96 protein-coding genes, 3 pseudogenes and 1 riboswitch (1 of these 100 only partly in view) are annotated in these 114,669 nt (G+C 71.5%); of the genes and pseudogenes, 31 read left to right on the forward strand and 68 right to left on the reverse strand.

Annotated elements, in window-relative coordinates:
• Positions 1-195: hypothetical protein (locus tag AB0E05_RS08210; protein WP_361960598.1), on the forward strand; the 195-nt coding region annotated here is incomplete at its 5' end.
• A 169-nt stretch (positions 196-364) separates the two neighbouring features.
• On the opposite strand, the gene AB0E05_RS08215 is transcribed toward AB0E05_RS08210, so the two are convergent.
• From AB0E05_RS08215 to thyX, 3 genes are all read right to left on the reverse strand, one after another.
• A complete protein-coding gene (locus AB0E05_RS08215; protein WP_361960600.1) occupies positions 365-2,050 on the reverse strand; it encodes a ribonuclease J in 1,686 nt (561 codons plus the stop codon).
• Positions 2,051-2,212: 162 nt separating this feature from the next.
• Positions 2,213-3,112 (reverse strand): 4-hydroxy-tetrahydrodipicolinate synthase, encoded by a 900-nt coding sequence (gene dapA / locus AB0E05_RS08220; protein ID WP_361960602.1) that lies wholly within the window; start codon positions 3,110-3,112, stop codon positions 2,213-2,215.
• A 261-nt stretch (positions 3,113-3,373) separates the two neighbouring features.
• Positions 3,374-4,114, reverse strand: coding sequence for an FAD-dependent thymidylate synthase (thyX, locus tag AB0E05_RS08225; protein ID WP_361960604.1), 741 nt, complete (start codon positions 4,112-4,114; stop codon positions 3,374-3,376).
• A 200-nt stretch (positions 4,115-4,314) separates the two neighbouring features.
• On the opposite strand from thyX, the gene AB0E05_RS08230 reads away from it, so the two are divergent.
• Both AB0E05_RS08230 and AB0E05_RS08235 read left to right on the forward strand, forming a co-directional pair.
• The gene (locus AB0E05_RS08230) at positions 4,315-4,554 is read left to right on the forward strand and encodes a hypothetical protein (protein ID WP_361960606.1); all 240 of its coding nucleotides are present in this window, start codon (positions 4,315-4,317) and stop codon (positions 4,552-4,554) included.
• 97 nt (positions 4,555-4,651) lie between these two features.
• Positions 4,652-5,218, forward strand: a complete 567-nt coding sequence (locus AB0E05_RS08235; protein WP_361960608.1) for a PH domain-containing protein — start codon at positions 4,652-4,654, stop codon at positions 5,216-5,218.
• A 72-nt stretch (positions 5,219-5,290) separates the two neighbouring features.
• Here the strand turns inward: AB0E05_RS08235 and AB0E05_RS08240 are convergent, their stop codons facing one another.
• From AB0E05_RS08240 to eccD, 6 genes are all read right to left on the reverse strand, one after another.
• Positions 5,291-5,743: a hypothetical protein gene (locus AB0E05_RS08240; protein WP_361960610.1), complete on the reverse strand. Its 453-nt coding sequence runs from the start codon at positions 5,741-5,743 to the stop codon at positions 5,291-5,293.
• 37 nt (positions 5,744-5,780) lie between these two features.
• Complete coding sequence (gene dapB, locus AB0E05_RS08245) at positions 5,781-6,533, reverse strand: 4-hydroxy-tetrahydrodipicolinate reductase (RefSeq protein WP_361960612.1); 753 nt, start codon at positions 6,531-6,533, stop codon at positions 5,781-5,783.
• A 71-nt stretch (positions 6,534-6,604) separates the two neighbouring features.
• The gene (locus AB0E05_RS08250; protein ID WP_361960614.1) at positions 6,605-7,984 is read right to left on the reverse strand and encodes a pitrilysin family protein; all 1,380 of its coding nucleotides are present in this window, start codon (positions 7,982-7,984) and stop codon (positions 6,605-6,607) included.
• A complete protein-coding gene (locus AB0E05_RS08255) occupies positions 7,981-10,206 on the reverse strand; it encodes a polyribonucleotide nucleotidyltransferase (RefSeq protein ID WP_361960616.1) in 2,226 nt (741 codons plus the stop codon). The genes AB0E05_RS08250 and AB0E05_RS08255 overlap by 4 nt, the downstream gene beginning before the upstream one ends.
• A gap of 334 nt (positions 10,207-10,540) precedes the next feature.
• The gene (gene rpsO / locus AB0E05_RS08260; protein WP_361960618.1) at positions 10,541-10,831 is read right to left on the reverse strand and encodes a 30S ribosomal protein S15; all 291 of its coding nucleotides are present in this window, start codon (positions 10,829-10,831) and stop codon (positions 10,541-10,543) included.
• Positions 10,832-11,096: 265 nt separating this feature from the next.
• Positions 11,097-12,596 carry a type VII secretion integral membrane protein EccD gene (gene eccD / locus AB0E05_RS08265; protein WP_361961058.1) on the reverse strand — a complete coding sequence of 500 codons (1,500 nt, stop codon included), beginning with the start codon at positions 12,594-12,596 and terminating at the stop codon, positions 11,097-11,099.
• A gap of 569 nt (positions 12,597-13,165) precedes the next feature.
• On the opposite strand from eccD, the gene eccCa reads away from it, so the two are divergent.
• The 4 genes from eccCa (at position 13,166) to AB0E05_RS08285 (ending at position 20,699) form a co-directional block, all read left to right on the forward strand.
• Positions 13,166-17,140, forward strand: a complete 3,975-nt coding sequence (gene eccCa, locus AB0E05_RS08270; protein ID WP_361960620.1) for a type VII secretion protein EccCa — start codon at positions 13,166-13,168, stop codon at positions 17,138-17,140.
• 121 nt (positions 17,141-17,261) lie between these two features.
• Positions 17,262-17,735: a hypothetical protein gene (locus AB0E05_RS08275; RefSeq protein ID WP_361960622.1), complete on the forward strand. Its 474-nt coding sequence runs from the start codon at positions 17,262-17,264 to the stop codon at positions 17,733-17,735.
• A gap of 101 nt (positions 17,736-17,836) precedes the next feature.
• Positions 17,837-20,098 carry a hypothetical protein gene (locus AB0E05_RS08280; RefSeq protein ID WP_361960624.1) on the forward strand — a complete coding sequence of 754 codons (2,262 nt, stop codon included), beginning with the start codon at positions 17,837-17,839 and terminating at the stop codon, positions 20,096-20,098.
• Between the two features lie 43 nt (positions 20,099-20,141).
• The gene (locus tag AB0E05_RS08285) at positions 20,142-20,699 is read left to right on the forward strand and encodes a hypothetical protein (protein WP_361960626.1); all 558 of its coding nucleotides are present in this window, start codon (positions 20,142-20,144) and stop codon (positions 20,697-20,699) included.
• A gap of 129 nt (positions 20,700-20,828) precedes the next feature.
• Here the strand turns inward: AB0E05_RS08285 and AB0E05_RS08290 are convergent, their stop codons facing one another.
• The 7 genes from AB0E05_RS08290 to eccB all read right to left on the reverse strand — a co-directional run bounded on the left by AB0E05_RS08290 (position 20,829) and on the right by eccB (position 28,365).
• Positions 20,829-21,122: a WXG100 family type VII secretion target gene (locus AB0E05_RS08290; protein ID WP_361960628.1), complete on the reverse strand. Its 294-nt coding sequence runs from the start codon at positions 21,120-21,122 to the stop codon at positions 20,829-20,831.
• Between the two features lie 73 nt (positions 21,123-21,195).
• Positions 21,196-21,561 (reverse strand): WXG100 family type VII secretion target, encoded by a 366-nt coding sequence (locus AB0E05_RS08295; protein ID WP_361960630.1) that lies wholly within the window; start codon positions 21,559-21,561, stop codon positions 21,196-21,198.
• Positions 21,562-21,628: 67 nt separating this feature from the next.
• Positions 21,629-22,885: a type VII secretion-associated serine protease mycosin gene (gene mycP, locus AB0E05_RS08300; RefSeq protein ID WP_361960632.1), complete on the reverse strand. Its 1,257-nt coding sequence runs from the start codon at positions 22,883-22,885 to the stop codon at positions 21,629-21,631.
• Between the two features lie 25 nt (positions 22,886-22,910).
• Positions 22,911-24,722 carry a hypothetical protein gene (locus AB0E05_RS08305; RefSeq protein ID WP_361960634.1) on the reverse strand — a complete coding sequence of 604 codons (1,812 nt, stop codon included), beginning with the start codon at positions 24,720-24,722 and terminating at the stop codon, positions 22,911-22,913.
• 1 nt (position 24,723) lies between these two features.
• Positions 24,724-25,149, reverse strand: coding sequence for a hypothetical protein (locus AB0E05_RS08310; protein WP_361960636.1), 426 nt, complete (start codon positions 25,147-25,149; stop codon positions 24,724-24,726).
• A gap of 435 nt (positions 25,150-25,584) precedes the next feature.
• Positions 25,585-26,832 (reverse strand): type VII secretion-associated serine protease mycosin, encoded by a 1,248-nt coding sequence (mycP, locus tag AB0E05_RS08315; RefSeq protein WP_361960638.1) that lies wholly within the window; start codon positions 26,830-26,832, stop codon positions 25,585-25,587.
• Between the two features lie 12 nt (positions 26,833-26,844).
• The gene (eccB, locus tag AB0E05_RS08320; protein ID WP_361960640.1) at positions 26,845-28,365 is read right to left on the reverse strand and encodes a type VII secretion protein EccB; all 1,521 of its coding nucleotides are present in this window, start codon (positions 28,363-28,365) and stop codon (positions 26,845-26,847) included.
• 411 nt (positions 28,366-28,776) lie between these two features.
• Here eccB and eccE point away from each other — a divergent pair, with 411 nt between their 5' ends.
• From eccE to AB0E05_RS08365, 9 genes are all read left to right on the forward strand, one after another.
• Entirely contained in the window at positions 28,777-29,946 is a 1,170-nt protein-coding gene (gene eccE, locus AB0E05_RS08325) for a type VII secretion protein EccE (protein WP_361960642.1), read from the forward strand.
• Positions 29,947-29,954: 8 nt separating this feature from the next.
• Positions 29,955-30,653, forward strand: a complete 699-nt coding sequence (locus AB0E05_RS08330; RefSeq protein ID WP_361960644.1) for a hypothetical protein — start codon at positions 29,955-29,957, stop codon at positions 30,651-30,653.
• A 335-nt stretch (positions 30,654-30,988) separates the two neighbouring features.
• Positions 30,989-31,222, forward strand: a complete 234-nt coding sequence (locus AB0E05_RS08335) for a DUF397 domain-containing protein (protein WP_361960646.1) — start codon at positions 30,989-30,991, stop codon at positions 31,220-31,222.
• 428 nt (positions 31,223-31,650) lie between these two features.
• Complete coding sequence (locus tag AB0E05_RS08340; RefSeq protein WP_361960648.1) at positions 31,651-34,500, forward strand: SCO5717 family growth-regulating ATPase; 2,850 nt, start codon at positions 31,651-31,653, stop codon at positions 34,498-34,500.
• 198 nt (positions 34,501-34,698) lie between these two features.
• Positions 34,699-36,558: an ABC transporter substrate-binding protein gene (locus AB0E05_RS08345; RefSeq protein ID WP_361960649.1), complete on the forward strand. Its 1,860-nt coding sequence runs from the start codon at positions 34,699-34,701 to the stop codon at positions 36,556-36,558.
• 2 nt (positions 36,559-36,560) lie between these two features.
• A complete protein-coding gene (locus tag AB0E05_RS08350; protein ID WP_361960650.1) occupies positions 36,561-37,640 on the forward strand; it encodes an ABC transporter permease in 1,080 nt (359 codons plus the stop codon).
• Positions 37,637-38,524 carry an ABC transporter permease gene (locus AB0E05_RS08355; RefSeq protein WP_361960652.1) on the forward strand — a complete coding sequence of 296 codons (888 nt, stop codon included), beginning with the start codon at positions 37,637-37,639 and terminating at the stop codon, positions 38,522-38,524. The genes AB0E05_RS08350 and AB0E05_RS08355 overlap by 4 nt, the downstream gene beginning before the upstream one ends.
• The gene (locus tag AB0E05_RS08360) at positions 38,524-39,495 is read left to right on the forward strand and encodes an ABC transporter ATP-binding protein (RefSeq protein WP_361960654.1); all 972 of its coding nucleotides are present in this window, start codon (positions 38,524-38,526) and stop codon (positions 39,493-39,495) included. Before AB0E05_RS08355 ends, AB0E05_RS08360 begins: the two co-directional genes overlap by 1 nt.
• Positions 39,465-40,451: an ABC transporter ATP-binding protein gene (locus AB0E05_RS08365; RefSeq protein ID WP_361961060.1), complete on the forward strand. Its 987-nt coding sequence runs from the start codon at positions 39,465-39,467 to the stop codon at positions 40,449-40,451. The genes AB0E05_RS08360 and AB0E05_RS08365 overlap by 31 nt, the downstream gene beginning before the upstream one ends.
• A gap of 101 nt (positions 40,452-40,552) precedes the next feature.
• Here the strand turns inward: AB0E05_RS08365 and AB0E05_RS08370 are convergent, their stop codons facing one another.
• The 8 genes from AB0E05_RS08370 to rimP form a co-directional block, all read right to left on the reverse strand.
• Positions 40,553-41,497 (reverse strand): bifunctional riboflavin kinase/FAD synthetase, encoded by a 945-nt coding sequence (locus AB0E05_RS08370; RefSeq protein ID WP_361960656.1) that lies wholly within the window; start codon positions 41,495-41,497, stop codon positions 40,553-40,555.
• A 118-nt stretch (positions 41,498-41,615) separates the two neighbouring features.
• Entirely contained in the window at positions 41,616-42,515 is a 900-nt protein-coding gene (gene truB / locus AB0E05_RS08375; protein ID WP_361960658.1) for a tRNA pseudouridine(55) synthase TruB, read from the reverse strand.
• Positions 42,512-42,997: a 30S ribosome-binding factor RbfA gene (rbfA, locus tag AB0E05_RS08380; protein ID WP_361960660.1), complete on the reverse strand. Its 486-nt coding sequence runs from the start codon at positions 42,995-42,997 to the stop codon at positions 42,512-42,514. Before rbfA ends, truB begins: the two co-directional genes overlap by 4 nt.
• 39 nt (positions 42,998-43,036) lie before the next feature.
• A complete protein-coding gene (locus AB0E05_RS08385) occupies positions 43,037-43,330 on the reverse strand; it encodes a DUF503 domain-containing protein (protein WP_361960662.1) in 294 nt (97 codons plus the stop codon).
• 191 nt (positions 43,331-43,521) lie between these two features.
• Positions 43,522-46,608: a translation initiation factor IF-2 gene (gene infB / locus AB0E05_RS08390; protein WP_361960664.1), complete on the reverse strand. Its 3,087-nt coding sequence runs from the start codon at positions 46,606-46,608 to the stop codon at positions 43,522-43,524.
• 147 nt (positions 46,609-46,755) lie between these two features.
• A complete protein-coding gene (locus AB0E05_RS08395; protein ID WP_361960667.1) occupies positions 46,756-47,052 on the reverse strand; it encodes a YlxR family protein in 297 nt (98 codons plus the stop codon).
• A 161-nt stretch (positions 47,053-47,213) separates the two neighbouring features.
• A complete protein-coding gene (nusA, locus tag AB0E05_RS08400; protein WP_361960669.1) occupies positions 47,214-48,230 on the reverse strand; it encodes a transcription termination factor NusA in 1,017 nt (338 codons plus the stop codon).
• Positions 48,231-48,232: 2 nt separating this feature from the next.
• Positions 48,233-48,730 (reverse strand): ribosome maturation factor RimP, encoded by a 498-nt coding sequence (rimP, locus tag AB0E05_RS08405; protein WP_361960671.1) that lies wholly within the window; start codon positions 48,728-48,730, stop codon positions 48,233-48,235.
• A gap of 185 nt (positions 48,731-48,915) precedes the next feature.
• Here rimP and AB0E05_RS08410 point away from each other — a divergent pair, with 185 nt between their 5' ends.
• From AB0E05_RS08410 to AB0E05_RS08420, 3 genes are all read left to right on the forward strand, one after another.
• Positions 48,916-49,443: a hypothetical protein gene (locus tag AB0E05_RS08410; RefSeq protein WP_361960673.1), complete on the forward strand. Its 528-nt coding sequence runs from the start codon at positions 48,916-48,918 to the stop codon at positions 49,441-49,443.
• Positions 49,440-49,910 carry a ferritin-like domain-containing protein gene (locus AB0E05_RS08415; RefSeq protein WP_361960675.1) on the forward strand — a complete coding sequence of 157 codons (471 nt, stop codon included), beginning with the start codon at positions 49,440-49,442 and terminating at the stop codon, positions 49,908-49,910. Before AB0E05_RS08410 ends, AB0E05_RS08415 begins: the two co-directional genes overlap by 4 nt.
• Before the next feature lie 70 nt (positions 49,911-49,980).
• On the forward strand, positions 49,981-50,865 hold the full coding sequence (locus tag AB0E05_RS08420) for an aminoglycoside phosphotransferase family protein (protein WP_361960677.1): 885 nt from the start codon (positions 49,981-49,983) through the stop codon (positions 50,863-50,865).
• A 90-nt stretch (positions 50,866-50,955) separates the two neighbouring features.
• Here the strand turns inward: AB0E05_RS08420 and AB0E05_RS08425 are convergent, their stop codons facing one another.
• The 11 genes from AB0E05_RS08425 to AB0E05_RS08475 all read right to left on the reverse strand — a co-directional run bounded on the left by AB0E05_RS08425 (position 50,956) and on the right by AB0E05_RS08475 (position 67,191).
• Entirely contained in the window at positions 50,956-52,656 is a 1,701-nt protein-coding gene (locus AB0E05_RS08425) for a proline--tRNA ligase (protein ID WP_361960679.1), read from the reverse strand.
• A gap of 72 nt (positions 52,657-52,728) precedes the next feature.
• A complete protein-coding gene (locus tag AB0E05_RS08430; protein WP_361960681.1) occupies positions 52,729-53,298 on the reverse strand; it encodes a GNAT family N-acetyltransferase in 570 nt (189 codons plus the stop codon).
• Positions 53,299-53,360: 62 nt separating this feature from the next.
• The gene (locus AB0E05_RS08435) at positions 53,361-54,206 is read right to left on the reverse strand and encodes a GNAT family N-acetyltransferase (RefSeq protein ID WP_361960683.1); all 846 of its coding nucleotides are present in this window, start codon (positions 54,204-54,206) and stop codon (positions 53,361-53,363) included.
• Positions 54,207-54,330: 124 nt separating this feature from the next.
• Positions 54,331-55,488, reverse strand: a complete 1,158-nt coding sequence (gene ispG, locus AB0E05_RS08440) for a flavodoxin-dependent (E)-4-hydroxy-3-methylbut-2-enyl-diphosphate synthase (RefSeq protein WP_361960685.1) — start codon at positions 55,486-55,488, stop codon at positions 54,331-54,333.
• A 207-nt stretch (positions 55,489-55,695) separates the two neighbouring features.
• Positions 55,696-56,997: a site-2 protease family protein gene (locus AB0E05_RS08445; protein ID WP_361960687.1), complete on the reverse strand. Its 1,302-nt coding sequence runs from the start codon at positions 56,995-56,997 to the stop codon at positions 55,696-55,698.
• Positions 56,994-58,250 (reverse strand): 1-deoxy-D-xylulose-5-phosphate reductoisomerase, encoded by a 1,257-nt coding sequence (dxr, locus tag AB0E05_RS08450; protein WP_361960689.1) that lies wholly within the window; start codon positions 58,248-58,250, stop codon positions 56,994-56,996. Before dxr ends, AB0E05_RS08445 begins: the two co-directional genes overlap by 4 nt.
• A gap of 98 nt (positions 58,251-58,348) precedes the next feature.
• Entirely contained in the window at positions 58,349-60,295 is a 1,947-nt protein-coding gene (locus AB0E05_RS08455) for an acyl-CoA dehydrogenase family protein (RefSeq protein WP_361960691.1), read from the reverse strand.
• Between the two features lie 254 nt (positions 60,296-60,549).
• Complete coding sequence (locus AB0E05_RS08460; protein WP_361960693.1) at positions 60,550-61,995, reverse strand: aldehyde dehydrogenase family protein; 1,446 nt, start codon at positions 61,993-61,995, stop codon at positions 60,550-60,552.
• A gap of 160 nt (positions 61,996-62,155) precedes the next feature.
• Positions 62,156-63,115, reverse strand: coding sequence for an EamA family transporter (locus AB0E05_RS08465; protein WP_361960695.1), 960 nt, complete (start codon positions 63,113-63,115; stop codon positions 62,156-62,158).
• 209 nt (positions 63,116-63,324) lie between these two features.
• Entirely contained in the window at positions 63,325-64,932 is a 1,608-nt protein-coding gene (locus tag AB0E05_RS08470) for a PucR family transcriptional regulator (protein WP_361960697.1), read from the reverse strand.
• Between the two features lie 147 nt (positions 64,933-65,079).
• The gene (locus AB0E05_RS08475; protein ID WP_361961062.1) at positions 65,080-67,191 is read right to left on the reverse strand and encodes an ATP/GTP-binding protein; all 2,112 of its coding nucleotides are present in this window, start codon (positions 67,189-67,191) and stop codon (positions 65,080-65,082) included.
• Positions 67,192-67,686: 495 nt separating this feature from the next.
• On the opposite strand from AB0E05_RS08475, the gene gabT reads away from it, so the two are divergent.
• Both gabT and AB0E05_RS08485 read left to right on the forward strand, forming a co-directional pair.
• Positions 67,687-69,021 (forward strand): 4-aminobutyrate--2-oxoglutarate transaminase, encoded by a 1,335-nt coding sequence (gene gabT, locus AB0E05_RS08480; RefSeq protein WP_361960699.1) that lies wholly within the window; start codon positions 67,687-67,689, stop codon positions 69,019-69,021.
• Positions 69,022-69,240: 219 nt separating this feature from the next.
• Positions 69,241-70,107 (forward strand): phosphatase PAP2 family protein, encoded by an 867-nt coding sequence (locus AB0E05_RS08485; protein WP_361960701.1) that lies wholly within the window; start codon positions 69,241-69,243, stop codon positions 70,105-70,107.
• Here the strand turns inward: AB0E05_RS08485 and AB0E05_RS08490 are convergent.
• The 8 genes from AB0E05_RS08490 to AB0E05_RS08525 all read right to left on the reverse strand — a co-directional run bounded on the left by AB0E05_RS08490 (position 70,058) and on the right by AB0E05_RS08525 (position 79,945).
• Positions 70,058-71,887: a glycoside hydrolase family 18 protein gene (locus tag AB0E05_RS08490; protein ID WP_361960703.1), complete on the reverse strand. Its 1,830-nt coding sequence runs from the start codon at positions 71,885-71,887 to the stop codon at positions 70,058-70,060. The two genes, AB0E05_RS08485 and AB0E05_RS08490, sit on opposite strands and share 50 nt — an antisense overlap.
• A 132-nt stretch (positions 71,888-72,019) precedes the next feature.
• Positions 72,020-72,505: a hypothetical protein gene (locus AB0E05_RS08495; protein ID WP_361960705.1), complete on the reverse strand. Its 486-nt coding sequence runs from the start codon at positions 72,503-72,505 to the stop codon at positions 72,020-72,022.
• Positions 72,506-72,651: 146 nt separating this feature from the next.
• Positions 72,652-74,070, reverse strand: a complete 1,419-nt coding sequence (locus AB0E05_RS08500) for an FAD-binding oxidoreductase (RefSeq protein ID WP_361960707.1) — start codon at positions 74,068-74,070, stop codon at positions 72,652-72,654.
• Positions 74,071-74,138: 68 nt separating this feature from the next.
• Positions 74,139-74,948, reverse strand: coding sequence for an ABC transporter permease (locus tag AB0E05_RS08505; RefSeq protein ID WP_361960709.1), 810 nt, complete (start codon positions 74,946-74,948; stop codon positions 74,139-74,141).
• Complete coding sequence (locus AB0E05_RS08510) at positions 74,948-75,886, reverse strand: ABC transporter permease (protein ID WP_361960711.1); 939 nt, start codon at positions 75,884-75,886, stop codon at positions 74,948-74,950. The genes AB0E05_RS08505 and AB0E05_RS08510 overlap by 1 nt, the downstream gene beginning before the upstream one ends.
• Positions 75,883-77,037, reverse strand: coding sequence for an ABC transporter ATP-binding protein (locus AB0E05_RS08515; protein WP_361960713.1), 1,155 nt, complete (start codon positions 77,035-77,037; stop codon positions 75,883-75,885). Before AB0E05_RS08515 ends, AB0E05_RS08510 begins: the two co-directional genes overlap by 4 nt.
• Positions 77,038-77,143: 106 nt before the next feature.
• Positions 77,144-78,391: a spermidine/putrescine ABC transporter substrate-binding protein gene (locus AB0E05_RS08520; RefSeq protein ID WP_361960715.1), complete on the reverse strand. Its 1,248-nt coding sequence runs from the start codon at positions 78,389-78,391 to the stop codon at positions 77,144-77,146.
• Positions 78,392-78,439: 48 nt separating this feature from the next.
• Positions 78,440-79,945: a gamma-aminobutyraldehyde dehydrogenase gene (locus tag AB0E05_RS08525; protein ID WP_361960717.1), complete on the reverse strand. Its 1,506-nt coding sequence runs from the start codon at positions 79,943-79,945 to the stop codon at positions 78,440-78,442.
• 270 nt (positions 79,946-80,215) lie between these two features.
• Here AB0E05_RS08525 and AB0E05_RS08530 point away from each other — a divergent pair, with 270 nt between their 5' ends.
• Complete coding sequence (locus AB0E05_RS08530; protein WP_361960719.1) at positions 80,216-80,788, forward strand: NADAR family protein; 573 nt, start codon at positions 80,216-80,218, stop codon at positions 80,786-80,788.
• A gap of 15 nt (positions 80,789-80,803) precedes the next feature.
• On the opposite strand, the gene AB0E05_RS08535 is transcribed toward AB0E05_RS08530, so the two are convergent.
• Positions 80,804-81,628 (reverse strand): DUF4190 domain-containing protein, encoded by an 825-nt coding sequence (locus tag AB0E05_RS08535; protein WP_361960721.1) that lies wholly within the window; start codon positions 81,626-81,628, stop codon positions 80,804-80,806.
• Between the two features lie 30 nt (positions 81,629-81,658).
• Between AB0E05_RS08535 and AB0E05_RS08540 the strand changes: the two genes are divergently transcribed.
• From AB0E05_RS08540 to AB0E05_RS08555, 4 genes and pseudogenes are all read left to right on the forward strand, one after another.
• Entirely contained in the window at positions 81,659-82,783 is a 1,125-nt protein-coding gene (locus tag AB0E05_RS08540; protein ID WP_361960723.1) for an adenosine deaminase, read from the forward strand.
• A gap of 127 nt (positions 82,784-82,910) precedes the next feature.
• Entirely contained in the window at positions 82,911-83,660 is a 750-nt protein-coding gene (locus AB0E05_RS08545) for a glycerophosphodiester phosphodiesterase (protein ID WP_361960725.1), read from the forward strand.
• 49 nt (positions 83,661-83,709) lie between these two features.
• The gene (locus AB0E05_RS08550) at positions 83,710-84,498 is read left to right on the forward strand and encodes an SAM-dependent methyltransferase (protein ID WP_361960727.1); all 789 of its coding nucleotides are present in this window, start codon (positions 83,710-83,712) and stop codon (positions 84,496-84,498) included.
• Positions 84,499-84,661: 163 nt separating this feature from the next.
• Positions 84,662-85,527: pseudogene (locus AB0E05_RS08555) on the forward strand (serine hydrolase domain-containing protein).
• Between the two features lie 136 nt (positions 85,528-85,663).
• On the opposite strand, the gene AB0E05_RS08560 reads toward AB0E05_RS08555, so the two are convergent.
• Positions 85,664-87,103 carry a gamma-aminobutyraldehyde dehydrogenase gene (locus AB0E05_RS08560; RefSeq protein WP_361961064.1) on the reverse strand — a complete coding sequence of 480 codons (1,440 nt, stop codon included), beginning with the start codon at positions 87,101-87,103 and terminating at the stop codon, positions 85,664-85,666.
• Positions 87,104-87,348: 245 nt separating this feature from the next.
• On the opposite strand from AB0E05_RS08560, the gene AB0E05_RS08565 reads away from it, so the two are divergent.
• The 4 genes from AB0E05_RS08565 to AB0E05_RS08580 all read left to right on the forward strand — a co-directional run bounded on the left by AB0E05_RS08565 (position 87,349) and on the right by AB0E05_RS08580 (position 91,396).
• Positions 87,349-87,864 carry an Lrp/AsnC family transcriptional regulator gene (locus AB0E05_RS08565; protein ID WP_361960729.1) on the forward strand — a complete coding sequence of 172 codons (516 nt, stop codon included), beginning with the start codon at positions 87,349-87,351 and terminating at the stop codon, positions 87,862-87,864.
• Complete coding sequence (locus tag AB0E05_RS08570; protein WP_361960731.1) at positions 87,849-89,237, forward strand: aspartate aminotransferase family protein; 1,389 nt, start codon at positions 87,849-87,851, stop codon at positions 89,235-89,237. Before AB0E05_RS08565 ends, AB0E05_RS08570 begins: the two co-directional genes overlap by 16 nt.
• A 285-nt stretch (positions 89,238-89,522) precedes the next feature.
• Positions 89,523-90,248 (forward strand): ATP-binding cassette domain-containing protein, encoded by a 726-nt coding sequence (locus AB0E05_RS08575; protein WP_361960733.1) that lies wholly within the window; start codon positions 89,523-89,525, stop codon positions 90,246-90,248.
• Positions 90,230-91,396: a hypothetical protein gene (locus AB0E05_RS08580; RefSeq protein WP_361960735.1), complete on the forward strand. Its 1,167-nt coding sequence runs from the start codon at positions 90,230-90,232 to the stop codon at positions 91,394-91,396. Before AB0E05_RS08575 ends, AB0E05_RS08580 begins: the two co-directional genes overlap by 19 nt.
• Here the strand turns inward: AB0E05_RS08580 and AB0E05_RS08585 are convergent.
• The 9 genes from AB0E05_RS08585 to rpsB all read right to left on the reverse strand — a co-directional run bounded on the left by AB0E05_RS08585 (position 91,385) and on the right by rpsB (position 101,717).
• Complete coding sequence (locus tag AB0E05_RS08585) at positions 91,385-92,404, reverse strand: ABC transporter ATP-binding protein (protein WP_361960737.1); 1,020 nt, start codon at positions 92,402-92,404, stop codon at positions 91,385-91,387. The genes AB0E05_RS08580 and AB0E05_RS08585 overlap by 12 nt on opposite strands.
• Positions 92,404-94,056 carry an iron ABC transporter permease gene (locus AB0E05_RS08590; RefSeq protein WP_361961066.1) on the reverse strand — a complete coding sequence of 551 codons (1,653 nt, stop codon included), beginning with the start codon at positions 94,054-94,056 and terminating at the stop codon, positions 92,404-92,406. Before AB0E05_RS08590 ends, AB0E05_RS08585 begins: the two co-directional genes overlap by 1 nt.
• A gap of 65 nt (positions 94,057-94,121) precedes the next feature.
• Complete coding sequence (locus tag AB0E05_RS08595; protein WP_361960739.1) at positions 94,122-95,225, reverse strand: thiamine ABC transporter substrate-binding protein; 1,104 nt, start codon at positions 95,223-95,225, stop codon at positions 94,122-94,124.
• A gap of 80 nt (positions 95,226-95,305) precedes the next feature.
• Positions 95,306-95,416: riboswitch (TPP riboswitch) on the reverse strand.
• A 126-nt stretch (positions 95,417-95,542) separates the two neighbouring features.
• Complete coding sequence (gene rlmN / locus AB0E05_RS08600; RefSeq protein WP_361960741.1) at positions 95,543-96,649, reverse strand: 23S rRNA (adenine(2503)-C(2))-methyltransferase RlmN; 1,107 nt, start codon at positions 96,647-96,649, stop codon at positions 95,543-95,545.
• A gap of 79 nt (positions 96,650-96,728) precedes the next feature.
• A complete protein-coding gene (locus tag AB0E05_RS08605; protein ID WP_361960743.1) occupies positions 96,729-98,027 on the reverse strand; it encodes a phosphatidate cytidylyltransferase in 1,299 nt (432 codons plus the stop codon).
• A complete protein-coding gene (frr, locus tag AB0E05_RS08610) occupies positions 98,027-98,584 on the reverse strand; it encodes a ribosome recycling factor (protein WP_361960745.1) in 558 nt (185 codons plus the stop codon). Before frr ends, AB0E05_RS08605 begins: the two co-directional genes overlap by 1 nt.
• Positions 98,585-98,744: 160 nt before the next feature.
• Positions 98,745-99,557 carry a UMP kinase gene (gene pyrH, locus AB0E05_RS08615; RefSeq protein ID WP_361960747.1) on the reverse strand — a complete coding sequence of 271 codons (813 nt, stop codon included), beginning with the start codon at positions 99,555-99,557 and terminating at the stop codon, positions 98,745-98,747.
• Positions 99,558-99,807: 250 nt separating this feature from the next.
• The gene (gene tsf / locus AB0E05_RS08620; protein WP_361960749.1) at positions 99,808-100,644 is read right to left on the reverse strand and encodes a translation elongation factor Ts; all 837 of its coding nucleotides are present in this window, start codon (positions 100,642-100,644) and stop codon (positions 99,808-99,810) included.
• A 173-nt stretch (positions 100,645-100,817) separates the two neighbouring features.
• Positions 100,818-101,717: a 30S ribosomal protein S2 gene (gene rpsB / locus AB0E05_RS08625; RefSeq protein WP_361960751.1), complete on the reverse strand. Its 900-nt coding sequence runs from the start codon at positions 101,715-101,717 to the stop codon at positions 100,818-100,820.
• A gap of 256 nt (positions 101,718-101,973) precedes the next feature.
• On the opposite strand from rpsB, the pseudogene AB0E05_RS08630 reads away from it, so the two are divergent.
• Positions 101,974-102,600: pseudogene (locus AB0E05_RS08630) on the forward strand (M23 family metallopeptidase); the annotation flags it as partial.
• A gap of 190 nt (positions 102,601-102,790) precedes the next feature.
• On the opposite strand, the gene AB0E05_RS08635 reads toward AB0E05_RS08630, so the two are convergent.
• The 14 genes and pseudogenes from AB0E05_RS08635 to rimM form a co-directional block, all read right to left on the reverse strand.
• A complete protein-coding gene (locus AB0E05_RS08635; RefSeq protein WP_361961068.1) occupies positions 102,791-103,348 on the reverse strand; it encodes a helix-turn-helix domain-containing protein in 558 nt (185 codons plus the stop codon).
• 70 nt (positions 103,349-103,418) lie between these two features.
• On the reverse strand, positions 103,419-104,255 hold the full coding sequence (gene whiG / locus AB0E05_RS08640) for an RNA polymerase sigma factor WhiG (RefSeq protein ID WP_361960753.1): 837 nt from the start codon (positions 104,253-104,255) through the stop codon (positions 103,419-103,421).
• Between the two features lie 260 nt (positions 104,256-104,515).
• Positions 104,516-105,679: a DNA-processing protein DprA gene (gene dprA / locus AB0E05_RS08645; protein ID WP_361960755.1), complete on the reverse strand. Its 1,164-nt coding sequence runs from the start codon at positions 105,677-105,679 to the stop codon at positions 104,516-104,518.
• 124 nt (positions 105,680-105,803) lie between these two features.
• Entirely contained in the window at positions 105,804-107,420 is a 1,617-nt protein-coding gene (locus AB0E05_RS08650) for a YifB family Mg chelatase-like AAA ATPase (protein WP_361960757.1), read from the reverse strand.
• Positions 107,420-107,782: a YraN family protein gene (locus tag AB0E05_RS08655; RefSeq protein WP_361960759.1), complete on the reverse strand. Its 363-nt coding sequence runs from the start codon at positions 107,780-107,782 to the stop codon at positions 107,420-107,422. Before AB0E05_RS08655 ends, AB0E05_RS08650 begins: the two co-directional genes overlap by 1 nt.
• 145 nt (positions 107,783-107,927) lie before the next feature.
• Complete coding sequence (locus tag AB0E05_RS08660) at positions 107,928-108,236, reverse strand: DUF2469 domain-containing protein (protein ID WP_361960761.1); 309 nt, start codon at positions 108,234-108,236, stop codon at positions 107,928-107,930.
• 55 nt (positions 108,237-108,291) lie between these two features.
• Complete coding sequence (locus AB0E05_RS08665; RefSeq protein WP_361960763.1) at positions 108,292-108,846, reverse strand: NUDIX hydrolase; 555 nt, start codon at positions 108,844-108,846, stop codon at positions 108,292-108,294.
• The gene (gene lepB, locus AB0E05_RS08670; RefSeq protein ID WP_361960765.1) at positions 108,836-109,585 is read right to left on the reverse strand and encodes a signal peptidase I; all 750 of its coding nucleotides are present in this window, start codon (positions 109,583-109,585) and stop codon (positions 108,836-108,838) included. Before lepB (AB0E05_RS08670) ends, AB0E05_RS08665 begins: the two co-directional genes overlap by 11 nt.
• Before the next feature lie 71 nt (positions 109,586-109,656).
• Entirely contained in the window at positions 109,657-110,619 is a 963-nt protein-coding gene (gene lepB / locus AB0E05_RS08675; RefSeq protein ID WP_361960767.1) for a signal peptidase I, read from the reverse strand.
• Positions 110,540-111,830: pseudogene (lepB, locus tag AB0E05_RS08680) on the reverse strand (signal peptidase I). Before lepB (AB0E05_RS08680) ends, lepB (AB0E05_RS08675) begins: the two are co-directional and overlap by 80 nt.
• Positions 111,823-112,680 carry a signal peptidase I gene (gene lepB / locus AB0E05_RS08685; RefSeq protein WP_361960769.1) on the reverse strand — a complete coding sequence of 286 codons (858 nt, stop codon included), beginning with the start codon at positions 112,678-112,680 and terminating at the stop codon, positions 111,823-111,825. Before lepB (AB0E05_RS08685) ends, lepB (AB0E05_RS08680) begins: the two are co-directional and overlap by 8 nt.
• Positions 112,681-112,779: 99 nt before the next feature.
• On the reverse strand, positions 112,780-113,130 hold the full coding sequence (rplS, locus tag AB0E05_RS08690; RefSeq protein ID WP_361538753.1) for a 50S ribosomal protein L19: 351 nt from the start codon (positions 113,128-113,130) through the stop codon (positions 112,780-112,782).
• Positions 113,131-113,259: 129 nt separating this feature from the next.
• A complete protein-coding gene (trmD, locus tag AB0E05_RS08695) occupies positions 113,260-114,081 on the reverse strand; it encodes a tRNA (guanosine(37)-N1)-methyltransferase TrmD (RefSeq protein ID WP_361960771.1) in 822 nt (273 codons plus the stop codon).
• Positions 114,081-114,669, reverse strand: the 3' portion of a protein-coding gene (gene rimM, locus AB0E05_RS08700; RefSeq protein WP_361960773.1) for a ribosome maturation factor RimM. It continues 8 nt past the right edge of the window; the window shows 589 of its 597 coding nt (coding positions 9-597); its start codon lies off the right edge, out of view — the gene reads right to left on this strand; it ends in the stop codon at positions 114,081-114,083. The genes trmD and rimM overlap by 1 nt, the downstream gene beginning before the upstream one ends.

Raw genomic sequence — 114,669 nt, forward strand, 5'->3', positions numbered from 1 at the left:
ACATATTTGGCGTTGACTTTTGGCACGCTGTTGAGTTCTCAAGGAACGGACGCTTCCTTCAAGTCCCTCTCAGGACCCTCCGGGCTTTTCCCTTCAGTCTTGCGTTTCCAACCTTACCAGATGTTTTCTCGTCCGTTTCCGGACTTCGATTTCCATCAGGTGGCCGATTGGATTGACCTTTTGCCTTTCGGCTGATCCGACTTTATCAGAGTTTCTGAGTCGGAATTCCGGCCCTCGTTCGGGACGTTCACCCAGACGCACGAGTGCGTCGGGTTCCCTGCGAGGCGGAGCCGTAAACGTACTGGAGCGGGGCGCCCGGATGCAAATCCGGGCGCCCCGCTCCATGAAGTACGACGTCAGAAGGTCAGACCTCGATGACGACCGGGAGGATCATCGGGCGGCGGCGGTAGGTGTCGGACACCCACTTGCCCACCGTCCGACGGACCAACTGCTGGAGCTGGTGCGGCTCGGCGACGCCGTCGGACGCGGACCGGCCGATCGCCTCCTCGATCTTCGGGATCACGGCGCCGAAGACCGAGTCGTCGATGCCGGAGCCGCGGGCCTGCACGTGCGGGCCGCCGACGACCTTCCCCGTGGTGGAGTCCACCACGACGAAGACGGAGATGAAGCCCTCGTCACCCAGGATGCGGCGGTCCTTGAGGGAGGTCTCGGTGACGTCGCCGACCGAGAGCCCGTCGACGTACACGTAACCCGCCTGGACCTTGCCGACGATCCTCGCCTTGCCGTCGACGAGGTCGACGACCACGCCGTCCTCGGCGATGACGATGTGGTCCTTCGGCACACCGGTCAGGGCGCCCAGCTCGGCGTTGGCCCTCAGGTGGCGCCATTCGCCGTGCACCGGCATCAGGTTCTTCGGCCGGCAGAGGTTGTAGAAGTACAGCAGCTCGCCGGCGGAGGCGTGGCCGGAGACGTGGACCTTGGCGTTGCCCTTGTGGACCACGTTCGCGCCCCAGCGGGTGAGGCCGTTGATCACCCGGTACACCGCGTTCTCGTTGCCCGGGATGAGCGAGGACGCCAGGATCACCGTGTCGCCCTGGACGATCCGGATCTGGTGGTCGCGGTTGGCCATCCGGGAGAGCGCGGCCATCGGCTCGCCCTGGGAACCGGTGCAGACGAGCACGACCTCGTCGTCCGGCAGGTCGTCGAGGGTCTTGACGTCGACGACGAGGCCGGCCGGGACCCGGAGGTAGCCCAGGTCACGGGCGATGCCCATGTTGCGGACCATCGAGCGTCCGACGAACGCGACGCGCCTGCCGTACTCGTGGGCCGCGTCCAGGATCTGCTGGATCCGGTGCACGTGGCTGGCGAAGCTCGCCACGATGATGCGCTTCTGGGCGCTCGCGAAGACCTGGCGCAGCACGTTGGAGATGTCGCGCTCGGGCGGGACGAAGCCCGGGACCTCCGCGTTCGTGGAGTCCGACAGCAGGAGGTCGATGCCCTCCTCGCTGAGCCGGGCGAAGGCGTGCAGGTCGGTGAGCCTGCGGTCCAGCGGGAGCTGGTCCATCTTGAAGTCGCCCGTGTGCACCGCCATGCCCGCGGGGGTGCGGATGGCGACGGCCAACGCGTCCGGGATGGAGTGGTTGACCGCGATGAACTCGCAGTCGAAGGGGCCGATGCGCTCGCGCTGGCCCTCGACGACTTCGAGGGTGTACGGACGGATGCGGTGCTCCTGGAGCTTGGCCTCGATCAGGGCGAGGGTGAGCTTGGAGCCGATCAGGGGGATGTCCGGCTTGAGCCGGAGCAGATAGGGGACGCCGCCGATGTGGTCCTCGTGGCCGTGCGTGAGCACGATGCCCTCGACGTCGTCGAGGCGGTCCCGGATGGTGGTGAAGTCCGGAAGGATCAGGTCGATGCCCGGCTGCTCCTCTTCGGGGAAGAGGACGCCGCAGTCGACGATGAGCAGTCGGCCGTCGTACTCGAAGACCGTCATGTTCCGGCCGATTTCACCGAGGCCACCGAGGGGGGTGACGCGCAGTCCTCCCTTCGGGAGCTTCGGCGGCGGACCGAGTTCGGGATGCGGATGACTCAAAAGACTCTCCTCACCACATACGCCATCGGCCGCTCGGGCACGTGGCGTACATGACATTCGTGCACATGCATGTGCTGAAGTCCTGGCCGGCGCGACGGGGTCGGCCGGCTGGATGCTGTTCTCGTTCTCTTATTCAGTTGTCAGGTCTTGCCATGTCTGGTGTCAGAGCTGGACGCCACCGGCCGCGAGGTCCGCCCTGAGCTGGGCCGTCTCCTGAGGGCTCAGCTCGACGAGGGGCAGTCGCAGCGGGCCGGCGGGCAGGCCCTGGAGGGCGAGCGCGGCCTTGGTGGTGATGACGCCCTGGGTGCGGAACATGCCGGTGAAGACCGGCAGCAGCCGCTGGTGGATCTCGGTGGCCTTCTGGACGTCGCCGCTGGTGTGGGCGTCGATCAGGGCGCGCAGCTCCGGGGTGACCACGTGGCCGACGACGGAGACGAAGCCGACGGCGCCCACGGACAGGAGCGGGAGGTTCAGCATGTCGTCGCCGGAGTACCAGGCGAGGCCGGAGCGGGCGATGGCCCAGCTGGCGCGGCCGAGGTCGCCCTTGGCGTCCTTGTTGGCGACGATCCGCGGGTGCTCGGCGAGCCGGACGATGGTCTCGGTGTCGATCGGGACGCCGCTGCGGCCGGGGATGTCGTACAGCATCACCGGGAGTTCCGTGGCGTCGGCGATGGCCGAGAAGTGCCGGAGCAGGCCCTCCTGAGGGGGCTTGTTGTAGTACGGCGTGACGGCCAGCAGGCCGTGTGCGCCGGCGCGTTCGGCTGCGCGGGCGAGCTCGATGCTGTGGCGGGTGTCGTTGGTGCCGATTCCCGCGACGATCCGTGCCCGGTCCCCGACGGCCTCCAGGACCACCCGGACCAGCTGGTCTTTCTCCGCGTCGCTGGTGGTGGGCGACTCGCCCGTGGTGCCGTTGATGATCAGGCCGTCATTGCCGGCGTCCACCAGGTGGGTCGCCAGGCGCTGGGCACCGTCGACGTCAAGGGCGCCGTCCGGTGTGAACGGCGTGATCATGGCGGTGAGGACCCGCCCGAAGGGGGTCTGCGGAGTGGGGATCGGAGCCATGGGTTACACGCTACTCGCTGCTCAGTGCGGTGTGGCCCTTGAGGGGACGTGACGTACGCCGTGCGACGCGGAGCCCGGCACTGCCTGCTCGGGGGTTCAAGCAGTGCCGGGTCCGTTTGATCAGCCTAGATGAACTTCACGAAACACTGCAATGCGGACACTTCACCCGGGTAATCCGTACATCTGTACCGCTGAGTGCCTCGACCGAGGGACACCTTCGGGCGTCTTTCGGCGTGTGCGCACCGCTTCCGCGGTCGGGCGTCAGGGCGCGACGCGGCCGTTGTCGTTGAACGCGGCGTGCGTCAGCGGCATCAGCCGCGCCCAGTGCTCCTCCATGCGCTCGCCGACCATCTCGATCTCGCGCTGCGGGAAGGACGGCACCTTCGCGTTCTCGTGCTGGGTGCGCAGCCCGAGGAAGTGCATCAGGGAGCGGGCGTTGCAGGTCGCGTACATCGACGAGAAGAGTCCGACCGGCAGGACCGAACGGGCGACCTCGCGGGCGATGCCGGCGTCCAGCATCTCCCGGTAGGTCTCGTACGAGCGCCGGTAGGAGTCCGCCATGGCGTCGCTGACGACCTTGTGCTGCTCCGGACTGCCGTCGATGAAGACGTACTTTCCGGGGCGGCCCTCCTGGACCAGCTTGCGGTCCTGGGCGGGCACGTAGAAGACGGGCTGGAGCTCCCGGTAGCGGCCCGACTCCTCGTTGTACGACCAGCCGACGCGGTGCCGCATGAACTCGCGGAAGACGAAGATCGGGGCGCTGATGAAGAAGGTCATCGAGTTGTGCTCGAACGGGCTGCCGTGCCGGTCGCGCATCAGGTAGTTGATGAGCCCCTTGGACCGCTCCGGGTCCTTGCCGAGTTCGTCGAGGGACTGTTCGCCGGCCGTGGAGACGCGGGCGGCCCACAGCACGTCGGAGTCGGCGGCGCTGTGCTTCACCAGCTCCACGGTGACGTCGCCCCGGAAGATCGGTGCGGTGGGGTCGATGGGGGTGTCGGTCACCGGTGAAGGTCCTTTCACCTGGGGCTGGGCTGGGGCGGCACCACCTTAATCCACCCCTCCCCGCGCCCTTCTTCGGTCGATTCGTCGAAATCGGGCACCGAATCGCCGTTTCGTGCGTCTGTAGGGGTGGAGGCGTCACCGATCTCGACGCCAGTACACCGTCATCGCACACAGATTGCACACCTGAGGAGCGTGGTCCGATGTTCCGCCGGCGGGAAGCCGTCCCGTTCTCGTTCGTTGCCGAGTCCGAGAGCTTCCGTAGCAACGTCACGCCCCCGCCGCGTGAACGCGCCACCGCCTCCCAGCTCACCGGTCGTACGGTGACCGGGCTGCTGATCGTCGCCGGGCTGGTCGGCTCGCTGCTCTTCGGTCTGCCGGCGCTGGAATCCCCCCAGAGCCCCGCGCACTCCCAGCAGAACGAGGCGACGGAACGGGGCTGACCCGTACGGACCCCCTGGGGTGGTCGAGTGCTGGGCGCCTCGGTAGCCTCACCCGTCACAGCCCCCATCCGAGTGTGCTGGTGAGTGAGGAACAGTCGTGCCCCTGCCCTTCTTGACGGCCGACCGCGCGTTCGACGCCAACGCGGAGGATTCCGACGACATCGCATTGCCCTTCGACGACCACGACCAGTGGCGTCGGCCGTACCGCCCGGGACCGTGGCGGGTGGGCGCGGCGGCGGTGCTCCTGCTGCTGGCGAGCTTCGTGATGCTCGCCGCCATGATCATCGCCTTCGCGGGTGCGATGTCCGGCGCCGGGCTCTGTCTGGCCCTGGGACTGGTGGTGATCGCGCTGGCCCTGAGACTGCTGAGGGCCGGGGTGTGGGTGAGCCGGCACGGTCTGCGCAGAGTGGGGTTCTTCGCCACGACGACGCTGCCGTGGAGCCAGGTGGCCGATGTGCGCACGGTCCAGCAGCCGGTGCGGTGGCTGGGACTGCCGCGTACGGTCCAGGGGCAGGCGCTGCTGCTGGGCCGGAAGGGGCAGGGCGAGCCCCTGGGGCTGCTGACGGACCACAACGCGGACTTCCTGTCCCGGGTGGAAGCCTTCGAGCGCGCCGCGGACACGGTCGAGGCGTGGGCTGCGGAGTACGGGACGGAAACGCACTGACAAAGCCTGCGGACGAAGCAACACGGCGAAGGGACGAGCACTGGTGCTCGTCCCTTCGCCGTGTTGCTGTCACTAGCCGCTCGTACGGGCCGATTCGTGCAGGGTGATCGCGCGCTGCATCGCCTTGCGCGCCCGCGGGGTGTCCCGGGCGTCGTGGTACGCCACGGCGAGCCGGAACCAGCAGCGCCAGTCGTTCGGCGAGTCCTCGGTCTCGGCGCGGCGCCGGGCGAAGACCGCGTCCGCCGCGTCCCGGTCGATCCGTCCGCTGGGGGTGCGGGCGAGGTCGTCGACCGGCAGCCCGCCCTCGGCGTCGAGTTCGGCGGCCAGTCGGTTGGCCCGGGTCACGAAGCGGGTGTTCTTCCAGAGGAACCACACCCCGATGACGGGCAGCATCAGCACGGCGACGCCGAAGGCGACCGTGAGCAGGGTGCCCTGCTGGATGAGCAGGACGCCGCGGCTGCCGACCAGGACGAAGTAGACGGCCAGGGCGGCTGCCGTGATGAAGTACGTGATTTTCGCGCGCATGTCGGTCTCGTCGGGGGCCGGGGTGGGGATCGGACGGTCAGCCGAGGTCGAGGAAGTTCTCCAGGCCGACGGTCAGACCGGGCGTGGAGACGACTCGACGGACGCCGAGCAGGATGCCGGGCATGAAGCTGCTGTGGTGCAGCGAGTCGTGGCGGATGGTGAGGGTCTCGCCCTCGCCGCCGAGCAGGACCTCCTGGTGGGCGAGGAGGCCCCGCAGGCGTACGGCGTGCACCGGCACGCCGTCGACGTCGGCGCCGCGGGCGCCCTCCAGCGCGGTCTCGGTGGCGTCCGGCTGCGGGCCGAGCCCGGCCTCGGCGCGGGCGGCGGCGATCAGTTGGGCGGTACGGGTGGCGGTGCCGCTGGGGGCGTCCGCCTTGTGCGGGTGGTGCAGCTCGACGACCTCGACGGAGTCGAACCAGCGCGCCGCCTGCTGGGCGAACTTCATCGTGAGGACGGCGCCGATGGAGAAGTTCGGCGCGATGAGCACACCGGTCTTCGGGGAGTCGTCGAGTGCGGAGCGCAGCCGCGCCAGTCGCTCCTCGGTCCAGCCGGTGGTGCCGACGACGGCGTGGATGCCGTGGCGCACGCAGAAGTCCAGGTTGTCCTGGACGGCCGCCGGGTTGGTCAGCTCGACCACGACCTGGGCGCCGGACTCCACCAGGGTCTCCAGCCGGTCGCCGCGGCCGAGGGCGGCGACCAGGTCCAGGTCCTCCGCGGACTCCACGGCCCGTACGGCCTCCGAGCCGATCCGGCCCCTGGCGCCGAGGACCGCCACGCGCAGCTTGCTCATCTGTCTCTTTCCTCCGGGGCGTACTGGATCGGGTCGGGCTCTCGGACCGTGGAGTCGTCGCGCTGTCGTGCCTAGGTGACCGTCTCGTGGAGGCGGTCGGCCTGACGGTCCTTGAGCGGACCGATGACCGCCAGCGAGGGGCGGTGCCCCAGGACGTCCGCCGCCACGGCCCGTACGTCGTCGGGGGTGACGGCGGCTATCCGGGCCAGCATCTCGTCGACGGACATCTGGGCGCCCCAGCACAGCTCGCTCTTGCCGATACGGTTCATCAGCGCGCCGGTGTCCTCCAGGCCCAGCACGGTGGAGCCGGAGAGCTGGCCGATGGCGCGGCCGATCTCGTCGTCGGTGAGGCCCTCGCCGGCCACTCGGTCCAGCTCGTCCCGGCAGATCTTGAGGACGTCGTGGACCTGGCTGGGGCGGCAGCCCGCGTAGACGCCGAAGAGGCCGCAGTCGGCGAAGCCCGAGGTGTACGAGTACACGCTGTAGGCGAGGCCGCGCTTCTCCCGGACCTCCTGGAAGAGGCGGGAGGACATGCCGCCGCCGAGCGCGGTGTTCAGCACGCCGAGGGCCCAGCGGCGGTCGTCGGTGCGGGCGAGGCCCGGCATGCCGAGGACGACGTGCGCCTGCTCGGTCCTGCGGTTGAGGAGGTCCACCCGGCCGGCCGTGCGCAGGCTGCGGCGGCCGTCGCGCGGGGCGAGCGGGGCCGCGTCCGTACGGGTCAGGGCGCCGGCCTTCTCGAAGGCTCGGCGGACCTGGCGCACCACGGCGGCGTGGTCGACGTTGCCCGCGGCGGCGACCACCAGGTGGGTGGGGTCGTAGTGCTTGCGGTAGAAGCGGCGGACCCGCTCCGCGGTGAGCGCGTTGACGGTGTCGACCGTGCCGAGGACGGGGCGGCCGAGCGGGGTGTCACCGAACATGGTCTGCGCGAAGAGGTCGTGCACGCAGTCGCCCGGGTCGTCCTCGGTCATCGCGATCTCTTCGAGGATCACGCCGCGTTCGGCGTCCACGTCCTCCTGGAGGATCAGCGAGCCGGTGAGCATGTCGCAGACCACGTCGATGGCGAGCGGCAGGTCGGTGTCGAGGACCCGGGCGTAGTAGCAGGTGTACTCCTTCGCCGTGAAGGCGTTCATCTCGCCGCCGACCGCGTCGATCGCCGAGGAGATGTCGAGGGCGGACCGCCGGTGGGTGCCCTTGAAGAGGAGGTGCTCCAGGTAGTGCGTGGCGCCGTTGAGGGACGGGGTCTCGTCCCGGGAGCCGACGTGCGCCCAGATGCCGAAGGTGGCGGAGCGCACCGACGGCAGGGTCTCGGTGACGATCCGCAGACCGCCGGGGAGGGTGGTGCGGCGGACGGTGCCGATGCCGTTCTCGCCCTTGAGGAGCGTTTGGGTACGGGCTACGGCCCGCACCTCCTCGGAGGTGCGGGCCGTAGCCTTGAAGCCGCGCGACGTCACTTGGCAGCGTCGTCCTTCTTGTCCGCCGCGTCGTCGCCGTCCTCGCCCTCGATCACGGGGATGAGGGAGAGCTTGCCGCGGGAGTCGATCTCGGCGATCTCGACCTGGACCTTGGCGCCGACGCCGAGGACGTCCTCGACGTTCTCCACGCGCTTGCCGCCGGCGAGCTTGCGGATCTGCGAGATGTGCAGCAGTCCGTCCTTGCCGGGGAGCAGCGAGACGAAGGCGCCGAAGGTGGTGGTCTTGACGACCGTGCCCAGGTAGCGCTCGCCGACCTCGGGCATCGTCGGGTTGGCGATGCCGTTGATGGTGGCGCGGGCGGCCTCGGCGGCCGGGCCGTCGGCGGCACCGATGTAGATCGTGCCGTCGTCCTCGATGGTGATCTCGGCGCCGGTGTCCTCCTGGATCTGGTTGATCATCTTGCCCTTGGGGCCGATGACCTCGCCGATCTTGTCCACGGGGATCTTGACGGTGATGATCCGCGGGGCGTTGGGGGACATCTCGTCCGGGGTGTCGATCGCTTCCATCATCACGTCGAGGATGTGGAGGCGGGCGTCACGGGCCTGCTTGAGGGCCGCGGCCAGGACGGAGGCCGGGATGCCGTCCAGCTTGGTGTCGAGCTGGAGGGCGGTGACGAACTCCTTCGTACCGGCGACCTTGAAGTCCATGTCGCCGAAGGCGTCCTCCGCACCGAGGATGTCGGTGAGGGTGACGTAGTGCGTCTGGCCGTCGATCTCCTGGGAGATCAGGCCCATGGCGATGCCGGCGACGGGGGCCCTGAGCGGCACACCGGCGTTCAGCAGCGACATGGTGGAGGCGCAGACCGAGCCCATCGAGGTGGAGCCGTTGGAGCCGAGGGCCTCGGAGACCTGACGGATCGCGTACGGGAAGTCCTCACGGCTCGGGAGCACCGGCGCGATCGCCCGCTCGGCGAGCGCCCCGTGGCCGATCTCGCGGCGCTTGGGGGAGCCGACGCGACCCGTCTCACCGACGGAGTACGGCGGGAAGTTGTAGTTGTGCATGTAGCGCTTGCGGGTCACCGGGGAGAGGGTGTCCAGCTGCTGCTCCATGCGGAGCATGTTGAGGGTGGTGACGCCCAGGATCTGGGTCTCGCCGCGCTCGAACAGGGCGGAGCCGTGCACCCGCGGGATGGCCTCGACCTCGGCGGCCAGGGTGCGGATGTCGGTGACGCCGCGGCCGTCGATGCGGACCTTGTCCTTGATGACGCGCTCGCGCACCAGGGACTTGGTCAGCGAGCGGTAGGCGGCGGAGATCTCCTTCTCGCGGCCTTCGAACTGCGGGAGCAGCTTCTCGGCGGCGACCGCCTTGATGCGGTCCAGCTCCTCCTCGCGCTCCTGCTTGCCAGCGATGGTGAGCGCCTGGGCCAGCTCGCCCTTGACGGCTGCGGTCAGGGCGTCCAGGACGTCGTCCTCGTAGTCGAGGAAGACCGGGAACTCGCCCTCGGGCTTGGCGGCCTTGGCGGCGAGGTCCGACTGGGCCTTGCACAGGACCTTGATGAAGGGCTTGGCGGCCTCCAGGCCGGCGGCGACGACCTCCTCGGTCGGGGCCTCGGCACCGCCCTTGACCAGCTCGATGGTCCGCTCGGTGGCCTCGGCCTCGACCATCATGATCGCGACGTCGCCGTCCTCCAGGACGCGACCGGCGACGACCATGTCGAAGACGGCGTCCTCCAGCTCCGTGTGGGTCGGGAAGGCGACCCACTGGCCCTTGATCAGGGCGACGCGGGTGCCGCCGATGGGGCCGGAGAAGGGCAGGCCGGCGAGCTGCGTGGAGCAGGAGGCGGCGTTGATGGCGACCACGTCGTAGAGGTGGTCGGGGTTGAGCGCCATGACCGTCTCGACGATCTGGATCTCGTTGCGCAGGCCCTTCTTGAAGGAGGGGCGCAGCGGGCGGTCGATCAGGCGGCAGGTGAGGATCGCGTCCTCGGAGGGCCGGCCCTCGCGGCGGAAGAAGGAGCCGGGGATCTTGCCGGCGGCGTACATCCGCTCTTCGACGTCGACGGTCAGCGGGAAGAAGTCCAGCTGGTCCTTGGGCTTCTTGGAGGCCGTGGTGGCCGACAGCACCATGGTGTCGTCGTCGAGGTAGGCGACGGCGGAGCCGGCGGCCTGACGGGCGAGGCGGCCCGTCTCGAAGCGGATGGTGCGGGTGCCGAAGGAGCCGTTGTCGATGACGGCCTCGGCGTAGTGGGTCTCGTTCTCCACTAGCGTGTTCTCCGTTACGTTGCGTTACGTTGTCGTCTTTTCGTCCCCGGGCCCGTGTGGCGGGGGGACGGGTGGAGAAGCGCTCGTACGGGGCCGGTCTTCGATCGAAGCACCCGGGGTTCGAGTCCCGGGCGCCACTACCGAGGACCGGCGTCGGCGAGTCGACCTTCTCACGTCTTCTGTCTGTTGTTGTGCGACCAGACTAAAGGCCGGACGGCTGGTCGCGCACGTACAGCGGGCACGTCCGGCGAATCGGTCGCCGTGCACGGTGCACGTGTCCCTAAACGAAGAGGAGCGGTCCCCTAGGGCGGGAACCGCTCCCCTTCACGGCGTCTTACTTGGCGCCGCCGGCCGCACCGCGGCGGATGCCGAGGCGGTCGACCAGGGCACGGAAGCGCTGGATGTCCTTCTTGGCCAGGTACTGCAGCAGGCGGCGGCGCTGGCCGACGAGGATCAGCAGACCACGGCGGGAGTGGTGGTCGTGCTTGTGGATCTTCAGGTGCTCGGTCAGGTCCGAGATGCGGCGGGAGAGCATCGCGACCTGGACCTCGGGGGAGCCGGTGTCGCCCTCCTTGGTGCCGAACTCGGTCATGATCTGCTTCTTGACGGCGGCGTCGAGAGACACTCGGTACTCCTCATGTGATGTTCGAAGCGCCTTCGAGTGCCCCTGGCGTGTTCTCAGGAGGGCTTCCGTGACTCGGAGGCGAAGGTCCGATGAGCGCTGTTCCCAGGAGGCCGGTCCCCGGGGTGCGGGGTCCGGTCGAGTCCGGGAACGCGTACACAAACGGCCGTCACACAGCGTACCAGCCCCTTGGAGCTGCCCGCCCCGCACTTCACCCCCCTGACCTTTGCGCTGGTCAGGGGGGTGATGGCGGTGAGCTGCACTGAGGTTACGAGGTCAGGGCGCGGATCGAGTGGTACACGTCGAAGACCGCAAGGCACAGCGGCAGCAGGGTCAGCAGGACGAAGGTCTCCGCGACCTCCAGGAAGCGGCCCCAGAAGGGGGTGACGCCCTTGCCCGGCACGATGAGGCCGATGGCGGTGATCACCGCGGCGACGCCGGCGACGGCCGCGGCGAGCCAGACCGTACGGATGTCCAGGGCGGTGGTGTCGCCCCGGAGCGCGTCCATCATCAGCTCGACCGGCGGGTTGATCGCCAGGCCGAGGCCGAGGGCGACCAGGGAGGCGAGGCCGGCGGCGAGGGCGCAGCCGACCTGCGCGGTGTAGCGGAAGAGGTGGGCGCGCATCAGCATGGCCACGCCGGTGGCGAGGGCGAGGAGCTGGCCCCACAGGTTGCTGGAGAAACCGAGGACCACGGCGGAGCCGGCGGCGACCAGGGCGCAGCCGCCGACGAGGCCCACGAGGAGTTCGTGGCCGCGGCGGGCCTGGGCGGCGATGCGCTGGCCGTCGACCGGGCCGCTGGGCTCGGGGTCGGTGCCGTAGTCGCCGACCGTGGTGCGCGGCGGGTCGAAGCCGATGGGCAGGCGTGCGAAGCGGGTGGACAGGCCCGGCAGGAAGGCGAGGGCGCCGACGGCGAGCGGGGAGCACATCGCGGCGGTCTCGACCGGGGTCAGCTCCTGGAGGATCGCGACGAAGGTGGCGATCACGCCGATGGTGGCGGCGAAGACGAAGGCGACGAAGGGGCCGTCGCCGCCGGGGGCGACGATGGTGAGGATCACGGCGAAGAGCAGGACCGCGGCGCAGGCGAGCAGGAACTGGAGCTTGCCGACGCCTTCGCCGTCGGCGGGCGGCAGCAGTCCGGTGCCGCCGATCGCGGCGTTCGCCATGGCGCCGACGCCGAGGGCGACGGCGGAGGCGCGGTCGTCGTAGACCCGGGCGCGCACGCAGGCGAGCACGAGCAGGAGCACGGCCATGACGCCGGCGAGGACGCCGGACAGTCCGTGCATCTCGTTGCGCGGGTCGGAGGTCCACAGCACGAAGGCGAGCAGGAGCAGCAGCACGGACCCGCCGAAGAGGCCCGCGCCGCGCATCAGGCCGTCGCTCCACAGCGTGCGGTCCTTGGCGACCGCGGAGGCGACCGCGTCGGAGACGTCGTCGAAGACGGCCGGGGGCAGCGACTCGGCGAAGGGACGCAGCGACAGCAGTTCGCCGTCGAGGATGCGCTGGGCACCCAGGGAGCGGGCGCTGTCGAGGACGGTGCCGTCGCGGCGGACGAGGTGGTAGCCGACGGGGGCGCCGGGTTCGGGGCTCTGCCCGGACAGTCGCAGGATCTCCGGGTAGAGGTCCGCGATGGCGATGTCCTCGGGCAAGGCCACGTCGACGCGTCCGTCCGGCGCGACGACCGTCACCCGGCAGAAGCCGGTTCCACTGCTGGACGGGGTCACGGGTCCCGGGGAACCGGGTCCGTGCGCCGCCGCTGAGGCCGTCATACTCACCTGCTGCATCCCCTCGTGTTCTTCACATGCACCGGCTCGCGCGTGCCGCACGTCCGGACGTGGCCGGTCGTGCGGCCGGACCGTCCGCACGGGGTCGTCGCCCGTGCGGTGCCGTCGCTGCGTACGGCGTCGACATGGGTACGGGTCGTTGGTACGGGGTCATCGCGCGCATTGTCCGCGCGCACACCGACTTCATACAGAGGCTTCACACTTCACCTGCATACGACCCCCGCGCCGCAGCTCCGCACCAAAGGTCCGGCTTTGCACCGCTCCCGAACGACCCGAATTCAGACACTCGACCCGAATTCACTTCGTCCGGGGCATTCAGCGGTGAGTTCGGTCAGTTCGACGCGACGATTCCGCATCGCCCCGCCCGACCGCCCCGTTCGCACCCCGTTCACCGCGGCAGTTCGCGGCGGATCGCGGCTGTGCCCCCGCATCTCGTCACCCTACCGCCCACCGGCACGGGCCGGCGCAAGTAGGATCCCTCACCGCGGGTGGAAGCCGTCGCCACGGGGGCGCCGAAAGGAACTTATCCGCCCGGCGAGGGAATTGGTGAGCTTGTGAGTCAGATCGTCGTCAAGCGCCCACCACGGGCCCTGCCTTCGGAGGTGCCCAGCGAGCACCTGCAGTTGCAAGCCCCTCCGGAACTGCCCCGCGGGCAGCAGGAGGGCGCGCTCATGCAGCTGCTGCCGATGCTGGGCATGGGCGGATCGGTCGTGTTCTTCTTCATGACCCCGAATCCGATCATGCGGATCATGGGCATGGTGATGATCGCGTCGACGATCGCCATGGCGATCGCGATGCTGGTCCGGTACCGGCGCGGCACCCAGGGCGAACTCGCCGACCTGCGGCGCGACTATCTGAAGTACCTCAACCAGACCCGGCGTCAGGTGCTGCGCACCGCCCGGCTCCAGCGGGACGCCCAGTACTACCTCCACCCCTCGCCCGAACAGCTGTGGGCGCTGGTCGCCGAGGGCAGCCGGGTGTGGGAGCGGCGCGTCGCCGACGCCGACTTCGGCCAGGTGCGCATCGGGCTGGGCGTACAGCAGCTCGCCACCCCGATCGTGGCGCCCGAGACCGCGCCGGTGGACGAGCTGGAGCCGCTGACGGCGAGCGCCATGCGGCAGTTCCTGACCGCGCACAGCACCCTCGACGGGCTGCCGATGGCGGTGTCCCTGCGGGCCTTCTACCACGTGACGGTCAGTGGGCGCCCCGACTCCGTGCGCTCCACGGCGCGCTCCCTGGTCGCCTCGCTGGCGTCGCTGCACTCCCCCGACGACCTGGTCGTGGTGATCGCCACCGGGCGGGATTCGGCGGAGCACTGGGAGTGGGCCAAGTGGCTGCCGCACGTGCAGGCTCCCGGCGCGGGCGACGGCGCGGGCACCCGGCGGCTGATCACCTCCGACGCGCGCGACCTCGACGACCTGCTGCTCGGCCGGCTCGACGGCCGGCCCCGCTTCCAGAGCGGCGGCCAGCCGCTGCTCGACCAGCCGCACGTGGTCGTCGTCCTCGACGGCCAGTCGGTGTCACCGACCTCGCCGCTGGCCTCCCCGGAGGGCCTCCAGGGCGTGACCGTCATCGAGGTCGTCCCGGGCGAGGTCACCGGCCAGCGCGGCGGCCTGTCGGTGCTCGTGCAGCCCGACGCGCTGCGGCTGGAGTCCGGGCACGGCCTGGTGTACGACGGGGTGCCGGACCTGCTGAGCGTGGAGGCCGCGGAGGCCCTGGCACGCCAACTCGCGCCGCTGCGCGTGGGCAGCGGCGGAGACGACGACGAACCGCTGCTCGCCAACCTCGACTTCACCGATCTGCTGAACCTGGGCGACGCGGCGTCCGTCGACGTCAGCCGGACGTGGCGGCCCCGCTCCCAGTCGGAGCGGCTGCGGGTGCCGATCGGCGTCGGCGAGGACGGCGTCCCCGTGATGCTGGACCTGAAGGAAGCGGCGCAGGAGGGCATGGGTCCGCACGGCCTGTGCGTCGGAGCGACCGGTTCCGGAAAGTCGGAGCTGCTGCGCACCCTCGTCCTGGGCCTGGCGGTCACCCACTCGTCGGAGACCCTGAACTTCGTCCTCGCCGACTTCAAGGGCGGCGCCACCTTCGCCGGCATGTCGCAGATGCCGCATGTCGCCGCCGTGATCACCAACCTCGCGGACGACCTGACGCTGGTGGACCGGATGGGCGACTCCATCCGGGGCGAGCTGAACCGCCGGCAGGAGATGCTGCGCGACGCGGGCAACTACGCCAACATCCACGACTACGAGAAGGCGCGCGCCGCGGGCGCCGCGCTCCAGCCGATCCCCTCGCTGGTCCTGGTCATCGACGAGTTCAGCGAACTGCTGACCGCGATGCCGGACTTCATCGAGATGTTCGTGCAGATCGGCCGGATCGGCCGGTCCCTCGGGGTCCACCTGCTGCTGGCCTCGCAGCGCCTGGAGGAGGGGCGGCTGCGCGGACTGGAGACGTACCTCTCGTACCGCATCGGTCTGCGGACCTTCTCCGCGGCGGAGTCGCGGGCCGCGATCGGCGTGCCCGACGCGTACACGCTGCCGAACGTCCCCGGCTCCGGCTATCTGAAGTTCGGCACGGACGAGATGGTGCGGTTCAAGGCGGCGTACGTCTCCGGGGTGTACCGCGAGGCCGGCAGCCGGACCGTCACCGCGGGCGGACCGCTGCCGGTGGACCGGCGCCCGGTGGCGTTCACGGCCGCGCCGGTGCCGGTGCGCTACGTCCAGCGCGCCGCGAGCGCCGTCGTACCGGAGACCCGGGCGCCGGAGGACGACGCGCTCGCGGACTCCGTGCTCGACGTGATCGTGCGCCGGCTGGAGGGGCGCGGCGTGGAGGCGCACCAGGTGTGGCTGCCGCCGCTGGACAACCCGCCGCCGCTGGACGAGGTCGTCCCCGGTCTGGCGAACGTCGAGGGCCGCGGGCTCACCCAGCCCGGTTTCGAAGGCGCGGGCCGGCTCGTCGTCCCGCTGGGCGTCGTCGACAAGCCGTTCGAGCAGCGCCGCGACACGCTGTACCGGGACTTCTCCGGCGCCGCGGGACACATGCAGATCATCGGCGCCCCGCAGTCCGGCAAGTCGACCCTGCTGCGCACGCTGATCTCGGCGTTCGCCCTCACGCACACCCCGCACGAGGTCCAGTTCTACGGGCTGGACTTCGGTGGCGGCGGCATGTCGGCGGTCGCCGGGCTGCCGCACGTCGGCGGCATCGCGTCCCGGCTCGACCCCGAGCGGGTGCGCCGTACGGTCGCCGAGGTGTACGGCATCCTCACCCGGCGCGAGGAGTACTTCCGCAGCGCCGGCATCGACTCGATCGCCTCGTTCCGCTCCATGCGGGCGCGCGGCGACATCTCGGTGGCGGACCAGCCGTGGGGCGACGTCTTCCTGGTGATCGACGGTTGGGGCAACTTCCGCACCGACTACGAGAGCCTGGAGCCGGCGGTCCTGGACATCGCGGCGCGCGGGCTGGGCTACGGCATCCACCTCGTCGTCGCCGCCGGCCGCTCGATGGAGGTCCGGGCCAATCTGAAGGACCTCCTGATGAACCGGCTGGAGCTGCGGCTCGGTGACACCATGGACTCCGAGCTGGACCGCAAGGTGGCCGCGAACGTGCCGACGGGGGTGCCGGGCCGCGGTCTGACCCCGGAGAAGCTGCACTTCATGGCGGCGGTGCCGCGCATCGACGGCATCAGCTCCGACAGCGACCTGTCGGAGGCGACGTCCGCGATGGCCCAGGAGGTCACCCGCCACTGGACGGCGCCCGGCGCGCCCGCCGTACGGCTGCTGCCGCGCGAGCTGCCGTCGGAGAACCTGCCGAACGGCTACGCGAACCCGCAGCGCGGCGTCGCCTTCGCCATCGACGAGAACAACCTGGAACCGGTCTTCGTCAACTTCGAGCGCGATCCGTTCTTCCTGGTCTTCGGGGACAGCGAGACGGGCAAGTCGAACCTGCTGCGGCTGCTGATCAAGCAGTTGACCGAGCGGTACGACGGGGACTCGGCGAAGTTCTTCGTGATCGACAACCGGCGTGCGCTGCTGGACGCCACCCCCGCCACGCACCTGGCGGAGTACGTGCCCATGTCCAACAACATGGAGCACCACGTGGACGCCCTGTCGGACCTGATGCAGCGGCGCACCCCGTCCGCGGACGTCACGGCCCAGCAGCTGCGGGACCGCAGCTGGTGGCGGGGCCCGTCGGTGTACGTCGTGGTCGACGACTACGACCTGGTGTCCACCTCCAGCGGCAACCCGCTCGGCAGGCTGGCGGAGCAACTGCCGTTCGCGCGCGACGTCGGCGTGCGGTTCATCATCGCCCGTAGCGCGGCGGGCGCGAGTCGCGCTTCCTACGAGCCGTTCATGCAGCGGATGATGGAGCTGGGCGCACAGGGGGTCCTGTTGTCGGGCGATCCGACGGAGGGCGACATCCTCGGCGGCGTGCGGATGCGTCCGATGCCGCCGGGGCGGGGCATCTTCGTGTCGCGACAGCGCGGGAACCCCTTGGTGCAGACGGGTCTCATGCCGGAGCATCTGGGCTGAGCGTACGCAACACGGGTTGGGGGCGGTGCTCAGGCACCGCCCCCGACCTTTTTGCCGAGCTCTTCTGGCAAAACTGTCGGACGAATCTGTTTCGGCGAAGGCACCGAGGGAGAACCTGGGCATGGCGTGGGACGAGTGGGAGCAGTTGAAGTCGGCGGCCACGGAACGCGGCGACCAGCAGATGCAGCTCAACGGGTTACCACCGGGCGAGGGCGGCGGCACGGGCGGTGGACGGGGCGACCTGAAGGTGTCCGAGGCCGACCTCGCGGCGGTGGGTGACCACGCGTTCAAGCTCCATGGCCGCCTCTGGCCGGAGGCGCGGACGCCGGTGGCGCGCAGCACGGGCCGGGCGGCAGACGACCTGGTCGGCAAGTCCTTCGCGCTGGGCGGTGCGCTCAGGCACGTGGCCGCCCGCTGGGACAAGCAGCTCGGCTCGCTCATGGACGCCTGCGCGCACATCTCGAACCACATGGACTTCACGAAGAAGACGCACAAGGACGACGACGAGCACATCAAGCGCAACATGAGCAGCATCGGGGTGCTTGATCGGGGGTTCGACGAGTCGTACGCCCCCGCGGGCAAGAAGAAGACGTAGGCGATTTCCAGGTCCGCGCCGCAAGGCGACGAGCAGCCCCCTGCTCGACGGACCGATCGCCGGGCAGACGGTTGGACGCACAGAAGGCAGTGGAGCCACCCTTGGAATTCGAGTCCTTACGCACATTCAACTTCGAGTCGCTGAACAACGCGGTGGACGACTGGTCGAAGGTCGTCAAGAGTTTGGAAGAGTTGGCGGACAGCGCCCACGAGGGGCTCCGTACCCGGGCCAACAAGGCGAACTGGTCCGGTGTGAACGCGAAGGTGTCACGTCAGTTCATCGGCAAGACGGCGGGGGAGTTCTCCGACGCCAACGCCCAAGCCACCTCCATCCGCAACATCCTGCGGGACACGCGTGGTGAGCTGCAGACTTTCCAGGGTCAGCTCAAGGCAGCGCTGGAGCGCGCCAGCAGCAAGAACCTCACGGTGGCCTCGACTGCCGACGGCGGTTTCACCGTCACGAAACTCGTCCATCCCGATCGAGCGGCGAAGGGGACCGACGTCCCCGCCGGCTCTCCCGATGACGCCACGACCCTCCGCGACGAGATCCAGGCCGTCCTCGACAAGGCCACCGAGAGCGATACGAGCGCAGCCCGGGTCCTCAAGGCCCTCGTCGACCAGACCGACCACGGCTTCTCCGGCGCCCGGTACGCCGACCGGGACGCGGGCGCCAACGCGCTCAAGGAAGCCGACCGGCTCGCGGCGCTGGCGAAGAAGAGGCCCGCGGACCTGTCCGTCGAGGACTTCGACGCCATCAACGCGGGCCTGAGGAAGTACGGCACCGACGAACTCTTCGCGGAGCGCTTCGCCACCGCGCTCGGCCCCAAGGGGACCCTGGACTTCTGGGCCGGGTTGAACGACTCGCAGCGGAACATGGAACTCACCAGCCGTCGCGCCGGCGACCTCGACGACCTGCAGAAGCACCTCGGTCTCACCATGGCCACCGCCTCGCACAGCGACACCCTCGCCATGACGAGGTGGAGGGGCGAGATGGTCGAACTCGCCGGCCAGCCGCTGAACCGGGACACCCACGTCATGGGCGCCCAGGTGATGAGCAACCTGATGCGCTGGGGCGACTTCGACGACCACTTCCTCGGGGAGTACGGCGCCGAGCTCGTCAAGACCGAGAAGAAGCTGAGCGACAACGGCAGCCACGTCCCCATGGGATGGCAGCACATGGCCGGGGACCCGCTCCTCAACCGCACCGGCGGCGACTCGGGCTCGGACCCCATGACGGGCTTCATGAAGGCGCTCGCCAACAGCCCCGGGGCGGCGACGGACTTCTTCGGCGAACCGTTCACCACGGACGACGACGGCAAGCAGGAACTCAGCAACTTCCAGTACCTCTTCGAGGAGCGCGACTGGCCCGAGGGCCCCGGCGAAGGCGAGAACGACGCCAAGACCGGCCGCGACTACATGGCCGAGGCCCTGGAGTCGGCCATCACCGGCCACCCGGCGGGCGAACTCCCGACCCCGGACACCCCCGCCCACACTCCACAGCAGGCCGCCCTGATGAAGAGCCTGGTCGAGTCCATCGCCGACGAGCCCGAACGGTTCACGGACCACATGTACATGGGCGACAGCATCGGGCAGATCACGTCGGAGTACCTGCCGGACATCAACCGAGTCCTCCGCGGTGACGTACACGGCAAGACGGACCTGCTCTTCCCGGTCGCGGGCGCCGCCGCCGACCTGGACGCGGTGAGCACCACCCGGTTCCTGGTCACGATCGGCCAGTCCCCGGAGGCGTACGCGGCGGTGGAGGTCGGCCAGGCGAAGTACACGGCCGACCTCATGGACTACCACCTCAACCCGAACCTCCCGGAGGACCGCCGCTTCCCCCACCCGCCGCAACACACGGTCGAGGCCATCGCCCAACAGGCCGGCCACGTCAACGGCACCCTGGCCATCGGCCGCCAGGAGGCCGTCGTGGGGGACGCGGCACAGGAGGTGAGCGCCTTCACCGAATCGATCGACCAGCAGAAGACCCTGTGGTCGGGCGCGATCGGCACGGGCGTCGGCGTCGGCGTCAGCTTCATCGCAACACCGGTCGGCGGCGCGATCGCGGGCGGCGTGGCGGGCACCGTCGGCAGCGTGGTACTGGAGGAGATCTTCAAACAGTCCGAGACGGACGCGCTCCAGAACGCGGGGCGAGATGCCGCGGATCTTTGGGCAGCGAGCGAGAGAAGCGCGATGGACCACGCCCAAATGGCCGCCTCGACAGCGGCGAAAGCCCATGGAACGAACGACCAGGACCAGGTCAGCGAGTGGGCTCTGCGGGGTACCAAGCTCGGATTCTCCGAGGCGTCCAAGGACACCCAGCACATGGCGGACGACCTCACCACGGAAATCCCGTCCGCGTAATGCAAGGGCCTTCACCACACGACGAGGAGTCGTAGCAGCTGCCATGGATCCAACCCGCATAAGAGCGGCCAGCAGCGCCGCCATCGGAGTCCTTGTTCTCACTGCGTCCGGATGCAGCTCGGACGAACCGGCAAAGAAGACCTACGCCGTTCCGGAGTCGCTTTGCGGCGTAGTCGTCCCTTCCGACGTCCTTGAAGCGGTGCTCCCGTCCGCGGACGAAGTCACAACGCGGGCGAGCGCCAACACCTTCGGGCGGAAGACCTGCCTGGTCATCGCCGACGGCAACATCGTCGTGACCGCCGAGTCCGAGTGGCGCGCGAAGGATCTCCCCATCGTGGACGTCGTCCTGAACACGCTGCCACTCGATGCCGAGAAGGATGTGAACGCGGACGGCTCGTTCGCCCATTCGAAGAAGGGAGGGGTCATCAAGATCAATTGTGCTAGCCCCGCGAAGAGCGAATACAAGAAGAAGCAACTCTTCGGGTCCGTCATCCTCAAGGATGGAGATTGGACCGAGGGAGACGTAAGGAACCTCGTTACCGCCTACGGCAAGGGCGTGAGCGAATCAGAAGAATGCACGGGCAAGGGTAGAACGGCCTGACGGACGAGGCGGGCCCGAATCCTTGGCCTGCATGCGAGAACAGCACAACAGGGTGGGCATCTCCCGCGCATGCCCACCCTGTTGCTGTTCTGATTCTGCTTCGTGCGCAGTGCGCACAGCGCAGTGCGACTAGAAGTTGCCAGCGGCCTTCTTGTCGCCCGCCTGGTACGCCGGGCCCGCCTCGCGGACCGCGCGGGAGATGCTCTTCAGCGCGGTGTGGATCTGACGCGTCTCCGCGTCCCACTTCTTGTGCGCGGCGTCGGCGGCGGTCTTCGCCTCACCCTCGAAGGTGCTGGAGACGCTGCGGATCTTGTTCTGCAGCGCTTCGAGGGTCTCGTCCAGGCGTGTGGCCTGCTTGTCGATGGTGGTCGCCGCCTCCTCAAGCGAGGCGTAGGTCACGAGCATCATGCCGGGGTCGGACATGGGGTCCTCCAACTAGCTGTGGAAATGAGGGGTCTGCGGGGTGAGCTGCCGTACGCGTACGGCACAGCGCGGCTCAGTACGCGGCGAGCTTCGACGAGGGAGCTCCCCCGCCGCCGCCCGAGCCGCCCGCACCGGCCGACGCGTCGACGCCCTGCATGGAGGCGCGCACGTCGTCGTCCGTGTTGGCCGCGGTGGTACGCGTGACCCCGATCGCTTCCTGGAAGTCCGCCAGCAGCTTGGCGATGCGCACCATGCCCTGGTTGATCTCCGCCTGCTTCACGTCGAAGGCACCGGCTCCGATGCCCTTCCAGCGGCCTTCCAGGCTGTCGATGACGCCCTGGAGCTGCTGGACCTGCCCCTTGATGTCATCGAACTGCCGGGAGATTTCGTCCTGGAAACCCTTGAGACTCTGGTCTCCAACCTTCTGGACTCCTGCCATGTCCCCGTATTCCTTTCCTTTTGTCGAACTGAGGTTGTGCGTGGTGGTGCGTGGGGGCGGTACGCGGTCAGGCGGCGCGACGGCGCAGGAGGAAGAAGGCCCCTCCCGCGACGACGACCACGGCCGCGACTCCGCCGATGATGAGGCCGGTCGAGCTGCCGCCGTCCTCACTCTTCTTGCTGGAGCCTGCCACGGCGGCCCCGTCCTGAGAATCGCCCTTCGGCGGTTGTGACGAGGCTGGTGCAGACGGTGCGGTGGACGCGGGAGCGCCGCCCGTCTTCTGGTTCGTCAAGGGGCTGACGTCCGGAGCACCGGGGTCGCCCTTCTTGTCGACGAGGATCTGCCGCGGGCGGATCAGCCCGTGCCCGAGGTACGTGCTGCGGGTGTCCTTGGCCCAGTCGCGCCCTGCGGTGTCGATGAGGGCACGCAGGACCTGATTGGCGGTCCAGTCGGGGTGGGCCGACCAGACGAGGGCGGCGGATGCGGAGGCGATGGCGGTGGCGGAACTGGTTCCGCCATCGCCGCCACAATAGGACTTAAACGTCTTGTCGCACCAGCCCGGGATGTCACTACCAGGAGCGGTAATGTCCACGTTGTCACCGTGCTGGGAGTAGTTGGAGACGGTTCCCTTATTGTCAGCCGAGGCTACGCCGATGACGTCCGGATAGGCAGCCGGATACTGGGGCTTGTTGCCTTGCTTGGCATTGTTTCCAGAACCCGCAAAGAAGAGTTTTCCCTTCTTTGCGGCATATTCCACCGCTGCCCGCTCATCGCTAGATGAGTAATCGCTGGCAAACGACATGTTGATGATCTGCGCGTCACTGTCTGCCGCCGCTCTGATGGCGTCAACGGTGTCCTGCGCGTTCGTCTTCTGACTGTTCTGGAACTCTGTATCGGAAATCCGAATGGGAAGGATCTTGGCATCGGGGGCGAGCCCTTGGAGGCCGCTCCCCTTACCAGTACCAGCGATTAGCTCGGCCATGGTTGTTCCGTGGCCGTCGTAGTCGTCAGTCTCGTCACCAGCTGCGCCAGTGGCGTCGAGCCCCTTGAGCACTTGCCCCTTCAGAGAGGGCGTCGAGGGATTGACCCCGGTGTCGATGACGGCGACCTTGATGCCTTTACCGGTGGAGACCTTCCAGAGGTCTTCGACCCCCATCGCGTCCAGGTACCACTGCTTAGGCTGCCCAGGTGCTGCCATGGCGACTGGGGCAGTCGTTGGAACGCTAACGGCCCATACGCATGCGGTGGCCAGCGAGCACAGCAAACCTCGCCGCAGGGCGCGGGGCGCGCCCGACTGCCGCGCCTGGAACATTCCTGCCGTCATCCTGACTTCCGAACCTTCCGTGTGCCTACTCGATGACCGGCGGCGTGGTGTCCCGCCGCCGGGCCGTCCACGTCTCTTCGTCTTCTGTCAGGTAGTCCGGGCGCGTGGACTCGTTCTCTTCCGGTTCCTTGTCGGAACGCTTCCGACCGGGACGTCCGCCGACGAGCCCGGATCCACCGGTCGTGAATCCGCTCTTCCCGGGCCGGGGATTGCCTCCGCTCCCCCCCTGACGCGGGGCACCCACGACTCCGTTCACGCTGGGCGTTCCGCGTCCCGCGGGCCGGTTGGCGTTCCCCATCGGGTTGGCGCCGACCACGCCGGACTGTCCCGGTCGTCCCTGCGTGGCCCGGGTCGCGCCGGTTCCTTCGCCGCCGATCACCGTGCCCTTGGGCACACGGGACCCGGCAGGGCTGGAGGTGGCCCGCTGCTGGGGCGTGCCGCCGAAGATGCCCTGCCCCTGGCGTGTCCCGGCGGGGCCGCCGGTCCGCCCGGTCGCCGGCTGACCCTGCATGGGGCCACCCGTCGTGTTCGGCCGACCGAGCATCTGCTGCTGGTTGTTGGTGTACGGACCACCCGCACCAGGACCCCCGTTGCGCCCAACGGGCCCCTGCGAGGAGGGGCCAGCGGTCATGGGACCCGTGGGCCGTCCAACCGGACCGTTGGCCGACGGTGTGGCCGTGGTGGGGGTCCCCGTGATGTTCGGACGCCCCGGCACTCCGGGCTGTCCGGTGGCCGTGATGGGAGGCGCACCCGTCGTCTTCCCGGGGCCACCGTGGGCCTTCGAGACGACCGGAGACGTGGGCACCGGTCCCCCGGTCTTGCTGGTCACCGGCCCTGTCACGGGGCCGACGGGCGAGATCGGAGCAACGGGCGGACTACCCGTCGGCCCGGTGGGCGGTGTCGCCGGTGCCACAGGCGTCACGGGAGGTGCACTGTTGGGATTCGTCGGAGGTGAGGCCACCGGCGGGGCCACACTGTCGATCACCGTTGCCGGGTCACGCTCCACGTTGGCCGACGGAGGAGTACCGGGGATCTCCGTCGGCCGTTCGTTCCTCGGCCCCGCCTCATCGCCGTACCTACGCGCCGGTTGAATGTTGGCCTTGCGCGAATCGGAGACGCCGGACCGGTCCGTGTTCGAAGGCAGCCTGACCCGCCCCCTTGGCCTTGGCACGTCCGCCTTCAGGATCTTGTCGAACTTCGGCGCTTCCTGATTCGCCAACGTCTGTTCCGACACCGCGTAATACGACGCCAGGCGGTTCATCTGGTTGATGGCCTCTTGGCGGTCCTGTTCGACCTTCTTCGCGGCAGCGAAGTCAGGGTTCGTGTCGACCTGCTGCGGCGTCGGCATCGTCCGCACGTCGTGCTTCACCGTGCGCATGTCCCGTGGCGGCATCGAACTGCGCACCGAGGCCAGGCCCATGCCCGCGGCCGTGATCTGGGTCCCGGCGATCCCCGCGAAGGCGCCCAGCCCGTCGGCGTGGGCGGCGAGGGCCTTGCCGAACTCGCGGAACGCCTCGGCGCTCTCGCCCTCCCACTGGACCTTCCCGATCTCGGCCTCAAGCTCCCGGCTGGCCTTCTTGAGGTCGTCGCGCGCCTTCCGAAGGCTCTCGCCCGCGTTTTCGAGGTCGACCGGCTTGGCGTTCCCCACCAGATCGACCATCACGTTGAGGTCGTGTCCCTCGAAGTCGGTACGGGCATGGGGCCCGTTGCCGCCGAAGACGGAGCCGACCACACGGGTGACGTCGGTGAAGATGTTCTGTGTCTGCGCCTGGGCGAGGTCCTGCTTCTCCTGCTCCTCGGGCGTCAGTGGCTTGGTGTTCTTCTCTTGTTCGGTCATGTCAAGACCACCCGGATCCAGAGGACTTGTCCTGAACGGTCTTCGGCGTACCGGGCTCGCCCGTGCCCTTGCCGTCCGTCTTCGGCCGGTCGAGCAGCGTTTGGATCTCTGCGAACCGGCGGCGCCGCTCCTCGTCCACGTTGTCCGTGCCGACGTCCGCCGCGTGTACCGCGATGTTCAGCGCCTCGATCTGCAACCCGAGATCCCGGGAGAGGTCGGCCAGCGCCTGCTGAACGCGGTTGTACTGCGTGAACAGGCCGTCGGCCTCGGCGAACGGCGCATTGCCCCCGCTGAGGGCTCCGCGCGGGACCCTCTGCTCGGAGATCGCCGTCTTGCCGCCCGGGCCCTTGTTCAGGTCCGCGAGGATGCCGTTCACCTTGCCCTGGAAACTGCTGAGTGCCGCGATCCCCTTGACGAAGTCACTCATGGCTCTGCCCTCGGACCCCGCCGTCGGTTGGATAACCCACGATGCCCACGATGCCCGTTCCTCCCCGTTGATCCAGCTACACCACGTTGCAAGCGTGGCGAATCGGCCATCTTCCAGGCCGCATACCACTTTAGCCACTAGCTATGACAGTCCCAAGTGACATACACGTCATCCGACTTCCGGAGCCGGCGCAGGAAGGCCCGGGCCCGTCTGTCGATCCGTCCCACCGACCCGAGGCGGGGACGTGGCCACGTCCGCACGCGGTTGCGCCACCCATCTCATCATGTCCGCTTCACCGGCGTCCTCTTGGAGCGGTCGTCTCCTCGGTTTCTCCCCAAAGCGTTCCCCCTGCTACGGATGGATACGCGGCTACGGAACGCCCACGGGCTCGGTTACCGACACGGCCACGGCTGACGCAGCCACGCACCAGACTCGTCAGCCCCCGGCCACGCGCCCGGCCCGCCTCCGGGCGTCGCGCACCGCCACCGCGCCCCCCGCGACCGCCGCGACGAGCACGCCGCCGCCGATCACCACGTACGTGGCGAGGCGGGCGTTGCGCTCCGCCGCGGTCTCGCCGAAGTCGTACTTGGCCGGGGTTGGTCCCTTGGCCTGGGTGAGTTCGCCGCCTTTGGTGGGCTTCTCGATCGGCTCGTCGTCCTCGGTCAGGGCTCGCAAGGGGTCGACCACTCCCCAGCCGACGCGGTTGTCCTGCCCCCCGGTGGCGCGCTCCGCGGTCTGCTGCATCTGCGCAACGATCTGCTGCTGGGTCCACTTCGGGTGCTTCGCCTTGATGAGGGCGGCGATGCCGGCGACGTACGGCGCGGAGAAGCTGGTGCCGTTGTCCGCGCAGTGGCCCCCGCCAGGGACCGTGCTGACCATGTCCACGCCGGGCGCCGCGATGTCGACGAAGTCGCCGGACTGCGAGAAGGGAGCGCGCTCGTTGTTGCGGTCGGAGGCCGCGACCGCGAGGACGCCGTCAAACGACGCGGGATACGTCTGCTTGATGTTGCCGCCGCCGCCGTCGTTGCCCGCGGAGGCGACGACCACGATGTTCTCAGCGAGGGCGCGCTGGATGGCCCGTTTCAGCACGGTGTCCGGCTCCACCGCTCCGGCGGTGTCCTGGGAGATGTTGATGACGTGGGCGCCCTTGGCCACGGCGTGATCGACCGCGTCGGCGAGGGTGCTCGCGCTGCCGTTGCCGTCGGCGTCGTTCTGTTTGATGGGGATGATCCTCGCGCCGGGCGCGAGGCCGACGAAGCCGGAGCCGTCGATCTTGCGGGCGGCGATGATGCCGGCGACCTTGGTGCCGTGCCCGATGGCGTCGTCCGTGCCGTCGGCCTTGCCGACGTTGATCTCCTCGCCCTTCTTGTTCTTCTTGGGCAGCAGGTTCGCACCGCTCTTGGCGTCGACGGCGCCCCTGAGCTGCGGATGCGTGATGTCGACACCGGTGTCGATGACGGCGACGTTCACGCCCTTCCCGGTCGACTGCTTCCACAGCTCCTCCAGCATGACGCGCTGGAGCGACCAGGGGACGCCCTTGTACAGCTTGGTGGGCTCGCACTGGGTGGTGTCGGCGGCGGCCGGGGCCATCGGCAGGCCGACTGCGGCAAGGGCCGTGGCCGCGGTCACCACGGCGACGCGACGGCCACGACTCACGACGCTGGTGGTGGTGGAGTGGGTCATCTGCCGCCCGCCTCAGGATCCCTGGGGCTGGTTCGCGTCGCCCGTCGACAGCCGCGGCCCCCTCGGCAGGAACTCGGTCCACGCCTTGGGCACCGGCACCGGATCCACGCTCTTGTACCCGAGCTGGCGCTGGGCGAGTTCGGTCTGCGATTCCAACTGCTTCTTCTTCTCCTCGTCGGAGCCGGCGCCGGAGTCGGCGCTCGCGCTGTCGCTGTTGGACTGCATGGCGTAGCGCAGTCCGGTGTCGGTGACGAGGAAGAGGAGTCCGACGTTCGTGGCCTCGCCCTGGAACTGGCGGAACAGCAGCCCCGATCCGGGGGTGACGTACGCGCTGGACGACCCGATCGGCAGCTGGGCCGGGAAGTCGGTGCCCGCCCAGGTGCTCAGGGTGGTGGTGCCCTTGTCCTCGTCGACGTCGCGCAGCACGCTGCACACCGCGTTGCGCTTGCTGTCCCCCGCGCCGGCCTCGTTCACGGCGACGGGCGCGCTCTGGGGCCACTTCCTGTCGTTGCCGAACGGCGCGCCCGCCTGGAACTCGGAGGCGCTCACCTTGCGGGCCTGCCCGTTCTGGTCGAGGTCCTTCAGCGGCTTGCTGTTGATGAGCAGCTTGGCCATGAAGTCGGAGATCGGGGCCACCCGGTCCTTGAGGACGACGTACTGCTGTTCCTTGGTGCCGTCCGTCGCTTGGAGGATCATGCCGACCTTGGCGAGGCCGGACTCCAGGCCGGGGACGTCGGCGCCGGTTCCGGGTGTGCCGTCGATCTCCGGCATGCCGATCTCCTGGCCGTCGTGCAGGGTGAGCAGCCACTCCTCGGAGACCTTCTGGGGCGTGCGGCCCTGCCCGACGACGAGCTGGCGCACCAGGTCGTCGCCCTTCTTGAGGGCGTACTTCGTGCCGTTCGCGTCCACGACGTACTCGGCGCCCTCGGCCTCGACGTAGAGGAGTTCGCCGCCGGCGAGGCGGTTGCCGTTGTCGACCAACCCCTTCTCCCGGTCAGCGAGGACGAAGGCCGCCTTCTGCGTCGTCGCCCCCCGCCCCTCGCCGGGACGTTCGCACACGGCCCACCGCTTGGCGGTGCCCGCGTCCTTCGCCTTCGGGAGCCGGTCGGGCGCGTAGGGAATTCCCACGGTGACGCCGTGCGGGATTTTCCCGCTGTCGAGGACGGACTCGGAGACGTTGATCACCTTCCCCCTGTCGAGATTCAGGAGAAGTTTTGCGGAGGCCATGTTGAGAACGGGGTGGAGTTGCTTCTCTCCGTCCGTCTCCAGCACCACATAACGGGTGGTGGACTTGCTGGCCACGATCACGTTCTCACCCGGCTTGTCCCAGCCCTTGGGGGCCACGGGCTTGAACATTCCCCAGGCTCCGAACCCGGCGAGGATCACCACGCCGATGATGGCTCCGGGCACCACCGCGCGCAGCGGGCGCGGTGCGCCCTCCTCCGAGCCGGTGGCGTTGGGCTGGAGGAACTGCGCCACCAACCGCCGTTTGGCGAAGGTGTAGGCGTTGAGTTCGTCCCGACGTGATGCCATCTGTCCGCTGTCCCTCTCCCCGCTGCGCGGCCAGGCTCCCCTGTTCATCGAATCGGCCTGCCGCCGTATCGGCCCCTACTATGCCTGCTGAAGCCGGTGACGCACCGCTCAGGTAGGGTGATCGGCCTGTCAACACCCAGTGGAAATTAGGAATTCTGGGAATTACGGACACGAGGGGGCATCGCGGCGATGGCAACGGGGACGCGCGCGCGAAATGGGCGAACGCCCGAACGACGCGCGCAGGGCGCGCGCGGCGATCGGGGTCGTAGCTCCTCCCGGGAGTCCCGGGGATCCCGGGGACCTCGCGCTCCGCAGGGCGGCCGGAGCGGCGGATCGGGCGGGCCGACGCCCGCCCCCGCGAAGACGACCCTGCGCCCGCTGTCCCGTACGAGCCGCGTCGGCCCGCTCCAGTTGCGTCAGCTCGCGCTCGTCGAGATCGCCCTCGGCCTCGCGGCCGTCGGCGCGGTGCTCGGCGGGCTGTGGCTGATCCCCGCGGTCGCCGTGGCGTGCGTGCTGGTGCTGTTGGCCTTCATCCGCCGCCGCGGCCAGTCCGTCCAGGACTGGCTGGCGACGGCTCTGGCGCTGCGGGCGCGCAAGCGGATCGCCGGCCCGGCGCCGGCGGAGACCGATCCGTCGATCGCACCGGTGGTGGAGGGCGTTCCGGAGCTGCGCCCGTCTCCGTACGTCGACAAGAACCGGCGCACCGTCGGGATGCTGGGCGACGGCACGTTCCTCACCGCGGTGGTACGGGTCGAGGCGAGCGGTGCCGCGCTGCGGCCCGCGTTCGGCGCCCGGTCGCTGCCGTTGACCCTCCTCGGCGGTGCGCTGGAGGTGGACGACATCGTGGTGGAGTCGGTGCAGTTGGTGCAGCAGGTACGTTCCGCGCCGGCGCCGCACCTGCCGCAGCAGTCGGTCGCCCGGCTGTCGTACGCACCGCTCCAGGAGCGCACCGGTGCTCCGGCGCTGCGGATGACGTGGGTCGCGGTGAAGCTGAATCCGGAGTTGTGCCGGGAGGCCGTGGAGGCGCGCGGCGGTGGCGTCCAGGGCGCCCAGCGCTGTCTCGTCCGGGTCGCCGACCACATCGCGAGCCGGGTCGCCGGCGCAGGTTTCCAGGCCGTGGTCCTGGACCAGCAGGAGCTGAACTCCACGCTCGCGACGGCCGTCTGTGCGAGCCCGCGGCTGGCCGTGCGGGCGAGCCGGCCGGACGCGACGCCGCTGCAACGGACGGCGGAGACGGCGCGGGTGTGGCGCTGTGACGACCGCTGGCACACCACGTACGCGGTGGGCCGCTGGCCGGAGTTGGGGCGCGGGGCGGCCCCCCTGCCGAAGGTGGTGTCGCTGCTGACGGCCGCACCCGCGTACGCGACGACCTTCAGCGTCACCGTGCGGCGGGGAGTGCGTCAGGGAGCGTTGTCCGTGGCCGGCCACGTCCGGGTGACGGGCGGTTCGGACACGGAGTTGATCGGGGTGCGCAGGACGTTGGAGCAGCACGCGCGGACCGCGAAGGTCGGTCTCGTCCGGTTGGACCGGGAGCAGTTGCCGGGGGCCTTCGCCACGCTGCCGCTGGGCGGTGCCCAGTGAGCGGAGTGATGGGAGCGGTGCGCCGGCTGGTCGGGCCGCGACACCCGGGGCACACGGTGGCGGCCGACCACCTCGGCGCGCTGTCGCTGCCCGTCGGAGACGACGGCGTGGTGATCGGCGAGGACACCGAGAGCCGTCCGCTGATGGTGGGCTTCCACCGCTCGACACCGTACGACGTCGTGCTGATCGGCGGGTTGTGGACGGCGCAGGTGATGGCGCTGCGGGCGGCGGGCACGGGTGCCCGGGTGGCCGTGGAGACCGGCCGCGCCCAGGCGTGGACCGGGCTCGCGCAGGCCGCGGGCGCGGGGCTGGACTGCATCACGCTGTACGAAGTGGGTCGGGTGCCGCCGATGGGTGCGACCGTCGGCAGCCCGGTCGTGGTGATCCGCGACTGCGGCATGCGTCCGCCGCGCGGGCGGGTCGTCTCGGCGCCCTGGCAGTCGGTGCTGACCCTGTTGCCGTATCTGAGCCCGGTGGCGCCGCGGCTGCTGCGCGCCGCCACGTTGGTGGGCGTCCAGCGGGTGTCGCCCCAGGAGGCCGAGCAGATCGGTCGGATCCTCGGTTTGTCGGAGGCGGAGACCGGTGCCCTGCCGACGTTGGCGGACGGGGTGACGCTGTGGTGCGCCGGCCAGGAGCGGCACTGGGTGATGACCAGCGGTACGGACGCCGAGGTGGGACTGCTCGGCGTCGCCCGACGCATGGACTGACCCGGACGCTCTCGACGCCGATGCTCTCGGCGCCGCCGCTCTCGACGCGGACGCCGCCGCCGCAACGGACGGGGCTCGCCGGGCCTCGTCCGTACGGGTCTTCGACGCCGCCGCCCGTTCGGTGGCACATGCGTTCCGTTCTGTTCCGTCGGCGTGAAGCCGGCGGGGAGCACGACGGGAGTTCACGGGGATCTTCCGTGGTCTCGCCCCGGACGGTGGGGGCGATGACCCTAAAATCCCCTCAACGGTGCGCTGCGGGACGGCCCGTCGCCCCGGACGGCTTCGGTGCCGTGACGCGACTGCGACAGCTGTGACGACGAAGGGGAGCGTGACCGGTGGGAAGCGAACAGGAGAAGGACGAGCTGTACGCCCTCGACATCTCCGGTGTCGAGTGGGTGAGCGCGCCGGGCACGAGCGAGGACGAGGAGCGCGTCGAGATCGCCCATCTGCCGGGCGGCGCGGTGGCGATGCGGTCGTCGCTGGACCCGGACACGGTGCTGCGGTACACGGAGGCCGAGTGGCGGGCGTTCGTCCTCGGGGCCCGGGACGGGGAGTTCGACCTGCGCTGACGCGCGGGCGGGCCTCGACGGAGTGAACGCGCCGGCGGTGCGCGGTGGTCGTGCGCCCGGCGCGCGCCGCTGCCGGACGGACCGGCGGTCACGACACCGAGACCGGATTGTTGGGCGGTGTTCGCCGGGTGTTCACGGCCACGGATCGAGCCAGCGTTTCCCAGGGAGTTGTACCGGTTTGCCCGGTCGCCTTCCGTGTGCCCCGCCACGTGCCGCCCGCGGGGGAACCCCGAGCGGCCTGCGGTGTCGCGGTCGGAGGGCACTCGGGCCTGCCGGCCTGTCGTCCTTGGCGTTTAGGGTGGTAAGAAGCGGCGGATCGAACCCGCGAGCACCCCGCCGCAGCACGACGGGGCGGGCCGACCGGGACACAGCGGTCGCCCCCCACCCCGCAACGGCACCCAGGGTGCTCGACCACACCAGGAGGCACAGTGAACAGCGATCGGGACGGGATCCGCGGGGGATGGGACCTTCCCGCCGACGAGTCCGACGCGGATCCCGCCGAGATGACGGGTGAGTTCACCATCGACTACACCCCGCCGGCCTGGTACACGCAGAACGCGTCGGGGGACAGCGGTCACGCTCCGCCGCCGCCCCCGCCGAACGGCCCGCCGGTCGCCGTGCCGGGGCTCCCCTCGGACGGCGGCTTCCAGCCGCAGTGGACGCCGAACACCCCTGCACCGTCCACCCCGTCCCCAGAGCAGGCGCAGGCCCAGCCTCCGACGTCGATGGCTTCCGAGCCGTCGGCCGTCACTCCGCCTCCGCCGCCCGTCCCTGCGGTTCCGACCCCGGCTCCCGCTCCGGTACGGCCGGCCGCTGCCGCCGACCCCGACCCCGCCGCGGAGCCCTTCGGCGGCGGTGACGTGGAGAGCGGTGCCACCATGCGCTTCTCCCCCGCCGCGCTGAAGCGCGAGATCGCGGAGCGCGACGCCGCTGCGCGCCGGGCCGAGGAAGAAGCCGACGCCGACCCGGTCGACGCACCGTCAGGTGACGGTACGGACCAGGCTCAGGACGCCGCTCTCGACGCCGACCCGGCCACCGGCGACAGCGCCGCCTCCGCCGCGGACGACGACGCCCCCGCCGTGCCGGGTCCGCCGGACGCCGACGCCGGTGTCGACGCGGCCCCCGAAGACGGTCACCACGGCGCCGACGCCCTTCAAGACGTCACGCCCCCGCCGCCAGCCGTTCCGCCGGGGTCCGCCCCGATCGCCGATGCCGCGTCTGACGCCGCGTCGGGCGCCGCGCCGCACTGGTCGCCGGCGCAGGGCTCGCCCCTGCCGCTGCCGCCCGCGTTCCAGCCCGCCGCCCCCGCGTCCGCGCCCCAGTGGCCGGTGTCGCCGCAGACGTCCGACCAGTCCGCGCCGCCCCCGCTGCCCGCCGCGCCGCACGCCGGCCCTCCGCAGCCGCCGGCCGACCCGCAGCCCGGGTACGGATTCCCGCACCCCGCGCAGCCGCCCCAGCAGCAGCCCGACCAGCAGGGCGGCTACGGCTTCCCGCACCAGGCGCCGCAGGTCACTCCGCCCCTGGCAGTCCCCGTGGCACAGCCGCCGCAGCCGCCCGCGGTGCCGACCCCGCCGCAGCAGCCGTACGCCCAGCCCGTACCGGACGCCCAGGCCCACCAGCCCGGGTACGCCTACCCCCCGGTCCAGCCGCCGCAGCCGCAGCCCGACGTGCAGCCGCCGTCGGCCCCGCTGCCGCCGGCCGTCCCCCAGGCGAGCGCGCCCCCGGTGCCGCAGCCCGGCGGTTACGGATTCCCGTACCCCGCGCAACCGCCCCAGCAGCCGCCGGCCGCACAGCAGGGGCCGGCGCAAGCACAGCCCGGTCAGCCCCAGCCCGGTCAGCCGCAGGGCCAGCAGCCGCCCGTCGACCCGCGGACCGGCACGGCCTGGCCCACGCCGGTCACCCACGACCAGCGCGAGCGCTCCGTCCCGGGCGCGCCCCTCGGCTACACCGCCGCCGTCGAGCTCTCCTCCGACCGCCTTCTGCGCAACACCCGGCAGAAGGCCAAGTCGAGCCGCACCCCCTCCGCCTCGTCCCGGTTCAAGCTGGGCGGCAAGAAGGAGGAGGCCGAGCGGCTGCGCAAGCTGGAGCTGATCCGTACGCCGGTGCTGTCCTGCTACCGGATCGCGGTCATCAGCCTCAAGGGCGGCGTGGGCAAGACGACGACCACGACCGCGCTCGGGTCGACGCTGGCGACCGAGCGGCAGGACAAGATCCTGGCGATCGACGCCAACCCGGACGCCGGCACGCTCGGCCGTCGGGTGCGGCGCGAGACCGGGGCGACCATCCGCGACCTGGTCCAGGCGATCCCGTACCTCCACTCGTACATGGACATCCGCCGGTTCACCTCGCAGGCGCCCTCCGGTCTGGAGATCATCGCCAACGACGTGGACCCGGCCGTCTCCACGACCTTCAACGACGAGGACTACCGCCGGGCCATCGAGGTCCTGGGCCGGCAGTACCCGATCATCCTCACCGACTCCGGGACCGGGCTGCTCTACAGCGCGATGCGCGGGGTGCTGGACCTCGCGGACCAGCTGATCATCATCTCCACCCCGTCCGTCGACGGTGCGAGCAGCGCGTCCACCACCCTGGACTGGCTGTCCGCCCACGGGTACGCGGAGCTGGTGCAGCGCTCGGTGACGGTGATCTCCGGAGTGCGCGAGACCGGGAAGACGATCAAGGTCGAGGACATCGTGGCGCACTTCCAGACGCGCTGCCGCGGCGTGGTCGTGGTGCCGTTCGACGAGCACCTCGCCGCCGGCGCCGAGGTCGACCTGGACATGATGCGGCCGAAGACGCGCGAGGCGTACTTCAACCTCTCCGCGCTGATCGCGGAGGACTTCGCCAGGGCCCAGCAGTTGCAGGGGCTGTGGACGGCGGACGGGAACCCCCCGCCGACGATGGCGCCGCCGATGCCGGGCTACCCCCAGCAGCCGGCCCCGGGCGGCTACCCGGGTCAGCCGCAGGGCGGTCAGCAGCCGTATCCGCCGGGCGGGCAGCCCCAGCCGTACGGTGGCCAGCCGCCCCATCAGCCCTATCCGCCGCAGGCACCGCACCAGGCGCACCAGGCTCCGCCGGCCCAGCCGCAGGGCTGGCCCCAGCAACCCCCGGCAGCTCCCCAGCCCCAACCGGGCCAGCAGGCACAGCAGCCCCACCCGGGGCAGCCGCCGGTGCCCGGCCAGCCGATGCCGCCCGCCGATCCGGCGCAGTCCGACGCACCGGGTCAGGCGCCGCCCCCGAGCTGGCCCCCGCAGGCGCCGCCAGCCCCTCAGCAGTAGGGCGACACAGGACTGGACCAATGAGGGCCCGCACCGCGACGACGGTGCGGGCCCTCGGTGTGTTCTCGCAGACCAGCCGGGGTGTCAATCTGCCGTTGACGGGACTGGACCACCGCTGGTACAACCACGCTCCACCCGTTGGCCACTGCTCCCATCAGCCCGCCCGCTCCCCGTGAGCGCTGACGCGAGGTCATGCCCATGGTCATCAAGGTCCCGTCGTCCCCAACGGCACCACCCGCCCCACGGCTCTCGACCCGCACCGGCACCCGCTCCCTGCTGGCCTTATGCACCGTCGGCGCGCTGCTGGCCGCAGTGCCCCCGGCCGCCCAGGCCCGGTCCGCGGACCGCGCCCCGAAGGTGCTCACCATCGCGGTGTCGCAGAGCGTGGACTCCCTCAGCCCCTTCCTGGCCCAGCGCCTGGTCTCCACCAGCGTCCATCGACTGGCCTACGAGTACCTGACGAATTACGACGTGAAGGACGCCCGGACCGTCCCGGGCTTCGCCACCGCGTGGAGCGCCTCCCCCTCCAAGCTGACCTGGACCTTCACCGTCCGCGGTGACTCCCGCTGGTCCGACGGCCGGCCCGCGACCGCCGAGGACGCCGCCTGGACCTTCAACACGATGATGTCGGACCCCAAGGCGGCTACCGCGAACGGCGCCTTCACCGCCAACTTCCGCAAGGTGACCGCGCCCGACCCGACCACCTTGGTCATCGAGCTGAAGAAGCCCCAGGCCACGATGACCGCCCTGGACGTCCCGATCCTGCCCAAGCACGTCTGGGAGGGGGTCGACGACTTCTCGGCCTTCAACAACGACGAGCGGTTCCCCCTCGTCGGCAACGGCCCCTTCGTCATCACGGACTTCAAGGTCGACCGGTACATCCGGCTGAAGGCGAACAAGAACTTCTGGCGCGGTGCGCCGAAGGTCGACGAGCTGCTGCTCAAGTACTACAAGGACGGTGACGCGGCCGTCGCCGCGCTGCGCAAGGGCGAGGTGTCCTTCGTCCAGGGCCTCACCCCCGCCCAGGCCGCCTCCCTCAAGAGCGCGCCGGACGTCGCGGTGAACGACGCCCCCGGCCGTCGGTTCTTCGCCCTCGCCACCAACCCGGGCGCCCGTTCCCGGGACGGCAAGACCTTCGGCAACGGCCACCCGGCGCTCCTCGACCCGGCCGTGCGCAAGGCCCTCTTCCACGCCACGGACCGCAGGACCCTCGTCGAGCGGGTCTTCCGCGGGCACGCCGTGGAGGGCCAGGGCTATCTGCCGCCGCGCTTCGGCCCGTACTTCTGGCGGCCCTCCGCGGCGCAGCGGATCGACTACGACCCCGCGAAGGCGGCGGCCCTGCTGGACGGCGCGGGGTACCGCAAGGCCCGCGGGGGCAAGCGGCTCGGCAAGGACGGCCGTCCGCTGTCCTTCAGGATCCTGTGCCACGCCACCGACCCCAACGACAAGGCGGTCGGCAAGTACCTCCAGGAGTGGTGGGGCGCGCTCGGCATCGGGCTGCGGATCGACTGCCTCGACAACGTCTCCGACCCCTGGCTCAAGGGCGACTACGACCTCGCCTTCGACGGCTGGTCCGTCAGCCCGGACCCGGACCTCGTGCTGTCCATCCACACCTGCGCGGCGCTGCCCGCGACCCCCGCGGACACCGGTTCGACGGACAACTTCATCTGCGACCGGCAGTTCGACGAGCTGTACGCCCGCCAGAGCGCGGAGTACGACCCGGCGAAGCGGGCCGATCTGGTGAAGCAGCTCCAGTCCCGGCTGTACGACACGGGCTACATGAACGTCCTCGCGTATCCGAACGCGGTCGAGGCGTACCGTACCGACCAGATCTCGTCCATCACGACGATGCCCGAGGCCGCGGGGAACATCTGGGGCCAGGACGGCTACTGGAGCTGGTGGTCGGCGGTCCCCGCCGACGGATCCGGCGACGGCGGCTCGGACGACGGCTCCCGGACCGCGCTGGCGATCGGGGCCGGTGCCCTCGCGGTGCTGGTCGCCGCGGTCGCCGGACTGGTCGCGGTACGGCGTCGCGCCACCGTGGAAGACCGTGAATAGCCATGACCTCCACCTCGCCATCGACGTCGTCGCCCCCGCCGCCGGCCGAAGCCGCCCCGCGGGAGCCGGTCGCCGCACGGGAGCGGCGCGGCGCCGGCCCGACGGTCCGCGCGTACCTGCCCTACACGGCGCAGAAGGTGGGCGGGGCGCTGGTCTCCCTGCTCGCGGTCCTGGTGACCAGCTTCTTCCTGTTCCGGATCGTCCCGGGCGATCCGGTGAAGACCATGACGCACGGCCGGCCGACATCGGCCGAGCAGTTGGCGGAGCTGCGTCGACAGTTCGGGCTCGACCAGCCGCTGTGGCGGCAGTTCACGGACTACTGCGCGGCGGCGCTCACCGGTGACTTCGGTACGTCGTACCAGTTCCGGGCGCCCGTCGGGGAGCTGATCGCCGAGAAGGTGCCGGCGACGCTGCTGCTGACCGGGGTGGCCGTGGTGCTCTACTCGGCGCTCGGGCTCTGGCTGGGCACCCGCTCGGCGTGGCGGCACGGCGGGCTCGGCGACAGGGTGAACACCGGGCTGGCGCTCACCCTGTGGTCGGTGCCGTCCTTCTGGCTGGGGCTGCTGCTGATCATCACCTTCTCCGTGGGCATCGGCCCGGTCCCCGGACTGTTCCCGACCGGCGGCATGGAGTCCGGTGACGAGACGGGGCTGGCGTACGTGCTGGACGTGGCCCACCACATGGTGCTGCCGGTGCTGACCCTGGTCGCGGTCGGATACGCGCAGACGCTGCTGGTGATGCGGGCCTCGCTGCTCGACGAGATGGGCGGGGACTACCTGACGACGGCGCGGGCGAAGGGGCTGCGGGACGCCGCGGTGCGCCGCCGCCATGCGGTGCCGAACGCGCTGCTGCCCACCGTGACCATGGTCTTCATCAATCTGGGCCATGTGGCGGCCGGATCGATCCTGGTGGAGACCGTCTTCTCCTGGCCCGGGCTCGGCGGGCTGTTCTACCAGGCGCTCAGCGTCCCGGACCTACCGCTGGTGCAAGGGCTGTTCGTCGTCTTCGCGGGAGCCATGATCGTGATGAACCTCCTGGCCGACCTGGTGTATCCGCTGCTCGACCCCCGGGTGGCGCGATGAGCACCGCATCCCTGTCCTGGGCCCGCCGCCGGGCGTCGGCGAGCCGCTTCTGGCGCGCTTACCGCTCCCATCGGGCCGGGCTGTTCGGCCTCGGCGTGCTGGGGCTGATCGCCCTGGTCGCGCTCGCGGCGCCGCTGCTGGTCGACGGTGACGTACGGAGCGTGACCCGGGCGCCGGGCGGGCCGCTGGAGTCGCCGAGCGCCGAGTTCCCGCTGGGTACGGACCAGTTCGGCCGCTCCCTGCTGGGGCTGCTCGTGTGGGGGGCGCGGATCTCGCTGACCGTGGGGCTGCTGGCGGCAGCCCTGTCGGTGGCGATCGGCACCCTGGTCGGCATCGTCGCGGGCCACTACGGCGGCTGGTTCTCCACCGTGCTGATGCGGGTCACGGACTGGTTCCTGGTGATGCCGGCGCTGGTGCTGGCGATCGTGCTGGCGACGGTGCTGTCCCGCAGCGTGTGGACGGTGGTCCTCGCGATCGGGGTGACCAGTTGGCCCACCACGGCCCGGCTGGTGCGGGCGCAGACCATCGCGGTCGAGTCCCGCCCGTACATCGAACGCGCACAGGCGCTCGGCGGCGGACACCGCCACGTCATGAGCCGGCACGTGATGCCCAACGTGATGCCGCTGGTGCTGGCGCAGACCACCCTCGGCATCTCCACCGCCATCCTCACCGAGGCCACCCTCGCCTTCCTCGGGCTCGGCGACCCCTCGGTCGTCTCCTGGGGCGGCATGCTCCAGGACGCCCGGGAGGCGGGCGCGGTCTCCTCCGGCCACTGGTGGTACCTGGCTCCGCCGGGGCTGGCGATCGCCCTGGTGGCGCTGGCGTTCACGCTCTGCGGCCGGGCCGTGGAGCGGGTCCTCAACCCGAAGCTGGGGGTGCGGTGATGACCCGACCGCTGCTCCAGGTGCGCGATCTGCACGTGACGTACGGCTCGGGGCCCGACGCGGTGCCGGCCGTCCGCGGTGTCGACCTCGACCTGGCCCGGGGGCAGAAGCTGGGCGTCGCCGGGGAGTCGGGGTGCGGCAAGTCGACCCTCGCGCTGGCCCTGCTGCGGCTGCTGCCCCCGTCGGCCCGGATCACCGGCCGGATCCTGCTCGACGGCGAGGACGTGCTCACCATGCGCTGGGGCCGGCTGCGCGCGGTGCGCTGGGCGGGGGCGTCCCTGGTCTTCCAGGGCGCGATGCACTCCCTGAACGCCGTGCACCGCGTCGGCGACCAGATCGCGGAACCGATCCTGCTGCACCAGCGGGCCACCCCGGCGAAGGCCCGGGAACGCGTCGGGGAACTGCTGCGCCAGGTGGGGCTGCCGGCGGCGCGCGCCCGCGCGTATCCGCACGAGCTCTCCGGCGGTCAGCGCCAACGCGTGATGATCGCCATGGCGCTCGCCTGCGACCCCGAGTTGATCGTCGCCGACGAGCCGACCACCGCGCTCGACGTGATGATCCAGGCGCAGATCCTGCGCCTGGTCGAACAACTCGTCGCCGACCAGGACATCGGCCTGCTGATGATCAGCCACGACCTGGCCGTGCTCGCCGAGACCTGCGACCGGCTGGCGGTGATGTACGCCGGCCGCGTCGTCGAGGAGGGCCCGTCGGGCGCGGTCCACAGCGCGGCCCGCCACCCCTACGGCCAGGCGCTGGCCGCCGCGTTCCCCCGCGTCGGGGACCCCGCCTCGCGCCGGGCGCCGCGCGGACTGCCCGGGGACCCGCCGGACCCCGCCGCGCTGCCTCCCGGTTGTACGTTCCACCCGCGCTGTCCCGTGTCGCTGCCCGGCTGCGTGACCGAGGACCCGGCGCTGACCGGTGCCGTCGACCACCGGGCGGCCTGTGTCCATGCGAAAGGCGGCCCCGCGTGACCACGTCCGCTCCCCTGCTCCACGCCGACGGGCTCCACGTCACCTTCCCCCCGCGGCGCGGCCGACCGGCCGCCCGCGTCGTCGACGGAGTCGACCTCGCCGTCGGGGCGGGCGAGATCGTCGCCCTCGTCGGCGAGTCCGGCTGCGGCAAGACGACCCTCGCCAGGTCGCTGCTGGGACTCGTGCCGCCCACGTCCGGCCGGGTCAGCTTCGCCGGCCGCCCCCTGGAGTACTCCCCCGGCGCCCTGCGCGCGTACCGCCGCCGCGTGCAACTCGTCCTCCAGGACCCCAGCGGCTCCCTCAACCCGCGGCACACCGTGTACGACGCGGTCGCCGAGGGCCTGCGCATCCACGGCCACCGCGGCGACGAGCGCGCGGCGGTCGGCCGGGCCCTGGCCCGCGCCGGGCTGCGTCCGCCGGAACGGTTCTTCCTGCGCTACCCGCATGAACTCTCGGGCGGCCAGCGCCAACGCGTCGTCATCGCGGGCGCGCTCGTGCTGGACCCGGAGCTGATCGTCGCGGACGAGCCCGTCGCCTCGCTGGACGCGTCCGTGCGCGGGGAGATCCTGGCGCTGCTGCTGCGACTGCGGGACGACCTGGGGCTCTCCGCCCTCGTCGTCACCCACGACCTGGGGCTCGCCTGGAACATCGCGGACCGGGTCGCGGTGATGTACCTGGGGCGCATCGTGGAGGAGGGCCCGGTCGACACGGTCCTGACCGCGCCCCGCCACCCGTACACCCGGGCGCTGGTGTCGGTGCTCCCGGACTCCCCGACACCACCCACGGTGCTGACGGGCGAGCCGCCCGACCCGACGCGCATCCCCGCCGGCTGCCGCTTCCACCTGCGCTGCCCGGCTCTGGCGTCGGGCGAGGCGGAACGGGCGGGCGTGGCGTCCGCCTGCCGCACCCGGGACCCGCGCCTGCTCCCCGGCGCGGACGTGGCCTGCCACCTGTAGCCTCGGCAGACGCGCTCCCGCCGTGCGGCGAGCTGTGCTACGGCGTCCGCAGAGACCAACGCTTCCGCAGGGAAACGGCAGGTCGTCCACCCGCACACAAGCTACGGCGCGGCGGTCAGCTCACGGCACTTCTTGACGTCCTGCGCCATCGCGTCCAGCAGGTCCTCGACCGAGGCGAACTTCAGCATGGGACGGACGTACGCCAGGAACTCCACGGCCACGTGCAGCCCGTACAGATCGAGGTCGACCCGGTCGATCGCATACGCCTCGACGCTGCGGGCGGTCCCGTCGAACTGCGGGTTCGTCCCGACGGAGATCGCCGCCGGCATGCGCTCGCCGGCCGCGGTCAGCCAGCCCGCGTACACCCCGTCCGCGGGGACCGCGGTGTGCGGCAGGGTCTCCACGTTCGCCGTGGGGAAGCCCAACTCGCGCCCGCGCTGCGCACCGCGCACCACGACGCCCTCCACCCGGTGGGGGCGGCCCAGGATCTCGCCCGCGCCCTCGACGTCACCGGCCGCGACCAGCCGGCGCGCCAGCGTGGAGGAGAACGGCTCCCCGCCGCCGGCATCGCCGCTGACGTGCAGGTCGATCACCTCCACGTCGTAGTCGTACGTGGCCCCCAGCTCCGCCAGGTACGCCACGTCGCCCGCGGCCTTGTGGCCGAAGCGGAAGTTCGGCCCCTCCACGACGGCACGGGCGTGCAACTTGTCGACGAGGACCTTCACGATGAAGTCCGCCGGCGAGAGCTTCGAGAACTCCGCGGTGAAGGGCAGGATGAGCACCGCGTCGACGCCCAGTTCGGCCATCAGCTCCGCCCGGCGGTGGTGCGGCGCGAGCAGCGGCGGATGGCTGCCGGGGCGCACCACTTCGCTCGGGTGGGGGTCGAAGGTGACCACGACGGACGGCACGGACAGCTCGCGCGCCCGCTCCACCGCCCGCCCGATGATCAGCTGGTGACCCCGGTGCACCCCGTCGTAGGAGCCGATGGTGACGACGCTGCGTCCCCAGTCCTGGGGGATGTCCTCCAAGCCGCGCCAGCGCTGCACTGTGACCGCTCCTCGCCGAACTTCATGTGTTCCCGACCAGTATTCGCAGCTCTAAGACTGCCATGCCCACGCCCGCCGATACGCATCGGCCCGTGACCTGCGGGTGTGGGCCGGCGGGTCAGGCGAAGACGACGAGGCTCTTGGCCTTGCCCTTGTGTTCCTCGACGAGCGCCAGCAGTCGGTCGCCGGGGCCGAAGACGGCGACGGGCGACCGGTCGAAGGACGGCATGTCGAGGCGTACGCCGTTGGTGAGCAGCCGCGCCCGGCGCTCGTCCACGTCCCAGCGCTCGAACGCCGCCGCAGCGGCCTGGGCGACGGGCATCACGGTCAGTTCCTGCTGGAGCTGGTCCAGGGTGCGCGCCGCGTCGAGGCCGTAGGGACCCACCCGGGTGCGCCGCAGCGCCGTGAGGTGGCCGCCGACGCCGAGCCCGGCGCCGAGGTCCCGGGCCAGGGCGCGGATGTACGTGCCCGAGGAGCAGACGACGGAGACGACGAGGTCGAGGACCGGGGTGCCGTCGTCGGCGACCGCCTCCCGCACGTCGTAGACGCGGAAGGAGGAGACCGTGACGGGACGGGCCGGGATCTCGAAGTCCTCGCCGCCGCGCACCCGGGCGTAGGAGCGCTTGCCGTCGATCTTGATGGCGCTGACCTTCGACGGCACCTGCATGATGGCGCCGGTGAGGGCGGCCACGCCGGCGTCGACCGCCTCGCGGGCGATCCCGGAGGCGTCCGCGGAGGACGTGACCTCGCCCTCGGCGTCGTCCGTCACGGTCGACTGACCGAGGCGTACGGTGCCGAGGTACTCCTTCTCCGTGAGCGCGAGGTGGCCCAGCAGCTTGGTGGCCCGCTCGACGCCGAGCACGAGCACTCCGGTGGCCATGGGGTCGAGGGTCCCCGCGTGGCCCACCCGGCGGGTCCGGGCGATGCCGCGCATCTTGGCGACGACGTCGTGCGAAGTGAAGCCCGACGGCTTGTCGACGATGACGAGGCCGTCGGGCACAGGGGTGTGCTGGGTCATCCGGAGGTGCTGTCCTCACCCTTGGCGGAAGACGCTTCGTCGGAGTCCCCGCCGTCGGCGTCTTCGGGCTTGCGGTACGGGTCGGCCCCGGCCGCGTACGCGGCGCCGGAGGACGCCTCGCGAGCGCGGGCGTCGGAGGCCCGGGCCCGGTCCAGCAGGTCCTCGATGGTCCGGGCGTTCTCCGGGAGCGCGTCCGGCACGAAGCTCAGGGTCGGGGTGAACTTGGTGCCGGCCGCGGCCCCGACGGCGCTGCGCAGCACGCCCTTGGCGCTCTGCAGTCCGGCGGCGGCGTTGGCCCGGTCCTCGTCGTCCCCGTAGACCGTGTAGAAGACCGTGGCCTCCCGCAGGTCCCCGGTGACCCGGGTGTCGGTGATGGTCACGTGGGAGCCGAGCCGCGGGTCCTTGATGCCACGCTGTAGCTTCTCGGCGACCACTTCCCTGATGAGGTCGGCCAGCTTCCTCGCCCGCGCGTTGTCGGCCACTGGTTCTTCTCCTTCTTACCTGCTTGCCTTGCCATCGCTTCAGTCTTCGTCACTGTGGAACCTGCGTCGAACGGACAGCAGCTCCACCTCCGGCCGGCCGGCGACGAAGCGTTCGCACCGGTCGAGCACGTCCCTGAGGTGTCCCGCGTCACCGGACACCACGGCCAGGCCGATCTCGGCCCTGCGGTAGAGGTCCTGCTCACCGGTCTCCGCCGCGCTCACCACGAATTTCCGTTGGAGCTCGGCGACGATCGGGCGGACCACGGAACGCTTCTCCTTCAACGACCGTACGTCGCCGAGGAGCAGGTCGAAGGAGAGGGTGCCCACATACATGGATGCATCCGGATGTCCCGCCGGTTCGGGTTCAGGTGCGTCTGCCGGTGTTCGGCAGAACAGCAGAACCGTACACGCGACGGCCGGGGCGGATCGACGGAAATTCCCTCCGCAGACCCGCCCCGGCCGACCGGATGCACGTGCGGTGGGTACCGGCCGGCGTACGGCCGGCCGGTACCCACGTCCGCGCGTCAGACGCGCGGCTTCTCGCGCATCTCGTAGGTCGCGATGACGTCGTCGATCTTGATGTCGTTGAAGTTTCCGAGGTTGATACCGCCCTCGAAGCCTTCGCGGATCTCGGTGACGTCGTCCTTGAAGCGGCGCAGGCCCTCGATGTTGAGGTTCTCCGCGATGACCTTGCCGTCCCGCAGGAGGCGGGCCTTGGTGTTCCGCTTGACCTCGCCGGAGCGGATGAGAACACCCGCGATGTTGCCCAGCTTGGACGAGCGGAAGACCTCGCGGATCTCCGCCGTGCCCAGCTCGACCTCTTCGTACTCCGGCTTGAGCATGCCCTTGAGGGCCGCCTCGATCTCCTCGATGGCCTGGTAGATCACCGAGTAGTACCGGACGTCGACGCCCTCGCGCTCCGCCATCTGCGCGGCACGGCCGGCCGCACGGACGTTGAAGCCGATGACGATGGCGTCGGAGCCCATCGCCAGGTCGATGTCCGACTCGGTGACCGCACCCACACCACGGTGGAGGACGCGGATGTCGACCTCTTCGCCGACGTCCAGCTGGAGCAGCGAGGACTCCAGGGCCTCCACCGAACCGGACGCGTCACCCTTGATGATGATGTTGAGGTCCTGCACGAGGCCGGCCTTGAGCACCTTGTCCAGGTCCTCCAGCGACACCCGGCGGGTGCGCTTGGCGAACGCGGCGTTCCGCTCGCGGGCGGCGCGCTTCTCGGCGATCTGGCGGGCCGTGCGGTCCTCGTCGACGACGAGGAAGTTGTCGCCGGCGCCCGGGACGTTGGTGAGGCCGAGGACGAGGACCGGGGTCGAAGGACCGGCCTCCTCCACGTTCTCGCCCTTGTCGTCGAGCATGGCCCGGACGCGACCGTAGGCGTCGCCGGCGACCATCGTGTCGCCGACGCGCAGGGTGCCGCGCTGGACCAGGACGGTGGCGACGGCGCCGCGCCCGCGGTCGAGGTGGGCCTCGATCGCGATGCCCTGGGCGTCCTGCTCCGGGTTGGCCCGCAGGTCGAGCGAGGCGTCCGCGGTGAGGACCACGGCCTCCAGCAGGGAGTCGATGTTCAGACCCTGCTTGGCGGAGATGTCGACGAACATGGTGTCGCCGCCGTACTCCTCGGCCACCAGACCGAACTCGGTCAGCTGACCGCGGACCTTGGTCGGGTCGGCGCCCTCGACGTCGATCTTGTTGACCGCCACCACGATCGGCACGTCGGCCGCCTTGGCGTGGTTCAGCGCTTCGATCGTCTGGGGCATCACACCGTCGTTGGCCGCCACCACGAGGATCGCGATGTCGGTCGACTTGGCACCACGGGCACGCATGGCGGTGAACGCCTCGTGACCGGGGGTGTCGATGAAGGTGATCCTGCGCTCGTCGCCGTTGACCTCGGTCGCGACCTGGTAGGCACCGATGTGCTGGGTGATGCCACCGGCCTCGCCCGCGACGACGTTCGTCTTGCGGATGGCGTCGAGCAGACGGGTCTTTCCGTGGTCGACGTGACCCATGACGGTGACCACCGGCGGACGGGAGACCAGGGCCTCGTCGCCGCCCTCGTCCTCGCCGAACTCGATGTCGAAGGACTCCAGGAGCTCCCGGTCCTCCTCCTCCGGGCTGACGATCTGAACGGTGTAGTTCATCTCGCCGCCGAGCAGCTGGAGCGTCTCGTCGGAGACGGACTGCGTCGCCGTGACCATCTCGCCGAGGTTCATCATGACCGCGACCAGGGACGCCGGGTTGGCGTTGATCTTCTCCGCGAAGTCGGTGAGGGAGGCACCGCGCGACAGGCGAATGGTCTCGCCGCCGCCGCGGGGCAGCATCACGCCGCCGACCGACGGGGCCTGCATGGCCTCGTACTCCTGGCGCCGCTGCCGCTTCGACTTGCGACCGCGACGGGCCGGGCCGCCGGGGCGGCCGAAGGCGCCCTGCGTGCCACCGCGGCCACCGGGGCCGCCGGGGCGTCCACCGAAGCCGGGACGACCGCCGAAGCCGCCGCCGCCACCGGGACCGCCGCCACCGGGACGACCGCCGAAGCCGCCGCCACCACCGGGACGACCGCCGCCGCCACCGGGACCGCCGGGACGACCGGCGAAGCCGGGACGACCGCCGCCGCCACCGGGACCGCCGGGACGACCGCCGGCACCGGGGCCGCGACCGCCGGGGCCGCCGCCGGGACGGGGGCCGGCAGCGGGACGCTGCGGCATCATGCCCGGGTTCGGACGGTTGCCGCCGGGGCCGCCGCCAGGGCCACCGCCGGCACGGGGCGCCTGCGGACGCGGCATCGCGCCGGGCGTCGGGCGGGGACCGCCCTGACCCTGCGGACGCGGGGCGCCACCGGGGCCGCCCTGCGGGCGGGGTGCACCGGCACCGGGACCACCCGGACGGGGGGCACCGGGACGGGGCGCCTGCGGGCGCGCCATGCCGGTGGAACCGCCGGAGGTGAAGGGGTTGTTGCCCGGACGGGGACCGGCCGGACGGTTGCCGCCGGGGCGGGGGCCGCCCTGGCCGGGCGCGGGACGCCCGGGGCGCTCACCACGCTCGCCGCGCTCACCACGACCGCCGTCGCGCTGACCGCCGGACGGACCCGGACGGGCGCCGGGGCGCGGGCCGGGAGCGGCCGGACGCGGCGCCTGCGGGGCGGCCGGCTGGGCCGGCGCCGGGGCGGAGAACTCCGCGGCGACGGGCGCCGAGGGAGCGGGCCGTGCCGGAGTCGGCCGCGGGCCCGGACGGGGGCCCGGGGCGCTTGCGGAGGTGCCGCCCGGCGCCTCGGACGCGGCGGGCTTGGGAGCCTGCGCGGCGGGCTTGGGTGCGGCGGGACGGGGCGCGGCCGGAGTCGGCGCGCCGGGGGTGGGCCCACCCGGACGGGGGGCGGGGGACGGCGCTGCCTTGCGGGGCGCGCCGGGCTTGGCAGCGGTCTTGCCGGCGCTCTGGCCGGACCCCTGCAATGCGTCAGTCAACTTGCGCACGACCGGCGCCTCGATCGTCGAGGACGCCGAACGGACGAATTCACCGAGTTCTTGGAGCTTGGCCATGACGACCTTGCTCTCCACGCCGAACTCCTTGGCGAGTTCGTATACCCGGACCTTAGCCACTTCGCTCCTTTTAGGTCCGGTTACCGCCGGACCGTCGCTACTTCATGGGCGTACTCATCGCGTACTCATCGAGTGCTCATCGCAATCTCGACCTACTTCCGACTCGCGAGGTACCTGACCGCACGGGAATCCGTGCCGTACTTCTTCTTACACATCCTGCTCCGCCGCCCGCTCCGCCTCGTGCACGTACTGCCGTACGGCGGCCGTGTCGAGCGGTCCCTCGGCCCTCAGGGCCCGGGGGAACGCCCGGCGGCGGACCGCCAGATCGAGACAGACCACGGTGGGGTGCACGTACGCACCCCGGCCGGGCAGCGTACCGCGATCATCGGGGACGCACGCGCCCCCGACCTTCACGATGCGCAGCAGATCGCTCTTGGCCGCCCGACTCCGACAGCCCACACAGGTGCGTTCAGGGCATACGCCGACGTGCGTCCGGCCAGACACGGCTAAGTCTACCTCCCCGTAGCGACCTCACCCCTTTGGGGCAAAAATCGAACAGCTATGTGTCTTGATCGACTACCCCCGTCGACCACGGTGCGTGGCGAACCGCCGCGCACCGTGACGCTCCGAGGTCGGAAGGTAGTCCTCCGGCGGTCGGTTCGCCGTCAGTCGGCAGCCTGCCCCGGCTCGCGCTCGCCCTCGACCTGCTCGGTGTCCGGGCGGATGTCGATGCGCCAGCCGGTCAGCCGGGCGGCGAGCCGGGCGTTCTGCCCCTCCTTGCCGATCGCCAGCGAGAGCTGGTAGTCGGGGACGGTCACCCGGGCCGAACGCGCGGCGAGGTCGACGACCTCCACCTTGCTGACCCGGGCCGGGGAGAGCGCGTTCGCCACCATCTCGGCCGGGTCGTCCGACCAGTCGACGATGTCGATCTTCTCGCCGTTCAGCTCGCTCATCACACTGCGCACCCGGCCGCCCATCTGGCCGATGCACGCGCCCTTGGCGTTCAGCCCGGGACGGGTGGGTCGGACCGCGATCTTGGTGCGGTGGCCGGCCTCGCGGGCGATCGCCGCGATCTCGACGCTGCCGTCGGCGATCTCCGGGACCTCCAGCTCGAAGAGCTTCTTGACCAGGTTCGGATGGGTGCGCGAGAGGGTCACGGACGGGCCGCGCACCCCCTTGGCCACCCGGACGACGTACGTGCGCAGCCGCAGCCCGTGGTCGTACGTCTCGCCGGGCACCTGCTCCTGGACGGGCAGGATGGCCTCCAGCTTGTCGTCCAGCTTGACCAGGACGTTCTTGGGGTCCTTGCCCTGCTGCACCTGGCCGGAGACGATGTCGCCCTCGCGCCGGGCGTACTCGCCCAGCGTGGCGTCGTTCTCCGCGTCCCGCAGCCGCTGCTGGATGACCTGGCGGGCGGTGGTCGCCGCGATCCGCCCGAAGTCGGTGGGGGTGTCGTCGAACTCCTTGGGCTCCTGGCCCTCCGACACGTCCGAGGGGTCCTCCTTGGCCCACACGGTCACGTGCCCGGTGTCCCGGCTGATCACCACCCGGGCGTGCCGACGGCTGTCCGGGGTGCGGTGGTACGCGATGAGGAGGGCCGACTCGATCGCCTCGACCAGCAGGTCGAAGGGGATCTCCTTCTCCTGTGCCAAGCCCTTCAGGAGCTTTACGTCGATGTCCACGGCTACGCCTCCTCTTCCTTCTTGTCCTTGCGGTTGAACTCGATCTCCACGCGGGCCCTCGCGACCTCGTCGAAGGCGAGTCGACGCGCGGTGGGCTTGCGACCCTTGACCCCGGGCACCTCGACGTCGACCCCGTCGCCGTCGACAACGAGCACCCGGGCGACGAGTTCCCCGCCGTCGTGCAGGTGGAACTTCACCAGACGACCGGCGGCGCGCACGTAGTGGCGGTGCTCCGTCAGGGGGCGGTCGGCGCCGGGCGAGCTGACTTCGAGGGTGTACTCCTCCTCGCCCATGGCGTCGCTCTCGTCCAGCTTCTGGGAGATCTCACGACTCAGTTCGGCGCACGCGTCCAGAGTGGGGCCCTCGTCGGAGTCGACGGTGATCCGGAGCTGCCGGCGACGGCCCGCGCGGCCCACCTCGACCTCTTCGAGGTCGAGTCCCGCGGCGCGCACGAGCGGCTCCAGCAGCCCGCGCAGCCTCTCGCTCTGGGTGGTGCTCATCCGGGTGACTCCTCGGCCGCGTGTGCTGTTGTGGGAACGCTGTGCTCGTCGCGTGTCAGACGGACGCCTGGGCAACGTCAGCCCACAGCCTATCCGGTCCCGCAGGGTGTTGCCGTCCACCTCAGGGGGACCCGCGGGTACGCTCGCCTGCGGCGATGATCACCGAGAGGCCGAGGGAGACACCCGTGGGGCGCACCGGAACGACACGAAGACGGGCCCTCCTGGTGACGGGCGCGGTGGCCGGCTCCGCGGCTGCGGGAGTGTTGTCGGGCTGCTCGGGCGAGCGGTCCGAGCCGGGCGCGCGCTCCAGCGCGCGGGGCGCGGGTGCGGCGCCCGAAGGGGCGGAAGCGGCCGACGCCGCTTTGCGGAAACGGTTGGCCGCCGCCAGCGGGGCGCTGCGGGACCACTACGACGCGGTGATCGCCGCCCATCCGACGCTGGCCGCCCGGCTCGCCGCGCTGCGCACCGCCGTCGCCGCGCACGTCTCGGCGCTGGGCGGGACGGCCAAGGCAGCCGGTGCGCACCCGGTCCCCGGCGAGCCCGTCGCCGCGCTCAAGGAACTGGCGGCGGCGGAGCGCCGGACCTCGGACGCGCTCACCGCGGCCCTCGGCGGCGCCCGGCCCGAGCTGGCGCGCCTGCTGGCCTCGGTCGCCGCGGCCGGCGCCGCCCACGCGTACCTGCTGACGGCGCCCGCCGACGGCGGTGCCCGGTGAGTCCGCGGCCCCTGAAGGGCGCGGCGGGCACGGAAGGCACGGAGGGGCTGCTGGCCGCGGTGCAGGCGGCGCTGGCCGCGCAGCACGCGGCGGTGTACGGCTACGGCGTGGTCGGGGCGCGGGTGGACGCCGCGCGGGAGGCGGACGCCCGGGCCGCGTACGGCGCCCACCGGGCCCGGCGCGACGCCCTCGCCCGCACCGCGCGCGACCTCGGCGGCGCGCCGGTGACCGCCGCGCCCGGGTACGCGCTGCCGTTCCCCGTGCCCGACGCCGCCGCTGCCCTGCTGCTGGCGGCGCATCTGGAGGACCGGGTGGCGGGGGCGTGTTCGGACCTCGTACGGGCCGCGGAAGGGCGGCTTCGGCAGGAGGCGGCGGTGGCGCTGCGGGAGGCCGCCGTGCGCGCGGTGCGCTGGCGCGGCAGCGGCGTAGCCTTTCCTGGGCTCGTCGAGCGGGCGACCCGGGACTGACCGCCCGGGGTGATCGCGTCCGCGAAGCGGCGGGCCGGTGTCGAGTGGAGTGAGAGGAAGTCGCGTACGCATGGATCTGCAAGCGCCTGGACGTCTGGTGCGGGCGCTCGGCGAGCGCGGCGACGACGGGGCTTGGCTGGGCGGGCTGGCGGAGCGCGTCGAGGAGACCACGACCCGGGCGCACCTGGACGTCGAGCGGGTCGTGGTCCCCGGCGGACGCAGGGGGCTCGTCCTCCTGGTGCGGCTCGCCGACGGGACGCCCGCCGCGTTGAAGCTGGCGCCGCCGTCCGCCGCGCCCGATCTTGAGCGGGCGGCGCTGGAGCTGTGGGACGGCTTCGGCGCGGTGCGGGTGCTGGGCGCGGTCGACGGGGGGATGGTGCTGGAGCGGCTGCGTCCGGAGGTGTCCCTGCGGTCGCTGCCGGAGGCGAAGGCGCTGTTGGAGGCGGCCGGGACGGTGCGGCGCCTGTGGGTGCCGCCGCCCGCCGGGCACGGCTTCGAGTCCGTCGCCGACCGTACGCAGGCGCGGGCCGGGCTGCTGCGGGCGGACGCCGCGGACGATCCGCTGGTGTCGGCGGCGCTGAGCGCCCGGGACGAGCTGGTGGGCTCGGCGCCCGAGGACGACCTCTTCGTGCTGCACGGCCGCTTCCGGCAGGGCAAGGTGCTGGCCGGTGAGCGCGCGCCCTGGCTGACCGTGGGGCCCGAGCCGCTCGTCGGCGAGCGCGCCTACGACCTGGCGCGGCTGGCCCGCGACCGGGCGGAGGACCTGGTCGCCGCCGCGTCGGGGGCGTCCGCTGCGCGGCGCCGGGTGAACAAGCTGGCGGACTCGTTGGACCTGGACGCGGACCGGCTGCGCGGCTGGACGCTGTTCAGGGCGGTGGAGTCGGCGCTGCGGGCGGTGCGGGCGGGCCGCCGGCAGCAGGGGGAAGGGCTGTTGGAGTTCGCGTCCTGGCTGTGAGCCGCCGGGGGGCGAAGCTCCCGTGACGTCGCGAAGGCCGCGTTCCCCCGGTGGGGACGCGGCCTTCGGACCGTACGGGCGGGTCGTGCGTCAGGAGGCGCTGAGCTTGGCGACGGCCTCGGCCAGCGGCAGTTCCTCGCGCTCGCCCGTGCGGCGGTCCTTCAGCTCGACGATCCCGTCACCGGAGCGACGGCCGGCGACCAGGATCTTCGGCACGCCGATCAGCTCGGCGTCGGTGAACTTGACGCCGGGCGAGACGCCGGGGCGCTCGTCGACCAGGACGCGCAGGCCGGCGGCGGCGAGCTGCTCGGCGGCCGTGAGGGCGAACTCGGTCTGGAGGGCCTTGCCGGCGGCGACGACGTGGACGTCCGCGGGGGCGATCTCGGCGGGCCAGCACAGGCCCTGCTCGTCGGCGGTCTGCTCGGCGAGGGCGGCGACCGCGCGCGAGACGCCGACGCCGTACGACCCCATCGTGACGCGCTCGGGCTTGCCGTTCTGGCCGAGGACGTCGAGCTGGAAGGCGTCGGCGTACTTGCGGCCGAGCTGGAAGATGTGGCCGATCTCGATGGCGCGGTCCAGCTTCAGGCCGGTGCCGCACTTGGGGCAGGGGTCGCCCTCCTCGACGACGACCACGTCGACGTACTCGTCGACCTCGAAGTCGCGGCCGACGACCACGTTCTTCGCGTGGACGCCCTCCTTGTTGGCGCCGGTGATCCAGGCGGTGCCGGCGGCCACCCGCGGGTCGGCGAGGTAGCGCACCTTGTCCAGGCCCTGCGGGCCGACGTAGCCGCGGACCAGGTCGGGGCGGCCGGTGAAGTCCTCGGCGGTGACCAGCTCCACCGCGGCGGGGGCGAGGTGGTCGCCGAGCTTGCCCAGGTCGACCTCGCGGTGACCGGGGACGCCGACCGCGACGATCTCGCCGTCGACCTTGACGAGCAGGTTCTTCAAGGTGGCGGACGCGGGCACGCCGAGGTGCGCGGCCAGGGTCTCGATCGTGGGGGTGTCGGGGGTGTCCAGCTCCTCGACGGCCCCGACCTGCACGGCCGCGTCGACCTGCGCGGTGAAGGTGACGGCCTCCGTGTTCGCCGCGTAGTCGCAGGCGGGGCAGTCGACGAAGGTGTCCTCGCCGGCCGCGGCGGGCGCCAGGAACTCCTCGGACGCCGAGCCGCCCATCGCGCCGGAGACGGCGGAGACGATCCGGTGCTCCAGCCCCAGGCGCTCGAAGATCCGGATGTACGCCTCGCGGTGCAGCGCGTACGACCGCGCCAGGCCCTCGTCCGTGGTGTCGAAGGAGTACGAGTCCTTCATCAGGAACTCGCGGCTGCGCAGGATGCCCGACCGGGGGCGGGCCTCGTCGCGGTACTTCGACTGGATCTGGTAGAGGATCACCGGCAGGTCCTTGTAGGACGTGCACTGGTCCTTGACGAGGAGGGTGAAGATCTCCTCGTGGGTGGGGCCGAGGAGGTAGTCCCCGCCCTTGCGGTCCTTGAGGCGGAACAGCTCGGCGCCGTACTCGTCCCAGCGGCCGGACGCCTCGTACGGCTCCTTGGGCAGCAGCGCGGGCAGCGTCACCTCCTGGGCGCCGATGGCGTCCATCTCCTCGCGCACCACGCGGGTGATGTTCTCCAGGACCTGCTTGCCGAGCGGCAGCCAGGACCAGATGCCGGCCGCGTTGCGCCGCACGTAGCCGGCGCGGACCAGGAGCTTGTGGCTGAGCGTCTCCGCGTCCGCCGGGTCGTCGCGCAGTGTCTTGACCATCAGACGGGACATGCGCTGGACCTGGGCTGCCATGGGGAATCTCCTGCGTGAAGAACCTGAAGGTGATGTGCAGGAGGTTAGCCCCCTGGCGGCGGGGGACGGTAATCAGTTGTCGCGCAGCAGCGGCAGCGGGGCGCCCATCACGGCGTAGGGACGGGGGGCGCTCGGGAAGTGGACCTGGCGCGCGAGGTCCACGTAACCGAGGCTCCGGTACAGGCCGCGGGCCGGGGACTCGACGTCGATGGCGGAGAGGATGGACCGGGGCTCGACCGCGGCATCGGTGATCGTGGTGATCAGCGCGCGGCCGATGCCGCGCCCCTGGAAACGGGGATGGACGTGCAGCTCCGTGATGACGAACGCGTCGTCGAGCCAGCCCTCGGTGCCGGTGCGGCGCAGATGGGGCTCGACGACGGTGGACCACCAGTGGCGGCGGTCGTTGGGCATCCCGTACACGAAGCCGACGAGGCGGTCGGTGTCGGTGAGCGCGCCAAGCGCGCGGGCGCCCGGCTGCTGGAGGTGGCGGTGAACGATGTGGCGCCGTACGTCGATCTCGCCCTGGGTGAGGCCGAAGGCGAGGGCCTGCACCATGAGCGCCTCGTCGAGCCGGGAGGCGAGGTCGACGGTGGCGACCGTGACGTGGGGGAACTGGGGCGGGCCGCCGGGGACTGATGCCATGCGCGCACCCTACTGGCCGGGGCGTCAGCGCTGAACGGCCGGCCCACGCCCTGGGGGCCCGGTCAGAACAGGACGCTCATGAACGCGCCGACCTCGCGGAAGCCGACGCGGCGGTAGGAGGCCCGGGCGGGGGCGTTGTAGTCGTTGACGTACAGGCTCACGACGGGCGCGACGTCGGCGAGGGCGTACCGCAGCACGGCCGCCATGCCGGCCTCGGACAGGCGTCGGCCGCGGAACTCCGGGTCGACCCAGACGCCCTGGATCTGGCACGCCTGGGTGGTGGCGGCGCCGATCTCGGCCTTGAAGAGGACCCGGCCGTCCTCGATCCGGGCGAAGGAGCGGCCGGAGCCGACGAGTTCGGCGACGCGGGCCTGGTAGAGCAGTCCGCCGTCGCCCGCCATGGGCGAGACGCCGACCTCCTCCGTGAACATGGCCACGCACGCGGGCATGATCACGTCCATCTCGTCCTTGCGGATGCGCCGGACGTACGGGTCGGGATCGATGTCGGCGGAGGGGCCGTCGGCCACCATCAGCGGCTGGTGGGGGCGTACGTCCCGGGCCGGGCCCCAGCTCGGCTCCAGCAGCCGCCACAGCTGGGCGGTGGCTTCGGCCGGGCCGACGATCGAGGAGCAGCGGCGACCGGTCCTGCGGGCCCGGTCGGCGAAGGCGCGCACGGCCTCGGGGGTGGCGCAGACGGGCACCAGGTTGGCGCCGGAGTAGCAGAGCGAGCGGAGCCGTCCGTCGGTGTACCAACCCCACATCTCGCCGCCGAGGCGCCAGGGGTCGAGCCCGGCGACCTGGACCCGGGAGGTGACGAAAGCATTCGTCACGGGCTCGCTCTCCAGCACCGCGAGCGCGGCGCCGAGGTCGCCGGGTTCGAGGACCCGGGTGGTGGTCTGCGTCAACACGTGGGGGGCCTCACCGTACGGTCTGCTGATCTCCGCACTGTACCCGGCGGCTGCGCCGGGTGCCGAGCGTAGATACGGCCCCCTCGTTCCCGGGAACGAGGGGGCCGGCGGCGCGTGCGGGGCGTCAGACGCCGATCGAGACGGAGGGCTCGCCGGAGGCGACGCCGTCCTTCTCCATCTGCTCGGCGATCTTCATCGCCTCGTCGATGAGGGTCTCCACGATCTTCGACTCGGGCACGGTCTTGATGACCTCGCCCTTGACGAAGATCTGGCCCTTGCCGTTGCCGGAGGCGACGCCGAGGTCGGCCTCGCGGGCCTCGCCGGGGCCGTTCACCACGCAGCCCATCACGGCGACGCGCAGCGGCACCTCCATGCCCTCCAGGCCGGCCGTGACCTCGTCCGCGAGCTTGTACACGTCCACCTGCGCCCGGCCGCAGGACGGGCAGGAGACGATCTCCAGCCGGCGCTGGCGGAGGTTGAGCGACTCCAGGATCTGGATGCCGACCTTGACCTCCTCGGCGGGCGGCGCGGACAGGGACACCCGGATGGTGTCGCCGATGCCCTCGCTCAGCAGCGCGCCGAAGGCGACCGCGGACTTGATCGTGCCCTGGAAGGCGGGGCCCGCCTCGGTGACGCCGAGGTGCAGCGGGTAGTCGCACTGGGCGGCGAGCTGGCGGTAGGCGTTCACCATCACGACGGGGTCGTTGTGCTTCACGGAGATCTTGATGTCGGTGAAGCCGTGCTCCTCGAAGAGGGACGCCTCCCACAGCGCCGACTCGACGAGGGCCTCGGGGGTGGCCTTGCCGTACTTCTCCAGCAGTCGGCGGTCCAGGGAGCCGGCGTTCACGCCGATGCGGATCGGGGTGGCGGAGGCGGACGCCGCCGCCGCGATCTCCTTGACCTTGTCGTCGAACTGCTTGATGTTGCCGGGGTTGACGCGGACCGCGGCGCAGCCGGCGTCGATGGCGGCGAAGACGTACTTGGGCTGGAAGTGGATGTCGGCGATCACCGGGATCTGCGACTTGCGCGCGATGGTGGCGAGCGCGTCCGCGTCGTCCTGCGTCGGGCAGGCGACCCGCACGATCTGGCAGCCGGAGGCGGTGAGCTCCGCGATCTGCTGGAGCGTGGCCCCGATGTCGGAGGTCCGCGTGGTGGTCATGGACTGGACCGACACGGGGGCGTCGCCGCCCACCGCCACGGAGCCGACCTGGATCTTGCGGCTGACGCGGCGGTCGGCGAGCTTGGTCGGAACGGACGGCATACCGAGAGAAATCGCGGTCATCTGCTGTGCAACCCCAAGGAGTGGATCGTGGCCCCGGAAATCGGCGGGCTCCGGTTTTCGAGATTACGTCACAGGGGTTACGGGGAGCACATCGCGCGCCCGAACCGTGCGCAATTGTCGTGGCGACCGAGCACATGTGCGCCCGGTCGCCGTAGCGTGCCCGCGCCCGCGTGGTCGCGCGGACACGGAGCGTCTCGATCGGGCCGGCTAGGTGATCTTGACGGGGTTGACGATGTCGGCGACGAGGACGAGCAGGGTGAAGCAGATGAAGACGCCGGCGACCACGTACGCGACCGGCATCAGCTTGGCCACGTCGAAGGGGCCGGGGTCGGGCCGGCGGAAGAGCCGGGCGATCCGGCGCCGCACCGACTCCCACAGCGCGCCCGCCATGTGTCCGCCGTCGAGCGGCAGCAGCGGGAGCATGTTGAAGAGGAACAGCGAGAGGTTGAACCCCGCGAGCAGCATCAGGAACATCGCGAAGAGGTTCTGCGCCGGTGCGTCCAGGGTCATGACCTCGCCGCTGATGCGGGCCGCGCCGACGACGCCGACCGGGGAGTCGTCCTTGCGCTCGCCCTCGGCGAAGGCCGCGTTCCACAGGTCGGGGACCTTGGACGGCAGGGCCACCATCGACTCCACGCCGTTCTCGATCATGCCGCCCATGCGGTCGACGGACTCGCCGAAGGAGAGCGGCAGGATCTCGGTCCTGGCGGCGAAGCCGAGGTAGCCGGCGGGGACGAACTCACCGGGGACGACCTCGCCGTCCGCGTCCTTCTTCGCCACCATGTTCTTTTCGAGCGTGGCGCTCAGGACGACTTCCTGGCCGCCGCGGTCGACGGTGAGGGTGGCGGGGCCGATGGTGTCGCGGATGCGGTCGGAGAGCGTGGACCAGTCGTCGACGGGCGTTCCGTTGAAGGCGACGATCTTGTCGCCCTCCTGGAGCCCGGCCGCCTTGGCCGGGGAGACCGGGTCGCCGGCGACGCAGTTGTCCCGGTTGTCGCTCTGGGCGATCACGCACTGCTGGACGCCGGCGACCTCGGTGGTCTGGGTGGAGAAGCCGAAGCTCATCGCCACCCCGAGGAAGATCGCCACGGCGAGCACCAGGTTCATGAACGGCCCGGCGAACATCACGATCAGCCGCTTCCACGGCCGGCGCGCGTAGAAGAGGCGGTGCTCGTCGCCGGGCTCCAGCTCCTCGTACGCGGCCGAGCGGGCGTCCTCGATCATGCCGCGCCACGGCGAGGTGGAGCGGGCCTCGATCCGGCCGTCCGCGCCGGGCGGGAACATTCCGATCATGCGGATGTAGCCGCCGAGGGGGATGGCCTTGATGCCGTACTCCGTCTCGCCCTTCTTGCGGGACCACAGGGTCGGGCCGAAGCCGACCATGAACTGCGGCACGCGGATGCCGAACATCCGGGCGGTGGTGAAGTGGCCCAGCTCGTGCCAGGCGATGGAGAACAGCAGCCCGACGGCGAACATCACGATGCCCAGCACCGTCAACAACATCGTCATGCGCGCGCCTCCGCGGTGGCCTTCGCCGCCAGTTCACGGGCCCGGGCCCGCGCCCAGGTCTCCGCCTCCAGAACGTCGTCCACCGTCAGGAGGGTTCCCCCGCCGGGGGCGCCGTGTTCGGCGACGACATCCGTGACCGTATCCATGATTCCGTTGAACGGCAGCCCGCCGGCCAAGAACGCGTCAACGCACTCCTCGTTCGCCGCGTTGAAGACGGCGGGGGCCGTGCCGCCCAGCTCGCCCACGTGCCGGGCGAGCGACACGGAGGGGAAGGCCACCGTGTCGAGGGGGAAGAACTCCCAGGTGGAGGCGGTGGTCCAGTCGAAGGCGGGGGCTGCGTCCGGGATGCGCTCGGGCCAGCCGAGGCCGATGGCGATGGGGCCGCGCATGTCGGGCGGGGTGGCCTGGGCGAGGGTCGATCCGTCCGTGAACTCCACCATCGAGTGGACGTAGGACTGCGGGTGGACGACGACCTCGATGCGGTCGAACGGGATGTCGTACAGCAGATGGGCCTCGATCACCTCCAGGCCCTTGTTGACCAGGGTGGCGCTGTTGACCGTGATCACCGGGCCCATGGCCCAGGTGGGGTGCGCGAGGGCGTCGGTGGGCGTGACGTCGGCGAGCTCCGCGCGCGTACGGCCGCGGAAGGGGCCGCCGGACGCGGTGACGACGAGCTTGCGCACGTCGGCGCGGGTGCCGGCGGCGAGGGCCTGGAAGAGTGCGGCGTGCTCCGAGTCCACCGGGATGATCTGCCCGGGCGCGGCCAGCTCCCGCACCAGCGGCCCGCCGACGATGAGCGATTCCTTGTTGGCGAGGGCGAGGGTGCGGCCGGCCCGGAGCGCGGCGAGGGTCGGGGCGAGGCCGATGGAGCCCGTGATGCCGTTGAGGACGGTGTGGCAGTCGGAGGCGGCGAGTTCGGTGGCGGCGTCCGGGCCGGCCAGGATCTCGGGCTGCGGTTCGGTCCCGTACTGGGCGGCGAGCGCCTCGCGCAGCGCGGGCACGGTGTCCTCGCGGGCCACGGCGACCGTCGCCACCCGCAGCCGGCGCGCCTGCTCGGCCAGCAGCTCGGCCCGGGTGCCCGCGGCGGACAGCGCGGTGACGCGGAACCGGTCGGGGTTGCGCAGCACGAGGTCGATGGCCTGGGTGCCGATGGAGCCGGTGGAGCCGAGGACGACGACGTCCCGGGGGCCCGTGCCCGACTCGGGGGCGAAGACGACGTGCGGATCGGCAAGGGGGGATGGGCGGTCGCTCATCCCCCCATTGTGTCCGCCTTCCACGCCCGGGGGCGTGGGGGGACCCCCAGACCGCCCCCGGGCGTACGGGGACCCCCATGCGCGGGGGCGGTCGGCGCTCAGCGGATCGGCCGGTGGACGTTCTCCCGCTCCGAGGGGCCGGGAGCCGCGTCCGCGATCCAGGGCCCGTCCCCGCTGGGGTCGACGACGCCCTCCTCCAGCCAGGCGTACGCACCGGAGAGCACCTTGGCGACGACCTTGCGGTCCAGGTCGTCGGTGTTGCGCCAGAGCCGGTCGAACAGCTCTTCCACCCGGATCCGGGACTGTCGGCAGAACGCGTCCGCGAGCTGGTACGCCTCCCGGCCGTGGCCCTCGCCGGCGCGCAGCAGCTCCGCGCGGACGCACGCGGCGCTCATGGCGAACAGTTCGGCGCCGATGTCCACGATCCGGCCGAGGAAGCCCTGCTTCGTCTCCATCCGGCCCTGCCAGCGCGCCATGCCGAGGAAGGTGGCGCGGGCGAGCCGGCGGGAGGCGCGCTCCACGTACCGCAGGTGGGTGGCGAGGTCGGCGTGGCCGGCGGGGTGGAACTCCTGGTACGAGCCGGGGAGCCGGCCGGGTCCCGCCATCAGCTTCGGCAGCCAGCGTGCGTAGAACGCACCGGCCTGGGCGCCCGCCTTCGCCTTGTCGCCCAGGGACTTGTCCGGGTCGATCAGGTCGCCGGCGACCTTGAGGTGGGCGTCGACGGCCTCGCGGGCGATCAGCAGGTGCATGATCTCGGTGGAGCCCTCGAAGATCCGGTTGATGCGCAGGTCGCGCAGCAACTGCTCGGCGGCGACGGCCCGTTCGCCGCGGTCGGCGAGCGAGGCGGCCGTCTCGTAGCCGCGTCCGCCGCGGATCTGGACGAGTTCGTCGGCCATCAGCCAGGCCATCTCGGAGCCGTAGAGCTTGGCGAGGGCCGCTTCGATGCGGATGTCGTTGCGGTCCTCGTCGGCCATCTGGGAGGCGAGGTCGACGACGGCCTCCAGGGCGAAGGTGGTGGCGGCGATGAAGGAGATCTTCGCGCCGACGGCCTCGTGGCGGGCGACGGGCCGGCCCCACTGCTCGCGCACGGCGGACCACTCGCGGGCGATCTTCAGGCTCCACTTGCCGGCGCCGACGCACATCGCGGGCAGCGAGAGCCGGCCCGTGTTGAGGGTGGTGAGCGCGATCTTGAGGCCGGCGCCTTCGGGGCCGATGCGGTGCGCGGCGGGGACCTTGACGCGGTGGAAGCGGGTGACGCCGTTCTCCAGGCCGCGCAGGCCCATGAAGGCGTTGCGGTGCTCGACGGTGACGCCCTCGCTGGCGGCCTCGACGACGAAGGCGGTGATGCCGCCCTTGTGGCCTTCGGACGCGGGGACGCGGGCCATGACGACGAGCAGGTCGGCGACGACGCCGTTGGTCGTCCACAGCTTGACGCCGTCGATGACGTAGTCGTCGCCGTCGGGCACGGCGGTGGTGGCCAGCCGCGCCGGGTCCGAGCCGACGTCCGGTTCGGTCAGCAGGAAGGCGGAGATGTCGCTGCGGGCCAGCCGGGGCAGGAAGGCGTCCTTCTGCTCCTGGGTGCCGAAGGTCTTCAGGGGCTGCGGCACGCCGATGGACTGGTGCGCCGAGAGCAGCGCCCCGATCGCCGGGCTGACGGAGCCGATCAGCATCAGGGCCTTGTTGTAGTAGACCTGGGTGAGGCCGAGGCCGCCGTACTTGGGGTCGATCTTCATGCCGAGCGCGCCGAGTTCCTTGAGGCCGCGGATGACCTCGTCGGGGATGCGGGCCTCGCGCTCGATCCGGGCGCCGTCGACCTCGGTCTCGCAGAACGCGCGGAGCCGGGAGAGGAACTCCTCGCCGCGTCGGACGTCCTCGCCGGACGGCAGGGGGTGGGGGTGGATCAGGTCGAGCCGGAAGCGGCCGAGGAAGAGTTCCTTGGCGAAGCTCGGCTTGCGCCAGTCCTGTTCCCGGGCGGCTTCGGCGACCTGCCGGGCCTCGCGCTCGGTGACCCTGGGGGGTCGGTCCTTCTCCAGTGGTGCGGTCATGAGGTCCACCTCGCCGCGGTTCGGTTGAGCGGGCGTTGGGGCGGCCGGGATGCGGCTACCGATCGGTTCTCCTCATTGGTACTACCCGATGGTAGGCGGCTGCACCATCTCCGAGGCGCCGGTGGAGCTACGGGTGCCGGGCGGCGGGGTGGACGGGAACGGCGACGGCCGGAGCCCCCGCACAGTAGGGCTCCGGCCGTCGGGTCCCGCGAAGCGGGAGGGTCCCGCGGGATTCCTCCCGCGGGACGTGGGGGTCAGAGGGCGAGACCGGTCAGGACCAGCACGCGCTCGTAGGTGTAGTCGTCCATCGCGTACGCGACGCCCTCGCGGCCGACGCCGGACTGCTTGGCCCCGCCGTACGGCATCTGGTCGGCGCGGTACGAGGGTACGTCGCCGATGATCACGCCGCCCACCTCCAGCGCGCGGTGGGCCCGGAAGGCGGTCTGGACGTCGTGGGTGAAGACGCCCGCCTGGAGGCCGTACTTGGAGTCGTTGACGGCGGCGAAGGCAGCGGCCTCGCCGTCGGCCTTGGTGACGGTCAGGACGGGTCCGAAGACCTCCTCGCTGGCGAGGGTGACGTCCGCCGGGACGTCGGCGAGCACGGTCGGCGCGTAGCTGGCGCCGTCGCGCTTGCCGCCGGTGAGCAGCGCGGCGCCCGCGGTGACGGCCTCGTCCACCCAGGACTCGACGCGTCGGGCGGCGTCCTCGCTGACCAGCGGGCCGACGTCGGTGGCCTCGTCGGAGGGGTCGCCGGTGACCTGCGCCTCGACCGCCGCGACGAGCTTGGGCAGCAGCCGGTCGTACACGGAGGCGTCCGCGATCACGCGCTGGACGGAGATGCAGGACTGGCCGCCCTGGTAGTTGGAGAAGGTGGCCATCCGGCTCGCCGCCCAGTCCAGGTCGGCCTCGCTGGACCAGTCGCCGAGGACGACGGCCGCGCCGTTGCCGCCCAGCTCCAGGGTGGTGTGCTTGCGCGGAACCGACTCCATGATCGCGTAGCCGACCGGGCCGGAGCCGGTGAAGGAGATCACCGGCAGCCGCTCGTCCTGGACGAGGGCGGGCATGCGGTCGTTGGGGACCGTCAGCACGGACCAGGAGCCGGTCGGCAGGTCCGTCTCGGCCAGCAGCTCGCCGAGGACCAGCGAGGAGAGCGGGGTCGCCGGCGCCGGCTTGAGGATGATCGGCGCGCCGACGGCGATGGCCGGGGCGACCTTGTGCGCGCTGAGGTTCAGCGGGAAGTTGAAGGGCGCGATGCCGAGGACGACGCCCCGGGGGACGCGGCGGGTCAGCGCGAGGCGGCCGACGCCGCCGGCGTCGGTGTCCAGGCGCTGGGCGTCGCCGCCGTTGTAGCGCCGGGCCTCCTCGGCCGCGAAGCGGAACACGGAGACCGCCCGGCCGACTTCGCCGCGGGCCCACTTGATCGGCTTGCCGTTCTCGGCGGAGATCAGCGCGGCGATCTCCTCGGTGCGCTCGGCGAGCCGGCGCGAGACGTGGTCGAGCGCGGCGGCGCGTACGTGCGCAGGGGTGGCGGCGAACTCGTCCCGCACCGCGTGCGCCGCGGCCACGGCCTCCTCGACCTGCGCATCGGTGGGCACGGAGACCGTGCCGACGAGGCGCCCGTCCCACGAGTTGGTGACGTCGAACGTGGTCTCGCCGGTGGCCTGGCGACCGGCGAGCCAGAAGGCGTGGGTGGAAGTCATGTCCCGACCCTTCCGAGGTAGAGGTGGCGCGTGCGTGCTCCCACGGTAGGTGCGCGGGGAGCTTCGGGGGTTTGTCCGAGGTGGAGTGGTCGGTGCGCGGTACGCGACGCTTTGGCGGGTGCGGCGCCGCAGGGGCGCCGGTGGCGGCGCCGTCCGGGGGTCAGCCGCGGCGTTCCGTGCTCACGATCAGGCAGACCGCCGCAACCACGATCCCGCCGCCGAGCGCGATCGGCCAGGTCACCGGCTCGCTGAGGACGAGGGCGCCGAGCAGCACGGCGACGACCGGGTTGACGTACGCGTAGGTCGCGACGAGCGAGAGCGGCGCGGAGTGCAGCAGCCAGGCGTACGCGGTGAAGGCGACGAGGGAGCCGAAGACGACCAGGTAGGCGAGGGCGACCCAGGAGCGGGTGGAGACCTCGGAGACGGCGAAGTCGAGGTGCTCGCCGCGCCCCAGGCCCACCAGGGCGCAGCCGATGCCGCCGGCGACCATCTCGTACGCACTGGCGGCGAACGGGTTCGCCGGCATCGGTATCCGGGAGGAGACGAAGGAGCCCACGGACCAGCTCACGGTGGCGCCGATGACGATCAGGACGCCCCACAGGCGCACGTCGCCGCTGAGGCCGGGGAGGGTGAGGACCGCGAGGCCCGCGAGCCCGACGGCGACGCCGGTGTACGCGCCGACGCCCGGCCGCTCGCCGGTCGCCCGGCGCAGCACGACGACCCAGGCGGGCACGATGGCGACGAGGAGGGCGGCGAGGCCGGAGGGGATGGCGGTCTCGGCGAGGACGACGAGGCTGTTGCCGCCGAGCAGGAGCAGCAGTCCGACGGTCGCGGCGGAGGCGAGTTGCGCCCCGGTGACCTTGAGCGCGGCCGGGCCCTGGCGCCAGGCGACGAGGGCGGCGAGCAGCAGGCCGGCGAGGGCGAAGCGGGCGCCGGCGGAGAGGAAGGGCGGCATCGTCTCGACGGTGATCGCGATGCCGAGGTAGGTGGAGCCCCAGACGACGTAGACGATGGCGAGCGCGGCCCAGACGGCGCCGGTGATCCGGCGGGCGGGGGCGGCGTTCGACAGAGCGGCGGGGGTCTGCGGGGTGCCCGTGACGGAGGCGGCGGGACGGGTCATCAGATCCTTCTCGAAACTACCCGGACGAAGCCGGACAACTGCCCGGCCCCAGGGCACATCCGAGCCGGACGTCAGCAACGACGAGACTTTAGGTACTGACAGGCCCGACTGCCAAGGTATTTGCCCGCGTTCGGGCACGCTGGCGGTTTTCGGCCGTCGACCTGGGAGCGCGCTACGGGAAGGGCGGGCCGGAAAGCCCGCTCGGCGGGCTACTCGGGGGCGGGGCCCGCCGTCGTCTTCAGCGCCAGCCACAGCTCCATGCGGACGTCCGGATCGTCCAGCGAGCGCCCCAGGATCTCCTCCACGCGCCGCATCCGGTAGCGCAGCGTGTGCCGGTGCACCCCGAGGTCGGCCGCGGCGGCGTCCCACTGGCCGTGCCGCGACAGCCAGGCGCGCAGGGAGGCGACGAGGTCGCCGCGGCCGGTCGCGTCGTGCTCGTACAACGGACGCAGCAGACCGTCCGCGAAGGCGCGCACCGCGTCGTCCGCGAGCAGCGGGAGGACGGAGTCCGCGGCCAGTTCCCCGTGCTCGACGAGCGCGCGGCCACGGCGCCGGGCCACCGACAGGGCCTGCTCGGCCTGTTGCTGGGCCCCGGCCGCCTGGGCCGGGCCCGCCGGGGAGGACAGCCCCGCGAAGAGGCCGGCGTCCTCTGCCTCCCGACCTTCGTACGTCGCGAGGCAGGCGGCCAGCGCCGCTCCCCCGTCGTCGGCGAGCACCACGAGCCGACCCGCGCCCCCGTCGTCGCCCGCGCCTTGCCCGGTGCCGTCCGGTGCGTCCGCCGACTCCGCCACGACCAGCACGGGTTCACCGGCCCGGGACGCCGCCGCCTCCAGCGTCTCGACGAGCTCCCCACCGGCCTCGCCCCGCCCACCCACCGGCTCGACGACCAGCAGCCGGAAGGGGGCGTCGAGCAGCGTCCCGTACAGCTCGCCGGCGACCGAGCGGGCGTGCTCGGGCGCGCCCGCGAGCAGCATCCGCAACACCGCCGCGCCGAGCCGCTGTTCGGCCCGCTGGAGCGAGCGGGTGCGCTCGGTGGCGAGGGTCAGCAGGGCGACGGCGGAGTGCACCGCGTACCGCTCGGCGGTGCCCAGCGGCGCCCCGGTGCCCACCGCGAGCGCTCCCCTGACCCGGCGCCCGGTGCCCAGCGACTGGATCTCGACCCGGTCGTCGCCGGTGCCGGTGTCCGCGACGACGGCGCCGGCCGGCGCGGCGCGCTGTCGCATCCGCTCCACCTCGACGGCGAGCTTGGCCGCCCGGCGCGCCGCCCACTCGGGCGACGCGGTGACGACCGCGCCGGACGCGTCGTACAGCGCGGCCCAGCCGTGGACGTACCCGGCGAGCCTGGCCACCACCGCGCCCGGCCCTTCGGCGAGCGCGGCGCGCGTCAGCTCCCGCTGGGCCTCGAAGCCCGCGGTCACGGCGCGGTACTGGTCGGCCGCGATGGCCGCCGACACCGCCTTGCTGATGGCGAGGAAGGGAGTGCGGCGGGGCACGGCCAGCAGCGGGAAGTCCGCCTCGCGGGCGGCCTGGAGCAGCGCGTCGGGGACGTCCTCGTGGTGCACGCCGACGCCGAAGCCGAGCCCGACGACGCCCGCGTCGCCGAGCCGGCGGACGTAGCGGCGCATGGCCTCCCGGTCGTCGACGGGGAGGGTGATGGCGGTGACGAGCAGCAGCTCGCCGCCTTCGAGGTACGGGACGGGGTCGGTCAGCTCGCTGACGTGCGCCCAGCGCACCGGTCGCTCCAGTCGGTCCTCGCCGGCGCGCACGGTGAGCTTGAGCGCGGAGTGCTGGGCGAGACTGGCGAGGGTGGGGGGCATGGACCGTGGGCCCTTCGGACGGTGCACCGGAGACCGGACGGAGCGGAGGGAAACACGCCGTCCTGTAGGAACGGCCTGGCTTGATTCTGCCAGGTCGTAGCAGTCCCGGCCGGGTGGAGCCGCCTCGTGCGGCCCACCCCGGCCGCGTCAGGTCCGCAGGTCGACCAGGACCGGCGGTGAGTGCTCCCCGCGCACGGTCGTCAGGGACAGCACCGCGTGCCCGGCCGGCACCTGGTGCGCCAGGTCGGACGCCGACCAGCGGGCCCGCTCCACCTCCCGCACGGTGACCGCCTCGGCGGTGGTCGCCCGCCCGGTGACCAGCCGGCGCATCATGTGCAGCGCCTTGGTGAGCGGCTCGTCGGAGATGATCTGCCGGTTGGTGACGTCCCGGGTCTGCACCCATTCGGTGCCCCAGGTCTCCGCGAAGCGGTTGCCGTCCCACGGCGCGAGGCCGGAGAACGCCATCCGGCAGCCCACCGCGCCGAGCAGCGGCCCCCGCAGCGGCTCCGGCACGTCCTCCAGGGTGCGCAGCGCGAGGACGACCCCCGCGTTGGCGGAGCGCAGCCGCTGGACGGCGCGGACCGAGTCGCCGGTGACGGTGTACGCGGCGTCGTCGAGGACGAGCGCGGCGAACAGGGAACGGTCGGAGCGGGCCAGGGCCGCCTCCGTGAACTGGGCCAGCAGCAGCCGGGCCACGATCCGCGACGCCTCGGCGTGACCGCGCTCCGGCAGGTCGATGCGGACCCGCAGCGGGTGTTCGATGGCCCGCAGCGAGAACTGCCGGCCGCCTCCGTCGGTGCGGAAGAAGTCCGTGAAGGCGGGGCGGTCGAGGAAGGCGACGCGCTCCGCGAGCAGCACCCCGACGTCGTCGGCGCGCGTCGACTGCCGCTCCCGGGCGTCAAGTTCCCTGAGCTGTGCGGCTGCCGCGGGCCCCTCCTGCGTCTGGAGCGCCGTGCGCAGCCCGTCGAGCGCGGCGGGGGTGCCGCCGAGCAGTTCGCGCAGCTCGGGGACGGCCGGGAAGCGGCCGTGGACGCATCGGAAGGGGCCGATGAGCTGGGCGAGGGCGGTCGCGGCGCGCCGGCTGTCGCCGCCGGGGAGGGTCACCGCGAGATCGCCGACCAGGGCCTCGGCGAGGGTGCGGGCGGCCTCGTCGGGGTCCTCCGCACCGCCGTACAGGTCCAGGTCGTGGGTGGCCTCGGGCCGCCCCACGCCGATGACGAGGTCGAAGGCGTCGTCAGGCGCCACCCCCGAGCCGTGCGCGGTGACCGCGACGACGGCGCTGCGGCCGGCGAGCGCGAGCAGGCACAGCGACTCCACGACGGGCCGCACCAGGCGCACGCTCTTGCCGGAGCCGGAGGGCCCGACGGCGAGCAGGGACGTGCCGAGCAGGGCGGGGTCGAGCGCGACGCCGGTGGTGCGGCGGGGGTACGGGTTGCGGGCGCTGTCGACGGCCGTCCCGATCCGCACCTGCCCCGTGGCCAGGTCGTGGAGGGCGCTGCGCACCGGGAGGTCCCGCAGGCCGGAGGGGTGCGCACAGGCGGCGGGGCCGTGGGTGCGTACGGTCTCGGTGAAGGCGGCCAGCCGGTCCGGGCGGGCGCCGACCTGCTGCCAGGCCCGTCGGATGCGGGCGTAGTCCACGTCCCCGAGCGCCCCGCTGCGGGCCGCTTCTGTCAGTCGCTCCGCGCTCTCGCCGAGTCCGGCGCCGCGCAGTTCGGGCCAGGTCGCGGGGTCGGTCCCGGGCTCGGCGGCGACGGGCTCGTCCGGCCGGCCCGGGAGCCGGCGTCGGACCGCGGGCCACCGCCCGGCGCAGCCGACCGCGGCCACGACGGACGCCACCAGCAGCACGTAGTAGAGGTTCGACGCCCAGGTGAGCCAGGTGGTGGCGCGCGGCATGTCGCGCCAGACGCTCGGCACGACGACGAACAGCGGCCACAGCGGGACGCCGAAGCGCTGCCACACCTCGGACCAGTTGCCCACCCGTCCCATGCCGACGGAGATGAGGGCGATGACGACGCCGTAGTAGAGGTACGTCACGGCCACGAACAGCTCGAACCGGGGGTGCGTCGCCACCTTCCAGGAGTCGGGGACGATCCACTCCATCGGCAGCAGCCACCAGTTGTCGACGAAGATCCACCACCCCTCCAGGTACCCGTTCCAGAGCAGGGACCACAGCAGCCACCCCGCCAGGAAGGCGATCAGCGCCCCACTGAACAGCTGGCGGCCGGGGACCAGGTCCGGCTCCTCGTCGGGGCGGGGCACGTGGCCGAAGCGCCACACGCCGGGGTCGGCCGGCGGGCGCGGCGTGCGCAGCCAGTCGACGACGGCGGGGCGGGTGACCGGCGCGTGGCCGGGCACTGCCGGTACGGCGGGGCGCGCCGCGGGCGCGTCGGCCCACTCGCCCGCGGGCCGGGGCACGGCCCGTGCGGGGACCTGCGGCGGCGCCGACGGAAGGGGTGGGGGGCCTTGCGGTACGGGCGGCGGGTTCGGGGGCGGCACCCGTGGTGCGGGATGCGCGCCGCCCGCGCCGAAAGCGTCGAACGTACCCGCGGAATCCTTCTCCATCTGAACCGCTGCCCCCTGACCAGCCAGGCCCGCCTCTTGTGCACGGTCAATCTAGTGCGTCCGTACGGCCTATGTCCGGCACGGACAAGGAGCCGGCCCCCAACACTCCCGATCGGCGCATGCCCGCGTCCCCGTCCCGCGCCTAACCTGCCGATGAGGAACCGTCCAGCAACCCCGTCCCCAGGAGCCCCCATGACCGCGATCCCGCAGGAGCGCCGCATCGTCACCGCCATCCCCGGCCCGAAGTCGGTGGAGCTCCAGGCCCGCCGCACGGCCGCGGTCGCCGCGGGCGTGGGCTCCGTGCTGCCCGTGTTCACCGCCCGCGCCGGCGGCGGCATCATCGAGGACGTCGACGGGAACCGGCTGATCGACTTCGGTTCCGGCATCGCCGTGACCAGCGTGGGCGCCAGCGCCGAGGCCGTGGTGCGCCGGGCGTCGGCGCAGCTCGCCGACTTCACCCACACCTGTTTCATGGTCACGCCGTACGAGGGGTACGTCGAGGTCGCCGAGGCGCTCGCCGAGCTGACCCCGGGCGACCACGCCAAGAAGTCGGCGCTCTTCAACTCCGGCGCCGAGGCCGTCGAGAACGCCGTGAAGATCGCCCGCGCCTACACCAAGCGCCAGGCGGTCGTGGTGTTCGACCACGGCTACCACGGCCGCACCAACCTCACGATGGCGCTGACCTCGAAGAACATGCCGTACAAGCAGGGCTTCGGCCCGTTCGCGCCCGAGGTCTACCGGGTGCCGGTGGCGTACGGCTACCGCTGGCCGACCGGGGCCGAGAACGCCGGCGCCGAGGCGTCCGCGCAGGCCATCGACCAGATCTCCAAGCAGATCGGGGCCGACAACGTCGCCGCGATCATCATCGAGCCGGTGCTCGGCGAGGGCGGCTTCATCGAGCCCGCGAAGGGCTTCCTGCCGGCGATCGCGCAGTTCGCCAAGGAGAACGGCATCGTCTTCGTCGCGGACGAGATCCAGTCCGGCTTCTGCCGCACCGGCCAGTGGTTCGCCTGTGAGGACGAGGGCATCGTCCCGGACCTGATCACCACCGCCAAGGGCATCGCGGGCGGGCTGCCGCTCGCCGCCGTGACGGGCCGCGCCGAGATCATGGACGCCGCGCACGCGGGCGGCCTCGGCGGCACCTACGGCGGCAACCCGGTCGCCTGCGCCGGTGCGCTGGGCTCGATCGAGACGATGAAGGAGCTGGACCTCAACGGCAAGGCCCGGCGCATCGAGGAGGTCATGAAGGGCCGGCTGGCGGCGATGGCGGAGAAGTTCGACGCCATCGGCGACATCCGCGGCCGGGGCGCCATGATCGCCATCGAGCTGGTGAAGGACCGCGGCACCAAGGAGCCGGACGCCGCCGCCGCTGCGGCGCTCGCCAAGGCGTGCCACGCCGAGGGTCTACTGGTGCTGACCTGCGGCACGTACGGCAACGTGCTGCGCTTCCTGCCGCCGCTGGTGATCGGCGAGGACCTGCTGAACGAGGGCCTGGACATCATCGAGCAGGCGTTCTCGGCCGTCTGAGCCGAATCGCGCCCGGGCGGGCCGGAAAGCGCTCGTACCCGTGCTCGTCGCGGGGTCTGGTTCAGGACGCGTTCCAGGGCCCGTCCACCGAGGGCAAACGGCCTTTGCGCATCCGTTCGCGGGGGCCTCTTGCCCAACCGGCAGGGCCTGTGAAGAAGTCGTGGCGGGATGGCGGTCCGACTGTCCGCCGCCCCGACCCCTGCCGTACGGTTTTCGCAGATGAGAGAAACACCCCGCCCGCAGGATTCTGCGGGCGACCCCAAGTCAGAGCCTCCCCAGCCCTGCCTTGGTCGTGCCCTTGCGCACAGCACCGGAGCTTCGGGCTCCGGAACTCCTCACGGATCGGATGGCCGCTCGCCCCAAACCCCCCGGGGCGCGCGGCAGTCCGGTCCAGCCGGCTGTTTCGGAACTGTCCCCCCTGTTCCGAGGCAGCCGGCACTTGTCGTTTTCGGCCCCCGCGCCCGACTGTTCGTCGCCCTGGGGCTGCTCCTGCTCTTCGCCGCCGTGACCTGGCAGGTCGTCGTCGACGGACCGCTGCGACGGCTGGACGAGCGCGTGGAGTCGACGGTCGTCGGCCGCGGGCCGCGTCCGCTCACCGAGTTCCTGGCGGACCTCGGCAATCTGACCGTGGCGTTGCCGGTGCTGGCCGCGGCGGTGGCGTACGCCCTGTGGCAAGGCGGCCGGGCGCGCCGCTCCGACGCGCTGTGCGCCGTGCTCGCGATGGCGGCCGTACCGGCGCTGGTGGTGCCCCTCAAGGCGCTCACGGACCGGCCGGGGCCGCTGACGGAGGCCACCGGCTACTTCCCGTCGGGCCACGCGGCGACCGCGCTCGTCGCCTACGGCGGCGCCGCCCTGCTGCTGGGGCGCGTCGGGAACGTCGCGCCGCGGCGCTGGGCGATGCCCGCCGCCCTGGGCCTGACCCTGGCGACGGGCATCGGTCTGGTGCTGCGCGGCTATCACTGGCCGCTCGACGTGCTCGGCAGTTGGCTGCTGTGCGGTGCGCTGCTCCTGGTCTGCTCGGTGGCCCCTTCCGGCGTCAGCTCCAGCGGTAGGCGTCGAAGTTCCGGGAGAACTCGAACTGGTTGAAGCGGTCCCAGTTGATCGACCAGGACATCAGTCCGCGCAGCGTCGGCCAGGTGCCGTGCGTCTGGTACGAACCGCAGTTGACCTTCTTCGTCAGGCAGTCCAGCGTCTTGGTGACCTCGCCCGGCGCGGTGTGGCCGTTGCCCGCCTGCGTGGAGGCCGGCATGCCGATGGCGACCTGCTCGGGCCGCAGCGGCGGGAACATCCGCGCGGTGTTCCCCGCCACCGGGAAGCCGGTGAGCATCATGTCCGTCATGGAGATGTGGAAGTCCGCGTTCCCCATGGTGTGGTACTGGTTGTCCAGGCCCATGATCGGGCCGGAGTTGTAGTGCTGGACGTGGAGCAGGGTCAGGTCGTCCCGCAGGGCGTGGATGACCGGCAGGTACGAGCCGGCGCGCGGGTCCTGACCGCCCCAGGGCCCCGATCCGTAGAACTGGTAGCCGAGCTGGACGAAGAAGGTCTCCGGCGCCATCGTGAGCACGAACTTCGCGCCGTACTTCGCCTTGAGGGTCTTGACCGCCGAGATCAGGTTGACGATCACCGGGGTGGTCGGGGACCGGAAGTCGGTGTCGCCGGTGTTCAGGGAGAGGGAGTGCCCCTCGAAGTCGATGTCGAGGCCGTCGAGCCCGTACTCGTCGATGATCTTCGACACGGAGCTGACGAAGGCGTCCCGGGCGCCCGTGGAGGCGAGCTGGACCTGCCCGTTCTGGCCCCCGATGGAGATCAGGACCTTCTTGCCGGCGGCCTGCTTCGCCTTGATCGCGGCCTTGAAGTCGGCAACGGACTCCACGTTCGGGCACTCGGTCGCCGGGCAGAGGCTGAAGCGGATGTCACCGGAGGTGACGGAGGTCGGTTCGCCGAAGGCCAGGTTGATCACGTCCCAGGAGTCGGGGACGTCGGCGAGGCGGGTGTAGCCGGAGCCGTTGGCGAAGCTGGTGTGCAGATAGCCGACGAGGGCGTGCGGCGGCAGGCCCCCGTCGCCGCCCCCGCCGCTGGTCGTGGTGGCGGAGACCGCGGCCGACTTGGGTGACTCGCCGGCGCTGTTGCCGGCGGTGACCTGGAAGGAGTACGGGGTCGAGGGCGCGAGGCCGGTCACGGTCGCGGAGGTGCCGGTGGTCGACAGGACCCGGTCGGCGCCCCGGTAGACGTGGTAGTCGGTGGCGCCGGGCACGGCGCTCCAGCTCAGCGGTACGGAGGTGGAGCCGGGCGAGCCCGCGGCGAGGCCGGTGGGGGCGGCCGGGATCGTGACGGGTCCGCCGCCGGGCCCGAAGAGGGAGACGTCGTCGGCGTGGTAGGCCGCGGTGCCGTACCAGCCGTGGGTGTAGAGGGTGACCGAGGTGGTGTTCGCGCCGGTGCGGAAGGTGGTGCTCAGCTTCTGCCAGCTGGGCGCCGAGGGGGTCCAGGCGGCGGTGTCGGTGGTGCCGGTGCCGGTGACGCCGAGGTAGGCGTAGCCGCCCTGGACCCAACCGCTGAGCGTGTACGCGGAGTTGGGTTGGACGGTGACGGTCTGGCTGCACCGGGCGTTGTCGCCGCCGCTGGGGGTGGCCTTGAGCGCGGAGGCGCCGGTGCGGACCGGGGAGCTGACGGCGGCGCCGCTGCCGCCCGAACAGGTCCAGCCGGTCAGGCCAGCCTCGAAGCCGCCGTTGACGGCGAGTTCGGCGTCGGCCGCGCGGGCGGGGGTGGTGGTGGCGACGAGGCCGGTCAGGGTGAGTGCGGTCGCCGCGGTGACGGCGAGCAGGGTGCTGAGGCGTTCTCTGGTGCGGCGCGTTCTGGTGCGTACCACAACTGCCTCCAAGAGGTGGGGGGATGGAAGCGGAGCGGGGGAGGCACAATTTGGTCCAGACCAATAGGCTTGTCAAGACCTGTGGCACGTGCCGACCGCGCCGCCCGCCCCCCTCCCCCGGGGGTCTCGCCATCACCCCACCCCGTTCTCCCCTGTCGGGGGCCCCTGCCGGCGCGCCAGACCGGCGGCGGCCTCATGCATCGCCAGTTCCAGCAGTGCCGGGTCGGACAGGGTGCCCGAGCCGTCGGGCGCGACGAGCCAGCGGACCCCGCCGCCCCTGCCGCGACCGGGGTATGGGACGACGATCCAGGTCCCCCGGCCGGCGCTGCGGACCCCGGTGCCGACCCAGCGCGCGGCCGTGCCCGGGGGCACGAAGAAGCCCATCCGGGCGGCGCCGAAGTCGGCGAGGACCGGGCCGGGCCGGTCGACGAGCCGGTGCAGGACGTCGAGCGTGGGGTACCCGAGGTCCCCGGGGACGATCAGTACGTCCCAACGCCGGCCCGCCGGCAGCAGGGCGACCCCCAGCGGGTTGCGCTCCCACTCCCAGCGGGTGGCGTCGGGGTCCGGCGCCACCGACACCAGCCACTCCACCGCGGTCTTGGCTCCCGAGTCCGTCATTTCGCTGCCTCCCTCTCGTGCACGTGACGTGCCGTCACGAGGGAGAGGGCGCAGGGGCCCGACTATGACGCGGGTTTGGCTACCAATCGGTAGTGAACTGGGTCACGCCAAGATCGTCCGACTGTGACCGGGCCGGACGCGGGTCCTCAGCTGTCGAAACCGAGCCCGAGCCGGTCCATCGTGCGCAGCCAGAGGTTGCGCCTCCCGCCGTCGGCGTCGGCCCGTGCCAGGGACCACTTGGTGAGCCCGATCCCGGCCCAGGCGATCGGCTCGGGCGGGAACGGCAGGGGCTTGGTCCGCACCATCTCCAGCTCCGTGCGCTCGGTGCGCCGCCCGGCCAGCAGGTCGAGCATCACCTCGGCGCCGAACCGGGTGGCGCCCACCCCGAGGCCGGTGTACCCCACCGCGTACGCCACCCGGTCCTCGTGCGCGGTGCCGAAGAAGGCGGAGAAGCGGGAGCAGGTGTCGATGGCCCCGCCCCAGGCGTGGCTGAAGCGCACCCCTTCGAGCTGCGGGAAGTACCGGAAGAAGTGGCCGGCCAGTTTGAGGTACGTCTCGGGCCGGTGGTCCAGCTCGGCGCTGACCCGGCCGCCGAAGGGGTAGATCGCGTCGTAGCCGCCCCACAGGATGCGCCGGTCGGTGGTGATCCGGAAGTAGTGGAACTGGTTGGCGACGTCGCCGAGCCCCTGCCGGCCGCGCCAGCCGACGGAGGCGAGCTGTCCGTCGGTCAGCGGCTCGGTCGTCAGGGCGTAGTCGTACACCGGGACGGTGTACGGGCGCACCCGCTTGACCAGCGACGGGAAGACGTTGGTGCCGAGCGCGACCCGGCGGGCGAAGACCCGGCCGTAGGAGGTGCGGACGACCATCTGGGGGCCGGGGCGGGCGGGAGCGAGGGCGAGGCCGGCGGTGTTCTCGTAGATCCGCACGCCCGCGTCGACGCAGGCCCGCTTCAGGCCCCACGCCAGCTTGGCCGGGTGCAGCATGGCGGTGCCGCGCCGGTCCCACAGGCCGCCGAGGAAGAGCGGGGAGTCCACCTCGGCGCGCACGGCGTCCCGGTCGAGGAGTTCGAGCCCGTCCAGGCCCAGCTCGCGGGCCTGCTCGTACTCCTCCGCGAGCCCGGCGACCTGGTAGGGCTCGGTGGCGACGTCGATGGCGCCGGTGCGTTCGAAGTCGCAGTCGATGGCGTACTTCGCGACGGTCTCCTCGATGGCGTCCAGGTTCTGCCCGCCGAGCTCCTCCAGGGTGGTGATCTCGTCGGGCCAGCGGGCGATGCCGTTGCCGAGGCCGTGGGTGAGGGAGGCGGCGCAGAAGCCGCCGTTGCGGCCCGAGGCCGCCCAGCCCACCTCGTGGCCCTCGATGAGCACCACGTCCCACTCGGGGTCGCGCTCCTTGGCCAGCAGTGCGGTCCACAGCCCGCTGTAGCCGCCGCCGACGACCAGCAGGTCGCAGTGTTCGTCCCCGGTCAGCGCCGGGAGGGCGGCGGGCCGGGCCGGGTCGTCCAGCCAGAAGGAGACGGGCCGGGCGTCGGCGAGGGACGGGGCGACGTTCATGGCTGCTGGGGCCATGGTTTCCACTCCTTAGCGGTGCCCACCCGACGGTACGGGCGGGCACGGTGGTACGGGTTCGGGACGGGTCATGCGGTCTTCCTGCGCCGGTTGCTGACGAGCTGTCCGGCCACGACGATCAGCACGGCGAGGGCGAACATGGCCGTGCCGATGACGTTGATCTGGACGGGCGTGCCGCGCTGTGCCGAGCCCCAGACGAACATGGGGAAGGTGACGGTGTTGCCCGAGTTGAAGTTGGTGATGATGAAGTCGTCGAAGGAGAGGGCGAAGGCGAGCAGCGCGCCGGCCGCGATCCCGGGCGCGGCGATCGGCAGCGTCACCCGCAGAAAGGTCTGCACCGGCCCGGCGTACAGGTCGCGCGCCGCCTCCTCCAGCCTCGGGTCCATCGACAGCACGCGGGCCTTGACCGCGACGACCACGAAGCTGAGGCAGAACATGGTGTGGGCGATCAGGACGGTCGTCGGTCCCAGCTCCGCGCCGAGGTTGAGGAAGAGGGTGAGCAGGGAGGCGGCCATGACGACCTCGGGCATCGCCATCGGCAGGAAGATCAGCGCGTTGACCGCGCCGCGCGCCGTGAAGCGGTAGCGCACCAGCGCGAAGGCGATCATCGTGCCGAGCACGGTGGCGCCGATGGTGGCGAAGAGCGCGATCCGCAGCGAGAGGCCGAGCGAGCCGCACAGGTCGGCCACGCCGCAGGGGTCCTGCCAGGCGTCGGTGGAGAACTCCTGCCAGGTGTAGTTGAACTTCCCCGCCGGCTTGTTGAAGGAGAACACCATCACGACGACGTTCGGCAGGATCAGATACGCGAGGGTCAGCAGGCCGGCGATGACGACGACGTTCCGCCGGAGCCAGCCGCCGAGCGACTTGGATGCGGTCATCACAGCAGATCCTCCGTTCCGGCTCGCCGGATGTAGACCGAGACCATGATCAGCACAATGGCCATCAGAAGGAACGACAACGCGGCGGCGGTGGGGTAGTCGAGCACCCGGAGGAACTGCGACTGGATGACGTTGCCGACCATCTTGGTGTCGGTGGAGCCCAGGAGTTCGGCGTTGACGTAGTCGCCGCTGGCCGGGATGAAGGTCAGCAGCGTGCCGGAGACGACCCCCGGCAGGGAGAGCGGGAAGGTCACCTTGCGGAAGGTGGTGGACGGGGAGGCGTACAGGTCCCCGGCCGCCTCGTGCAGCCGCGGGTCGATCCGCTCCAGCGAGGTGTACAGCGGCAGGATCATGAACGGCAGGAAGTTGTACGTCAGACCGGTGACGACCGCGAGCGGGGTGGCGAGCACCCGGGTCCCGTCGGTCATCCCGAGCCAGTTGGTGACGTCGAGGAAGCCGACCGTGCCGAGCACCTCCACGACCGGACCGCCGTCGGCGAGGATCGTCTTCCAGGCCAGCGTGCGGATCAGGAAGCTGGTGAAGAAGGGCGCGATGACGAGGACGAGCAGCAGGTTGCGCCAGCGGCCGGCCTTGAAGGCGATGAGGTACGCCAGCGGGTAGCCGAGCAGCAGGCACAGCAGGGTGGCGGTGCCGGCGTAGAGCACCGAGCGCACGAAGTGCGGCCAGTACTCGGTCAGCGCGTCCCAGTAGGTGGCGAAGTGCCAGGTGACGGTGAAGCCCTCTTCGAGGGAGCCGGTCTGCACGGAGGTCGACGCCTGATAGACCAGCGGCAGGGCGAAGAAGACGACGAGCCACAGGATGCCGGGGAGCAGCAGCCAGTATGGCACCAGCTTGCGGCGCACCGGCGGCTTGCGCAGGACGCCGGGTTCGACCGGGCCCGCCGCCCCGTCCCGCTCGGTGGCGGTGGCGGTGCTCATGCCGCCTCCGCCACGCCGTCCGCCACGCCGGCGGCGATGTCCTGGGCGGCGTCCAGGCCGAAGGTGTGCGCGGGGTTCCAGTCGAGGACGACCGGGGCGCCGGGGACGAGGCGGGGGTCGCGCTCGATGTTCTGCACGTAGACCTGGAGTTCGCCGCAGCCGGGGCTGTCGATGACGTACTGGGTGGAGACGCCGATGAAGCTGGCGGCGGCGATCGTTCCGGTGAAACGATTCCGCGCAGCAGTGGCGCCGGGGGCGTCGTCGGCGTGCGTGAGGGAGATCTTCTCGGGCCGTACGCCGATCAGCAGCCGGCCGCCGACGGCGGGCCCGGTGGCGCAGCGGTCCGCGGGCAGCCGCAGTGCGGCGCCGCCCGCGGTGACCTCGACCTCTCCCCCGCCGACGGCGGTGACCTTCGCTTCGATCAGGTTCGAGGTGCCGAGGAAGTTGGCGACGAAGGTGGTCCGCGGCGTCTCGTACAGCTCGGCGGGGGCGCCCAGCTGCTCGACCCGGCCGCCGCTCATCACCGCGACGGTGTCGGCCATCGTCATGGCCTCCTCCTGGTCGTGGGTGACGTGCACGAAGGTGATGCCGACCTCGGTCTGGATGCGCTTGAGCTCCAGTTGCATCTGGCGGCGCAGCTTGAGGTCGAGGGCGCCCAGCGGCTCGTCCAGGAGCAGCACCTGGGGGTGGTTGATCAGCGCCCGGGCGACGGCGACCCGCTGTTGCTGGCCGCCGGAGAGCTGGTGCGGCTTGCGCTGGGCGAGGTCACCGAGCTGGACCAGGTCCAGCATCTCGCCGACCTGCTTCTTGACCGAGCGGATGCCGCGGCGGCGCAGCCCGAAGGCGACGTTCTCGTGGATCGTGAGGTGGGGGAAGAGGGCGTAGCTCTGGAAGACGGTGTTCACCGGGCGCTTGTGCGGCGGCAGGTCGGTGACGTCCCGGTCGCCGAGCAGGACGGTGCCCGTGGTGGGGTCCTCCAGTCCGGCGATCATCCGCAGGGTGGTGGTCTTGCCGCAGCCGGAGGCGCCGAGCAGGGCGAAGAAGGAGCCTTGGGGGACGGTGAGGTCCAGCGGGTGGACGGCGGTGAAGGAGCCGTAGGTCTTGCTGATCCCGGTGAGGCGGACGTCGCCGCTCGCTGAGGTGTCTGTCATGGGTCGCGGTCCCAGGGGTCGGGAGCAGGAGCTCGAAGGAGGAACGGGCGAAGCCGGGGCGGGCTGCTACGGGAGAGGGTCGGGCCGCCCCCGCCGCGGGAGCGGGTCAGGCGCCGATGAGCTTGGCGAACTTCTCCTCGTACGCCTTCTCCTCCTCGCTGCTGATCGAGCGGAACGCGTGCGACTTCGCCGCCATCGCCTTGTCCGGGACGATCAGGGTGTTGCCCGCCAGCTCGGGGTCGATCTTGGCGAGCTCCTCGGCGACGCCCTCCACCGGACAGACGTAGTTGATGTACGCGGCGAGTCGGGCGGCCACCGGGCGTTCGTAGTAGTAGTCGATCAGCCGGGTCGCGTTGCGCTGGTGCCTGGCCTCGGCCGGCACCAGCAGGTTGTCCGAGGACGTGATGTATCCGGCGGCGGGGATCGCGTACCGGATGTCGGGGTTGTCGGCCTGGAGCTGGATGACGTCGCCGGCCCAGGCGAGACAGGCCGCGAGGTCCCCCTTGGACAGGTCCGAGGTGTAGTCGTTGCCGTGGAAGCGTCGGATCTGCTTCTTGTCGACGCCCTTCTGGAGCCGGCCGATCGCCTCGTCGAAGTCCGCGTCCGTGAACCGTCCGGGCGTCTTCCCGAGGTCGAGCAGGGTCATCCCGACGGTGTCGCGCATCTCGGTGAGGAAGCCGACGCGCCCCTTCAGCGAGGGGTCGTCCAGCAGTTGGCTGACCGAGTCGACCTTCTTCCCGCCGGTCGCCTTCGCGTTGTAGGCGATGACGGTGGAGATCCCGGTCCAGGGGTAGGAGTAGGCGCGGCCGGGGTCCCAGTCGGGGCGGCGGAACTGCGGGGCGAGGTTGGCGTAGGCGTTCGGCAGCAGGGCGGCGTCCAGCTTCTGCACCCAGCCCAGCCGGATCATCCGGGCGGCCAGCCAGTCGGTGACGTTGATCAGGTCCCGGCCGGTGTCCTGGCCGGCGGCCAGCTGCGGCTGGATCTTCCCGAAGAACTCGACGTTGTCGTTGATGTCCTCGGTGTACTTGACCTTGATCCCGGTGCGCTTGGTGAATTCGGCGAGGGTCGGCCGGCTCTTGTTGTCCTCGCTGATGTCCATGTACTCGGTCCAGTTGGAGAAGACGACCTGCTTCTCCTTCTCCGAGCGGTCGTCGGAGGTCGCGGCCCCGCCCTCCCGCTTGGCCGGCGGGATGCCGCAGGCGCTCAGGGCGGCTGCGCCGCCGACGGTGAGCGCGCCGACGCCGAAGGCGCGCAGCGCGGTCCGTCGGGACAGGGCGCCCCGGCCGTTCGTCAGGCTGCGGCGTATCGCGGCCAGCTGTACGGCGGACGGGCCGTCGGGCTCGTGGTGGTCCATGCGCTGTGCCCTTTCGCAGTGCGTGCGCCGCCGGTGGCGGCAGCCCGGTTATCTGTCCCCGAAGACCGTGCGGTGCCAGTCCTTGCGGACCACCGCGGTGTTGTCGTACATGACGTGCTTGACCTGCGTGTATTCCTCGAATGAGTACGTGGACATGTCTTTTCCGAAGCCCGAGGCCCGATAACCGCCGTGCGGCATCTCGCTGATGATCGGAATGTGGTCGTTGATCCAGACGCACCCGGACCGGATCTCCCGGGTGGCACGCCCGGCCCGGTACACGTCCCGGGTCCAGGCGGAGGCGGCGAGGCCGTACGGGGTGTCGTTGGCCAGCGCGATGCCCTCGTCGTCGGAGTCGAACGGCAGGATCGCCAGCACCGGGCCGAAGATCTCGGCCTGGACGACCTCGCTCTCCTGCGGCGCGTCGGCGATCAGCGTCGGCAGGTAGTACGCGCCGTCGTTCTGCGGCGCCGCTCCCCCGGTGACCACGGTGGCGTACGCCCTGGCCCGTTCCACGAAGCCGGCTACGCGGTCGCGCTGGGCGTGCGAGACCAGCGGGCCGAGGTCGGTGCAGGGGTCGAAGGGGTCGCCGACGCGTACGGTCGCCATCGCGTCCGCGATGCCGTCGCGCACCTGCTCGTACAGGGCGCGCTGGACGTACACCCGGGTCGCGGCGGTGCAGTCCTGGCCCGAGTTGATCAGCGAGCCGGCGACGGCGCCCTGGATCGCGGCCTGGGCGTCGGCGTCGTCGAAGACGACGAAGGGGGCCTTGCCGCCGAGTTCGAGGTGGAGCCGCTTCACCGTGGCGGTGGCGAGTTCCGCGACCCGTCGGCCCACGGCGGTGGAGCCGGTGAAGGACGTCATGGCCACGTCGGGGTGGCCCACCAGGTGTTCGCCGGCGTCCCGGCCGGCGCCGGACACCACGTTGACCACCCCGGCCGGGATCCCCGCGTCCGTGGCCGCCTGGGCGAACATCAGCGAGGTCAGCGGGGTGATCTCGGCCGGCTTCAGCACGATCGTGTTTCCCGCCGCGATCGCCGGGAGTACCTTCCAGGCGGCCATCTGGAGCGGGTAGTTCCAGGGCGCGATGGAGCCCACGACGCCGATCGGCTCCCGGCGTACGTAGGAGGTGTGGTCGGCGCTGTACTCACCGGCCGACTGGCCCTGGAGGTGGCGGGCGGCGCCGGCGAAGAAGGCGGCGTTGTCGACGGTGCCGGGCACGTCGAACTCGGTCGACAGCTTGATCGGCTTGCCGCACTGGAGGGACTCGACCCGGGCGAAGTCGCCGGCCCGCTCGGCGAGCACGGCGGCGAAGCGGTGCAGGGCGTCGGAGCGTTCGCCCGGCGTCGCCCCCGCCCACTCGGGCAGCGCCGCGCGCGCCGCGGCGACGGCCGCGTCCACGTCGTCAGTCCCGGCCAGTTCGTAGCGGTGGACGGTGTCACCGCTCGCCGGGTCGACGATGTCCTGCGTACGTCCCGAGCTGCCGGGCCGCAGCTGCCCACCGATGTACTGCGCGCCGTCCGCGAAGCGGTCCAGCACGGGGAATCGGTTACCCATGACGCTCTCCGTAGTCCCGACTCGAAAGCCGTCGCATGAAATGCCGTCGTGGGCGTGCAATTGCACGCCGTGGTCCGCCGCCGTTCGCACTTTCACCCTTTGAATGTGGAACGAGCAGCGAGTGAGTGCCGATCCTGACAGAGCAGTAGTTCGCCAACAAGTGATTCCGTAGTTGCCTTTTGGTTACGCAACGGATTCGGTCGACCAAGTGTCGCGTCAGCAGGCACATACCGATACGGAATGTCAGTGGCGGATGGGACACTCGCATGCATGTCCAGGGAAGAGCTGATCCAGCAGGTCAGACGCGGTGAGCGCCGGAAGTACGTGTTCTTCTGGGGCGCCGAGCCGCGACCCGACGGCCGGGTGGGCGCGAGCTGCCTGAGCCAGTGGTGGCCGTCACCCTTCGCGGTCGACGGCGTGCGCTACGCCACCGCGGAGCACTGGATGATGGCGTCGAAGGCGCGACTGTTCGAGGACCCGGAGGCCGAGCGGATGGCGCTGGAGGCGACGCATCCGGCCGGGGCCAAGCGCGCGGGCGGTCTGGTGCGCGGTTTCGACGAGGAGATCTGGCGGCGGGAGCGCTCCGGGATCGTCCGCGCGGGCAATGTGCACAAGTTCGACCAGCACCCGGACCTGCGGGACTTCCTGCTGGGGACGGGCGAGCGGGTCCTGGTGGAGGCGAGCCCGCTGGACCGCGTATGGGGCATCGGACTGGCGGCGGACGACGAGCGGGCCGGCGATCCGGAGCGTTGGCGCGGGCTGAATCTGCTCGGCTTCGCGCTGATGGAGGCCCGGGAAGAGCTGCGCGCCCGCGGTCGGGGGACCACGGGCGCGCGACAGTAGGGCCTTTGCGGTGACTCAGCGGCTCCCGGCCGGCGCCTGGAGGGAAGCGAGCGGCTCCCGGTCGAGGACGACCGACAGGGAGTAGGTGTCAGTGACTTCGGTGATGTTGTCCTGGTCCGAGTCGTCGGTGAAGTCGGACGACACCAGCCAGATCAGGAAGACGAAGAAGGCCGCCCCGAGCACGACGCCGATGGCGCCGGTGATGATGCCCGCGAGCGCCTGACCGGCGTTGTTCGCCTCGCCCCTGGCGGCCCGCCGGCGTCCCAGGATGCCGAGGACGACCGCGATCACACCGAGGACGAAGCCGAAGATCCCGTAGATGTAGAACGTCGCCAGCGAACAGATGCCGAGCACCATCGCGGCGATGCCCATGCCGTTCTGCGGCTCGCGGGGCAGCTGCCAGCCGCCCTGCGGGTACGCCTGGTAGCCCGGGTAGCCGGGGTAGCCGGGGTGAGCGGCGCCCGGGGTGAAGGCGCCGTACGCGTGGGCACCGGGGCCGCCAGAACCAGGGGCCGGCTGCGCGAATCCGGCAGGACCGCCCGCAGCCCCGGCGCCGGGGTAGCCGTACGGCGGCGGCTGCGTCGGCCCGCCCGGCGCGGTCGGCGGCGGCGGTGCAGTCCCGTCACCGGACACGGAGGTCATCGTCGGCATGTCGTGCACCGGCGGGGCAGCCGCCCCGGCCGGCGTCGCGGCACCGGCCGGGTCCTTGCTCAGGCCGACGCGCTGCGCGGCGTCACGGGCCGCGGCGTCCCGGGCGATGCCGTCCTGGGCCGCGCTGCTCTCCGGCGGCGCCCAGGGGTCGCGGTCGCGGGGCTCGGCCCCGTCATTCGGTTGTGACATGGAAGTTCTCCCCCCGATCGTGGTCCGGCCATGCTACGGCGTTCCCCGGCCCCGCCTCCCGAGCCCTACGATGATCGGGCCCCTCGCCTCGGGGCCGATCAGCCGATCACACGAGAAGGAATCCCGATGGCCGACCTCAACCCGTTCATCGCGGGGCTCCCCAAGGCCGAGCTCCACGTCCACCACGTGGGATCCGCGTCACCGCGCATCGTCGCCGAACTGGCCGCGCGGCACCCGGACTCCAAGGTCCCCGCCGACCTGCAGGCCCTGGCCGAGTTCTTCACCTTCACGGACTTCGCGCACTTCATCGACATATACCTCTCGGTCGTGGACCTGATCCGCACCCCCGAGGACGTGCGGCTGCTGACCTTCGAGGTCGCCCGCGACATGGCCCGGCAGAACGTCCGCTACGCGGAGCTGACGATCACCCCCTACAGCTCGGTCCGCCGCGGCATCGACGAGAAGGCGTTCATGGACGCCATCGAGGACGCCCGCAAGGCCGCCGAGGCCGAGTTCGGCGTCGTGCTGCGCTGGTGCTTCGACATCCCCGGCGAGGCCGGCCTGGAGTCCGCCGAGGTGACCACCCGGCTCGCGCTGGACCTGCGCCCCGAGGGCCTGGTCTCCTTCGGGCTCGGCGGCCCCGAGATCGGCGTGCCCCGGGAGCAGTTCAAGCCGTACTTCGACCGCGCGATCGCCGCGGGGCTGCGGTCCGTGCCGCACGCCGGCGAGACCACCGGGCCGCAGACGATCTGGGACGCGCTCACGCACCTGCGCGCCGAGCGCATCGGCCACGGCACGAGCGCCGTGCAGGACCCCGCGCTCGTGGCGCACCTGGCCGAGCACCAGATCCCGCTGGAGGTCTGCCCCACCTCGAACATCGCCACCCAGGCCGTCGCCCACCTCGACTCCCACCCCATCAAGGAGATGGTGGCGGCCGGCGTCCTGGTCACCGTGAACAGCGACGACCCGCCGATGTTCGGCACGGACCTGAACAACGAGTACGCGGTGGCGGCGCGGCTCCTGGAGCTCGACGAGCGCGGCGTCGCCGACCTCGCCAAGAACGCGGTGCAGGCGAGCTTCCTGGACGCGCCCGGCAAGACCCGGCTGGCGCAGGAGATCGACGCGTACACGACGGAATGGCTCGCCCGCGCGTAGGCGGACGTACGGCGGCGGGGCGCCCGGCTCGTACGCAGGCGCCCCGACCGCCGTAACGCGCACCCATCGCCGAACCAGGGCGCACCCGCCGCCGTACGGGGGTGCCTCCACCCGCGACAATGCCCCCATGCGACACGTCACCGCCGTCGCGCACCGGGGCGATCCGTACCTCGTGCGCGAGAACACGCTGCCCTCGCTCCGCTCGGCCCTCGCCCGCGGCGCGGACGCCGTGGAGATCGACGTACGGCTGACCGCGGACGGCGTGCCCGTCCTGCTGCACGACGCCACGCTGAAGCGGATGTGGCGGCACGACCGGCCCCTTGCGGAGCTGACGCACGCCGAGCTGACGGAGGCCACCGGAGGTGGAGTGCCCACCTTGCAGCGGGCGTTGGAGGTGCTGGCGGACCGCCGTGTGATGGTCGACCTGCCGGGGGCGACGCGGGAGTCGGTGCGCGCCGTGGTGGGTACGGTCCACGAGTGCGGCGCGGCGGAGCGGGCGTACTACTGCGCCGGCCCCGCGACCATGCTCGCGGTGCGCGCCGCCGACCCGGCCGCGGAGATCGCCCTCACCTGGACCCGGTCCGCGCCTCCCCGCCCCGTACTGCTCGACGCCGTGCGCCCCCGGACGCTCAACTACCGCTTCGGACTGGTCAACAAGGCGCTCGCGGAACGGGTGCACCGGGACGGCCTGCTGGTCTCCGCGTGGACCGCGGACACCCGGCGCACGATGCGACGGCTCGTCGCAGCGGGCGTCGACTCCATCACCACCAACCGGATCGGCACGCTCCGTTCCGTTCTCGCCCCGACCGCTCCCCCGGACGCCGGGACACCCGCGTCGCCCGGGCGTGATCGTGTTGCGCGATCACGTCCGGCATGATGTGCGGAACACCGGCACGCGCACCGGTCCGCGACGTCGAGGAGCCCCGATGAGCAACGACAGGATCCGCACCGACGTGGCACACAACGCCCGTGTGTGGAACCACTGGTTGGGCGGCAAGGACAACTACCCCGTGGACCGGTCCGTCGGCGACCACGTCACGAACCTGTACCCGAGCATCGGCGAGGTCGCCCGCGCCGACCGCGCGTTCCTGGGCCGCGCGGTGACGCACCTGACCGCGCAGGCGGGCGTACGGCAGTTCCTCGACATCGGGACGGGCCTGCCCACCGCCGAGAACACCCACGAGGTGGCCCAGCGCATCGCGCCGGAGTCGAAGGTCGTCTACGTCGACAACGACCCCATCGTGCTGGCGCACGCCCGCGCCCTGCTCACCTCGGCGCCCGAGGGGCGCACGGAGTACCTGGACGCGGACGCGCACGACCCCGAGGCGATCGTCACGGCCGTGGAACCCCCGCTCGACCTGCGGGAACCCGTCGCCGTGATCATGCTCGGGATCCTGAACTTCATCATGGACACCGACCACGCCCGGAGCATCGTCCGCACCCTCATGGCCGCCGTGCCGTCGGGAAGCTTCCTGGTCCTGACGCACCCCACGCTGGAGCTGGGCGGCGAGGGGAACGCGGACGCCATGGCGTTCTGGAACGAGAACGCGACCCCGCCGATCACCGCGCGCACCGGAGCGGAGGTCACCTCGTTCTTCGACGGCCTGGAGATCCTGGAGCCGGGCGTCGTCTCCTGCTCCCGCTGGCGCCCCGACCCGGCCGCCGGCGAGCCGCCGCTGGTGGCCCAGTTCGGCGCGGTGGGCCGCAAGCCGTAGCCGACGGACGGACAGTGCAGGCGCGTGTTCACCGGCGCGGCCAGCGAGGTGCGGACGTCGGTCTGACGCTGCTGGTGATGGCGGCGACGACGATCCCCTTCGTGGTCCCCCGCGCCCCGGAGCTACCGGCCGCGACCTGGTCCGCGTACCTGCTCACCCTGGCGTGCGCGAGCTGCGCAGCGGCCGGCCGGCCCTGCCCGAGCGCCGCTTCCGGGCCGGGTCGACGACGAAGGCGTTCGTGGCGGCGGTGGTCCTCCAGCTCGCCGCGGAGGGCAAGGTCTCCTTGGACGCCACCGCCCGTTCGTATCTGCCCGAGCTGATCCCGCCGGCGTACGGCGCCGTCACCGTCCGGCAGTTGCTCAACCACACCCACGGCATCCCCGCCGCCGGCCTCCCGGGCGCCACCCCCGAGGAGGCGTACGCCCGCCGCTTCGACCGGCACGACCCGCGGGACCTGGCCCGCAGGGCGACCGCGCGGCCCCCGGAGTTCCGCCCCGGCAGCTGCCAGCGCTATCACAACATGGGGTACACGATCGCGGGCCTGCTGATCGAGCGCGTCACCGGCGACTCGTACGAAGCCCAGGCCACCCACCGGATCCTGAAGCCGCTCGACCTGCGCGACAGCTATCTGCCGGCCGGGGAGGTGTGACGCGGTGGGATCCGACGGACAGTTGGGCAGCGGGCGATCTGATCTCCACGACCGCGGACCTGGAGCGGTTCATCACCGCCCTGTTCCAGGGCCGCGTGGTGCGCGGCCCCCTGCTGGAGGAGATGTTCACGCTCCCCGAGGTCCCCGACCACCGGACCGGCGCCCTGGCCGCCTTCAGCGTCGGACTGTCGGTGCAGCAGCTGGGCGGACGCGACGTCTGGGGCAAGACGGGCGGCCGGTACGGCTACAACACCGTGGTGGCGGCGACCCGCGATCTGTCCCGGACCTTGGTCTACAGCGTCAATGCGACGGACGCGAAGGCCAAGGACATGAACCCGGTCGCGGGCGCCCTCGTGGTGGCCGCCTTCGGTCGGCCCTAGGGCCTCTCGTTCGGTCGTGCCAGGAGCGCATGCCGTGGTCTCCTCGACCTCCGCACGCGTGCCGGGCCGGGACGGCGCGAGGGGCGCGGACAAGGCGTCCGCGCCCCTCGGGCGGTCATCGTGTGGTGCCGGTGGCTCAGCCGTCGAGCGACGTCATCACGTGCTTAATGCGCGTGTAGTCGTCGAAGCCGTAGGCCGACAGGTCCTTGCCGTAGCCCGACTTCTTGAAGCCGCCGTGCGGCATCTCCGCGACCAGCGGGATGTGGGTGTTGATCCAGACGCAGCCGAAGTCCAGCGCCTTGGACATCCGCATCGCCCGCGCGTGGTCCTTGGTCCACACGGAGGACGCCAGGGCGAACTCGACGCCGTTGGCGTACGTGAGCGCCTGGGCCTCGTCCGTGAAGGACTGCACGGTGATGACCGGGCCGAAGACCTCGTTCTGGATGATCTCGTCGTCCTGCTTGAGGCCGGAGACCACGGTCGGGGCGTAGAAGTAGCCCTTGTCGCCGACGCGCTGACCGCCCGCCTCGACCTTGGCGTGCGCGGGCAGCCGGTCGATGAAGCCGGAGACCTGCGCGAGCTGGTTGGCGTTGTTCAGCGGGCCGAAGGCCACGTCCGCCTCGTCCGGAGCACCGGTCTTGGTCTCGGACGCGACCTTGGCGAGCTCCGCGACGAACTCGTCGTGGATGGACTCGTGGACGAGCACGCGCGTGGCGGCCGTACAGTCCTGACCGGCGTTGAAGTAGCCGGCCTCGGCGATCCCCGCGACGGCCTTCGCGATGTCGGTGTCCTCGAAGACGACGACCGGGGCCTTGCCGCCGAGCTCCAGGTGGACACGCTTGACGTCCTTGGCGGCGGAGGCCGCGACCTGCATGCCGGCGCGCACGGAGCCGGTGATGGAGGCCATCGCGGGCGTCGGGTGCTCCACCATCGCGCGCCCGGTCTCGCGGTCGCCGCAGATGACGTTGAAGACGCCCTTGGGCACGATCGCACCGATGATCTCGGCGATCAGCAGGGTGGACGCGGGCGTGGTGTCCGACGGCTTCAGGACGACCGTGTTGCCCGCGGCGAGCGCCGGGGCGAACTTCCACACGGCCATCATCATCGGGTAGTTCCAGGGGGCGACCTGCGCGCAGACGCCCACCGGCTCCCGGCGGATGATGGAGGTGAAGCCGTCCATGTACTCGCCGGCGGAGCGGCCTTCCAGCATGCGCGCCGCACCCGCGAAGAAGCGGATCTGGTCCACCATCGGCGGGACCTCTTCGGTGCGCACCAGGTCCAGCGGCTTGCCGGTGTTCTCCGACTCGGCGGCGATCAGGTCCTCGGCCCGCTCCTCGAACGCGTCCGCGATCTTGAGCAGGACCTTCTGGCGCTCGGCCGGGGTGGTGTCCCGCCAGGCCGGGAAGGCGGCCTCGGCAGCTTCCATGGCCGCGTCGACGTCAGCCTGACCGGAGAGCGGCGACGTGGCGTACGCCTCGCCGGTGGCCGGGTTGATGACGTCGATCGTCCGCCCGTCGGCGGCGTCCCGGAACTCCCCGTTGATGTAGTTGCGCAGACGACGCAGCTCGGTGGTCACTGTTGCCACCCCTCCTGTCTGACGGCTGTTCTCCGTGGTGTGGGTGAAGGTCCGCCCCGGTGTCGAGCCGGATGTCGTGGATCTGGGTCACGACGCTCGAACTCACGGGTAGGCCTTCACCCCCACCCTAACGGTGCAGTGACGCTTTCGTCAGCCCTGACCCACGCCACCTTCGGATTCAGTGAGATTTAAGCGCCTGGACGACGAATTTCATCGCCGAGGGCTTGCGGGACGGAGGAGTCCCGGTGCACAGTGAATTTGTGGCCAGTCGAAGCGCAGACTCCAGGAACGGGACCGCCGGGAACCCTCAGTCCCCGACGATCGACGCCGTGTCCCTAGCGATCATCGAACAGCTCCAGGAGGACGGACGCCGTCCTTACGCCGCCATCGGCAAGGCCGTGGGCCTGTCGGAGGCGGCGGTGCGCCAGCGCGTGCAGAAGCTGCTCGACCAGGGCGTCATGCAGATCGTCGCCGTGACGGACCCGCTCACCGTGGGTTTCCGCCGCCAGGCCATGGTCGGCATCCGCGTCGAGGGCGACCTCGACCCCGTGGCGGACGCCCTGACCGCAATGGCCGAATGCGAGTACGTGGTGATGACCGCGGGCTCCTTCGACCTGATGGTGGAAGTCGTCTGCGAGGACGACGACCATCTGCTCGAAGTGATCAACAAGCGGATTCGTGCACTCCCCGGTGTGCGGTCCACCGAGAGCTTCGTCTACCTCAAGCTCAAGAAGCAGACCTACATGTGGGGAACCCGATAGCCGTGAGCCAGGACCGCAGCGACCTGTCAAAGTCCGCCTACGACCACCTGTGGATGCACTTCACCCGCATGTCGTCGTACGAGAACGCCCCCGTCCCCACCATCGTCCGCGGTGAGGGCACCTACATCTACGACGACCAGGGCAAGCGCTACATCGACGGCCTCGCCGGCCTCTTCGTGGTGAACGCCGGCCACGGCCGCGTGGAGCTGGCCGAGACCGCCTACAAGCAGGCTCAGGAGCTGGCCTTCTTCCCGGTGTGGTCCTACGCCCACCCCAAGGCCGTCGAGCTGGCCGAGCGCCTGGCCCACGAAGCCCCCGGCGACCTCAACAAGGTCTTCTTCACCACCGGCGGTGGCGAGGCCGTCGAGACCGCCTGGAAGCTGGCCAAGCAGTACTTCAAGCTGCGTGGCCAGCACACCAAGTACAAGGTCATCTCCCGTGCGGTCGCCTATCACGGCACCCCGCAGGGCGCCCTGTCCATCACCGGTCTGCCCGCGCTCAAGGCCCCCTTCGAGCCGCTGGTCCCCGGTGCCCACAAGGTGCCGAACACCAACATCTACCGCGCCCCGATCCACGGCGACGACCCCGAGGCCTTCGGCCGCTGGGCCGCCGACCAGATCGAGCAGCAGATCCTCTTCGAGGGCCCGGAGACCGTCGCCGCGGTCTTCCTGGAGCCGGTGCAGAACGCCGGCGGTTGCTTCCCGCCCCCGCCCGGGTACTTCCAGCGGGTCCGCGAGATCTGCGACCAGTACGACGTCCTGCTCGTCTCCGACGAGGTCATCTGCGCCTTCGGCCGCCTCGGCACGACCTTCGCCTGCGACAAGTTCGGCTACGTCCCGGACATGATCACCTGTGCCAAGGGCATGACGTCCGGCTACTCCCCCATCGGTGCCTGCATCGTCTCGGACCGCATCGCCGAGCCGTTCTACCAGGGCGACAACACCTTCCTGCACGGCTACACCTTCGGCGGCCACCCGGTCTCCGCGGCCGTCGGCATCGCCAACCTCGACATCTTCGAGCGCGAGGGCCTGAACCAGCACGTCCTCGACAACGAGGCCGCCTTCAAGGCCACGCTGGAGAAGCTGTACGACCTGCCGATCGTCGGCGACGTCCGTGGAAACGGCTACTTCTACGGCATCGAGCTGGTGAAGGACAAGGTCACCAAGGAGACCTTCACGGACGAGGAGACGGAGCGCGTGCTCTACGGCTTCCTCTCCAAGGCCCTCTTCGACAACGGCCTGTACTGCCGTGCCGACGACCGCGGCGACCCGGTCATCCAGCTCGCGCCGCCGCTGATCGCCGACCAGTCGACGTTCGACGAGATCGAAGGCGTGCTGCGCACGGTCCTCACCGAGGCGTGGACCAAGCTCTGAGCCCGCGCAAGTGCCGGTTAGGCCCCGTCCCGGCCCCTGACCGGCGCGCCGTCGACCGAGTCGTCAGACGGCCCGGGTGCACCCATCCGAGTGGATGGCACGCACCCGGGCCGTCGTGTTTCCCGGCACCCCGCATCCGGCTGCCTAGCCTTCCCCCTGCCCGCCCGCGGGCCTGGGAGGACCCCCAGTGACCGATCAGCCCCGAACCTCGTTCCCCCATACGGGGGACGACCGGGGGACGACGCATCTAAGACGACGCATCTGATCAGAACCGAGGTGTACGCCATGGCGGCTCCGCCGGACAACGACGTGCTCTGGGCACGTTCGCTCCACCACGCCCACCGGGGCTCCCCCGCACTCGTCGGCGTCTCGCTCGGGGTGCGGGAGGGCGAGATCCTGTCCGTGCAGGGCCCCCGCGGCTGCGGCAAGACCACCCTGCTGCGCTGTCTGTCCGGACAACTCGTCGCGGACGAGGGCGAGGTGTGGTTCAACAGCGTCCCCGTGCACACCCTGCCCGCGCTCCCCCGCGAGCGGCTGCGCCGGGAGCACTTCGCCTGGATCGGCGCCGAACCCACGCTCGTACCGGAGCTCACCGCCTGGGAGAACGCCGCCCTGCCGCTGCTGCTGCGCGGCGTGCCCCACCGGGTCGCCAAGACCACCGCCCTGGAGTGGCTGGACCGCCTCGACGTCGGCCCGGTCGCCCGCACCCGACCGCACGCCCTCACCCAGACCCAGCGCCAGCGGACCGCCACGGCCCGCGCCCTGGTGGCCGAGCCCGCCGTGCTCTTCGCTGACGAGCCGACGGCGGCGCTGCACAGCGCCGAGGCCGCCCAACTGCTGCGCACCGTGCTGGCGGCGGCCCGCTCCCACCGCATCACGGTGCTGCTGGCCAGCTACGACCCGGAGGTGGCGGCGCTCGCCGACCGCACGGTCACCCTGGTGGACGGCCGCCGCACCGGTTCCGTCACCCTCGAAGCGGAAGGCCGGGCCGAGTGCTCGCTCTCCGTCTAGCCCGAGGCGCCCACCCCCTGATCGTGCTGCGCCGGCTGCTGGTCGCAGCCGCGTCGGCGGGGGTCGGCTTCCTGCTGCTGAGCGCCCTCACCCATGCGCTCGCCCACCCCGACGACCCCTCCGCGTCCCTGCTGCGACTGTCCTGGTGCCTGGTCCCGCTCGCCGCCGCCGTGCACTTCGCGGTCGCCGTCGCCCGTACGGATCCGAGCACCCGTCCCCGCCGCGGCCTGTCCGCCGCCGGCCTCGGCCCCGGTCAGCTCGCCGCCCTCGCCGCCTCCGGCACGGCCGTGTCCGCCGCGCTGGGCAGCATGCTCGCCCTGCTGGTCTTCCTGCACCTGCGGGGTGATCTGACGGGGCTGCCGTTCGACGGCGCCGCAGCCGAACTGCTGGCCGCGGACGAGTCGCTGCCGCTCGCCGCGGCCCTCACGCTGCTGACGATCGTCCCCCTGGCCGCGACGGTCACCGTCGCCCTCGCACTGCGCTCCCGCATCCGCACCACGGCCGCGGACGACGCCCCGCCCGAAGAGCCCCCGGTGCCCACCGCCCCGCCCGGCGGGCTGCCGTGGGGGTGCGCCCTGACGGCGGCGGGCCTGGCGATCGGCACGTACGCGGCCCGTGCCCAGTCCGGGGAGGGACTGCGGCTCTCGGGTGACCTCGGCGCGAACCCGGCCGGCGTCCTCACCGGCTGGGCGCTCACCGCGGTGGGCCTCGCCGTCGCAGGGCCCGCCCTGACGCACTTCTGCGGCCGTCTTGTGCAAATGGTGCGCCCCAGCGCGCTGCGGCTGCTCGCCGGCCGGGTCCTGATGGAGGAGGCCCGTCGGATCGGCCGCCCGCTCGGCGTGCTGTGCGCGGTCGCGGCGGCGGTGCTCGCCGGCTGGATGCTGTCCGGCAGCGGGGCCCGTCCCTTCGGTCCGCTCACGGGCCTGGGCACGACGTTGGTGATCGCCTGTTCGACGGCCACGCTCCTGGTCTCCACGTCCGAGGCGCGCGCCCTGCGCACCACGACCCGCGAGGAGCTGCGGCGCCTGGGCACCCCCGCGAACACCCTGCGCGCCGCCACCGCCCTGCGGGTGCTCGCCCTGCTCGCCGTCTTCGCCCCGCTGACCTGGGCGGTCGCCACCCTGGCCGTGGCCCCGCTACGGGGCTAGGACGACCACGTCCTCCGCCGCGAAGACGACCCCCACCTCGGCGTGCTCCTCGGGGGCATCCCGCAGCGGCACCTCCGCCTCCAGTACGGGGCCGGTCGCCGGCCGCAGCCGTACGGCGACCCGGTCGCCCCGGAAGGTCCGCGCCTCGACCGTGCAGCGCAGGCCCTCCTCCGGGTCCGTCAGCCGCACCCCCGCGGGCCGCACCAGCACCTCGCGCTCGCCGTCCCCGGCCGGGTCCAGCAGCGGCAGCTTGCCCCACGCCGTGTCCGCCACCGACCCGCTGACGGTGGCGGCGACCACGTTGTCGAAGCCGAGGAACCGCGCCACGAAGGCGTCGGCAGGCCGCTGCCAGACCTCCAGCGGCGCACCGGTCTGGGCGATCCGGCCCTCCCGCATGATCACCACGCGGTCGGCGAGCGCGAACGCCTCGCCCTGGTCGTGCGTGACCGCCAGCACGGTCGTCCCCAGCCGCCCGAAGAGCGCCCGCAACTCCACCACCAGGCGCTCCCGCAGCCCGCGGTCAAGCTGTCCCAGCGGTTCGTCGAGCATCAGCAGCCGAGGCTCGGGGGCCAGCGCCCGCGCCAGCGCGACCCGTTGCTGTTCGCCGCCGGACAGCGAGCCGACCGCGCGCTGCTCCGCGCCGGGCAGCCCGACGAGTTCCAACAGCTCCGCGACCCGCGCCCGTCGCGCCTCCCGCCCGTCACCCCGCATCCGCAGTCCGAAGGCGACGTTCCCGCCCGCGTCGTGCTGGGGGAAGAGCTGGTGGTCCTGGAACATCAGGCCCAGGCCGCGCCGGTGCACCGGTACGCCCGTCTGGTCGGCGCCGGCGAGCAACACCCGCCCCCGGTCCGCCCGCTGCAATCCGGCGACCACCCGCAACAGGGTGGACTTCCCACTGCCGCTGGGCCCGAGGACGCAGACCACCTCGTGGTCGGCGACCGTCAGGTCCACGCCGTCGAGCGCCGCCCGCGCCCCGAAGCGTACGGTCACGTCGTCGAGTACGAGCATCAGAACTCCCCGGTCGAGCCGTTGGTCGTGCGCAGGCGGATCCGCTCCAGCAACAGCAGCGCGCCCGCGCACACCACCATCAGGATCGTGCTCAGGGCCATCGCCTGCCCGTAGTTGAGCTCGCCGGGCCGCCCCAGCAGCCTGGCGACGGCAACCGGCAGCGTCGGGTTGTCGGGCCTGGCGATGAAGACGGTCGCACCGAACTCGCCGAGCGACACGGCGAACGCGAAGCCCGCGGAGATCAGCAGCGCCCGCCGCACCAACGGCAGGTCCACCTCCCGCCACACCCGCAGCGGCGACGCCCCGAGGACCGCCGCCGCCTCCCGCAGTCGCCCGTCGACCGCCCGCAGCACCGGCAGCATGGTGCGCACCACGAACGGCACCCCGACCAGCGCCTGCGCCAGCGGCACCAGGATCCACGAGGCCCGCAGGTCCAACGGCGGCTCGTCGAGCGTGATCAGGAAGCCGAAGCCCACCGTCACCGCCGAGACCCCGAGCGGCAGCATCAGCAGCGCGTCGAAGCCACGCACCAGCCGCCCCGCCCCGCGCTCCCGCCCCTCGGGCCCGGGCCGCCGCGCCAGCGCCGCCGCCGCGAGCCCGCCCACGACGACCGCGATCGCGGTCGCGGCCAGCGCGTACCGCAGCGAGTTCCCCACGGCGTGCACCGGTGGTACGAGGAAGGCGCCCCCGCTCGCGTCGAGCGAGCCGAGCGCCCGGTAGTAGTCGAAGCCGTAGCCGTCGGGAGTGGACAGCGAGCGCTCCACCAGGACGCCCAGCGGCACCAGCACCAGCAGCACGACCGTGGTCAGCACCCCGCCGAGCAGCGCCCACTGCCGCGCCCCGCGCGGCCGGCGGGCGGTGGAGGCCGGGTCCACCAGCGTCAACGCGCCCTCCCGGCGCCGTACCGTCCACGCGTGCACGCCCAGCACCGCGCCGACGGCGGCGAACTGCACCAGGGTCAGGACGGCGGCCGTGCGCAGGTCCAGCAGTTGCGCGGTCTGCCGGTAGATCTCCACTTCCAGGGTCGAGAAGCCGGGCCCGCCCAGGATCTGGACCACGCCGAAGGAGGTGAAGGTGAAGAGGAAGACCATCAGCGCCGCGGCGGCCAGGGACGGCGCGAGCGCCGGGAGCGTGACCGTGCGCCAGGCGGCGAAGCGCCCCGCGCCCAGCACTCGCGCCGCCTCCTCCTGGCGCGGGTCGAGCTGCGCCCACAGGCCGCCCACGGTCCGCACCACCACGGCGTAGTTGAAGAAGACGTGGGCGAGGAGGATCGCCCACACAGTGGTGTCGAGGCGGATCCCCCACGCCTCGTCGAGCAGTCCGCCGCGACCCAGCAGCGCCAGGAAGGCGGTGCCGACGACGACGGTCGGCAGCACGAACGGCACGGTCACCACCGCCCGCAGCAGCCGCTTGCCCGGGAAGTCGTAGCGGGCCGTGACGTACGCCCCCGGCAGCGCGACGAACAGGGTGAGCGCGGTCGACGCCAGCGCCTGCCAGGTGGTGAACCACAGCACGTCGAGGACGTCCGGGCGGCCCAGCACCTCGCCGATGCGCCCGAACTGCCAACGCCCGCCGTCCCGCAGCCCGCGGCCGACGATCGCGGCCACGGGGTACGCGAAGAAGACGCCGAAGAACGCGACGGGCAGCGCCATCAGGGCGAGCCGTGTCGCGTTCCCCGTGCGGGGCGCCCGGCCGCGGCGCCCCGCCGCGGGCCGGGTCACTTCACCACGAGCGAGGACCACGTCTGAACCCACTGCTCACGGTTCTTGGAGATGGTGTCGGGCGCCAGCGTCGTCGGCTTCTCGACCACCGCGCCGTGCCGGGTGAACAGCTCGGGCAGCTTCGCCCCGCTGACCACCGGGTTGACGAACATGTTCAGCGGCATGTCCTCCTGGAACGTCTTGGAGACCATGAAGTCCAGCAGGGCCTTGCCGCCGGCCTCGTTCTTCGCGCCCTTCAGCAGGCCCGCGAACTCGACCTGCCGGAAGCAGGTCCCGGTGGCGACCCCGGTGGGCGCCTCGGCCGGCTGCGGGTCGGCGAACAGCACCTCGACGGGCGGGCTGGAGGCGTACGAGACCACCAGCGGCCGGTCGGCCTTGGCCTTCTTGCCCCCGGCGGACCCGGAGAACTCCTCGTTGTACGCCTGCTCCCAGCCGTCGACGACCTTGACTCCGTTGCCCTTGAGCTGCTTCCAGTAGTCCTGCCAACCGTCCTCGCCGAAGTGCGCGACGGTGCCGAGGACGAAGCTGAGGCCCGGGGAGGACGTGGCCGCGTTCTCCACGACGAGCAGGTCCTTGTACTCGGGCTTGGCCAGGTCCTCGAAGGTCTGCGGCGGCGCGAGCTTCTTGTCGGCGAAGTACTTCTTGTCGTAGTTGACGCAGACGTCGCCGGTGTCGATCGGGGTGACCCGGTGCTTGTCCTTGTCGAGTTGCACGGTCGCCGGCACCTGGTCGAGGCCCTTGGCCTCGTGGGGCGTGAAGAGGCCGTTGTCGAGCGCGCGGGACAGCAGGGTGTTGTCGACGCCGAAGAACACGTCGCCCTGCGGGGAGCCCTTCGTCAGGATCTCCTTGTTGAGCGCGACCGCGGTGTCCCCGCTCTTGAGGACCTTGACCGTGTAGCCGGTCTGCCGGGTGAACTCCTTGAGCACGGCCTCGGAGGCGGCGAAGGAGTCGTGGCTCACCAGCGTGACCGTCTTCGAGCCCTTGCCGTCGCCGTCCTTGGCTCCGGAGTCACCGGAGGACTCCCCGCCGCAGGCGGCGAGCACGCTCACGCCGAGCGCCGCGGCCAGCGCGGCGACCGTCTTCTTCCTGATACTGCTCACGGATCGATTCCTCCTGGGGGTGGCCAGGAAGAGACGCGGCCCGGCCCGGTCTCGTCGAAGACGCGGGCAGGGCGCAACAGCTTGAGTGGTGACCGAACTTCCTACCCAGAATGACCTGGGCGAGGTTCAGAGGGTCTGCGGTCTGATGGGTACCGCACTCTCAGCGCTGTGGCGCTCCCCTGTCGGATTTATGCAGATGTACGGGTCAGACTACAAGGTCAGCCGCAGGCGGCGGCAGGGGCGGGTGCCTGCGCACCCCGCACGCTGAAGGCGCAGTGCGCCCGCCTCGCGACCCGACCCGTGCACGACCCCCGTCGTCAGCGCTCGGACGCGGCGAGCTGTCCGCACGCCCCGTCGATCTCCTGCCCCCGGGTGTCCCGCACCGTGACCGGGACCCCGTGGGCCGCGATCGCTGCGACGAAGGCCCGCTCGTCCTCCGGCCGGGACGCGGTCCACTTCGACCCCGGAGTCGGGTTCAGCGGGATCAGGTTCACATGGACGCGCCGCCCCTTGAGCAGCCGGCCCAACAGGTCACCGCGCCACGCGTGGTCGTTGATGTCGCGGATCAGCGCGTACTCGATGGAGACGCGACGACCCGACTTCTCCGCGTACTCCCACGCGGCGTCCAGGACCTCGCGGACCTTCCAGCGGGTGTTCACCGGGACGAGGGTGTCACGCAGTTCGTCGTCCGGGGCGTGCAAGGACACCGCGAGCCGGCACTTGAAGCCCTCGTCCGCGAAGCGCAGCATCGCCGGCACCAGACCGACGGTGGAGACCGTGATCCCGCGCTGGGACAGCCCGAGGCCGTCGGGCTCGGGGTCGGTGAGCCGACGGATCGCGCCCACCACCCGCTTGTAGTTCGCCAGCGGCTCGCCCATGCCCATGAAGACGATGTTCGACAGCCGGGCGGGGCCGCCGGGCACCTCGCCGTCGCGCAGCGACCGCATCCCGTCCACGATCTGGTGCACGATCTCCGCGGTCGACAAGTTGCGGTCGAGCCCGGCCTGGCCGGTGGCGCAGAACGGGCAGTTCATCCCGCAGCCGGCCTGGGACGAGATGCACATCGTCACCCGGTCGGGATAGCGCATCAGCACGGACTCGACGAGCGTCCCGTCGTGCAGCCGCCACAGGGTCTTGCGGGTGGTGTCCTCGTCGCAGGAGATGTGCCGCACGACCGACATCAGGTCGGGCAGCAGCTCCGCGGCCAGCTTCTCCCGCGCGGCGGCAGGGATGTCGGTCCACTGAGCCGGGTCGTGCGCGTACCGGGCGAAGTAGTGCTGCGACAGCTGCTTGGCGCGGAAGGGCTTCTCGCCGATCGCGGCGACGGCGTCCTTCCGCTCGGCGGGCGAGAGGTCGGCAAGGTGCCTCGGGGGCTTCTTGGCTCCGCGGGGCGCGATGAATGTGAGTTCTCCGGGCTTGGGCATGGTCCATCCAGTGTCGCAGAGATACGACGAAGGGCTCGCCATCCTGTGGATAACAAGCCCTTCACCGTGAAGCCGCAGGTCAGCCGCTTCCTACGAACACCACGAACAGCAGCCAAACCACCGGCGCCGTCGGCAGCAACGAATCCAGCCGGTCCATGATGCCGCCGTGGCCCGGCAGCAGCGTGCCCATGTCCTTGATGCCGAGGTCACGCTTGATCATCGACTCGCCGAGGTCTCCCAGCGTCGCGCTGACCGCCACCGCGAGGCCCAGCAGCAGGCCCTGCCACCAGGTGCCGTCGTCGATCATGAACTGCATGCACAGCGCGCCCGCCACCATGGCGAAGCCCACCGCCCCGAACAGCCCCTCGCGGGTCTTCCCGGGGCTGATGCGCGGAGCGAGCTTGCGCTTGCCGAAGCGCCAGCCGACCGCGTAGGCGCCGGTGTCGCTGACCACCGTGAGCAGCAGGAACGCGAACACGCGCCGGGCACCGTCGTCGGCCGTGAGCATCATGGCGACGAAGGTCGCCAGGAACGGCACGTAGAACACGGCGAAGATCCCCGCCGTGACGTCCTTCAGGTACCCCTCGGGCGGCTCCGTCATCCGCCACACCAGCACGGCGAGCGCCGTGAGCGCCGTGGCGACCCAGGCTCCCTCCGCACCGCGCACGTACCCGGCGACGACCATCGCCGCACCACCGACGGCGAGCGGCACCAGCGGAGCCTTGATCTCCTTGCGCTCCGCCAGCCGGGAGGTGAGCTCCCACAGGCCGACCACGACCGCGACCACGACCACGCCGACGAACACGGCCTTGACGAAGAAGAGCGACGCGATGATCACCGCACCGAGGCCGACGCCTACCCCTATGGCCGCCCGCAGGTCACGGCCGGCACGCTTCTTCCCGTTGCTCTCCGCCGTGCGCCTGGCACCGGCCCGGCCCGCCGGCTGACCGGGCTGCTGCTGCTCGGCGGGCGGTGCGACCGGCTCCGTCGAACCCGTACCCGCCCCTCGTTCGTGCCCCGCGTGCGCCCCCCGGTCCTTCGGACCGGACGGGCCGCCCGTACGGCGTCTGTGCGACGACTCGGGTGCCGGCGGCGGTCCACCGGCACCGGGTGCCGGCTCCCGCGGAACCTCGTCACGGAACAGCGGACCGCTCAGTCGGGAGGACTCCCGACCGCTGTCGTCCCTGTGGTCGCGGTCGCCGGGACCGCCTGCGTCTCTACCTGCGTCGGGGAAGTCCGGCACGATGGGCATGGGCCGAGTCTGCTGTGCCTCATGCCCATCGTAGGCGGGACCCGCCGAGGCAGGGCCCTGGTCGTGCGGACGCCACCCTCCGACGTAGTTGGCCCTCTGTGGGGCCCCCCAGGAAGCGTCGTTCATCAGACTTCGAGCAGCTCGGCTTCCTTGTGCTTGAGCAGCTCGTCGACCTGCGCCACGTACTTGGCGGTGGTGTCGTCGAGCTCCTTCTCGGCGCGGCGGCCCTCGTCCTCGCCGACCTCGCCGTCCTTGACGAACTTGTCGATGGTCTCCTTGGCCTTGCGGCGCACGGCGCGGATCGAGATCTTTGCGTCCTCGGCCTTGCCCTTGGCGACCTTGATGTACTCGCGGCGGCGCTCTTCGGTCAGCTCCGGGAAGACCACACGGATGATGTTGCCGTCGTTGCTCGGGTTGACCCCGAGGTCGGAGTCGCGGATCGCCTGCTCGATGTTGCGCAGCGCGGACTTGTCGAACGGCGTGACCACGGCCATGCGCGGCTCGGGCACCGAGAACGAGGCGAGCTGGTTGATCGGGGTCAGCGCACCGTAGTAGTCGGCCACGATCTTGTTGAACATCGCCGGGTGCGCACGCCCGGTGCGAATCGCGGCGAAGTCATCCTTGGCGACCAGGACGGCCTTCTCCATCTTCTCCTCTGCTTCGAGGAGGGTCTCTTCGATCACCACTTGCTCCTGCGTGTCTTGAGTAGGCCCGGCTGACAACTGCCCGGTCGGGCGGAACCTGTGTCGCGTCTTCCCTGCACGGTGTCCGACCGGCAGGGCTTTGTCTATCCCCGGACATCCTCGGGCATCCGTTCCCCGGACGCCCGGGACACCCCCCGGTTCAGGACCGGGTGCCCTTGTCGCTCACGAGCGTGCCGATCTTCTCACCCCGTACGGCCCGCGCGATATTGCCCTCGGCCAAGAGCTCGAAGACGAGGATCGGCAGGGCGTTGTCACGGCAGAGGGTGATGGCCGTGGCGTCGGCGACCTTGAGGTCCTTGGTGATGACCTCGCCGTACTCGAGTGCGTCGTACTTCACCGCGGCCGGGTTGGTCCTGGGGTCGGAGTCGTACACCCCGTCCACGCCGTTCTTGCCCATCAACAGGGCTTCGGCGTCGATCTCCAGGGCGCGCTGGGCCGCGGTGGTGTCGGTGGAGAAGTACGGCATGCCCATGCCGGCGCCGAAGATGACGACGCGCCCCTTCTCCAGGTGGCGCACGGCGCGCAGCGGGATGTAGGGCTCGGCGACCTGGCTCATGGTGATGGCGGTCTGGACGCGGGAGTCGATGCCCTCCTTCTCCAGGAAGTCCTGGAGGGCGAGGCAGTTCATCACCGTTCCGAGCATGCCCATGTAGTCGGAGCGGGCCCGGTCCATGCCGCGCACCTGCAGTTCGGCGCCGCGGAAGAAGTTGCCGCCGCCGATGACGATCGCGATCTGGGCGCCGTTGCGGACGACCGCGGCGATCTCACGGGCGATGGCGTGCACGACGTCGGGGTCCACGCCGAGGCCCCCGCCGCCGGAGAACGCCTCTCCCGAGAGCTTCAGCATGAAGCGTCCGGCACCGGCCTTGGCGTTGGGCTTGGTCACGTCGTGCTTCCCGTCGTGGTCGGTGTTGTCGCCGGCTGCCATGTTGGCGTCCACGCCCTGGTTCATGGAGATCTCCTCGTGCACATACGAGGAAGGCCATCGCCGCGGGTACTGGTGTCCCTGTCGGCAATGGCCTCCTCGTCACATCTGCGGTCGTTCCGGCGCTCCGGGCGCGGTGGTGGCGCCCGGGGCCCACGCGGCCGATGACTGCGTGGGAAACCCTATCGGGCCCCCGGATCGATCGCGTACTCGACGTACCCGCGCAGCCGTCCTCGCGGCCCGCGTACGCGAGTACTCGCGTTCTCTGGGTGGCGGATCAGGCGCCGACGCGGATGCGCGCGAAGCGCTTCAGCTCGACACCGGCCTCGTCGAGAACCTTCTTGACGGACTTCTTGTTGTCCTTCGCGAACGGCTGGTCGAGGAGGGTGACCTCCTTGAAGAAGCCGTTGACGCGACCCTCGACGATCTTCGGCAGGGCGGCCTCGGGCTTGCCCTCCTCGCGCGAGGTGGCCTCGGCGACGCGGCGCTCGTTCTCGACGACCTCGGCCGGAACGTCCTCACGGGTGAGGTACTTCGGCGAGAAGGCGGCGACGTGCTGGGCGACGTCCTTGGCGACCTCGGCGTTCGCGGCGCTGAGCTCGACCAGGACGCCGACCTGCGGCGGCAGGTCCGGCATGGTGCGGTGCAGGTAGACGCCGACGTACGCACCGGAGAACTGCGCGAAGCGGTCGAGGACGATCTTCTCGCCGAGGTTGGCGTTGGCCTCGTCGACGTACGCCTGGACGGTCTTGCCGGCCTCGATCTCGGACGCGAGCAGGGCGTCCAGGTCGGCCGGGGAGGTCGCGGCGACGTGCGCGGCCAGGGCGTTGGCGACGGCCAGGAACTTCTCGCCCTTGGCGACGAAGTCCGTCTCGCACTTCAGCTCCAGCAGGACACCGGAGGTCTTGTCGTCCGAGATGAGGGAGACGACGGCGCCGTTCTCAGCGCTGCGGCCCTCGCGCTTGGCGACGCCCTTCTGGCCCTTGACGCGCAGCAGCTCGACGGCCTTGTCGACGTTGCCGTCGGCCTCGTCCAGCGCCTTCTTGCAGTCCATCATGCCGGCGCCGGTGAGCTCGCGAAGCTTCTTGACGTCAGCGGCGGTGTAGTTCGCCATGTCCTTGAGTCTTTTCTCGAAAGTCGGAAGTCGATCGAAGTCGAGACCGGATCCGGTGATCGTCCGTGGACCCGGTGACGATCCGGTGACGGAATCTACGGGCGGGCGGCGGGGGGCGGTGCCGATGACACCGTCCCCCGCCGTCCTCACCCGTTCGAATCAGCCGGGCGGTGTCAGCCCTGCTCGGCGTCCGCGGCCGGCTTCTCAGCCTCGGCCTCGGCCTCGGCGGCGGGGGCCTCCGCGGGCTTCTCGGCCTCAGCGGGCTTCTCGGCCTCGGCAGCGTCGTCGGCCTTCTTCTCGCCCTCAAGGAGGTCGCGCTCCCACTCGGCGAGCGGCTCGCCGGCGGCCTTCTCACCCGGCTTGGAGTCGCCGGTGGCGACGCCGGAGCGGGCGATGAGGCCCTCGGCGACGGCGTCGGCGATCACGCGGGTCAGCAGCGTGACGGAACGGATCGCGTCGTCGTTGCCGGGGATCTTGTAGTCGACCTCGTCCGGGTCGCAGTTGGTGTCGAGGATCGCGACGACCGGGATGTTGAGCTTGCGGGCCTCGCCGACCGCGATGTGCTCCTTCTTGGTGTCCACGATCCAGACGGCGCTGGGCACCTTCTGCATCTCGCGGATGCCGCCCAGGGTCTTCTCCAGCTTGGCCTTCTCGCGGGAGAGGACCAGGAGCTCCTTCTTGGTCAGGCCGGAGGCGGCCACGTCCTCGAAGTCGATCTGCTCCAGCTCCTTGAGGCGCTGCAGCCGCTTGTAGACGGTGGAGAAGTTGGTCAGCATGCCGCCGAGCCAGCGCTGGTTGACGTACGGCATGCCCACGCGCGTCGCCTGCTCGGCGATGGCCTCCTGGGCCTGCTTCTTCGTGCCGACGAACATGATGGAGCCGCCGTGCGCGACGGTCTCCTTGACGAACTCGTAGGCGCGGTCGATGTACGACAGCGACTGGAGCAGGTCGATGATGTAGATGCCGTTGCGCTCGGTGAAGATGAAGCGCTTCATCTTCGGGTTCCAGCGACGGGTCTGGTGACCGAAGTGGACGCCGCTTTCCAGCAGCTCCCGCATCGTGACGACGGCCATGGCCGTATCTCCTTGATTTCTCGGTTGTGTCCTGACGCCCCGGCGCGCCTGCCGCGAGGGACCGAGGGGCGCGGCCACCGACCCTGACGGGTGACTGGTGGCGGGGCGTGCGAAGTCGACCCGGTGGCCCGGATCGCCAGAAGAAGTGTACGGGACCCGGACACCGTCGGGTGACGGCGTTGTCCACAAGAAGCCGGTCGTCCACAGATCCGGGCCATGATCCACTGTGCTGCGGGAATTGCGGCACCGTCGTCGCATGGACCGCAGAGTGCTGGAGCCGTTCGGGAAAGTGATCGTCGCGCTGCTGCTCGCGCTGGCGCCGGTGCTCGTCCTCGGGCTCGGGCGCCCGGGGGCGACGGCGTGGGCGGGATCTTGGGCGGAGGCGGCCGGGTGGGCGCCGCCGCGCGGGCAGGAGGCGCCGGAAGGCGCGCGCCGGGCGCAGCGGAGTTGGCCCGTGGGGCCCGCCGGGCCGGCTGGTGCGGCTCGGCCCCGGATCGTCCGCGGCTGGGAGCCGCCCCCGTCGTCGTACGGGGCCGGGCACCGCGGCGTGGACCTGGCCGCCGCACCCGGGGCTCAGGTACGGGCGGTGGGCGCGGGACGGGTCTCGTTCGCGGGGCGGGTCGCCGGTCGGGGCGTGCTGTCGCTGGTCCTCGCTGACTCGGGGGAGCCGCCGCTGCGGGTGACGTACGAGCCGGTCGAGGCGCTGCTGCCGGTGGGGACGGAGGTGGTCGCTGGAGAGGCCGTGGGGCGCCTGGCGGCGGGGCCGTGGCACTGTGCGACCGGCTGTCTGCACTGGGGCCTGCTGCGGGGCTCCACGTATCTGGATCCGCTCTCGCTGCTGCCGCCCGAGATGGTGCGCCGCGGGCCTTCCCGGTTGCTCCCGTTCATCGGGGCGCCTGCACCCGCTGTGACGACGGCGTCCGCTGCCCCGGGCAAGGCCGGAGCGCTCCACGGGGCGCTGCTGGGCGCTGCGGCTGCGCTGGCGCACCGTGCAGTGCGCCGCCGCGCGGGCGACGGCCCGCTCTGGTCCGGGCGTGCGCCGGCCCGTCGAGGACGCCGGGCGGCGCGGGACGTCAGGCCCGGACGCCCCGCAGCGCCATCGAGACCGCCGCGTCGGCGATCACCTGGGGCTCTTCCGCAGCGCCGAGTTCAATGCGTCGCACGGCAGCGTCGACCACGCCCTGGAGCAGCATGGCGGCGAGCCTGGGCTGCTCGTGGCCCAGCTCCCCCAGCGCTTCGACGATCATGGCGATCAGCCCGCCGTGCGCCGCGCGGATCTTCTCCCGGGCCCCGTCGTCCAGCTCTCCCGCGGAGATCGCGACCACGGCCCGGTGTCTGCGGTCGCCGACGAGGTCGAGCTGTCGTCGGACGTACGCCTCGATCTTGTCCTCGGCCGTATCGGCCCGCTCCATGGCGGCCTCGACCTCCGCCGCCCAGACGGGGAAGTCGACGGCGCACAGTTCCTCGACGACAGCGGCACGGGAGCGGAAGTACTCGTACACGGACGACCTGGCCAAGCCGGTGCGTTCCGCGAGGGCGGGGAAGGTCAATGCCTCCGTGCCTCCCTCGGACAGCAGGGAGCGCGCGGCGTCGAGCAGGGCGCCGCGCTGCATGGTCCGGTGCTCGGCCACGGAGGCCGCTCGAATCCTGGGCACCCTTCCACTTTACGGATGCCGCGCAAGAGGCAGGGGCGTTTCCGACTCAACGGCCCACGTCAGCGAGCTTCGCCCGCAGCTGGAGCACGGACTTCGTGTGGATCTGGCTGACCCTGCTCTCGGTGACGCCGAGCACGTTGCCGATCTCCGCGAGGGTCAGCCCCTCGTAGTAGTAGAGGGTGACGACGGTCTTCTCACGCTCGGGAAGCGTGTTGATGGCGCGGGCGAGCAGTCGGCGCAGCTCGCGGTCCTCGGCCACCTCGACCGGATCGTCGGCCGCGGTGTCCTCCAGGGTGTCCATCAGGCTGAGCCGGTCGCCGCCCTCGCCGCCGACGTGCAGCAGCTCCTCCAGGGCGACCACGTTCGCCAGGGACAACTGGCTGAAAACGGAGTGCAGTTCCTCGATGGTGATGTCCATCTCGGAGGCGACTTCGCCCTCGGTGGGGGTGCGTCGCAACTGTGCTTCGAGCGTGGCGTACGCCCGCTCGACGGCGCGTGCCTTCTGGCGCACGGAGCGCGGAATCCAGTCCAGGGCGCGCAGTTCGTCGATCATCGCGCCCCGGATGCGGGTGATGGCGTACGTCTCGAACTTGATGGACCGCTCGATGTCGAACTTCTCGATGGCGTCGATGAGCCCGAAGATGCCGGACGAGACGAAGTCCGCCTGCTCCACGTTCGACGGCAGCCCGACGCTGACCCGGCCCGCGACGTACTTCACCAAGGGTGAGTAGTGCAGGATCAACTGCTCGCGCAGCCGCTCGTCCCCGGTGGCCTTGTACGACTGCCACAACTCCTCAAGCGACGAGGGAGCGGGGGGCCGCGCGGCGCCACGGGCAGGGGATGGCACTGCCGCGCGATCAGACCCGGAGGTGTGCTGGGGCATGCGTTGCCTTGAGCCGTTCTGCTGAAGAGGGGGACTCGGTGCGGGTGAACTCGACGAGGGGCGGGTGTCTTGGGGCGGGAATGTGAGCGTAGCGTGACTGCGTGGTCGCGGTGGGCGAAGGTCGCGGCACCCCTGCGCGCGGTACGGGCCGTCACCTGCACCCGGGAACCGCCGTCGGCTGTACACGTGCCAGTCCTTCCGGCGCGGCGGAGGACACCACAAAGGTCGCCCCCATCACCTTTTCACCCGAATGCTCCAAATCAAGAACCGCCTCGCCGCGCATTCGACCCGTCGTGAGCCCGGCGCGTCAATCGCCAGCGCGCGCCGGCCCGTTCGACGAACCCCAGGGCGTGTAGTTCATACAGCCTGCCGAGCGTTTCATCAGTCGTGGCGCCGGCGTCGCGGGCGAGCTGCGCCGCAGCGGCTTCCCCGCGTGCGGGGAAGGCTTCGAGTACCCGGGCGCTCACGGGGTCGAGCAGGTCCCGCGGACGAATCACACCCCGACGCACGGGCGCCAACTCGCCTATCTCCCCGACCAGTTCGGCCACCTCGTCGGCGTCGGTGACCAGCACCCCCTCGCCGCGCAGCAGTTCGTGCACACCGGCCGAGAGCCCACTGGTCGCCGGGCCCGGCACACCCATCACATGCCGCCCCAACTCCACCGCCCGCCGCGCGGTGGCGAGCGCCCCGCTGCGGTACTCGGCCTCGATGACCACCGTGCCGCGGGTGAGTGCAGCAATGACTCTGTTCCGCAGGATGAACCGACTCGGCGTCGGATGGTCTCCCGGGGGCAACTCCCCAACGATCAAGCCCTGTTCGCCGATGCGGCGGATCAGTTCGGCGTGGCCCGGCGGGTAGGCGACGTCCGCTCCGCAGGCGAGGACGGCGACGGTGGCGCCGCCGGCGGACAGCGCACCGCGATGGGCGGCCCCGTCGATCCCGAACGCCGCGCCCGACACCACCACCCAGCCCCGCTCAGCGAGCCCGCTGCCGAGGGCGCCCGCCATGTGCGCGCCGTAGGGCGTGCATGCCCGGGCACCGACGACGGCGACCGAGCGCACCGCCCAGGTCCGCAGATGGGCGCCGCCCCTGACCCAGAGTCCGATCGGGCGGGCGCCCCCGAGGTCGTCGAGCTGGGTCGGCCACTCGCCGTCGCCCGGGCACACGAACCGCCCGCCCGCCACCGCGATCGCTTCCAGATCCCGCTGCGGGTCGGCGGCAGCCGCCCGTGCCCGGTAGCTGGTCAGCCGCCGTTGTGACGCCCCGGGCAGCGTCGTCTCATCCACCTCCACTGCGGTGAGGCGGTCCATCAGGCCCACTGCTCCGAAGCGACTGAGCCATCTGCCGCCGCTCTCGTCTCCGGGCTCGATCACCCGGGTCAACGCGGCACGGGCGATGCGCTCCCGGTCGGCGATCGTCGTCATCACGCACCCACCTCCGGTGACTGCCCCGCCCCGGGCCACCACCGCCGGCAGGGGCACTGGCAGCCGACAGAAGCCGGCGTCCCAGCCGCCGTGCGGGCAGACGGGGCGTGCGCGACACGACGCCTCATGGGGCACCTCCCGCAGCAACCGGCAGCGGAGCGCCCCGCGACACTCCCGTGCGCAACTCCAGGGCCAGTTCCACGTCCTGCGGCCCGGGACGGTCACGGCCGGCCAGGTCGGCGATCGTCCAGGCGACCCGCAGGACCCGGTCCAGACCGCGGGCGGTGAGCAGGCCGCGGTCCAGGTCCCGTTCCGGCGCGGCGAGGGCGCCCGACGCAACGGGCCAACGGGTGCGCAATTCATGGCCGGGGACTTCGCCGTTGACCGTCCAGGGCGTGCCGTCGAGCCGGGCGGCGGTGCGCTCGCGGGCCGCTCGGATCCGCTCCGCAACCTCCGCGCTCGTCTCGCCCCGGCCGCCCTGTGCCAGCAGATCCCGTCGGTGCACCGGCTCGACCTCGACCCGTAGGTCGACCCGGTCGAGCAGGGGACCGGAGAGCCGGGCCGCGTACCGCCGGATCACCGAGGGCGGGCATTCGCAGCCCGCTCCGTGCGCGGCGTGTTGGCCGCAGGGACACGGGTTCGCGGCGAGGACCATCAGGAACCGGGCCGGGAGCCGGACCACTCCCCCGCTGCGGGCCACCACCACGTGCCCCCCTTCCAGGGGCTGCCGCAGCGCATCCAGCACCTTGCTCGCGAACTCGGGCGCCTCGTCCAGAAAGAGCACGCCGCGATGTGCCAGGGAGACCGCGCCCGGCCTCGGCAGTCCGTTGCCGCCGCCGACGAGCGAGGGCATCGTGGCCGAGTGGTGCGGAGCGCAGTACGGCGGCCGACTCACCAGGGGCTGACCAGGAGGCAGGATCCCGGCGACCGAGTGCACCGCGGTGACCTCCAACGACTCCTGCCGCGTCAGCGCCGGCAGCACTCCGACCAGCCGCTCCGCAAGCATCGTCTTGCCCGCACCCGGCGGCCCGGTGAGCAACAGGTGATGGCCACCCGCCGCCGCCACTTCCAGCGCCAGCCGGGCCATCCGCTGCCCGGCCACGTCCGCGAGGTCAGGCCCCTCACCGGGCACCGCCGCAAGCCCGGTGCCGACGCCCGCCCCGGGCACCATCAGTCCGGCCAGCATCGGGTCCGGTCCTTCCGGAACGGGCTCTTCCTCCGGCACCGGCTCGTCGTTCAACACCGCGATCAACTGGCGCAGGCTCCGCACTCCGAGCACCGAGACGCCCGGCACCAACGACGCCTCCCCGACGGTCTGCTCGGGGACCACCACCTGTCGGTACCCGGCCTCGGCCGCCGCCAGCACCGCCGGGAGCACCCCGCGCACCGGCCGCACCCGGCCGTCCAGCCCGAGCTCCCCGATGAGCACCAGATCGGCGATGGACCGCGGGTCGACCCGCTCGGACGCCCCGAGGACGGCACAGGCCACCGCCAGGTCGAACCCGCTGCCTCCCTTGGGCACGGACGCCGGGCTGAGCCCCACCGTGAGCTTGCGCTGCGGCCATTCGGCGCCGGAGTTCACCACCGCGGCCCGCACCCGGTCCCGGCTCTCCACCAGGCTCTTGTCCGGCAGCCCGACCAGCGTGAACGCGGCCACGCCAGGCTCCAGGTCCGCCTGGACCTCCACCACCACGCCTTCGACGCCCACCAGCGCCACGGAACACGCACGCGCGAACGCCATCACGACACCCCCCGGGCGTGCTCCACCACGGGGGCACCGCGCTGGGGGACCACCACTCCCACGAGGTCGATCCGCACCCCGCCCGGTGGCGCTCCGCCGTGCCGCTCAAGCCAGCCCTCGGCCAGTCGCCTCAGCCGGTCCAGCCGGGCCGCGGTCATCGCCTGCATCGGGTGCTCGAAGGGACCCGCTCGGCGCGTCTTGACCTCGCAGACCACCATGGTGTCGCCGTCACGGGCGACGATGTCGATCTCCCCCGCGCGTCCGTACCGCCAGTTCCTCGCGAGGACCTGCATCCCGGACTCCGCCAGCAACCGCGCCGCCAGCTCCTCGCCGTACTTCCCCAGTGCCCCGGTCGCGTTCATCTCGGCACCACCTCCTGGCACCGACGATGACGCGACCGCTCCTCACAAGTGGATCTTGGTGGATGAGCAGATGATTGTGAACAACTCCGTCACCCGAACGGGCGGTTCCGCCGCCCGTTCACCCCTGCGCTCCCCACCCGCCGACTCAGGCGCTCGGCAGTTCGAGATCGCTCTTGTTCAGCTCCTCAATGTTCACGTCCTTGAACGTGAGGACACGCACCTGCTTCACGAACCTGGCCGGGCGGTACATGTCCCAGACCCAGGCGTCCGCCATCGAGACCTCGAAGAAGACCTCCCCCTGCACCGAGTGGACCTGCATCTCGTAGTCATTGGTGAGATAGAAGCGACGCTCGGTCTCGATCACGTACTTGAACAGTCCGACGACGTCCCGGTACTCCCGGTAGAGCTTCAGCTCCATCTCGGTCTCGTACTTTTCGAGGTCCTCGGCGCTCATGGCATGTTCCCCTTCAGCCGTGCGTCCCCCTATTGTGCTCCAGTCACTCCCGCCCCTAGGCGATTTCGGGGGCCAAGACCACCGGCACCGGCGGAGGACCCTCGTCGAGCAGCGTGCGCAGCAGCTCGGCGAGCCTGGTCGGGTACACCGTCTCACGCGCCGACGCCAGTTCGGCGGAGGTCCACCACCTCGACCCCGTGACGCTGCGCCGCTCCAGGTCGGTGAGGCCGAGCGGCCCGGTGCGCGTCTGGTCGGTGCGGGCCAGGAAGTACCACTCGTCCTGCTCCCAGCGGCGCCCGTCGAAGGGGAACGAGCACCTGCGCCGCCACAGGACCGGGCCGAGTTCCACCTCGGTGATGCCGGTCTCCTCGGCCAGCTCGCGCAGGGCGGCCTCGGCCCGCGTCTCGCCGCCCTCCAACCCGCCGCCCGGGGTGAACCACCAGTTCTGCGCGGGGTCGTCCGGCTCGTGACCGTGCATCAGCAGGATCCGGCCCTGAGGGTCGAGCAGCACCACCCGGGCGACCCGCCGCAGCTCCCGGCCGAAGCCGCCGACCTCCTCCGAGCCCGCGGAACCCTCCGTCGACCCGGCACCGTCCACGTCACCCGACATCCGCCGCCACCTCTCCCTGCCGGCTCCCCCGCCGACGTGCACGCACCCGTGCCACCGGCCCGTAGGCCGCCCCCGCGAAGATCAGTACGGCACCAGTCGCCACGGACGCCAGCACCAGCTTCACCGGCCCCATCTCGGAGGTCCCGCCCGGCAACGCCCCGAACCCTCCGGGCCGCTCCAGGAGGTCCCCCGGCAGCGGCCACGCCACCGCGTCCAGCCGGGCCTCCACCGCCGAGCGCGGCACGGATCCCCGCGCCGCGTCCTGGAGGTGGGTCCGGGAGTCCAGCGACACCGTCCGGTCGTCGCCGAGCATGAAGAGCTGCCCCTCGGGGACGGTCGCGCTGAAGCGCGTGGGCGACGCCGGCCCGTCCGCCCGGAGATACGATTCCGCGATCGGCCGGCCGTTCACCGTCAACTTGCCTTCCGCACCACAGCAGGAGACCGTGTCGCCCCCGACCCCGACGACGCGCTTCACCATCGGCATGTCGCCCCACTCCTTCTGCCGGAAGACCACCACGTCACCGCGGCGCACCTCGGCGCCGTCGATCCGCTCCGCCAGCACCCGGTCCCCCACGTCCACGGACGGGGCCATCGAGTCCGTCGGCACGGTGTACGGCTGGTAGACCACGGCTCCCCAGACGAAACCTCCGAGGAAGAGCACAGAACCGACGGCCACGACCAGCCCCGACAGCACGCTGCCGAGCCGGCCATGGCCGTCTTCCGAAGCTCCCTTTCCCATCCCAGGCCCCCACGTCGAAGGTCCCCGTCGGTGCGCGGCCCGCCCGCGCACCCGTGACCTGGGACGGCACCCTACCGGGCGGTATCCCCGGCGGTCAGCCTCCGTCGCCGCCACAGCACGAGCGGCACGGCGCCCAGGGCGCCCATGACCAGCGGCGCGGACGAGGTGACGATGGACGCCGCCTTGTCGTTGATGCCCGGCTGGTCGTACGTGTCGGGGATCGGGAGGGTCGACCAGCGGTTCACCGGCCAGGCCACGACGAAGGCACGGCCGACGACCTTGTCCACCGGCACGAACCCGCCGTTCGGGTCCTCGGTGTGGTACCGCGAGTCACGGGAGTTGGAGCGGTGGTCGCCCATCACCCAGATCTTGTCCTCGGGCACCTTGAACGGGCCGAAGGGCTGGTCGTCGCAGGCCGTGTCACCGGGGAAGACGTACGGCTCGTCGAGCGGCTTCCCGTTGACCTTGACCGGGCCGCCCTTCTTGCACTCCACGGTGTCGCCACCGATCGCGATCGTCCGCTTGATCAGGTCCTTCTCCTCGGACGACGGCATCAGTCCGATGAAGCTGAGGAACTTCTGCACCGCGTTCGGCTCGGGCGTCGGCTCGCCCTCCAGCCAGTCGCCCGGGTCGTGGAAGACGACGACCTCGCCGCGCTCGGGCTTGGAGCCGAACCAGGGCGTGAGCTTGTCCACCAGCACCCGGTCGCCGCGCTGGAGGGTGTTCTGCATGGAGTCCGACGGGATGGAGAACGCCTGCACCAGGAAGGTCTTGATGATCAGCGCCAGGACCAGGGCGATGCCGATCAGGATCGGCAGCTCCTTCCAGAACGACCGCTGCGCCTTGCGCCGGGTGTTCCCCGAGCCGTCGCCGTCGTCATCGTCCCCGAAGCCGTCACCGGACGAGGCGTCCCCGCCGGAAGCGCCGGCGGCACCCGAGGCACCGCCCGCACCGTCAGCTCCCGAGGCGCCGGAAGGGCCCGAAGCCCCCGGCGGCTTGGAGAAAGCGGAACCTCCGGACGACGGGCCCGGCACCCCGGCGGCGCCGCCGGAAGCACCCCCGTCGCCTCCGGCGGCGTCCGTGGCACGCCCCACTGTGGCGTCCGTCATGGACGCGGAAGAACTCGACGAGGGCGCCGAGGGCGCCGAGGCCGCCGAGGCCGCAGACTCCGACGAAGCGGAAGACTCCGTCGGGCCCTGGGGCCTGTCTTCCGGCTGTCCTTGTCCGGACCGTGCGCCGACCGCAACGTCCCCCACATCCACTCCTCACTCTGTGCGAACCGTCTGTCTCGGAAACCCGGGAACCTCCGGAGGAGAAACAGACCCACCACTCCGATAACGAGCGAGAGTTCCGCAAGGTTTGGGACGAGGACCGTTCCTTTCCGGTCCTGGGACGACAGACTATGCGACGGACCCAGTGCCGCGCCCTCTCCCGGACGCGCGTTCGGCACGGAGGCGTACGTCTCGGGCTCGTCGAGCCTGCTCCAGTGCTTGACCGGCCAGGCGATGACGACCGCCCGCCCCACGACCTCGTCCACGGAGACCGTCCCCTGGTCCTCCTCGTCGAGGTGGGCGCGCGAGTCGGCGGAGTTCGCCCGGTGGTCCCCCATCACGAAGATCCGCCCCGTCGGCACCTTCACCTCGAAGCTCTGCGCCGAGGGCGCGTTCCCCGCGTTCACGTACGACTCGATCAGGGGCACGCCGTTCACCGTGACGCGACCTTCGCGGTCGCAGCACTTCACGGTGTCGCCGCCGACCGCGACGACCCGCTTGATCAGGTCCTGCTCGCCTTCCGACGGCAGCAGCCCGATGAAGGTCAGCCCCTGCTTGATCTGCTTGACCCCGACCGGGTCGTCCTTCTTCTGCGCGACCTGCTCGTTCGCGAGCCAGCCGCCGGGGTCCTTGAAGACCACCACCTCCCCGCGCTCGGGCTCCGCGCCGAACCACGGGGTGAGCTTGTCGACCAGCACCCGGTCGTCGATCCGGATCGTCTGCTCCATGGAGCCCGACGGGATCACGAACGCCTGCACCAGGAAGGTCTTGAGCACCAGGGCGATCGCCAGCGCCACACCGATCAGGAGGGGGATCTCCTTGAGGGCGGACCTGCGCCGTCTGCGCTTGACCTTGCGGGCCAGCTTGCGCCGCTCCGCCCGACCCGGCAGCGCCTGGGCGCCGTCCGTCGGTCTGGTCCCGGTGGGCAGCGGCTCCTCGGCGCGGTGGCCGGCCGGCCGCCCGCGCCTACCCATGGGGCCGTCCGCCCGGGGACACCCCCGTGGCCGGAACCGCCCTCGCGTCCGGTACGCGCGCGAAGACGTCCGTACGCTCCAGGGACTGCCAGCGGCCGACGGGCCAGGCGATCCAGTCGGCGCGCCCGATGACCTTCTCCACGGGCACCATGCCGCCGCCGGGATCGCCGAGGTGGTCGCGGGAGTCCCGGGAGTTCGAGCGGTGGTCCCCCATCACCCACAGGGTGCCGTCGGGGACCACGATGTCGAAGGGGACCTCGGAAGGTGCGTCGCCGGGGTGCAGGTACGCCTCGTCGAGCGCGGCGCCGTTCACCGTGATCCTGCCCCCCTTGTCACAGCAGACCACCCGGTCACCGCCGACGCCCACGACCCGCTTGACGAAGTCCGTCTCCGCGGGCTCCGCGAGGCCCAGGGCCGCGAGCGCCTCCCGGGTCGCCGCCTGGACCGGGTTCTCCTGCGCCCCTTCGCGTACGAAGGAGCCCGTGCCGTCGAACACGATCAGGTCACCGCGTTCGGGTGCCGAATCGAAACGGTAAGCCAGTTTGTTGACCAGCACCCGGTCCCCGGTCCGCAGCGTGGGCTCCATGGAGTCGCTGGGGATGTGGAAGGGCTGTACGACAAACCGACTGATCAGCAGGGTGACGCCGAGGCAGACGACGCCCAGCAGGGCCGCCATGCGCCAGGAGGTCCAGCCGGAACGCGCGGAGCGCGGCCCCTCTTCCTCGGCCCCGTTCTCGGGGTCCGCCCCGCCATCGGGGGTGACCCCGGCGTCGGGGGCCTCCACGGTGGGTTCCCCACCGTCGGGGCCGGAAGAGCAGCCGCGCTCCGTACGTGTCGATTCGGTGTCCATCAAGGGCGAAGCCTAGCCGCCCGAGCTGTGGACCCGTCTCGTCCCGGTCCGCCGGATCGAACCGACCGCGGACCGGGGGGCGCCAGTGGCGCCGCGGGATCAGTTGTCCCGCTTCTCCTTGATCTTCGCGGCCTTGCCGCGCAGCTCACGGAGGTAGTACAGCTTGGCGCGGCGGACGTCACCACGGGTGACGAGCTCGATCTTCTCGAAGATCGGGCTGTGCACCGGGAAGGTGCGCTCGACGCCGACGGAGAAGGAGACCTTGCGGACGGTGAAGGTCTCGCTGACGCCCGCGCCCTGGCGGCGGATGACGACACCCTTGAACTGCTGGATACGGGAGCGGTTGCCCTCGATGACGCGAACGTGGACGTTCACGGTGTCACCGGGACGGAAGGCGGGGACGTCGGTCCGCAGCGAGGCGGCGTTGACGGCGTCGAGCACGTGCGACATGTCGTCTGCTTTCTTCGTCGATGCCACAGGTCATCAACGGGAGAGGGGTGAGTTCCAGGTGGCCGTCCCGTCGGGGCGGGCGTCGTGTCCCCCTGTGGCAGGGGCGCGCGCCGGACGGACGGCAGCGGCCTATTCTTCCACGTCCCGGGGCCTGCGCCAAAATCGGCCGTCGGGCTCGGGGGCCCAGCCCAGGATGGACAGGACCTCGCGGTCCTTGCGGTCGAAGGCGACGGGGTCGCAACGCTCTATGAGGTCGGGGCGGTTGCGGGCGGTGCGTCGCAGCGCCTCGTCCCTGCGCCAGCGGGCGATCTTGCCGTGGTGGCCGCTGGTGAGCACGTCGGGCACCGGGTGCCCGCGCCAGGTCGGCGGCTTGGTGTAGACGGGCCCTTCGAGGAGGTTCTCCATGGCGCCGGGGGCGAAGGAGTCGTCCTGGTGGGACTCGACGTTCCCGAGGACGCCGGGGAGCAGCCGGGCGACCGCCTCGGTGATGACGAGGACGGCCGCTTCGCCGCCCGCGAGGACGTAGTCGCCGATGGACACTTCGTGGACGGGCATCCGGGTGGCGTACTCGTCCATGACACGGCGGTCGATGCCCTCGTAACGGGCGGGGGTGAAGATCAACCAGGGTTGCCGCGCGAGGGCGACGGCGACCTCTTGGGTGAAGGGGCGGCCACTGGGCGTGGGGACGACCAGGACGGGCTCGCGGGCCCCGGCCTCGTAGCCGTCGGCGATCGCCGAGTCCAGCGCGTCCCCCCAGGGCTCGGTCTTCATGACCATGCCGGGGCCGCCGCCGTAGGGGGTGTCGTCGACCGTGCTGTGGCGGTCGTACGTCCAGTGGCGCAGGTCGTGCACGCGGACGTCGAGCTGGCCGCGGGCGCGGGCCTTGCCGACCAGGGAGACGTTCAGCGGCTCCAGGTACTCGGGGAAGATCGTGACGACGTCGAGCCGCATTACTTCGCGTCCCCTGACGTGCCCGAGGCGTCCGACGCGTCCGCGTCGCCGGCGGCGTCCGCGTCACGGGCCGAGGCGACCTCCGCCCGGTCGTCGATCAGCCCGGGCGGCGGCGTGATGACGGCACGCTGCGCCTCCAGGTCGACGGAGGTGACGATCTCCGCCACGAACGGGATCAGCACCTCGGAGCCGTCGGGCCGCTCGACGATGAAGAGGTCCTGCGACGGCAGATGGCTGACCTCGGCAATTCGACCGATCTCCGTGCCGTCGGCGAGGACGACGTCGAGGTCGAGAAGCTGGTGGTCGTAGTACTCGTCGGGGTCGTCGGGGGTCTCGTCCGGGTCCACGTCGGCGATCAGCAGCGTGTTGCGGAGGGCCTCCGCACCATTGCGGTCCCGTACGCCGGCGAAGCGCAGCAGCAGCCGTCCGCTGTGCACCCGCCCCTCCTCGATCGTCAGCGGACCCGCGTCCGCCGGATCGGTGGCGAGGACGGCGCCGGGGCCCAGTCGGAGCTCCGGCTCGTCCGTGCGCACCTCGACGGTGACCTCGCCCCTGATGCCGTGGGCGCGGCCGATCCGGGCGACTACC

This window comes from Streptomyces sp. NPDC048057 (genome assembly GCF_040653095.1).
In the GTDB taxonomy this organism is placed as follows: domain Bacteria; phylum Actinomycetota; class Actinomycetes; order Streptomycetales; family Streptomycetaceae; genus Streptomyces.

What these genes read in the sequence shown, in the direction of transcription:
- AB0E05_RS08665 (WP_361960763.1), bottom strand. Translation starts at nt 108,846, where the DNA reads ATGTCGGGTGACGTGGACGGTGCCGGGTCGACGGAGGGTTCCGCGGGC.
- AB0E05_RS08520 (WP_361960715.1), bottom strand. Translation starts at nt 78,391, where the DNA reads ATGGACCACCACGAGCCCGACGGCCCGTCCGCCGTACAGCTGGCCGCG.
- AB0E05_RS08550 (WP_361960727.1), top strand. Translation starts at nt 83,710, where the DNA reads ATGAGCAACGACAGGATCCGCACCGACGTGGCACACAACGCCCGTGTG.
- AB0E05_RS08275 (WP_361960622.1), top strand. Translation starts at nt 17,262, where the DNA reads ATGGCGTGGGACGAGTGGGAGCAGTTGAAGTCGGCGGCCACGGAACGC.
- AB0E05_RS08605 (WP_361960743.1), bottom strand. Translation starts at nt 98,027, where the DNA reads ATGAACGACGCTTCCTGGGGGGCCCCACAGAGGGCCAACTACGTCGGA.
- AB0E05_RS08465 (WP_361960695.1), bottom strand. Translation starts at nt 63,115, where the DNA reads ATGACCCGTCCCGCCGCCTCCGTCACGGGCACCCCGCAGACCCCCGCC.
- AB0E05_RS08445 (WP_361960687.1), bottom strand. Translation starts at nt 56,997, where the DNA reads ATGACGATGTTGTTGACGGTGCTGGGCATCGTGATGTTCGCCGTCGGG.
- AB0E05_RS08495 (WP_361960705.1), bottom strand. Translation starts at nt 72,505, where the DNA reads ATGACGGACTCGGGAGCCAAGACCGCGGTGGAGTGGCTGGTGTCGGTG.
- AB0E05_RS08510 (WP_361960711.1), bottom strand. Translation starts at nt 75,886, where the DNA reads ATGAGCACCGCCACCGCCACCGAGCGGGACGGGGCGGCGGGCCCGGTC.
- AB0E05_RS08470 (WP_361960697.1), bottom strand. Translation starts at nt 64,932, where the DNA reads ATGCCCCCCACCCTCGCCAGTCTCGCCCAGCACTCCGCGCTCAAGCTC.
- lepB (WP_361960769.1), bottom strand. Translation starts at nt 112,680, where the DNA reads ATGGACACCGAATCGACACGTACGGAGCGCGGCTGCTCTTCCGGCCCC.
- AB0E05_RS08660 (WP_361960761.1), bottom strand. Translation starts at nt 108,236, where the DNA reads ATGAGCGCCGAGGACCTCGAAAAGTACGAGACCGAGATGGAGCTGAAG.
- AB0E05_RS08330 (WP_361960644.1), top strand. Translation starts at nt 29,955, where the DNA reads ATGGGAGCGGTGCGCCGGCTGGTCGGGCCGCGACACCCGGGGCACACG.
- rimP (WP_361960671.1), bottom strand. Translation starts at nt 48,730, where the DNA reads ATGAGCACCACCCAGAGCGAGAGGCTGCGCGGGCTGCTGGAGCCGCTC.
- AB0E05_RS08285 (WP_361960626.1), top strand. Translation starts at nt 20,142, where the DNA reads ATGGATCCAACCCGCATAAGAGCGGCCAGCAGCGCCGCCATCGGAGTC.
- dprA (WP_361960755.1), bottom strand. Translation starts at nt 105,679, where the DNA reads ATGACGACGATCGCCGACCGGGAGCGCATCGCCCGTGCCGCGTTGACC.
- trmD (WP_361960771.1), bottom strand. Translation starts at nt 114,081, where the DNA reads ATGCGGCTCGACGTCGTCACGATCTTCCCCGAGTACCTGGAGCCGCTG.
- AB0E05_RS08590 (WP_361961066.1), bottom strand. Translation starts at nt 94,056, where the DNA reads ATGGCGCTGCCCGTCGCGTTCTTCGGCGTCTTCTTCGCGTACCCCGTG.
- AB0E05_RS08305 (WP_361960634.1), bottom strand. Translation starts at nt 24,722, where the DNA reads ATGACCGAACAAGAGAAGAACACCAAGCCACTGACGCCCGAGGAGCAG.
- rpsB (WP_361960751.1), bottom strand. Translation starts at nt 101,717, where the DNA reads ATGGCCGTCGTCACGATGCGGGAGCTGCTGGAAAGCGGCGTCCACTTC.
- tsf (WP_361960749.1), bottom strand. Translation starts at nt 100,644, where the DNA reads ATGGCGAACTACACCGCCGCTGACGTCAAGAAGCTTCGCGAGCTCACC.
- whiG (WP_361960753.1), bottom strand. Translation starts at nt 104,255, where the DNA reads ATGCCCCAGCACACCTCCGGGTCTGATCGCGCGGCAGTGCCATCCCCT.
- ispG (WP_361960685.1), bottom strand. Translation starts at nt 55,488, where the DNA reads ATGACCGCGATTTCTCTCGGTATGCCGTCCGTTCCGACCAAGCTCGCC.
- AB0E05_RS08505 (WP_361960709.1), bottom strand. Translation starts at nt 74,948, where the DNA reads ATGACCGCATCCAAGTCGCTCGGCGGCTGGCTCCGGCGGAACGTCGTC.
- AB0E05_RS08355 (WP_361960652.1), top strand. Translation starts at nt 37,637, where the DNA reads ATGAGCACCGCATCCCTGTCCTGGGCCCGCCGCCGGGCGTCGGCGAGC.
- eccD (WP_361961058.1), bottom strand. Translation starts at nt 12,596, where the DNA reads ATGACGGCCTCAGCGGCGGCGCACGGACCCGGTTCCCCGGGACCCGTG.
- AB0E05_RS08500 (WP_361960707.1), bottom strand. Translation starts at nt 74,070, where the DNA reads ATGGCCCCAGCAGCCATGAACGTCGCCCCGTCCCTCGCCGACGCCCGG.
- AB0E05_RS08545 (WP_361960725.1), top strand. Translation starts at nt 82,911, where the DNA reads ATGCGACACGTCACCGCCGTCGCGCACCGGGGCGATCCGTACCTCGTG.
- truB (WP_361960658.1), bottom strand. Translation starts at nt 42,515, where the DNA reads ATGACCCAGCACACCCCTGTGCCCGACGGCCTCGTCATCGTCGACAAG.
- AB0E05_RS08345 (WP_361960649.1), top strand. Translation starts at nt 34,699, where the DNA reads ATGGTCATCAAGGTCCCGTCGTCCCCAACGGCACCACCCGCCCCACGG.
- pyrH (WP_361960747.1), bottom strand. Translation starts at nt 99,557, where the DNA reads ATGAACCAGGGCGTGGACGCCAACATGGCAGCCGGCGACAACACCGAC.
- AB0E05_RS08460 (WP_361960693.1), bottom strand. Translation starts at nt 61,995, where the DNA reads ATGACTTCCACCCACGCCTTCTGGCTCGCCGGTCGCCAGGCCACCGGC.
- AB0E05_RS08430 (WP_361960681.1), bottom strand. Translation starts at nt 53,298, where the DNA reads ATGGCATCAGTCCCCGGCGGCCCGCCCCAGTTCCCCCACGTCACGGTC.
- AB0E05_RS08425 (WP_361960679.1), bottom strand. Translation starts at nt 52,656, where the DNA reads ATGGCAGCCCAGGTCCAGCGCATGTCCCGTCTGATGGTCAAGACACTG.
- AB0E05_RS08575 (WP_361960733.1), top strand. Translation starts at nt 89,523, where the DNA reads ATGGCGGCTCCGCCGGACAACGACGTGCTCTGGGCACGTTCGCTCCAC.
- AB0E05_RS08525 (WP_361960717.1), bottom strand. Translation starts at nt 79,945, where the DNA reads ATGGGTAACCGATTCCCCGTGCTGGACCGCTTCGCGGACGGCGCGCAG.
- mycP (WP_361960638.1), bottom strand. Translation starts at nt 26,832, where the DNA reads ATGACCCACTCCACCACCACCAGCGTCGTGAGTCGTGGCCGTCGCGTC.
- AB0E05_RS08420 (WP_361960677.1), top strand. Translation starts at nt 49,981, where the DNA reads ATGGATCTGCAAGCGCCTGGACGTCTGGTGCGGGCGCTCGGCGAGCGC.
- dxr (WP_361960689.1), bottom strand. Translation starts at nt 58,250, where the DNA reads ATGAGCGACCGCCCATCCCCCCTTGCCGATCCGCACGTCGTCTTCGCC.
- AB0E05_RS08515 (WP_361960713.1), bottom strand. Translation starts at nt 77,037, where the DNA reads ATGACAGACACCTCAGCGAGCGGCGACGTCCGCCTCACCGGGATCAGC.
- lepB (WP_361960765.1), bottom strand. Translation starts at nt 109,585, where the DNA reads ATGGGAAAGGGAGCTTCGGAAGACGGCCATGGCCGGCTCGGCAGCGTG.
- dapA (WP_361960602.1), bottom strand. Translation starts at nt 3,112, where the DNA reads ATGGCTCCGATCCCCACTCCGCAGACCCCCTTCGGGCGGGTCCTCACC.
- AB0E05_RS08350 (WP_361960650.1), top strand. Translation starts at nt 36,561, where the DNA reads ATGACCTCCACCTCGCCATCGACGTCGTCGCCCCCGCCGCCGGCCGAA.
- AB0E05_RS08310 (WP_361960636.1), bottom strand. Translation starts at nt 25,149, where the DNA reads ATGAGTGACTTCGTCAAGGGGATCGCGGCACTCAGCAGTTTCCAGGGC.
- AB0E05_RS08530 (WP_361960719.1), top strand. Translation starts at nt 80,216, where the DNA reads ATGTCCAGGGAAGAGCTGATCCAGCAGGTCAGACGCGGTGAGCGCCGG.
- AB0E05_RS08295 (WP_361960630.1), bottom strand. Translation starts at nt 21,561, where the DNA reads ATGGCAGGAGTCCAGAAGGTTGGAGACCAGAGTCTCAAGGGTTTCCAG.
- rplS (WP_361538753.1), bottom strand. Translation starts at nt 113,130, where the DNA reads ATGTCGCACGTGCTCGACGCCGTCAACGCCGCCTCGCTGCGGACCGAC.
- dapB (WP_361960612.1), bottom strand. Translation starts at nt 6,533, where the DNA reads ATGAGCAAGCTGCGCGTGGCGGTCCTCGGCGCCAGGGGCCGGATCGGC.
- eccB (WP_361960640.1), bottom strand. Translation starts at nt 28,365, where the DNA reads ATGGCATCACGTCGGGACGAACTCAACGCCTACACCTTCGCCAAACGG.
- AB0E05_RS08535 (WP_361960721.1), bottom strand. Translation starts at nt 81,628, where the DNA reads ATGTCACAACCGAATGACGGGGCCGAGCCCCGCGACCGCGACCCCTGG.
- mycP (WP_361960632.1), bottom strand. Translation starts at nt 22,885, where the DNA reads ATGACGGCAGGAATGTTCCAGGCGCGGCAGTCGGGCGCGCCCCGCGCC.
- AB0E05_RS08230 (WP_361960606.1), top strand. Translation starts at nt 4,315, where the DNA reads ATGTTCCGCCGGCGGGAAGCCGTCCCGTTCTCGTTCGTTGCCGAGTCC.
- AB0E05_RS08385 (WP_361960662.1), bottom strand. Translation starts at nt 43,330, where the DNA reads ATGTATGTGGGCACCCTCTCCTTCGACCTGCTCCTCGGCGACGTACGG.
- AB0E05_RS08485 (WP_361960701.1), top strand. Translation starts at nt 69,241, where the DNA reads ATGAGAGAAACACCCCGCCCGCAGGATTCTGCGGGCGACCCCAAGTCA.
- AB0E05_RS08455 (WP_361960691.1), bottom strand. Translation starts at nt 60,295, where the DNA reads ATGACCGCACCACTGGAGAAGGACCGACCCCCCAGGGTCACCGAGCGC.
- AB0E05_RS08240 (WP_361960610.1), bottom strand. Translation starts at nt 5,743, where the DNA reads ATGCGCGCGAAAATCACGTACTTCATCACGGCAGCCGCCCTGGCCGTC.
- rlmN (WP_361960741.1), bottom strand. Translation starts at nt 96,649, where the DNA reads ATGCCCAAGCCCGGAGAACTCACATTCATCGCGCCCCGCGGAGCCAAG.
- AB0E05_RS08655 (WP_361960759.1), bottom strand. Translation starts at nt 107,782, where the DNA reads ATGAACGCGACCGGGGCACTGGGGAAGTACGGCGAGGAGCTGGCGGCG.
- AB0E05_RS08290 (WP_361960628.1), bottom strand. Translation starts at nt 21,122, where the DNA reads ATGTCCGACCCCGGCATGATGCTCGTGACCTACGCCTCGCTTGAGGAG.
- AB0E05_RS08540 (WP_361960723.1), top strand. Translation starts at nt 81,659, where the DNA reads ATGCTACGGCGTTCCCCGGCCCCGCCTCCCGAGCCCTACGATGATCGG.
- AB0E05_RS08360 (WP_361960654.1), top strand. Translation starts at nt 38,524, where the DNA reads ATGACCCGACCGCTGCTCCAGGTGCGCGATCTGCACGTGACGTACGGC.
- gabT (WP_361960699.1), top strand. Translation starts at nt 67,687, where the DNA reads ATGACCGCGATCCCGCAGGAGCGCCGCATCGTCACCGCCATCCCCGGC.
- AB0E05_RS08585 (WP_361960737.1), bottom strand. Translation starts at nt 92,404, where the DNA reads ATGCTCGTACTCGACGACGTGACCGTACGCTTCGGGGCGCGGGCGGCG.
- AB0E05_RS08650 (WP_361960757.1), bottom strand. Translation starts at nt 107,420, where the DNA reads ATGGCGTTCGCGCGTGCGTGTTCCGTGGCGCTGGTGGGCGTCGAAGGC.